This is a genomic window from Haloplanus natans DSM 17983 (assembly GCF_000427685.1).
GTDB classification, from domain to species: Archaea; Halobacteriota; Halobacteria; order Halobacteriales; family Haloferacaceae; genus Haloplanus; species Haloplanus natans.
Genome location: NZ_KE386573.1, coordinates 1,100,938 through 1,213,386 on the forward strand (window position 1 = coordinate 1,100,938; position 112,449 = coordinate 1,213,386).

At 65.5% G+C, this 112,449-nt stretch carries 113 protein-coding genes, 1 tRNA gene and 1 pseudogene (1 of these 115 only partly in view); 64 read left to right on the forward strand and 51 right to left on the reverse strand.

Annotated features, from left to right (window positions below; genetic code table 11):
- The first annotated feature begins 322 nt into the window (after positions 1–322).
- Positions 323–2,386 carry a hypothetical protein gene (locus tag HALNA_RS19890; RefSeq protein ID WP_157573482.1) on the forward strand — a complete coding sequence of 688 codons (2,064 nt, stop codon included), beginning with the start codon at positions 323–325 and terminating at the stop codon, positions 2,384–2,386.
- A 646-nt stretch (positions 2,387–3,032) separates the two neighbouring features.
- On the opposite strand, the gene HALNA_RS07855 is transcribed toward HALNA_RS19890, so the two are convergent.
- A complete protein-coding gene (locus HALNA_RS07855; RefSeq protein ID WP_049935838.1) occupies positions 3,033–3,272 on the reverse strand; it encodes a FaeA/PapI family transcriptional regulator in 240 nt (79 codons plus the stop codon).
- Between the two features lie 173 nt (positions 3,273–3,445).
- Here HALNA_RS07855 and HALNA_RS07860 point away from each other — a divergent pair, with 173 nt between their 5' ends.
- Entirely contained in the window at positions 3,446–3,901 is a 456-nt protein-coding gene (locus tag HALNA_RS07860; RefSeq protein ID WP_049935839.1) for an SWIM zinc finger family protein, read from the forward strand.
- A gap of 28 nt (positions 3,902–3,929) precedes the next feature.
- Complete coding sequence (locus HALNA_RS07865) at positions 3,930–4,394, forward strand: hypothetical protein (RefSeq protein WP_157573483.1); 465 nt, start codon at positions 3,930–3,932, stop codon at positions 4,392–4,394.
- 160 nt (positions 4,395–4,554) lie between these two features.
- Here HALNA_RS07865 and HALNA_RS07870 read toward each other — a convergent pair whose 3' ends face one another.
- Both HALNA_RS07870 and HALNA_RS19895 read right to left on the reverse strand, forming a co-directional pair.
- A complete protein-coding gene (locus HALNA_RS07870) occupies positions 4,555–8,016 on the reverse strand; it encodes an Eco57I restriction-modification methylase domain-containing protein (protein ID WP_049935841.1) in 3,462 nt (1,153 codons plus the stop codon).
- Positions 8,017–8,429: 413 nt separating this feature from the next.
- Positions 8,430–8,678, reverse strand: a complete 249-nt coding sequence (locus HALNA_RS19895) for a hypothetical protein (protein ID WP_157573484.1) — start codon at positions 8,676–8,678, stop codon at positions 8,430–8,432.
- 604 nt (positions 8,679–9,282) lie between these two features.
- Between HALNA_RS19895 and HALNA_RS07875 the strand changes: the two genes are divergently transcribed.
- The 7 genes from HALNA_RS07875 to HALNA_RS07905 all read left to right on the forward strand — a co-directional run bounded on the left by HALNA_RS07875 (position 9,283) and on the right by HALNA_RS07905 (position 14,660).
- Positions 9,283–9,357: transfer RNA gene (locus HALNA_RS07875), tRNA-Glu, on the forward strand.
- Between the two features lie 216 nt (positions 9,358–9,573).
- Positions 9,574–10,392 carry a fumarylacetoacetate hydrolase family protein gene (locus tag HALNA_RS07880; RefSeq protein ID WP_049935842.1) on the forward strand — a complete coding sequence of 273 codons (819 nt, stop codon included), beginning with the start codon at positions 9,574–9,576 and terminating at the stop codon, positions 10,390–10,392.
- Positions 10,393–10,443: 51 nt separating this feature from the next.
- Positions 10,444–12,621, forward strand: coding sequence for an AAA family ATPase (locus tag HALNA_RS07885; RefSeq protein WP_049935843.1), 2,178 nt, complete (start codon positions 10,444–10,446; stop codon positions 12,619–12,621).
- A 127-nt stretch (positions 12,622–12,748) separates the two neighbouring features.
- On the forward strand, positions 12,749–13,102 hold the full coding sequence (locus tag HALNA_RS07890; RefSeq protein WP_049935844.1) for an ArsR/SmtB family transcription factor: 354 nt from the start codon (positions 12,749–12,751) through the stop codon (positions 13,100–13,102).
- The gene (locus HALNA_RS07895) at positions 13,099–13,377 is read left to right on the forward strand and encodes a DUF7521 family protein (protein WP_049935845.1); all 279 of its coding nucleotides are present in this window, start codon (positions 13,099–13,101) and stop codon (positions 13,375–13,377) included. Before HALNA_RS07890 ends, HALNA_RS07895 begins: the two co-directional genes overlap by 4 nt.
- Positions 13,378–13,485: 108 nt before the next feature.
- Positions 13,486–13,950, forward strand: a complete 465-nt coding sequence (locus tag HALNA_RS07900) for an NUDIX domain-containing protein (protein WP_049935846.1) — start codon at positions 13,486–13,488, stop codon at positions 13,948–13,950.
- Positions 13,951–13,970: 20 nt separating this feature from the next.
- Positions 13,971–14,660, forward strand: a complete 690-nt coding sequence (locus HALNA_RS07905) for a YqjF family protein (protein ID WP_394324594.1) — start codon at positions 13,971–13,973, stop codon at positions 14,658–14,660.
- Between the two features lie 6 nt (positions 14,661–14,666).
- Here HALNA_RS07905 and HALNA_RS07910 read toward each other — a convergent pair whose 3' ends face one another.
- Both HALNA_RS07910 and HALNA_RS07915 read right to left on the reverse strand, forming a co-directional pair.
- The gene (locus HALNA_RS07910; protein WP_211226002.1) at positions 14,667–15,089 is read right to left on the reverse strand and encodes a hypothetical protein; all 423 of its coding nucleotides are present in this window, start codon (positions 15,087–15,089) and stop codon (positions 14,667–14,669) included.
- 29 nt (positions 15,090–15,118) lie between these two features.
- Positions 15,119–17,956 (reverse strand): DEAD/DEAH box helicase, encoded by a 2,838-nt coding sequence (locus HALNA_RS07915; RefSeq protein ID WP_049935848.1) that lies wholly within the window; start codon positions 17,954–17,956, stop codon positions 15,119–15,121.
- 89 nt (positions 17,957–18,045) lie between these two features.
- On the opposite strand from HALNA_RS07915, the gene HALNA_RS07920 reads away from it, so the two are divergent.
- Positions 18,046–18,399 (forward strand): hypothetical protein, encoded by a 354-nt coding sequence (locus HALNA_RS07920; protein WP_049935849.1) that lies wholly within the window; start codon positions 18,046–18,048, stop codon positions 18,397–18,399.
- Between the two features lie 23 nt (positions 18,400–18,422).
- On the opposite strand, the gene HALNA_RS07925 is transcribed toward HALNA_RS07920, so the two are convergent.
- From HALNA_RS07925 to HALNA_RS07935, 3 genes are read right to left on the reverse strand one after another with little or no spacing between them, the layout of a single operon-like run.
- Entirely contained in the window at positions 18,423–19,181 is a 759-nt protein-coding gene (locus tag HALNA_RS07925; protein ID WP_049935850.1) for a metallophosphoesterase, read from the reverse strand.
- A 1-nt stretch (position 19,182) separates the two neighbouring features.
- Positions 19,183–20,685 carry an RPA family protein gene (locus HALNA_RS07930; protein ID WP_049935851.1) on the reverse strand — a complete coding sequence of 501 codons (1,503 nt, stop codon included), beginning with the start codon at positions 20,683–20,685 and terminating at the stop codon, positions 19,183–19,185.
- Positions 20,682–21,953: a Single-stranded DNA binding protein gene (locus HALNA_RS07935; RefSeq protein ID WP_049935852.1), complete on the reverse strand. Its 1,272-nt coding sequence runs from the start codon at positions 21,951–21,953 to the stop codon at positions 20,682–20,684. Before HALNA_RS07935 ends, HALNA_RS07930 begins: the two co-directional genes overlap by 4 nt.
- A gap of 113 nt (positions 21,954–22,066) precedes the next feature.
- Here HALNA_RS07935 and HALNA_RS07940 point away from each other — a divergent pair, with 113 nt between their 5' ends.
- Entirely contained in the window at positions 22,067–22,816 is a 750-nt protein-coding gene (locus tag HALNA_RS07940; RefSeq protein WP_049935853.1) for a YqjF family protein, read from the forward strand.
- 15 nt (positions 22,817–22,831) lie between these two features.
- Here the strand turns inward: HALNA_RS07940 and HALNA_RS20855 are convergent, their stop codons facing one another.
- Positions 22,832–23,179 carry a hypothetical protein gene (locus tag HALNA_RS20855; RefSeq protein ID WP_211226003.1) on the reverse strand — a complete coding sequence of 116 codons (348 nt, stop codon included), beginning with the start codon at positions 23,177–23,179 and terminating at the stop codon, positions 22,832–22,834.
- A gap of 112 nt (positions 23,180–23,291) precedes the next feature.
- Here HALNA_RS20855 and HALNA_RS07950 point away from each other — a divergent pair, with 112 nt between their 5' ends.
- The 3 genes from HALNA_RS07950 (at position 23,292) to HALNA_RS07960 (ending at position 25,324) form a co-directional block, all read left to right on the forward strand.
- Complete coding sequence (locus HALNA_RS07950) at positions 23,292–23,954, forward strand: 2,5-diamino-6-(ribosylamino)-4(3H)-pyrimidinone 5'-phosphate reductase (protein ID WP_049935855.1); 663 nt, start codon at positions 23,292–23,294, stop codon at positions 23,952–23,954.
- Between the two features lie 64 nt (positions 23,955–24,018).
- On the forward strand, positions 24,019–24,354 hold the full coding sequence (gene trxA / locus HALNA_RS07955; protein WP_049935856.1) for a thioredoxin: 336 nt from the start codon (positions 24,019–24,021) through the stop codon (positions 24,352–24,354).
- Positions 24,355–24,598: 244 nt separating this feature from the next.
- Positions 24,599–25,324: a ribosome assembly factor SBDS gene (locus HALNA_RS07960; protein WP_049935857.1), complete on the forward strand. Its 726-nt coding sequence runs from the start codon at positions 24,599–24,601 to the stop codon at positions 25,322–25,324.
- Here the strand turns inward: HALNA_RS07960 and HALNA_RS07965 are convergent, their stop codons facing one another.
- Positions 25,325–25,666, reverse strand: coding sequence for an FUN14 domain-containing protein (locus HALNA_RS07965; RefSeq protein WP_049935858.1), 342 nt, complete (start codon positions 25,664–25,666; stop codon positions 25,325–25,327).
- Between the two features lie 54 nt (positions 25,667–25,720).
- On the reverse strand, positions 25,721–27,211 hold the full coding sequence (locus HALNA_RS07970; RefSeq protein ID WP_157573485.1) for a plastocyanin/azurin family copper-binding protein: 1,491 nt from the start codon (positions 27,209–27,211) through the stop codon (positions 25,721–25,723).
- Positions 27,212–27,447: 236 nt separating this feature from the next.
- Between HALNA_RS07970 and hflX the strand changes: the two genes are divergently transcribed.
- Positions 27,448–28,740: a GTPase HflX gene (gene hflX, locus HALNA_RS07975; RefSeq protein ID WP_049935860.1), complete on the forward strand. Its 1,293-nt coding sequence runs from the start codon at positions 27,448–27,450 to the stop codon at positions 28,738–28,740.
- Here the strand turns inward: hflX and moaC are convergent.
- The gene (gene moaC / locus HALNA_RS07980) at positions 28,737–29,231 is read right to left on the reverse strand and encodes a cyclic pyranopterin monophosphate synthase MoaC (protein ID WP_049938010.1); all 495 of its coding nucleotides are present in this window, start codon (positions 29,229–29,231) and stop codon (positions 28,737–28,739) included. The genes hflX and moaC overlap by 4 nt on opposite strands.
- A complete protein-coding gene (locus HALNA_RS07985; RefSeq protein WP_049935861.1) occupies positions 29,224–30,657 on the reverse strand; it encodes a bifunctional ADP-dependent NAD(P)H-hydrate dehydratase/NAD(P)H-hydrate epimerase in 1,434 nt (477 codons plus the stop codon). Before HALNA_RS07985 ends, moaC begins: the two co-directional genes overlap by 8 nt.
- Before the next feature lie 84 nt (positions 30,658–30,741).
- Between HALNA_RS07985 and HALNA_RS07990 the strand changes: the two genes are divergently transcribed.
- The 5 genes from HALNA_RS07990 (at position 30,742) to HALNA_RS08010 (ending at position 37,181) form a co-directional block, all read left to right on the forward strand.
- Positions 30,742–31,905: an MFS transporter gene (locus HALNA_RS07990; protein ID WP_049935862.1), complete on the forward strand. Its 1,164-nt coding sequence runs from the start codon at positions 30,742–30,744 to the stop codon at positions 31,903–31,905.
- 70 nt (positions 31,906–31,975) lie between these two features.
- Positions 31,976–32,581 (forward strand): ArsR/SmtB family transcription factor, encoded by a 606-nt coding sequence (locus HALNA_RS07995; RefSeq protein ID WP_049935863.1) that lies wholly within the window; start codon positions 31,976–31,978, stop codon positions 32,579–32,581.
- Between the two features lie 9 nt (positions 32,582–32,590).
- Positions 32,591–34,351: a S8 family serine peptidase gene (locus HALNA_RS08000; protein WP_049935864.1), complete on the forward strand. Its 1,761-nt coding sequence runs from the start codon at positions 32,591–32,593 to the stop codon at positions 34,349–34,351.
- A 3-nt stretch (positions 34,352–34,354) separates the two neighbouring features.
- A complete protein-coding gene (locus HALNA_RS08005) occupies positions 34,355–34,735 on the forward strand; it encodes a hypothetical protein (protein ID WP_049935865.1) in 381 nt (126 codons plus the stop codon).
- A gap of 46 nt (positions 34,736–34,781) precedes the next feature.
- Positions 34,782–37,181, forward strand: a complete 2,400-nt coding sequence (locus tag HALNA_RS08010; protein ID WP_049935866.1) for an ATP-dependent DNA helicase — start codon at positions 34,782–34,784, stop codon at positions 37,179–37,181.
- Here the strand turns inward: HALNA_RS08010 and HALNA_RS08015 are convergent, their stop codons facing one another.
- The 3 genes from HALNA_RS08015 to HALNA_RS08025 all read right to left on the reverse strand — a co-directional run bounded on the left by HALNA_RS08015 (position 37,182) and on the right by HALNA_RS08025 (position 40,621).
- Positions 37,182–37,376, reverse strand: a complete 195-nt coding sequence (locus tag HALNA_RS08015; protein WP_049935867.1) for a DUF7576 family protein — start codon at positions 37,374–37,376, stop codon at positions 37,182–37,184. It abuts the gene before it with no gap.
- A gap of 59 nt (positions 37,377–37,435) precedes the next feature.
- Positions 37,436–38,788 carry a CRTAC1 family protein gene (locus HALNA_RS08020; protein ID WP_049935868.1) on the reverse strand — a complete coding sequence of 451 codons (1,353 nt, stop codon included), beginning with the start codon at positions 38,786–38,788 and terminating at the stop codon, positions 37,436–37,438.
- A gap of 114 nt (positions 38,789–38,902) precedes the next feature.
- Positions 38,903–40,621, reverse strand: a complete 1,719-nt coding sequence (locus HALNA_RS08025; RefSeq protein WP_049935869.1) for a DNA mismatch repair protein — start codon at positions 40,619–40,621, stop codon at positions 38,903–38,905.
- Positions 40,622–40,723: 102 nt separating this feature from the next.
- On the opposite strand from HALNA_RS08025, the gene HALNA_RS08030 reads away from it, so the two are divergent.
- Together HALNA_RS08030 and HALNA_RS08035 are read left to right on the forward strand one after the other, a co-directional pair.
- Positions 40,724–40,927, forward strand: a complete 204-nt coding sequence (locus tag HALNA_RS08030) for a dodecin (protein ID WP_049935870.1) — start codon at positions 40,724–40,726, stop codon at positions 40,925–40,927.
- Between the two features lie 160 nt (positions 40,928–41,087).
- Entirely contained in the window at positions 41,088–41,492 is a 405-nt protein-coding gene (locus HALNA_RS08035; RefSeq protein ID WP_049935871.1) for a universal stress protein, read from the forward strand.
- A gap of 164 nt (positions 41,493–41,656) precedes the next feature.
- Here the strand turns inward: HALNA_RS08035 and HALNA_RS08040 are convergent, their stop codons facing one another.
- On the reverse strand, positions 41,657–42,688 hold the full coding sequence (locus HALNA_RS08040) for a mechanosensitive ion channel family protein (RefSeq protein WP_049935872.1): 1,032 nt from the start codon (positions 42,686–42,688) through the stop codon (positions 41,657–41,659).
- Positions 42,689–43,162: 474 nt separating this feature from the next.
- On the opposite strand from HALNA_RS08040, the gene priS reads away from it, so the two are divergent.
- Entirely contained in the window at positions 43,163–44,317 is a 1,155-nt protein-coding gene (gene priS / locus HALNA_RS08045) for a DNA primase small subunit PriS (protein WP_049935873.1), read from the forward strand.
- Complete coding sequence (locus HALNA_RS08050) at positions 44,314–45,120, forward strand: hypothetical protein (RefSeq protein WP_049935874.1); 807 nt, start codon at positions 44,314–44,316, stop codon at positions 45,118–45,120. The genes priS and HALNA_RS08050 overlap by 4 nt, the downstream gene beginning before the upstream one ends.
- Positions 45,121–45,158: 38 nt before the next feature.
- On the opposite strand, the gene HALNA_RS08055 is transcribed toward HALNA_RS08050, so the two are convergent.
- From HALNA_RS08055 to HALNA_RS08065, 3 genes are read right to left on the reverse strand one after another with little or no spacing between them, the layout of a single operon-like run.
- Positions 45,159–46,424 (reverse strand): carboxypeptidase-like regulatory domain-containing protein, encoded by a 1,266-nt coding sequence (locus HALNA_RS08055; RefSeq protein WP_049935875.1) that lies wholly within the window; start codon positions 46,422–46,424, stop codon positions 45,159–45,161.
- Positions 46,424–48,823 (reverse strand): cytochrome c biogenesis protein CcsA, encoded by a 2,400-nt coding sequence (gene ccsA / locus HALNA_RS08060; protein ID WP_049935876.1) that lies wholly within the window; start codon positions 48,821–48,823, stop codon positions 46,424–46,426. Before ccsA (HALNA_RS08060) ends, HALNA_RS08055 begins: the two co-directional genes overlap by 1 nt.
- Positions 48,820–49,299, reverse strand: coding sequence for a thioredoxin family protein (locus tag HALNA_RS08065; RefSeq protein ID WP_211226004.1), 480 nt, complete (start codon positions 49,297–49,299; stop codon positions 48,820–48,822). The genes ccsA (HALNA_RS08060) and HALNA_RS08065 overlap by 4 nt, the downstream gene beginning before the upstream one ends.
- A gap of 313 nt (positions 49,300–49,612) precedes the next feature.
- On the opposite strand from HALNA_RS08065, the gene HALNA_RS08070 reads away from it, so the two are divergent.
- The 4 genes from HALNA_RS08070 to HALNA_RS19330 are packed head-to-tail and all read left to right on the forward strand — an operon-like array spanning position 49,613 to position 52,630.
- Positions 49,613–51,031: a c-type cytochrome gene (locus HALNA_RS08070; RefSeq protein WP_084509943.1), complete on the forward strand. Its 1,419-nt coding sequence runs from the start codon at positions 49,613–49,615 to the stop codon at positions 51,029–51,031.
- A 24-nt stretch (positions 51,032–51,055) separates the two neighbouring features.
- Entirely contained in the window at positions 51,056–51,736 is a 681-nt protein-coding gene (locus HALNA_RS08075; RefSeq protein WP_049935878.1) for a cytochrome c biogenesis CcdA family protein, read from the forward strand.
- A 5-nt stretch (positions 51,737–51,741) separates the two neighbouring features.
- Positions 51,742–52,509, forward strand: a complete 768-nt coding sequence (gene ccsA / locus HALNA_RS08080) for a cytochrome c biogenesis protein CcsA (protein ID WP_211226005.1) — start codon at positions 51,742–51,744, stop codon at positions 52,507–52,509.
- Positions 52,510–52,513: 4 nt separating this feature from the next.
- Complete coding sequence (locus HALNA_RS19330) at positions 52,514–52,630, forward strand: CcmD family protein (protein ID WP_084509944.1); 117 nt, start codon at positions 52,514–52,516, stop codon at positions 52,628–52,630.
- 4 nt (positions 52,631–52,634) lie between these two features.
- Here the strand turns inward: HALNA_RS19330 and HALNA_RS08085 are convergent, their stop codons facing one another.
- The 3 genes from HALNA_RS08085 to HALNA_RS08095 are packed head-to-tail and all read right to left on the reverse strand — an operon-like array spanning position 52,635 to position 54,441.
- On the reverse strand, positions 52,635–53,309 hold the full coding sequence (locus tag HALNA_RS08085; protein WP_049935879.1) for a heme exporter protein CcmB: 675 nt from the start codon (positions 53,307–53,309) through the stop codon (positions 52,635–52,637).
- Positions 53,306–54,070, reverse strand: coding sequence for a heme ABC exporter ATP-binding protein CcmA (ccmA, locus tag HALNA_RS08090; protein ID WP_049935880.1), 765 nt, complete (start codon positions 54,068–54,070; stop codon positions 53,306–53,308). Before ccmA ends, HALNA_RS08085 begins: the two co-directional genes overlap by 4 nt.
- Complete coding sequence (locus HALNA_RS08095; RefSeq protein ID WP_049935881.1) at positions 54,067–54,441, reverse strand: cytochrome c maturation protein CcmE domain-containing protein; 375 nt, start codon at positions 54,439–54,441, stop codon at positions 54,067–54,069. The genes ccmA and HALNA_RS08095 overlap by 4 nt, the downstream gene beginning before the upstream one ends.
- Before the next feature lie 141 nt (positions 54,442–54,582).
- Between HALNA_RS08095 and HALNA_RS08100 the strand changes: the two genes are divergently transcribed.
- Positions 54,583–56,133 carry a M61 metallopeptidase family protein gene (locus tag HALNA_RS08100; RefSeq protein ID WP_049935882.1) on the forward strand — a complete coding sequence of 517 codons (1,551 nt, stop codon included), beginning with the start codon at positions 54,583–54,585 and terminating at the stop codon, positions 56,131–56,133.
- Positions 56,134–56,139: 6 nt separating this feature from the next.
- On the opposite strand, the gene HALNA_RS08105 is transcribed toward HALNA_RS08100, so the two are convergent.
- The 4 genes from HALNA_RS08105 to HALNA_RS08120 form a co-directional block, all read right to left on the reverse strand.
- Positions 56,140–56,298, reverse strand: a complete 159-nt coding sequence (locus HALNA_RS08105; protein WP_211226006.1) for an HVO_2901 family zinc finger protein — start codon at positions 56,296–56,298, stop codon at positions 56,140–56,142.
- Positions 56,299–56,421: 123 nt separating this feature from the next.
- The gene (locus HALNA_RS08110; RefSeq protein WP_049935885.1) at positions 56,422–57,837 is read right to left on the reverse strand and encodes a class II fumarate hydratase; all 1,416 of its coding nucleotides are present in this window, start codon (positions 57,835–57,837) and stop codon (positions 56,422–56,424) included.
- Positions 57,838–57,874: 37 nt separating this feature from the next.
- Positions 57,875–58,144, reverse strand: a complete 270-nt coding sequence (locus tag HALNA_RS08115; protein WP_049935886.1) for a BolA family protein — start codon at positions 58,142–58,144, stop codon at positions 57,875–57,877.
- A gap of 42 nt (positions 58,145–58,186) precedes the next feature.
- Positions 58,187–58,507, reverse strand: a complete 321-nt coding sequence (locus tag HALNA_RS08120; protein WP_049935887.1) for a hypothetical protein — start codon at positions 58,505–58,507, stop codon at positions 58,187–58,189.
- A gap of 84 nt (positions 58,508–58,591) precedes the next feature.
- Between HALNA_RS08120 and HALNA_RS08125 the strand changes: the two genes are divergently transcribed.
- The 7 genes and pseudogenes from HALNA_RS08125 to HALNA_RS08155 all read left to right on the forward strand — a co-directional run bounded on the left by HALNA_RS08125 (position 58,592) and on the right by HALNA_RS08155 (position 62,677).
- Positions 58,592–59,512 carry an HhH-GPD family protein gene (locus tag HALNA_RS08125; RefSeq protein WP_049935888.1) on the forward strand — a complete coding sequence of 307 codons (921 nt, stop codon included), beginning with the start codon at positions 58,592–58,594 and terminating at the stop codon, positions 59,510–59,512.
- A 64-nt stretch (positions 59,513–59,576) separates the two neighbouring features.
- On the forward strand, positions 59,577–59,840 hold the full coding sequence (locus tag HALNA_RS08130) for a type II toxin-antitoxin system HicB family antitoxin (RefSeq protein ID WP_049935889.1): 264 nt from the start codon (positions 59,577–59,579) through the stop codon (positions 59,838–59,840).
- On the forward strand, positions 59,822–60,229 hold the full coding sequence (locus HALNA_RS08135; protein WP_049935890.1) for a putative toxin-antitoxin system toxin component, PIN family: 408 nt from the start codon (positions 59,822–59,824) through the stop codon (positions 60,227–60,229). Before HALNA_RS08130 ends, HALNA_RS08135 begins: the two co-directional genes overlap by 19 nt.
- Before the next feature lie 79 nt (positions 60,230–60,308).
- Positions 60,309–60,762, forward strand: a pseudogene (locus HALNA_RS08140) (A/G-specific adenine glycosylase); the annotation flags it as partial.
- 63 nt (positions 60,763–60,825) lie between these two features.
- Complete coding sequence (locus tag HALNA_RS08145; protein WP_084509945.1) at positions 60,826–61,437, forward strand: DUF1326 domain-containing protein; 612 nt, start codon at positions 60,826–60,828, stop codon at positions 61,435–61,437.
- Positions 61,438–61,443: 6 nt separating this feature from the next.
- Entirely contained in the window at positions 61,444–62,229 is a 786-nt protein-coding gene (locus tag HALNA_RS08150) for a DUF2182 domain-containing protein (RefSeq protein ID WP_049938014.1), read from the forward strand.
- A gap of 46 nt (positions 62,230–62,275) precedes the next feature.
- Positions 62,276–62,677 carry a hypothetical protein gene (locus HALNA_RS08155; RefSeq protein ID WP_049935891.1) on the forward strand — a complete coding sequence of 134 codons (402 nt, stop codon included), beginning with the start codon at positions 62,276–62,278 and terminating at the stop codon, positions 62,675–62,677.
- Here HALNA_RS08155 and HALNA_RS08160 read toward each other — a convergent pair.
- Genes HALNA_RS08160 through HALNA_RS08180 form a run of 5 tightly spaced genes read right to left on the reverse strand, consistent with a single transcriptional unit; the run spans position 62,674 to position 68,936 of the window.
- Positions 62,674–63,453: a hypothetical protein gene (locus tag HALNA_RS08160; RefSeq protein WP_049935892.1), complete on the reverse strand. Its 780-nt coding sequence runs from the start codon at positions 63,451–63,453 to the stop codon at positions 62,674–62,676. The two genes, HALNA_RS08155 and HALNA_RS08160, sit on opposite strands and share 4 nt — an antisense overlap.
- Before the next feature lie 48 nt (positions 63,454–63,501).
- Complete coding sequence (locus HALNA_RS08165; RefSeq protein ID WP_049935893.1) at positions 63,502–64,500, reverse strand: cytochrome b/b6 domain-containing protein; 999 nt, start codon at positions 64,498–64,500, stop codon at positions 63,502–63,504.
- Positions 64,497–64,877, reverse strand: coding sequence for a hypothetical protein (locus tag HALNA_RS08170; RefSeq protein WP_049935894.1), 381 nt, complete (start codon positions 64,875–64,877; stop codon positions 64,497–64,499). The genes HALNA_RS08165 and HALNA_RS08170 overlap by 4 nt, the downstream gene beginning before the upstream one ends.
- Positions 64,878–65,540 (reverse strand): 4Fe-4S dicluster domain-containing protein, encoded by a 663-nt coding sequence (locus HALNA_RS08175; RefSeq protein ID WP_049935895.1) that lies wholly within the window; start codon positions 65,538–65,540, stop codon positions 64,878–64,880.
- A 12-nt stretch (positions 65,541–65,552) separates the two neighbouring features.
- Positions 65,553–68,936 carry a formate dehydrogenase subunit alpha gene (locus HALNA_RS08180; RefSeq protein WP_049935896.1) on the reverse strand — a complete coding sequence of 1,128 codons (3,384 nt, stop codon included), beginning with the start codon at positions 68,934–68,936 and terminating at the stop codon, positions 65,553–65,555.
- 194 nt (positions 68,937–69,130) lie between these two features.
- Between HALNA_RS08180 and HALNA_RS08185 the strand changes: the two genes are divergently transcribed.
- Both HALNA_RS08185 and HALNA_RS08190 read left to right on the forward strand, forming a co-directional pair.
- On the forward strand, positions 69,131–71,260 hold the full coding sequence (locus tag HALNA_RS08185) for a hydrogenase iron-sulfur subunit (RefSeq protein ID WP_049935897.1): 2,130 nt from the start codon (positions 69,131–69,133) through the stop codon (positions 71,258–71,260).
- Positions 71,260–71,886: a TorD/DmsD family molecular chaperone gene (locus HALNA_RS08190; RefSeq protein WP_049935898.1), complete on the forward strand. Its 627-nt coding sequence runs from the start codon at positions 71,260–71,262 to the stop codon at positions 71,884–71,886. The genes HALNA_RS08185 and HALNA_RS08190 overlap by 1 nt, the downstream gene beginning before the upstream one ends.
- Here the strand turns inward: HALNA_RS08190 and HALNA_RS08195 are convergent.
- Together HALNA_RS08195 and HALNA_RS08200 are read right to left on the reverse strand one after the other, a co-directional pair.
- On the reverse strand, positions 71,883–72,125 hold the full coding sequence (locus HALNA_RS08195; RefSeq protein ID WP_049935899.1) for a hypothetical protein: 243 nt from the start codon (positions 72,123–72,125) through the stop codon (positions 71,883–71,885). The two genes, HALNA_RS08190 and HALNA_RS08195, sit on opposite strands and share 4 nt — an antisense overlap.
- Positions 72,118–72,426, reverse strand: coding sequence for a hypothetical protein (locus tag HALNA_RS08200; protein ID WP_211226007.1), 309 nt, complete (start codon positions 72,424–72,426; stop codon positions 72,118–72,120). The genes HALNA_RS08195 and HALNA_RS08200 overlap by 8 nt, the downstream gene beginning before the upstream one ends.
- Before the next feature lie 266 nt (positions 72,427–72,692).
- On the opposite strand from HALNA_RS08200, the gene HALNA_RS08205 reads away from it, so the two are divergent.
- Complete coding sequence (locus HALNA_RS08205) at positions 72,693–73,919, forward strand: DUF7405 family protein (RefSeq protein WP_049935900.1); 1,227 nt, start codon at positions 72,693–72,695, stop codon at positions 73,917–73,919.
- A 74-nt stretch (positions 73,920–73,993) separates the two neighbouring features.
- Here HALNA_RS08205 and HALNA_RS08210 read toward each other — a convergent pair whose 3' ends face one another.
- The 4 genes from HALNA_RS08210 to HALNA_RS08225 form a co-directional block, all read right to left on the reverse strand.
- Positions 73,994–74,179, reverse strand: a complete 186-nt coding sequence (locus HALNA_RS08210; protein WP_049935901.1) for a hypothetical protein — start codon at positions 74,177–74,179, stop codon at positions 73,994–73,996.
- A 145-nt stretch (positions 74,180–74,324) separates the two neighbouring features.
- Positions 74,325–74,786 carry a hypothetical protein gene (locus HALNA_RS08215; RefSeq protein ID WP_211226008.1) on the reverse strand — a complete coding sequence of 154 codons (462 nt, stop codon included), beginning with the start codon at positions 74,784–74,786 and terminating at the stop codon, positions 74,325–74,327.
- Positions 74,787–74,809: 23 nt separating this feature from the next.
- On the reverse strand, positions 74,810–75,058 hold the full coding sequence (locus tag HALNA_RS08220; RefSeq protein WP_049935902.1) for a hypothetical protein: 249 nt from the start codon (positions 75,056–75,058) through the stop codon (positions 74,810–74,812).
- Between the two features lie 40 nt (positions 75,059–75,098).
- On the reverse strand, positions 75,099–75,857 hold the full coding sequence (locus tag HALNA_RS08225) for a DUF7124 domain-containing protein (RefSeq protein ID WP_049935903.1): 759 nt from the start codon (positions 75,855–75,857) through the stop codon (positions 75,099–75,101).
- A 153-nt stretch (positions 75,858–76,010) separates the two neighbouring features.
- On the opposite strand from HALNA_RS08225, the gene fabG reads away from it, so the two are divergent.
- The 7 genes from fabG to HALNA_RS08255 all read left to right on the forward strand — a co-directional run bounded on the left by fabG (position 76,011) and on the right by HALNA_RS08255 (position 82,593).
- Positions 76,011–76,793 (forward strand): 3-oxoacyl-[acyl-carrier-protein] reductase, encoded by a 783-nt coding sequence (fabG, locus tag HALNA_RS08230; RefSeq protein ID WP_049935904.1) that lies wholly within the window; start codon positions 76,011–76,013, stop codon positions 76,791–76,793.
- A 10-nt stretch (positions 76,794–76,803) separates the two neighbouring features.
- Positions 76,804–77,370: an NADPH-dependent FMN reductase gene (locus tag HALNA_RS08235; RefSeq protein WP_049935905.1), complete on the forward strand. Its 567-nt coding sequence runs from the start codon at positions 76,804–76,806 to the stop codon at positions 77,368–77,370.
- A gap of 72 nt (positions 77,371–77,442) precedes the next feature.
- The gene (locus HALNA_RS08240; RefSeq protein ID WP_049935906.1) at positions 77,443–78,036 is read left to right on the forward strand and encodes a YIP1 family protein; all 594 of its coding nucleotides are present in this window, start codon (positions 77,443–77,445) and stop codon (positions 78,034–78,036) included.
- 53 nt (positions 78,037–78,089) lie between these two features.
- Entirely contained in the window at positions 78,090–80,102 is a 2,013-nt protein-coding gene (locus HALNA_RS08245) for a DHH family phosphoesterase (protein ID WP_049935907.1), read from the forward strand.
- 96 nt (positions 80,103–80,198) lie between these two features.
- On the forward strand, positions 80,199–81,854 hold the full coding sequence (locus tag HALNA_RS08250; RefSeq protein WP_049935908.1) for a tRNA uridine(34) 5-carboxymethylaminomethyl modification radical SAM/GNAT enzyme Elp3: 1,656 nt from the start codon (positions 80,199–80,201) through the stop codon (positions 81,852–81,854).
- Positions 81,855–81,856: 2 nt separating this feature from the next.
- Positions 81,857–82,021, forward strand: coding sequence for a hypothetical protein (locus HALNA_RS19905; RefSeq protein ID WP_157573486.1), 165 nt, complete (start codon positions 81,857–81,859; stop codon positions 82,019–82,021).
- Between the two features lie 38 nt (positions 82,022–82,059).
- Entirely contained in the window at positions 82,060–82,593 is a 534-nt protein-coding gene (locus tag HALNA_RS08255; protein WP_049935909.1) for an acyltransferase, read from the forward strand.
- Between the two features lie 137 nt (positions 82,594–82,730).
- Here HALNA_RS08255 and HALNA_RS08260 read toward each other — a convergent pair whose 3' ends face one another.
- The 8 genes from HALNA_RS08260 to aglJ form a co-directional block, all read right to left on the reverse strand.
- Positions 82,731–84,923, reverse strand: coding sequence for a PAS domain S-box protein (locus HALNA_RS08260; RefSeq protein WP_049935910.1), 2,193 nt, complete (start codon positions 84,921–84,923; stop codon positions 82,731–82,733).
- Positions 84,924–84,967: 44 nt separating this feature from the next.
- Positions 84,968–85,750, reverse strand: a complete 783-nt coding sequence (locus HALNA_RS08265; protein ID WP_049935911.1) for a mechanosensitive ion channel family protein — start codon at positions 85,748–85,750, stop codon at positions 84,968–84,970.
- A gap of 1 nt (position 85,751) precedes the next feature.
- Positions 85,752–86,567, reverse strand: coding sequence for a diadenylate cyclase (gene dacZ, locus HALNA_RS08270; protein WP_049935912.1), 816 nt, complete (start codon positions 86,565–86,567; stop codon positions 85,752–85,754).
- A gap of 83 nt (positions 86,568–86,650) precedes the next feature.
- Positions 86,651–87,973: a phosphoribosylamine--glycine ligase gene (gene purD / locus HALNA_RS08275; protein ID WP_049935913.1), complete on the reverse strand. Its 1,323-nt coding sequence runs from the start codon at positions 87,971–87,973 to the stop codon at positions 86,651–86,653.
- 39 nt (positions 87,974–88,012) lie between these two features.
- Positions 88,013–89,239 (reverse strand): MFS transporter, encoded by a 1,227-nt coding sequence (locus tag HALNA_RS08280; protein WP_049935914.1) that lies wholly within the window; start codon positions 89,237–89,239, stop codon positions 88,013–88,015.
- 24 nt (positions 89,240–89,263) lie between these two features.
- Positions 89,264–89,881 (reverse strand): AsnC family transcriptional regulator, encoded by a 618-nt coding sequence (locus HALNA_RS08285; protein WP_049935915.1) that lies wholly within the window; start codon positions 89,879–89,881, stop codon positions 89,264–89,266.
- 111 nt (positions 89,882–89,992) lie between these two features.
- A complete protein-coding gene (locus HALNA_RS08290; protein ID WP_049935916.1) occupies positions 89,993–90,352 on the reverse strand; it encodes a hypothetical protein in 360 nt (119 codons plus the stop codon).
- A gap of 176 nt (positions 90,353–90,528) precedes the next feature.
- Positions 90,529–91,434 (reverse strand): S-layer glycoprotein N-glycosyltransferase AglJ, encoded by a 906-nt coding sequence (gene aglJ, locus HALNA_RS08295; RefSeq protein WP_049935917.1) that lies wholly within the window; start codon positions 91,432–91,434, stop codon positions 90,529–90,531.
- Between the two features lie 120 nt (positions 91,435–91,554).
- On the opposite strand from aglJ, the gene HALNA_RS20860 reads away from it, so the two are divergent.
- The 4 genes from HALNA_RS20860 (at position 91,555) to HALNA_RS08315 (ending at position 95,108) form a co-directional block, all read left to right on the forward strand.
- Positions 91,555–92,553: an NAD-dependent epimerase/dehydratase family protein gene (locus HALNA_RS20860; RefSeq protein WP_211226009.1), complete on the forward strand. Its 999-nt coding sequence runs from the start codon at positions 91,555–91,557 to the stop codon at positions 92,551–92,553.
- Between the two features lie 115 nt (positions 92,554–92,668).
- A complete protein-coding gene (locus HALNA_RS08305; protein ID WP_049935919.1) occupies positions 92,669–93,466 on the forward strand; it encodes a UbiA prenyltransferase family protein in 798 nt (265 codons plus the stop codon).
- Positions 93,463–94,164, forward strand: coding sequence for a PHP domain-containing protein (locus HALNA_RS08310; RefSeq protein WP_049935920.1), 702 nt, complete (start codon positions 93,463–93,465; stop codon positions 94,162–94,164). Before HALNA_RS08305 ends, HALNA_RS08310 begins: the two co-directional genes overlap by 4 nt.
- Positions 94,161–95,108, forward strand: coding sequence for a lysylphosphatidylglycerol synthase transmembrane domain-containing protein (locus HALNA_RS08315; RefSeq protein WP_049935921.1), 948 nt, complete (start codon positions 94,161–94,163; stop codon positions 95,106–95,108). Before HALNA_RS08310 ends, HALNA_RS08315 begins: the two co-directional genes overlap by 4 nt.
- A 9-nt stretch (positions 95,109–95,117) precedes the next feature.
- Here HALNA_RS08315 and HALNA_RS08320 read toward each other — a convergent pair whose 3' ends face one another.
- The gene (locus HALNA_RS08320; RefSeq protein ID WP_049935922.1) at positions 95,118–96,578 is read right to left on the reverse strand and encodes a hypothetical protein; all 1,461 of its coding nucleotides are present in this window, start codon (positions 96,576–96,578) and stop codon (positions 95,118–95,120) included.
- A gap of 5 nt (positions 96,579–96,583) precedes the next feature.
- Positions 96,584–97,624: an NAD-dependent epimerase/dehydratase family protein gene (locus tag HALNA_RS08325; protein ID WP_084509948.1), complete on the reverse strand. Its 1,041-nt coding sequence runs from the start codon at positions 97,622–97,624 to the stop codon at positions 96,584–96,586.
- 275 nt (positions 97,625–97,899) lie between these two features.
- Here HALNA_RS08325 and sat point away from each other — a divergent pair, with 275 nt between their 5' ends.
- The 8 genes from sat to HALNA_RS08365 all read left to right on the forward strand — a co-directional run bounded on the left by sat (position 97,900) and on the right by HALNA_RS08365 (position 106,018).
- A complete protein-coding gene (gene sat, locus HALNA_RS08330) occupies positions 97,900–99,054 on the forward strand; it encodes a sulfate adenylyltransferase (RefSeq protein ID WP_049935924.1) in 1,155 nt (384 codons plus the stop codon).
- Positions 99,051–99,674 carry an adenylyl-sulfate kinase gene (gene cysC, locus HALNA_RS08335; RefSeq protein ID WP_084509950.1) on the forward strand — a complete coding sequence of 208 codons (624 nt, stop codon included), beginning with the start codon at positions 99,051–99,053 and terminating at the stop codon, positions 99,672–99,674. Before sat ends, cysC begins: the two co-directional genes overlap by 4 nt.
- Before the next feature lie 55 nt (positions 99,675–99,729).
- Positions 99,730–100,515, forward strand: a complete 786-nt coding sequence (locus HALNA_RS08340) for a glycosyltransferase family 2 protein (RefSeq protein WP_049935925.1) — start codon at positions 99,730–99,732, stop codon at positions 100,513–100,515.
- A complete protein-coding gene (locus HALNA_RS08345) occupies positions 100,515–101,930 on the forward strand; it encodes a lipopolysaccharide biosynthesis protein (RefSeq protein ID WP_049935926.1) in 1,416 nt (471 codons plus the stop codon). Before HALNA_RS08340 ends, HALNA_RS08345 begins: the two co-directional genes overlap by 1 nt.
- A 75-nt stretch (positions 101,931–102,005) precedes the next feature.
- Positions 102,006–102,857 carry a sulfotransferase domain-containing protein gene (locus HALNA_RS08350; RefSeq protein WP_049935927.1) on the forward strand — a complete coding sequence of 284 codons (852 nt, stop codon included), beginning with the start codon at positions 102,006–102,008 and terminating at the stop codon, positions 102,855–102,857.
- A 52-nt stretch (positions 102,858–102,909) separates the two neighbouring features.
- The gene (locus HALNA_RS08355) at positions 102,910–103,932 is read left to right on the forward strand and encodes a polysaccharide deacetylase family protein (RefSeq protein ID WP_157573487.1); all 1,023 of its coding nucleotides are present in this window, start codon (positions 102,910–102,912) and stop codon (positions 103,930–103,932) included.
- Positions 103,933–103,978: 46 nt separating this feature from the next.
- The gene (locus HALNA_RS08360) at positions 103,979–104,851 is read left to right on the forward strand and encodes a PHP domain-containing protein (protein ID WP_049935929.1); all 873 of its coding nucleotides are present in this window, start codon (positions 103,979–103,981) and stop codon (positions 104,849–104,851) included.
- A 48-nt stretch (positions 104,852–104,899) separates the two neighbouring features.
- The gene (locus HALNA_RS08365; protein WP_049935930.1) at positions 104,900–106,018 is read left to right on the forward strand and encodes a glycosyltransferase family 4 protein; all 1,119 of its coding nucleotides are present in this window, start codon (positions 104,900–104,902) and stop codon (positions 106,016–106,018) included.
- 20 nt (positions 106,019–106,038) lie between these two features.
- Here HALNA_RS08365 and HALNA_RS08370 read toward each other — a convergent pair whose 3' ends face one another.
- Positions 106,039–107,253, reverse strand: coding sequence for a glycosyltransferase (locus HALNA_RS08370; protein ID WP_049935931.1), 1,215 nt, complete (start codon positions 107,251–107,253; stop codon positions 106,039–106,041).
- An 88-nt stretch (positions 107,254–107,341) separates the two neighbouring features.
- Between HALNA_RS08370 and HALNA_RS08375 the strand changes: the two genes are divergently transcribed.
- From HALNA_RS08375 to HALNA_RS08390, 4 genes are read left to right on the forward strand one after another with little or no spacing between them, the layout of a single operon-like run.
- Complete coding sequence (locus HALNA_RS08375; protein ID WP_049935932.1) at positions 107,342–108,280, forward strand: NAD-dependent epimerase/dehydratase family protein; 939 nt, start codon at positions 107,342–107,344, stop codon at positions 108,278–108,280.
- A gap of 44 nt (positions 108,281–108,324) precedes the next feature.
- Positions 108,325–109,047, forward strand: a complete 723-nt coding sequence (aglF, locus tag HALNA_RS08380; protein WP_049935933.1) for a UTP--glucose-1-phosphate uridylyltransferase AglF — start codon at positions 108,325–108,327, stop codon at positions 109,045–109,047.
- 49 nt (positions 109,048–109,096) lie between these two features.
- Entirely contained in the window at positions 109,097–109,321 is a 225-nt protein-coding gene (locus tag HALNA_RS08385; RefSeq protein ID WP_049935934.1) for an antitoxin VapB family protein, read from the forward strand.
- Positions 109,321–109,707: a PIN domain-containing protein gene (locus HALNA_RS08390; RefSeq protein ID WP_049935935.1), complete on the forward strand. Its 387-nt coding sequence runs from the start codon at positions 109,321–109,323 to the stop codon at positions 109,705–109,707. The genes HALNA_RS08385 and HALNA_RS08390 overlap by 1 nt, the downstream gene beginning before the upstream one ends.
- A 1-nt stretch (position 109,708) precedes the next feature.
- On the opposite strand, the gene aglG is transcribed toward HALNA_RS08390, so the two are convergent.
- Positions 109,709–110,656 carry a glucosyl-dolichyl phosphate glucuronosyltransferase gene (aglG, locus tag HALNA_RS08395; protein ID WP_049935936.1) on the reverse strand — a complete coding sequence of 316 codons (948 nt, stop codon included), beginning with the start codon at positions 110,654–110,656 and terminating at the stop codon, positions 109,709–109,711.
- Between the two features lie 160 nt (positions 110,657–110,816).
- The gene (locus HALNA_RS08400; protein WP_049935937.1) at positions 110,817–112,067 is read right to left on the reverse strand and encodes an RNA-guided endonuclease InsQ/TnpB family protein; all 1,251 of its coding nucleotides are present in this window, start codon (positions 112,065–112,067) and stop codon (positions 110,817–110,819) included.
- Between the two features lie 155 nt (positions 112,068–112,222).
- Between HALNA_RS08400 and HALNA_RS08405 the strand changes: the two genes are divergently transcribed.
- On the forward strand, positions 112,223–112,449 hold the start of the coding sequence (locus HALNA_RS08405; RefSeq protein ID WP_049935938.1) for an oligosaccharyl transferase, archaeosortase A system-associated. 2,965 nt of this gene lie beyond the right edge of the window; the window shows 227 of its 3,192 coding nt (coding positions 1–227); the start codon lies at positions 112,223–112,225; its stop codon lies beyond the right edge, outside the window.

Below are 112,449 nucleotides of genomic sequence, written 5' to 3' on the forward strand. Positions count from 1 at the left end.
ATCGATGAACGACCGTCGTCTTAACTGAGGAAGATTTCAATAAGCATCTCCGTAGGAGTTGTTCTCAGAAAACGCCACCCGCCCATCAGACCAACCCACCCCTACTAACTCTACTGCGTGACCCTCCGGGGATCAACAGGCTTGGAAGGTCCCTGAGCGTCCACGCTACCCCTGTCATAGGAGTTGTCCGGAAGAAACCCGCCCGGTTTGTATTGAGCTTCACCGTACCAGCCTTTCAATCTCGTCACACTCATCAATACAGTTATCATTCTACCAAGTGTTCCTACTCAAGAACCCTCTACGGCAACGGGCTTCGCTCATAATGGAAACTGACGATCTACAATCAATTACGACCGGCATCACAAACAAACTCGAACTTTCTGAGGGGGAACACCAAGTCCTGCTTGACGCTCAGCGAGGGACGCCGATAACAACAGAGGACGCCGAAGATCGTCTATCCGAAGCACTTCACGATGCTCTCCAAAATAGCGAAAACACGCTCCTAACTGCCCCGACTGGTCTCGGGAAGACATACACTATCGCTACAACCCCGTGGCGCGACTTTCCCGAGATCACAGGCGGTCAACCGATCATTCACATTTCGCAGACAACAGACGCTCGTGACGGTGCAGTAGAGATGAGTAAAGAAGCAGGTGTGAAATATGCTGTTCTCAAAGCCCGCAACGAAGTGTGCCCGGTGGCTAACGGCGATTTTGATCGAAAGTTGCCGCGCATTCAAATGCTTACTCCCTCAGAGTGGTTTGACAAGAAGTGTGATAAAGAGCGTATTCCGTTCTCTGAAGCTCATAACTACCTCAGTAAAAAGAACAAGGGACTCCCCTGCGAAGCAACGGGGGCGTGTTCGTCAAAAACGCAATGGCATAACGTACCTCGTAATCAGGAGGGGGAGGTTGAATACGATGTTATCCACGCAACGTCGGCCTTCGCTAAGCTTGGAAATCTAACAGTAGGCTCAAATCTCATCTTTGACGAGCGACCCGACTATGAAATTGAGTTCACTCAAAATAGACTACGGGTAGCAGTAACTCAGCTACTCCACAGTCGACGGCCTCAAGCGACGAAGTATGATTGGGAAGATCTGATCAAAACCTCGCAGAAAAGCAATTCCGAGACAGAAGATATGGAAGACATGCCGGAACAATACTATGAGAAATTAGCCGGCTACCGGGGCCTGTCTGAGGACAACCTTACACGCAAAGAGAAATTTGGAGCGAAAAGGAAGACAGATACTCTCATCCCGTCTCTCATTAGAGCAATAACAAATGCCTACGAGGTAGGGAATAATCGATTCCGGGGACAGGACGATTTACTTACAGTCGTATTTGATACCGAGAATACTGTTAGGCAAATCCACGAAGCACCCGATCTTTCTAAGACTCGTTGTGTGATTGGGTTGGATGCCCATCCATCAGAACGACTGTGGCAATTCAACGCAGGCATAGAATTTCAACTCGGAGAATTACTCACTTCAAATGAACAGCGGTACTGGCGAACGAATGAGCGAGGACTGTTCGTAGTTCAAGTTGGAAGTTACACTAACCCTCTCACGAGAGGGTGGCGTGCATCAAGTCAGGAGAAGAAAGCGAATATCATTATTAAGGCTCTACGCGAAAAGTTTGGAGGGCTATTCCGAACGTGTATTTGTCCAAAAGAGATCAAGAGCGATATATCCCATCTTATGAAGAACGCAGGCATTGTCGATCCCGAATTAATGCATTATGGCGGTGAGAAGAGTCTCAATAATTTCAAAAATGAGGCTGTTGGACTCTTATTAGGATGCGTTGACCCCGGCGATGTTGGAATCCTCAATAACTTAGCGTTATTAGATCTGTTTGCAGAACCCGAAGATGCGGTGGACAAGGATGGGAATCCCCGCATTGACGAAGAGGGGGAGCCACTACGAGCTTACGGGCGTGGATTTGTCGGAGAAGATGCCGACGCGGCTCAGGAATTTCTCGAAGACGTACGGGAAGTCCATATTGCACAGAGTATAGGTCGCTATGCTCGAAACATCCGCGATACAAACAGCGGGGCAGTAGTCTACGTGTGGACAAACGCTATCCCCCAACATATGATTGATGTGAAGATACCGGGAGTTGATCTTCGGAAGGCAACCAAACGGGACACTATCGCGGATTATGTGTATAGAAGTGACGGAGTATTCACGAAGAGAATGATAGTGGATGCATTAGCAGAGGAGCTTGGCGGCCTTTCTGATAAGCACGTAGTGGATGTGCTGGCCAAACTATCTGATCAGGATATTGTCTTCCAATCAAAAGGGACTGGCGACTATGGAGCCGATGAATACAGGTACATTGGAGGAACGTTACAGCCGATGATTGATTTGACTATCAAAATGAAATAAATCGTTACCTCTCCCTTACATAAATCTCTGTAACGCAAAGGTAACGATCTTCATATGTTCCTACTGTAATGTTATTCTCAGAAAACGCCGGCGAACACTACATCAGCAAACCGCCGGATATGCCCAAACTGTTAGATACAAATGAGCAACACAGGAAACGCGGCTGTTCCTGTATTCTGACTGCTTATACAGATCTTCTATGATCGTGTTGGATACAGGCGGAACAGATAGACCCTCCCGGCTGTCCACCAGCGAGAAGAGCTTCCATGCTACCGAAATCGGGAATTTCCTTAGCGAGACTTTGGGCCGGCGATAACCGAGATCAACGAGGAAATCCCATTGTGACTTCCCCAAAATCTGCTCGCGCATTTTCGGCCGACTCCTCTTGAACGCGCAGGGGGGACTTGACGAAGTACCAACCCCCTCCTCGATCAGAACACGAGGAGGACAGGATCGTGCGAGCCGGTACCGTGGCAATCAGATACTTATTTTGTATGCTATACGTAGAGGGTTCAACTGATGTTACTCATTAAAGCGTTACTCTCTATGATCCACTCAGAAAACGAAGGGCAGGATAGGTACCAGTTAGTCAAATACGTCCACCAGTACAGACGCGACGGCGTTTTCTGAGAGCAACATTAACTTCTCACTCGTCAGGGGGATCTGGTCGCCACCATACAACGGCAAGCCCGCCGATGTTCTTCTTCCGTATCTCCCCGCGTTCTCTGAGCGATTCGAGTTTATTGTAGGCCGTCTTCTGAGCCACGTCAAGCGCCTCTGCTACCTCGCTGGTCGTTCGAGGCTCCGTATCGGGGAACAGCTCAAGGACGGCGTCAAGGGGCACCGTGGCCTGATACCGCCCGCTCTCGTCACGCTCTTGGCTCATAGGATGATGTAGACAACGACACTCCATACCTGTTTCCATTACTTACGTGAGCAACCGATACACCTATATCGGATACCCACGTAGGTAACGGTGAGAAGAACGGTTCCCTCGGGACGTGAAAGCGTCCGGGTGCTGAGACACCCGGAGCCGGCTTCTCTGGTAGGAGAAAGCCAATGGAAATCAACGAAGGCGGTAGACAAAAGAGTGCTGTTGAGTATCTGAATTTCGGCGCGAAGACAGCCAAGCGTGTGACTTGGGAAGCGTGGTCATTCCGCATCGTCGGGCCACTCCAAGTCTTAGTGACGAACGAATCCTACGGGGTCGAGAGGGACCTACACGCCTACGTGGTGGCCGTCGAGGACGTGGGTGGAACGATTGTACCCCGAGAGTGCGAATGCCCTGCTGACCGTTTCAGGGACGACTACGATTGCAAGCATAAATTAGCCCTCGTAGCGGTGGCTGGCCCGGTGGTGATGAATGCGGCGGCGGAGTTTCCTGAGAAACCACTCGAAAGTCCGGACTCCGTCAACCCCACTCCGGTAACGGACGGAGGGCACCCCAAAGATGGGAACTGTGAGTGTGAGGGCTTGGGGACTCTCTCCTGCTGGCCGTGCTACCGAGCGCAATAGATAAGCAATAGATTAGAGATATAACATCATGTGTTTCAAAGAACCAACTGAAATAGTAATGGCCTTCACAAACGGGTATATTCCGGTATTCGAGAATGATGAGGGCGAGATCCTGTGGGCATATGACCCTGTTAGAGGAACGTACTGCGGTGAGTTCGATGACGGCTTGCATTCAACTCCCCAATCGGTGCTATGGCCGAGTGAATTTAGCAACAGGACGGGCTGGCTTGACGTGCGAGAGCCACCACATCTGATTTACGAACCAGAGGGTACGTATGATGATTTCATCTCCGGTACGGAAAGGGAGTATCGGACTCACTTCGTCCATGACGGGACGGTTCTTTGCAATCATCGGATGATCGTTCCGTCCCCCGAATCCGAGGAGTTGACTCCATTGTCTGAATTCTCGGAAGAGGAGCTTCTACGCCTATCCGGACAGATGTGTTCAAACTGTCCGGACATAGACCATATTCTCTCGGAGGAGAAAAAATAGAGTCGGGCTAACGACGGTCGGCGGGCTGGTGGTGATGGAAGTGGCGGCGCGGGTTCTCTGAGAAATTCTTGACTCCTCAAACATCAGTGGGAGATATAGGACGTTCTGAGAGTCTGACGAGAAGTGCTACTGCACAAGTCGAATAAGCTCTAAGACGCGCTCAGTAATCCGTTAGTTGCGAGTCCTCAGGGCCGTGGCGACCGTATTCCGAATGATAGCCCTGAACGAAATTGATTTGCTCCTCTGAGAGCCCGTAGAGTTCTCCCATCACTTCATCGGCTTCCTCGATGATGGGTTTCTGCATCTCATAGTTGTCAAAGTTCTTCACGTCAGCATTGAAGCCGTCTTCCATGGTATTCCACAGCCTATCAGATATTTCTATAATCTCATCACGGCGTGACTCAAGCTCATCTTCCTCAGGGAGTGGGAATCCGCGAATCTCACCCAAGTTCAGATGGAACATATCTCCGTAGGTACACCAATAAACGTAGAAAACTGATGAGCTAATCGCCAAGAACGCGGAACGGGCTTCTAATTCGGACTTAAAATAAATCCCCTTCACATCTGTCCCTGAATACAGCTTCTCCAACATCGGATTAGTGAAGTAGTCCATTCCCCGTCTTCGCCAGATCACATGGTCTGTTTCTGAATCCTCCTCTCGCTTTTTGATGAGAGAGGGCTGTTCTTTGAGCTTCTGAAGGATATTCTCTATATGTTCCAACCCGACCTTAGCGAGAGCTACGTGCTTACCGTCCCCATCTATACCGTCATTCCTGAGCGTATAACCGTCTGTATTCCTGTAGGTGATATTCCGGAAGCGAGTATCCCTGTCCTTGTCGTTGTCAAATCGGATGAAGTCACTTGTGTAAATGCTCCCCTTTCCTTCAGAAGATGCCTTCTTCCCACTAATTATCGCAATACGCACCTCAGCCCCTTCAAACACTTTTGACGGGCGCTTAGCGAAGCAGGCAATATCTGTTCGGTCAAGCGTTTCGCGCAAATAGTCTTGAATCTCCTCCATAGACCGCTTGTAGACCAACTTCAGGGTGGTTACGTTCCCAAAGTACCCATCTTCAGCTAACAACTGAAGTTGCCTCTCAACGAAAAGAGCGGCTATGTCTTCTCCGGCAGTCCGGTAGGTAGCTGTAAGAGCATCCTCGCTCTCACTCAGAAGGTCACCATACGGGGGATTTCCTACAATAATATCAAAGTCAACGTCAAGAGTCCCGTTATCTTCGCTGTTAGCTTCGGGGAACTCAGCCGCCCAATGGAAGGGTGTCCCGAGAACGTCATTCAAATCATCTCCGATCGGTCGCCGTTCAACCTGAGAGAAAACGAAGCCGTCGCTCAGAAGCTCACACAGCTCATCTACAAGCGTTTCCTGAGGGTCATCCGTTTCATCATCATCCCGAAGCTCACGCTCTCTATCGGCTACATCAAGGGATGCGCTCTTGTTGGTGTCACGCCATTCCTGCCACTCAAAACCAAGGTCCCCTAACCGATCCTTATCATTGTCCGATAGTTCCTCTTCATCAACCCGCTCTACCTTGATGGAAACCAATTTGCTGTGTAGCTGAGGTTCCTGAATGGAGTCGCAAAACTTCCGAAACTCCTCAGCTTTCTCAAACTTGGTTTCAACTGTGTAGTTCAGTTGGTCAACGTAGGCCTTGTTGAGAACCGGGCGAATCTCTTCTTCTAACTGTTCAATCTCCGTCCGGTCTTCCGTTTCCTCTTTCTTGTATTGCTTCCTGAGTTCAAGCACTTCCTCCATCTGTTCCTCAACATCAGCGAAATCGAGGGAAACATCGGTCATCCCCTTGATTGGGAGCCCAATAAGCGAGTTCCCATCTATGATGTTAACATCAATGTTGGGGAGTTTCCCGAACTCCGGAGTCCAACTGTTGTCTTCCACAATCTTCAGCCATACCCTAAGCTTGGCGATTTCAGTAGCTATACGGTCTGCATCCACCCCGTAGATACCGGAGAGTGCCAGATTCCGCTTCAGATGGAATCGGGTTTCTGCATCGGGCGTATCACCGTGGCTGAGCCCTCGCTGAAGGGACAATTGAGCCCGGTACACTTCATCCATAGCCGACGTGAGGAAGTGACCACTCCCACAAGCAGGATCTAAGACTTTGATTTGTGAGAGGCGGTCATTCGCTTCCTCAATGGCTTCAGGGGTAGCGAACCAACTGCGTCCCTCTTCCACCGCTTCCAATATCTCAGAAAGCTCCATCTCATCCAACTGTCCTCGAATTACCGTAGCTTGGTCATCATCCTGAGAGACAATATCAACGAACGTCTCTATGAGTACGTCCCGAATCTTAGGGTCAATGGCGTTCCTGCTAACGATTTCCGTAACGTCGTTCGGGGTGTAGTAGGCTCCCGTATCCTTCTGTTCCCGTTCCTGTTCTATGTGGTTGATAGTCTTCTCAAACACGCTCCCCAAGATAGCAGGGTCAAACCCCCCTCCATTGAGTTCCAACTGAGAACCTTCGATCAGGTCTGAAATGACGGTCGGGAGGATTCGGTCAATCACCGTATAGTTGGACTCTTCGGGGACGTTCTCACGAAAGAGACCACCATTCAGGTAGGGCACTTCATCAAACCAACCCCTCCGATATTTTGGCTCTCGGTCATCAACTTCTGTGTTGAGAAGCTTGTAGAACAGGGGCCTGATTTGGGTTTCGTAGAGGTTCCCTGCGAGTACGTTTTCATGCCGCTCATAGTGATCTACCCGGTCACGGAGAAACCCGTCATACAGAATATCCCGAGACTCAAGGAATTTGATGAACAGTAGTCGGTTCATCAGAGTGATACCAAAGAGTCGTTCATCCTTCTCCGTCGCCCCGGACGGGGAGCGAATATCATCCATCAAGCAGGTCTCATAGTCGTATTCATCGCTCTCGCCAAACAGAAGCTCAATATAGAGTTCATAGAAGGCTTCAACGTCTCTCTTCCGTTCATCACGGAGTGTCTTCGGAGCGGTCTGTGAAAGAAGCGTTTGGAACTTGGGACGGTCAAAGGTAGAGACAAAACCATCAAGCTCTTCCTCTACGTCAACGTGCGTGAGGCTTGTAGAGGAAACCACCCCGGTATCTCTCGCTACTTCAAGCAGGGCAGGGCGAATATCCACATACTGAATCTCCGGGTATTCGGTGAAGTCCCCGCCAAGCTCAATCCGGAAAATGTACCATTCAATCCCGTCCGTCGCGATCCCGTACTCAGCTCCTATAGATTTCTTATCAAGATATTCTTTAACCTCAGGAATTGCCTCATCTACGTTGTTGAGTGGTTTGTCTTCCCCGATAGTGTGGGGCTCAAAGTTGGTGAGTTCAAAGTCGGGCCACACAGCCCGCTCACCGCTTTGTCCGAACGGTCGAGGCTCATAGTCCAATCCGGCGGCTTCCAAGAGAGGGTAGATGAGGTGATTTTCGGTAAAAGACTCCGGGCGAGTTCCAAGGTCGGCGCTTGTCAAATTATCTTCATCTCCGGTTAGAACTCGCTCTATGTCGTGGGTGTCTAATCGGTCGCCCAATTCGATAACGAATGTTTCCAAAACCTCGCGTACATCTTCTGTATCAAGTATAGAGTCCTCATCGGGCAGAGCGGGGTCGGGCATTCTACATCTTGCCTCTCAAGCGCACCAATTAAAAGGTGCGTTGCCGGAGGGAGTCTACTCTCTAAGTGACGGTTCTCCCTGCTTCCTGACAAGCGCATTTAAAATAGGTGTGCTTCGTATGATACTCATCGGGAGACTGCGTCGACCCTCAACCGTTCGACGGTTCAAATGAAACGGTCAGCTTCTCACAAGGTCGCGCCCGGTTTTCTCCGGACAACATCAGGTGGGAAGCACTAACTCGCCTACTACGCCAGCGCGAAATTCTCACAACGAGCGGGACGACTTACTTCGGATCTCGACCGGGCGGGACTGATGAAGTCGCAACCGGAGGGGAGCAACTGTAGTTTGACCAAGTCATTGGGTGGCCCACGTTCCCTGTGGGAATCACGTATCCTCAAGGTAGTATATGAATTTTATTCTGAACTATCCGAAGTAACTTCCTCAAGCCTATTTTCAAGTGACTGTATTCGTCGACGGGCTTGTATTAATTCTCTGCGGGTTTCGTCTCGTTGTTTTCTCAGTTCTTCATTCGATTCGTCGCTATTGATTTGCCTGTCGAACTTTTTCATCCCTGCTTCGGTCATATTTTTTATAAAGCCTGAAAGGGATACTCCCGCATCTTCCGCTCCCTGCTCCCATCTCTCTTTCTGCTCCTTCGTCACGTATACGAATATTTGCTGTGTCAATTTTGTCATTGTCTATGGTATTTATCAGGATCAGTCCTGTTCCTTTTCTCTTCATACGCTATAATAGATGATAGAGACGCGCAAATCGGAGGTATTTGATACGTTACGAAGAGATATATTTTCATTAGTCAATTGGTGTTTTATAGACGTGACTACCTCCGTGACTGCCTTCGTATAACTCGTTATCTTTCTGCCTCTCCACCTCTGAACCCTTGTCGTAGTGCTTGTCCAACACTCATTCTCTATCTGGCCAAGTCCTCCGTCTCGCCGTCGTCATTACGGCAGTTCCGTATGTGAGAGCGCCGATTTTACGGGGTATAATAATGATTTGGGTGGCCAATATTTTTGTGCCACTCATCTCATTGGAATTAGTTGTGTGCTTGACCATGGGGAGAAGAGTCGCGTGTTCGCTCTTTTTGGATACGTTGAGTCTGTGTCAGAGCAATTATAATCGAAGTACGGCGAGTCGACGTTGCTCACGAAGCAAAAAAACAGGGCTTATAAGCAATCGGTACGTCCAATTGAGTGTGGAAGCCCCCAAGGGTGCTACACATATAAACTGAGGCGCGAGCCGAAGTTTGCTCCGATAGTGTAGTCCGGCCAATCATATTGCCCTCTCACGGCAATGACCAGGGTTCGAATCCCTGTCGGAGCATTGCAGCGAGCGTCACGCTGTGACGCGAGCGAAACGCACACGAAGGGGTTCGAACCACGCGAGACGAGCGTCAACGAGTCTCGCAATCGGGTTCGAATCCCTGTCGGAGCAGTTCTCGAACGTAGTGAGCGACTGCGACCGGAGATTCATTATCGTCGCCGCCGCGAGGTTCGGTATGGACGGACTCACCGACACCCGGCGACGGGGTACTCACTGATGCGCTATCTCGCCCGCACCGCCGACGGCCGCCCACTCGTCGGCGACGACGACGGAGTCGTTCCGCTCACGGCCCTCTATCCCGACGCATCGAGCGTCCACGACGCCCTGCCGCGGGCGACGACGGGCCTGCGGGACCCGGCGGACGCGACGGCTGACCGAGTTCCGCGCGACGGGGTCACCTTCGGCCCGCCGCTCGACGACCCCGGCAAACTGTTCGGCATCGGCCTCAACTACGCCGACCACGCTGCGGACCTCTCGGAGGAACCACCGGAAGAGCCGGCGAGTTTCTTCAAGCCGGCCACCGCGGCGACGGGACCGGGCGGCCCGATACGGCTGCCGCCCCGCGAACAGTCCGATTGCGTCACCGCGGAGGCAGAACTCGCCGTCGTGATCGGACGGACCTGTCGGAACGTCGCCGTCGACGACGCCGAGTCGGTGATCGCGGGCTATACGCCGGTGATCGACGTGACCGCCGAGGACGTTCTCGCGCGCAACCCCCGCTTTCTCACGCGGGCAAAGAGCTACGACACGTTTCTCGTTCTCGGACCGCATATCGCGGTGCCGAAAGCCGACGGAGCGCTCGACGATATCGAGGTGCGGACGGTCGTGAACGGCGAGGTGCGGGCGCGAAACACCCTGGCCAACATGCAGTTCTCGCCGCGGGAACTCGTCGCCTACCACTCCGGAGTGATGACACTGGAGCCGGGCGACGTGATCTCGACGGGGACGCCCGGCGCCCATCCGATCGAACCGGGAGACCTGGTACGGGCCGAGGTGGACCGGATCGGACCGGTCGGCGCGGACGTGGTACGGTAGTCGCCGCGAGGAGCGAAGGGTACAGGACCGGTCGGACCCTACCGGCGGGTAATGAACGACGGCGGGATCGAACTCACGGTCCGGAGCGCGGAGAAACGCGACGCGGGCCGGGGTATCGCGCGGTTACCGGAGGCTGCCCGGAAGCGACTCGGCGTGTTGAGCGGCGACGCCGTCGCCATCGCGGGCGAGCGGGAGACGGTAGCGAAACTGTGGCCGGCGCGCGCGGGGGTGCCGGCCGGCACCATCCTGATCGATGCGGGGACGCGCAGCGACGCCGGCGTGGCCGTCGGCGACACCGTTCGGGTGCGACGGGCGAGCGTCGCCGACGCCGATTCGATCACGCTCTCGGCACCCGCCGGCGTCGACACGAATCGCGAGTCGGTGCGCCGCGAACTCCGGCGAGCCATCGAGAATCGCCCCCTCCGCGACGGCGATCAGGTGCGCGTCGAGAGCCTCGCCGCCGACCCCTTCGTGGTCGTCGGCACCCACCCCGACGGGGCCGTCCGAGCAGTCGAGGGGACGGACGTGCGGCTGGTCGGTGGGGGGAGCGAGCAGCGAACGTCGGCGTTTTCCGGCGGTGCCGAGGGCGACGCCGGTGCCGACGACGAAGGCGGTCCGGCCGGTCCGGCGACCGGCCCCCGCCCGGCGACGGGCGTTACCTACGAGGACATCGGCGGCCTCGACGACGAACTCGACCTGGTTCGGGAGATGATCGAACTCCCGCTGGCGGAGCCGGAGCTGTTTACCCGCCTCGGCGTCGACCCGCCGAAGGGCGTCCTGCTCTACGGGCCGCCGGGAACGGGCAAGACGCTGATCGCTAAGGCCGTCGCCAACGAGGTCGACGCCACCTTCATCTCCGTCTCCGGCCCCGAAATCGTCTCGAAGTACAAAGGCGACAGTGAGGAGCGCCTGCGCGCGGTGTTCGACCGCGCCCGCGAGGAGGCGCCGAGCATCGTCTTCTTCGACGAAATCGACTCCGTCGCGCCGAAACGCGAGGACGGTGGTGGGATGGAAGACCGGATCGTCGGCCAACTCCTCTCGCTTATGGACGGCCTCGAAGCACGGGGCGAGGTGATCGTCATCGGCGCGACCAACCGCGTCGACGACCTCGATCCGGCGCTGCGCCGTGGCGGTCGGTTCGACCGCGAAATCGAGGTCGGCGTCCCGGGAGTCGCCGGCCGGCGCGAGATCCTCGACGTTCACACCCGGCGCGTGCCGATGACGGCGGACATCGACCTCGACCGACTGGCGTCCCGCACCCACGGCTTCGTCGGTGCCGACCTCGAATCACTGGTGACGGAGGCGGCCATGTCGGCGCTCCGTCGCGCCAAGCGGGAGGGGACGGCGACGGGCGATATCCGGGTGACACGCGACGACTTCGAGGCGGCGATGGCGAGTGTCGACCCCAGCGCCATGCGCGAGTACGTCTCCGAGGCGCCGACGGAGGGGTTCGAGTCGGTGGGCGGTCTCGACGAGGCGAAAGCGACGCTGGAACGCGCCGTGACGTGGCCGCTCACCTACGGCTCGCTGTTCGAGGCGGCCGACGCCGACCCGCCCTCGGGCGTCCTGCTCTACGGGCCGCCGGGGACGGGGAAGACGCTTCTCGCCCGTGCCGTCGCCGCCGAGAGCGAGGTCAACTTCGTCCGCGTACAGGGACCGGAGTTGCTGGACCGCTACGTCGGCGAGAGCGAGAAAGCCGTCCGGGAGGTGTTCGACCGCGCGCGCCAGACCGCACCCGCCATCGTCTTCTTCGACGAAATCGACGCCGTGGCGACGGACCGTGACCGCGCCGGCAACGAGGTGACCGAGCGCGTCGTCTCCCAACTCCTGACGGAGTTCGACGCCGTCGCGGACAACCCCAACCTGATCGTCCTCGCGGCGACGAACCGGAAGTCGGCCCTCGATCCCGCACTCCTCCGGGCCGGTCGCCTGGAGTCCCACGTCGAGGTGCCGGCACCCGACGAGGCCGCGCGGCGAGCCATCCTCGCGGTCCACACTCGGGAGAAACCCCTCGCCGACAACGTTGCCCTCGACGACTTGGCGGCGCGAACCGCCGGCTATTCGGGCGCCGACCTCGCCGCGGTCTGCCGGGAGGCGGCCATGCTCGCTGTGCGGGCAGTGGCCGACGCCTACCCCGGCCCCGAGGCGAACGACCACGCCGACGAGGTGTCGCTGACGGCCGAGCAGTTCGAGGCCGCACTGGAGACGGTCGCCCCGTCGCTCGGGTAACCGTCCACCCTCGCGTCGGCGGTCATCCGGTCGGGGCGGTGGCTCTCCGACCCCGTCACGCCGAGAGGCGGCCCGGCCGCCGAACCGAACCGTCGCTACTTTGGCAGTGGCACTCGTGGACGGGTGTATGGGACGTGGCGAGATCGACGTGACCGTCTTTCAGGTCCTCGCGGACGAGTATTCGCGACGGATCCTCCTCGCGGCCGACCGGGATCCGAAAACCGCGAAAGCCCTCAGTGACATCTGTGACGCCTCGCTCACGACGATCTACCGCCGCGTGTCGACGTTGCAGGAACACGGCCTCATCCAGGAACACTCGACCGTCGGCGCCGACGGGGCGCACCGAAGCCAGTTCGAAACGACGCTCGAAGAGCTCCACGTCACGGTGTCCGACGGCGAACTCTCGCTGTCGGTGGAGACGCGGGACGAACTGGCGGACAACTTCACGTCGCTGTGGACGAACATGCGAGAGAACCGATGATCGCTCCCCCGGTGTTGATCGTCAAGCTGATAACCCTCGTTTTGAGCCTGATCGTCGCCTATCTCGCGTATCACGGCTACCGGCGAAATCAGAGTGCGCCGATGCTCTACGTCTCGGTGGGCTTCGTCTTCATCGGCGTGGGGACGATCTGTGAGGGCCTCGTCTACCGCCTGCTCGGAACGTCCCTCCAGTCCGCCGCGGTCGTACAGGCGCTCATCGTCTCGAGTGGGCTGTTGTTCATTCTGGCCTCCCTAACCCGCCGTCCCGCCGGGTGAGTGCGCTCCGGTCCTGGCGTGCCCGAGAGCGCACCGTTGCTACGACGGAACCGCTCGATGCCAACTGTCCGACGGCATTCAACTTCCCTCTCGACGTAGCCGGGGCTGATGACCGACCATCCGATCCCGGAGGAATCGTGGCAGGAGATCGTGCGACACGTCCCCATCGTCTCGGTCGATCTACTCGTCCGCCACGGCGGCGGCGTCGTCCTCGGGAAACGGAAGAACGAGCCGGGCCGTGGCGGATGGTTCACCCCGGGTGGGCGAGTACGCAAGGGGGAGACGCTCGATGCGGCGACCCATCGAGTCGCGCGTCAAGAACTCGGTGTCGACGTGACTATCGAACGACGACTGGGTGCCTACGAACATTTCTGGGAGGGAAGCGAGTTCGACGACGTGTCGACGAAACAGTATCCCGCCAACGGCGTCGTCGTCCGACCACGTGAGGGGTCGTTCACCTCCGACGACCAACACGCCGAACTCCGCACGTTCGGGCCACCGTTCCCGGATCTCCACCCGTACGTCGAGGCGTATCTCCGGAACGCCAATCTGCTGGACGAACCGAGGGACTGAATCCGGTCGCCCCCGTACAGATACGTATGCGCGCGCTGCTCTCGATGCGCTGGGACGACGTGTTGTTCGCCCACTGGCCGGTCGATCCCGGCGTCGTCGCGCCCACGCTTCCGGACGGTCTGGCAGTCGACACCGACGGCGGCGACGCCTACCTCGGGGTCGTGGGCTTCCGGATGGACCCGATCCGTCCGCGCGGCGCCCCGTTCGGCCTCTCATTTCCCGAGTTGAACCTCCGGACGTACGTCCGGTCGGCGGACGGCCCGGGGGTCTACTTCTACAACCTCGACGCCGACGACCGGATCGGCGTGACGCTGGCGCGGGCGCTGTTCGAACTTCCCTACTACCGGGCGGAGATGCGGGTCGAAGACGGCGAGGACGGGATTCGATTCCGGAGTCGGCGCACCCACCGCGACGCCGCGTCGGCGCGGTTCGACGCCACGTACCGACCGACTGGGACGGCGAAGCCGGTCGCGCCGGACTCGCTCGACGCCTTCCTCACGGAGCGCTACCGCTTTTACACCGAGAGCGAGGGTGGCCGCCTCTATCGGGGCGACATCGAACACCCGCCCTGGGAGGTAAGCGACGCGACGCTCTCGATCCGGTCGAACACGCTCTTCGAGGCCAACGGCTTCGACCGGCCGGCCGGTGAGCCGCTGGTCCGCTACAGCCCGGGAAGCGACGTGACTGCGGGGCGGCTTCGGCGGGCGTAGGGGCGTCTACCAGGTTCGCGTGCAAGCGATCAGGAATCCGGCGCCGGCTACGACCAAGATGACGGCGGCGACGACGACGACGCCGAGGCCGAATGCAGTGCCGACGGCGACGCCGACCCACGCGAGGCCGAAGACGCCGTGCGCGATGCCGAACAGTCGGTGGCCGCGCCGGACGAAGACGGGGGCGCCGAGACAGAATCCGACACCGAGAACGACCGCCGAAAGCGCGATGGGGCGGACCCGAATCTCGCCGACTGCGAGGGGACCGACGAGGGGGTCGAGCAGGAAGAGCAGGCCACCAGTGCCGACGACGAGGCCGACGAGCGTGGGACCGGGTTCCAGGTCGAGTGCGGTTCCGGTGTCCACGTTGGGGTCGGTCACGACGACTCCGGCGACGGGTGGGGTCGGCCAGCGCGTTCCATACACCACCTTCGGCCACGTCGGATTGAAGCTTTGGACTAGTCCCAGAACGACTGTGTACGGGCGTACTGGCGCTCCTGTTCGAGTATGTCGCGGTAGAAGTCGGCCTCGTTCTCGCGGAGTTTGGCGATGATGCGGGCGGCGTTGTGCGGACCGACGCCGCGGGCGGCCATCGCGATAACCGCCTGCTTGCCGTGGCTCTGGACGAGATTCGCCGAGCGGTAGGCGCGTTCGGTCAGGCGCTCCTGTTCCTCGTCTTTCTCCGTCGCGCGCACCGCCTTCACCGCCTCTTCGTCCCACGGGTTCAGGGCGGCGACCCGCGTCGACTCGCACTCCGGACACCGGGGCTGGTCCGGGACGCGTTTCACCTTCGTTTTCCGCGTCCACTCCGTGCAGTGGAGGCAGGCGAGGATCACCCGATCCTCGTGGATGCGCTCTTTCAGCGTCTCGACGACGCTCGCGTCCGCGTTCTCGGGCACGAGGAGTTCGCGCCCGCTCGACCGCCCGCCGGTACCGATGGGCGTCAGTTCGCGGGCGGTCACGAGGCCGAGTTCGCCGGACTGGATCCGTTCGAGCACCTCGGCCGTGGTGTCGACGGCGAGGTCGGTGTGAAACACCTCCCGGACCGCTTCGTCGTAGACGGGCGTATCCTCCAGGGCGGCAAGCAGTCGGTCGGCGCCGAAGCGGCCCTGGCCCTGATACCGTTTCAGCGCCCCGAACTTCGCGGCCACCTGCGCCAGCGTGAACTTCAGCGTCCCCGAGTTCTTCAACGCAAGTTCGAGGAGCCCCTCGACGTGGTCCGGATCGGTCGTCTCCAGCACTTCGATCACGTCGCTCGGCCCCGTCCGGCCGGGTACCTCCAGTTCGATCCGGTAGGGATCGACCTCCATCCCGACCGACGACCCGGTCTTCTGCCCGACCAGCGCGGAACAGAGGCGCCCGAGCGTCTCGTTCACCTCGTGGCCGAAAGCGGCGTCGACGACGACCGACCGCCCCTGTCCCTCGACGACGATGCGGTCGTTCGTCGGGACGGGCGCGCCCGCCTCGACCTGCCGTTCGACCGGATCGAGCGCCTCGCTCACGGTGCGCTCGTCGCCGGGGTACCGCGGCCGGAACTCGCGGGCAGCGGCGGTGCGGTCGGCGCCGCCCTCGAACCCCCCGGCTGCGACGCCGCGCATCTCGCCGACTTCGCCCGCGACGGCGGCCGGAACCGGAATCTCCCGGCCCGTCCACGACGGCACCTCGCCCGCGGGGTCCTCGATGGGCGTCACCTCGACACGGGTCTCCTCCTCGTCAACTTCGGTGATCCGCCACATCTCGCCCCGCTGGATGAACGTCTCGCCGGGCGTCGCGAAGTTGAGGACGAACTTCTCGTCGAGGGTGCCGATGGTCTCCCGCGAGGAGAGGTCGTACACCTCGTAGGTCTCCTCGTCCGGGATCATCGAGAGGTTGGCGTAGAAGTATCGCCACGTCCCGCCCGACTTCTCCAGGCGGTCGGCGTCTTCCTCCAACCACAGGAGGCGGTTGCCCGAGAGTTCCCGAACCACCTCGCGGAACTGAGCTTCCGAGAGATCACGGAACGGATACGCCCGCGTCAGCGTCTCGTAGGCGTCGCGAGCCGCGACTTCGCCGTGATCCATCACGAGGCCGACGATCTGGTTGGCGACCACGTCGAGGCTGCCGTGGTGGATGGCGGCGGGTTCGACCTCGCCCGCGACCGCCCGACGGGCGATGGCCAGCGCCTCCAGCGTGTCGTCCGGGTGATCGACGAGTATCGTCCCTTCCGAGACGGCGTCGCGGCGGTGGCCCGCACGGCCGACCCGCTGGAGCAACCGGGACACCTCGCGTGGGCTCCCGTACTGGACGACGTGGTCCACCCGTCCCACGTCGATGCCGAGTTCCATCGAGGAGGTGCAGACGAGGCCGTCGATCGCCCCCGATTTGAACGCGTCCTCGACCTCGATCCGGGCCTCCTTCGAGAGCGAGCCGTGATGGACGCCGATGGGGGCGTCGAGGCGTTTGAACCGTGATCCCAGCGCCTCGGCGGTCTGGCGCGTGTTGACGAAGATCAGCGTCGACTCGTGGGCGGCGACGATATCCCGGATCGCCCGGACGTGGCTGGCGATATCGATATCGGTCGCGAGTTCGCCCGCCAGCGCCTCGTCCTCGGCGGTCGGTTCGGGGTTCCGGACCCGGAAATCGACGTTGGTGCCGGCGTCGACCTCCACGAGCGTACAGCCCCGATCGCCGGTCAGGAACTTGCCCACCTCCGCCGGCGACCCGACCGTCGCGGAGAGCCCGATACGCTGGAACGGACCGGCGAGATTTCGGAGGCGTTCGAGCCCGACCGTCAACTGCGCGCCGCGTTTCGAGGACGCGAGTTCGTGCACCTCGTCGACGATCAGGTGTGCCACGTCCGCAAGCGCCGTCCGGAGTTTCTCGCCGGTCAGCATCGCCTGCAGCGTCTCGGGGGTCGTCACCAGTACGTCCGGCGGGTCGTCGGCCTGCTTGCTCCGCTGGTACTGCGTGGTGTCGCCGTGACGTACGTCCACCTCGACGTCGAGATACTCGCCCCACCAGTCGAGACGGTCGCGCATATCCCGGTTGAGCGCGCGGAGGGGCGTGATGTAGAGCGCGGAGATACCGAATCGGTCCCCGGCACGGTGAATCGCGTCGAACACCGGCAACATCGCCGTCTCCGTCTTGCCCGTTCCGGTCGGCGCGAGGACGAGGGCGTTCTCGCCCGCGGCGAGTGGCGGAATCGCGCGTCGCTGTGGCTCCGTGGGCGTCGAGAAGCCACGTTCCGAGAGCGCCTCGCGTACCCGCTCGCCGAGGTGGGTGAACGCGTCCATCCCGTCGAGCGTCGTGTCTGCCATTCGACTGCCTTACCCGCGCGAGCCGATTAAGCGCACCGCTCCCGGCTCGACTCCACAGGAACTAGTCGCTCGGGCGAGCTACCTCACGTATGGCTATTCCGTTCGTCGGTTCGTTGGTCGCGTTCGTCGTTGCCCTGCTGGTCGGTGGGTTCGCGATATACCTCAGCGCGCGGGTCGTCGCGGACGTCGACGATTACGGCCGCGCCGTCGTCACCGCCGTGTTCGGCGCACTCGGGTGGGCCGTGACGGCGTGGATTCCGCTGATCGGCCCGATCATCGCGCTGATCGTGTGGATCGGCGTCCTGAAGTGGCGCTACCCCGGCGGCTGGGGGACGGCCGCGGTGATGGGTCTCATCGCCTGGATCGCGGCGCTGCACATCCTCTTCGTCGTGAACGCCCTCCTCGGCGTCGGCGTCGGCGCGTTCGGCGTGCCAAGGGCGTAATCGGCGCGGCGACCGCCGGGGCGTCACACCCGCCGGTACGACCCCAGCCGCGTCCCGTCGAGCAGATACGCCTCGGCGTCGCCGTCCAGACCGGCGGGGAGAAACGGCGAGAGGAAGTCCCGCCCGTCGACGTTGATCCACGTCCCGCCCGAGCGGTCGTTGAATGCGGGGAAGACGACGAGTTCCGGATCGCCCCACCCCAGCGATTCGGGGGCGACGCCGAATCGATCGGCGAAGGGGCCGACCCGCAGACGCCCCCGGAGCCACGCCTTCTCCACGCGGCCGCCGCCCACCTCGTCTTCCAGCCGAACCTGCGGGTGTTCGTGACCCATACAGACCGTGGCGGCGCCGAGGACGGCTCGATCCGGCCAGGTGTGGCCGTGGACGAAGCCCACGTTCCCCAGTCGCAGGCCACCGGCGTCTGCTACGTCGATCCGGTCGTAGGCGTCTGCGACTCCCCCGTCGTGGTTGCCGGGGACGAGCGTCAGCGGGACGGCGAGGGCATCGAGCAGCGCCGCCACCTCGTCGCGTTCGCCCCGGTCGGGGTCGCCGATCCGGTGTACCAGGTCGCCGAGGACGACGACGCGATCCGGCGAGACGCGGTCACGGAGCGCACGGAGTCGCCCGCGACGGGCGTCGGCGTTGCTCCGGAGTTCGACGCCGCGCTCGTATCGGAGGCCGGCCTCGATGCCGGCGTGGTAGTCGGCGACCACGAGCGCCCGCTCCGACCCGCAGTCGGCGACGGCGGCGGGTTCGCCGGGCACCGGCTCGACGAGCGACACCTCAGATCGCCTTCAGCCGATCCTCACTCGGCTCGTAACATTTCCCGCTCATCAGCGCGTCCTCGATGGCGTCGGCGACGGCACCCGGGTCGGCGCCGTACTCGTCGACCACCGCGGCCACCACCTCGTCGTGGGGGGCGCCGTCGCCGTCGTCGAAATCGGACATGGCGTCGACCGCCGCTTCTTCGAGGTCCACATCGGCGGCGCTGGTTTCGGCATCGGCGCCGTCGTTGGTGGTCGTTTCGGCGGCGCCCTCCGCGTCCGCGTCCGCGTCCTCGGCGGTGTCGGCCGTGGCCGTCTCGACGGCGTCGGTGCCGGTCTCGGCTACCCCGTCGTCGAGGTCGTCCGGCCCCGGCACGTCGATGCCAGCCTCGCCGGGGTCGTCGACCTCGGCGCCGCTCTCGAAGCCCACGTCGAACTCCGCCTCGACTTCGCGGCGCTCCTCCTCGTCGAGTTCGTAGAGGTCGTCATCCTCGTCGAAGTCGCCGAGTCCGTCGTCCGTCGACGTATCCGATGACGTCTCGCTCGACGGCGTGTCGTCCACCGTTGTGTCGGTCGACGCCGAGGCGACGGACTCGTCGGGTGTCGCGTCGGCGGAGACCGACTCCTCGTGCGTCGGGGCGTCGTCCATCGCACTCTCGGCCGTCTCCGTGGCGCCGGTCCCCGGTTCGGGCGCCGCGTCCTCGGTCGCGTCGACTTCCTCGTTCGTGGTTACCGTCTCCGGGTCGTCGGCTGTCGGGTCGGGCGCGGCAGCATCCGTCTCGACCGCCCGCTGCACGGCCTCCGGAAGCGGGCCGAGTGACGTGGTCCCCGCGTCGTCGGGCGCCACGTCGAGCGCACGGACCTCGTCCCGGTCGCCGCCGACGACTTCGAGGGCGTCGAGAGCCACCTCGCGAACGGCATCGAGATACGCGACGGTCGTCCCGTAGTGGTCGAGGGCGATCGGAATGCCCGCGGCGAGCGACGCGTCGTAGCCGCGGTCCAGCAGGGCGGCCTCCAGGTCGTCGCCCCGCTGATCCATCGAGAGCGCGTCGGCTATCGCGGCGACGCGACGGAGCGTCGCCTCCGCGGCCGAGACGGTCCACCGATCGCGCGTCTCGGTGTCGACTTCCGAGACGCTCTCGGGACGGACCGAGGTGTACACCCGGTTGCCGTCCTCGGGCTGGAAGGTGCGGGCCTTCCCCGTGAGCGCGACGAACGCCGGCGGGTCGGTCCGCTCGAAGAAGGCCGCCGCGTCCGGCTGGTACTGCCCGGCGTAGGAGACGAACGCCCCCGTCGGGTCGACCACCCGTGCCCGGAGCACGTCGTCGTTGACCGACTCGACTTCGGTCAACACGCCGACCGCGAAGGTTCGATTCACACGTGCGCCGGTCGGCGTGACGACGTACTTCGGCGCCCGTTCCTCGTCGCTCTCGGCGTAGGAGACGGTGGCGTCGTCGAACTCGGCGGCGAACAGGCGGTAGGCCACCTCCCGGCGGCCGGGGCCGTCGTCGCTCGCGCTCATCGCGCCACCCCCGCGAGGAGTTCGCTCGCCCGATCCACGGGGTCGTCCGCGCTCTCGACGAACTCGTCGGCGTCGACGTTGGCGCCGTACTCGTCGACCGAGAGCGATCCGCGGACCCGGTACTCGCGGCCGACGATCCGCCCGCGAATCTCGTCCGCGACGACTTCCTTGTCCATCGCGTCCCGGGCGGCCGCCTTCGCGTCCTCGATGCCGCCGCCGTACACCTCGGCGGTCAGGTCGGTGTCGAGGATAGCCGTCACCGTTCCGGTGCCGTCGTCGAGGATGGCCTTCACCCGCAGGTCGTCCTCGCCGTCCACGTCGCCGTGGGCGCGACACTGGCCGTTCTGGACGACCCGGCCACACTCCGGACACCGCTCGATCAGCCCGGAGCCGTCGCGCACCTCGATGACGTTGCCGACGAGTTCCACGTCGAACAGGCCACCGGAGGCGACGGCCTCGCCGACGCCCATGCTCGGCGCCGTCGCGGGCGCGGAAATCTCGCGATCCAGCCGCTCGACCGTCGAGAACTCGGTGACGTTCACCTGCGGAACGCCGCGGTACTCCCGGACGTACACGTCGCCGAGGCGGAGCGACGCCCCGTCCTCGATTTCGGCGTGGGGGTCCCAGTCGGTCAGGGGGAGTCGCGCCGTCTCGTCGGCGACGACACCCGAGAGGATCTCCGTCTCGCCGTCGCGGCCGTCGATGGTCCGCCGGTCGAGTTCCTGGACGGTCACCTCGACCGACCGCCCGCGGTCGCCGGGTTCGAGGTCGATCAGGTCGCGACTCCCGCCCACCTGATGGGGCGTCTCGACCGGCTCCGACGCCGCCGCGACGGTCGTGTTCGTCCCGAGGTTGAGTTCGGGCCGTCCCTCCCACTCGCGGACGTTCGCGTTCCCGACCGTGATCGAATCGCCGGGTTCGAAGTCGAACGCCTCCCACGCGGTGTAGGAGATACGACCGGTGTCGTCGGCGAACTCGCCCTCGCGAATCACCTGGTCCTCGCCCTGATAGCGGATCGATCGGGTGCCTTTCGTCAACACCCGGACCGTCGCCGTGACGGAGCCGTCCTCGGGCGTCACGTCCGCGAGTGACTTGGCCGTCGGCGCTGACGAGGAGCCACCGTCGCCGCCGTGTTTCCGGCGGATGCTCGCCTTGGCTTCCTCGACGGGGACGTTGTACTCCAGCAGGCTCTCCAGATCGTCTTTGACCTCCGCTTTGTCTACGCCGAGGTCGGAGGCGAGATCCTCGGCATGATCGTCGAGTTGCATCGGGCGGGGGTTGGTCGCGACAGCATAAAAAACGACGACTCCGACCCGTTGCTGCGGTCGCTCGTCCCGATGGCCGGCGGTAACCAAAAGTCGCTCCGGTCCAACTCACAGCCGTGCCACCCGTCCTCACCGTCACCGGGCGTGACGTGCTGTTCGCTCACTGGGCTCTCGATCCGGCGGCCGTCGAGCCACACGTCCCCGACGGACTCGACGTTGAGACGTTCGACGGATCGGCGTGGGTGAGCGTCCTCGCGCTGGAGAATCGGGGGTTCGGTCCCGGTCCGATGGCGCCCCCGTCCTGGCTCCGACGCGGCGTCCCACAGCTCAACCTCCGGACGTACGTGACGATGGGGGGCCAGTCCGGCGTCTACTTCCTCTCGCTCGATACGGGTGACCGACTGGCCGCGTGGGCCGGCCGCCGGGGGTTCGGCATCCCCTTCCACCGCGCTCGAATGCGCCTGTCCCGACGGGGCGACGAGGTGAGCGTCCGCAGTCGCCGCGAGGGCGACCCGCCGGCCGCCTTTCGGGCGCGATACCGGCCCACCGGGAGGACGTACCGGGCCGAGTCGGACACCATCGAGGAGTTCTGTATCGAGCGGTTCCGCTACTTCCTGCCGGCCGACGAGGACCGGCGGTTCGGGGCCGGCGGCGGCGGGGGCGGGCGGGTCGGCGAACTCGACCGGGAGCCGTGGGACCTTCGGCCGGCGGCGGCGACCATCCGGGAGAACACGCTGTTCGAGGCGGCCGGGATCCCGGCGCCGACGGGCGACCCGGTCGTCCAGTACAGCCCCGGCTTCACCATGCGGGTCGAACCGCTCGTCACCGGGACGACGGGCGACGCCACGCCGGGCCGACTCGGTTGAGTCCACGCGTCCCCATTACCCGTCTTCGTCGCCGTCACCGTCATCGTCATCGTCGTCGCCGTCACCGTCGTCGTCACCGTCATCGTCGCCGTCATCGTCGCCGTCACCGTCATCGTCGCCGTCGCCGTCGTCGTCACCGTCATCGTCGCCGTCGTCACCGTCATCGTTGCCATCGTCGTCGTCACCGTCGCCCTCGGTGACGGCCGTATCGTCGCCGTCGACGAGTTCGCCGACGAGGGTCCGCTCGGTACCGAAATCCGTCGTACCCACTGCGCCGACGGCGAAGACGCTGGCGAGCAACAGCGTTATAATCACGGTCGTAACGGTGCCGACGACCGGGGAGATGCCACGAGCATCCATCATGGAGGAAGTGTCGCCGTCGGGATATAGTTCTACCCGTCGGAGAATCAGTGCTGATAGTCGTCGTCGTGATCGATCCGAAAGCGGTTTTGCTCCCACCGCTCGAAGAGGTGACATGGAAGTCGTCGTCAACGCGGCGACGAGCGTGGACGGGAAGCTCTCGACCCACGAGCGTCGACAGGTCCGCATCTCCGGCGCGGCGGATTTCGACCGCGTCGACCGCCTGCGGGCCGCGACCGACGCCGTCCTCGTCGGCGTCGGGACGGCGCTCGCGGACGATCCACACCTCGGCGTGAAATCGGAGGATCGACGGGTCGAGCGGCTCCGAAACGGCCGCCCCGCCAATCCGGCACGGGTCGTCGCCGACTCCCGCGCCCGCACGCCGCCGGACGCGACGCTGTTGAACGACGACGCCGAGACGTACCTGCTGGTTTCGGCGGCGGCGCCCGAGGAGCGACTGGCCGCACTCCGGGAAGCCGGCGCGACGGTGATCGAGGCGGGCGACGAGCGGGTCGCCCTCCCGGCCGCGCTGGACGCCCTCGAAGCCGACGGCGTCGACCGCCTGCTGGCCGAAGGCGGAGGCGAACTCATCTACTCGCTGTTCGACGCCGGCCTCGTCGACGAGTTGAGCGTCTTCGTCGGCTCGCTCGTCGTCGGCGGACGCGAGGCGCCGACCCTCGCCGACGGCGAGGGGTTCGTCGCCGACTTCCCGACGCTCGATCTCGTGGGCGTCGAGCGCCTCGACGACGGCGTCGTGCTCGAATACCGGACGGGGTGACGGTCGTGCACCGAGACATCCGAACGACTCAACGGTTAAGGGGTTCGCGTGGCTACGGGTGAACATGAGCAAGTCGACCGCGGACGGAGAACCCATCCACGTCGAAGACGCCGACCACCTGGCCGAACTCATCGAGGACCACGCCATCGTCCTCGTCGACTACTACGCCGACTGGTGTGGCCCCTGCAAGATGCTGGAACCGACGGTCGAGGAAATCGCCGCGGAGACCGACGCCGTCGTCCTGAAAGTGGACATCGACGAACTGCAGACGCTCGCACAGGAACGCGGCATCCAGAGCGTCCCGACCCTGGAGTTCTACGCGAACGGCGAACAGGCCGAACGGCTAATCGGCGTCCAGGACAAGGCGAACCTCGTCGAAATCGTCGAGAACCTCTCCTAGACGCGTGCGGATCGGGCGCGCACGCGGCCACCGCTACGTTCGCCGATCCGGGACCGATAGTCGCATTCGTAAGTCGTTGCTCGCCCGATCGCACGACTGCGTGCGATCGGACACGCATACCGTTCCAGCGGCTACTATAGATTCGACAACGGCCTCCGGGCGAGAATCGATGGACAGCTACGATTATCCCTCCGAGCGCGCCGACGGCCGAGAGTATATACTCCCGGAGGGTCTACCTCGGCGTATGATTTCACTCGACGAGGCCGTCACCGCACGCCTCGAATCCCACGGCGAGCGGTTCGAGGTACTGATCGACCCCGACGCGGCGCTCGCGATCAAGCGCGGCGAGTTCGAGGGCGACCTAGAGGACGTGATCGCCGCCGAGGACGTGTTCGAGGATGCCTCCCGCGGCGACCGCCCGGCCGAAAACGACTTGGAGGAGGTGTTCGGCACGACCGAGCCACTCGAAATCATCCCCGAAGTCGTCAAGCGCGGCGAGATTCAGATCACGGCCGAGCAGCGCCGCGAAATGCAAGAACAGAAGCGCAAGCAGTTGATCAACCGCATCGCGCGCAACGCGGTCAACCCGCAGATGGACGACGCCCCGCACCCGCCCGAACGTATCGAACGGGCGCTGGAGGAAGCCGGCTTCCGCGTCGATCCGATGGAACGGGTCGAGACGCAGGTCGACGACGCCCTCGACGCCCTCCGACCCGTCATCCCCATCCGCTTCGCGGAGGTGACCGTCGCGGTGCAGGTACCGGCGGACAAAGCCGGGAGCGCACAGGCAAAGATCCGGGGCTTTGGCGACCTGGATCGGGAGGAGTGGCAGGCCGACGGCTCCTGGATCGGCGTGCTCACTTTCCCCGCGGGGATGCAAAACGAGTTCTACGACCTGGTGAACGAGGTGACGAGCGGCGAGGCGGAGACGCGGATCGTCAAAGACGAGGACGACCTGAACGTCAGGTAATTATCCCCGCCGGAAACCCAGCAGGAAGCCGCCGGTGAAGCCGGCTGAGACCGAAAGCGTCGAGAGGATGGTCGACGCCCAGCCGGGCGGCCCGCCCGACGCCGCGCCCTCACCGGTCTTCAGAAGGCCCGCCGACAGCCCCGCCCAGTCGACGGTGAGGATCCCGCGGGACTCCAGAAATTTGAACAGCGCGAGTTCGAGGCCGACGATGATCGCGATGATTTTCGCCAATTTCTTCGCGGCGAAGCCGATGATCCCCCCGATGACGGCCCCACCCCCGAACTCCAACCCCAGTTGTTGGGGATCGATCCCCAGTTGTAACCCGATCAGAAGCCAGTCCATACGTCCAGTGGGCCGGTAGCGGTTAAGTCGTTTGTGGCACGGCGCTCGCTTCCGTCACTCCGTGACGATCACCGTCCCGCGCATTCCGAGCAGGTTCTGTGGCTCGTCGAGTTCCGGCCGCCCCGGTGGGTGGTGGTAGTCGTCGAGCGTCTCGTCGGGATTGGGGAACGCCTCGGGCGCCCCGTGTGGCTCGCAGTAGTACGGGTAGACGCCCGGGTCGGCGAAGGTGTGTTCGAAGGGGCTGGGTTCGTCGACGCCCCTCGCCGAGTCGTGACCGACCGGGTGGCCGCTGTTGACGACCGTCGCCGGGTCGACGGTCGCGGTGTCACAGCCGTCCATGTCGTCCGGGAACTCGAAGATGATGACGTTGTGATGCACCGTCTCCGGGATGGCCGGGTTCACCTCGGTCTGGTCGACCCACTCCCAGCGCACCGTCGTGCCAGCCTCGACGCAGGTGACGGCCGGGTCGAACCCGAACGGCGCGACGCCGAACGGGTCGTACGCGACGCCCGTACCGACTCGCACCGTCGTGGTGTCGGCGACCGTCTCGCCGTCCCACTGGAGGCCGTCCATCAGCGCCAGATCGGTCGGTTCGTCCAGCAGGAACGCCCGTGTACAGGAATCGAGCGTGCAGTCGATGCCCGCGCCGTCGTTGTGACGGCACTGCTCCGTATAAAAAGAGAGGTCGAGCGTAGCCGAATCGCTCTGGACCTCGTTGCCGTGGTCGACCGGCAGCCACCACGCGAAGCCGGCCGAGTGAGTGGTCGTGGCCGAGAAACAGCCCTGTTCACCCGTGCCACCGCCCGCCTCGGCGTTCAGGTCGCCGCCGAACTCGATGCCAGGGACGGTGGTCATCGACAGGAGCTGTCGCAGGCTCCCGACGAAAGTCGGCGTCTCGTCGTCGTCCTGGTAGTCGTCGCCGTCGTCGACCCAGACGGCCGTCCGGACGGCGTCGAGGAGTTCCACGTCGTCGCCCTCGTCCGGATCGTCGGCCTCCGGTTCGGTCACGCCGTTCTCGCCCGCCGAGCGGAGCGTCGGGACGAACCAGACGTACCCGGGGTTGTCACAGAGCGCGAAGTCGAAGGTGACCTCCCCGAAATCGCCGGGTTTCACGTCGCCGAAATCGATCACCGGCTGTGTTAGGTCCTCGGCGTCGGTGCCCGGGTCGCAGTCGGTGGTGCCGTCGGCCGCGTACTGGGTGTTGGCGAGGAACGTCTCGGGGTCGTCGACGGCGATCAACCACGCGTCGTCTAGCGGCAAGCCCGTCTCGCCGGATTCGAGGTCGTTCGCGCTCCCCGCCGTCCCCGTGGGGCCGTCCCACATCCGCACCGTGACGCCGGCGCCGTCCTCGGGACTCCAGTCGGAGTAGTGTGCCGAGTAGGCGGCGTGCATATCCAGTTCGCCCGCCACCAGTCGGTTGTTCTGGAACGATTCCTCGTCGCTGAAGAAGGCACTCGTCCCCAGCCCCGCCCCCGCCGACGCGGCGCCGACGGTGCCGAGCGCGGCGAGCGCCTTCCGTCGTGAGAGTGTGAACTCCTGTGGCATCGTGGCTCCCCTCCCGGGGAGGTCCCACCGATGGAGTCGAACCATCGACTGGCGGCCGAACCGGGCGCGAGATGGGATATAGTTAGATTTATAACATAATAATTAATCGTTCATTATTCGGCGGCGACGGTCGGTGAAACGGCCGTATCCCGCCGAGCGGAGTTTAAGTGGTTCGAGCGCCTACCTCGGTAGTAGATCGTGCAGGGAACCGACACGACCCCGACGACGGTGGACCGATGAGAGCGGTCGTCGCCAAGCGCGTCGAGCGTGGGGACGCCGATCTGAGCGAGATCGGGGAGCTCGCCCGCGCCGCGGGCTACGAGGTGGTCGGCGAGCTCACCCAGACCCGCGAGGAGGACGCCGCCTTCGCGTTCGGCGAGGGCAAGGTCGACGAACTCGCGGCGCTGTCGGTCGAGACCGGCGCCGACGCCGTGATCGTCGACAACCGTCTCGGCCCCTATCAAACGTACAACATCGGCGGCACGCTCCCGGAGGGTGTCGAGGTGATCGACCGCTTCACGCTCATCCTCGATATCTTCGGCCAGCGAGCGCAGACCCGCAAGGCCCAGTTACAGGTCGAACTCGCCGAACTCCGCTACGAACTGCCACGCGCCGAGGCCAAGACCAGCCTCGCCAAGCGCGACGAGCGCCCCGGGTTTATGGGGCTCGGCGAGTACGACGAGAGCCGCGAGCGCGACATCAAAAACCAGATCGCGGACATCAAGCGGGAACTCGACGCCATCGCGGAGAAAGAGGAGACACGCCGCGACCAGCGCCGCGAATCCGGCTTCGACCTCGTCGCGCTCGCGGGCTACACCAACGCCGGCAAGTCGACGCTGATGCGCCGCCTCGCCGCCGAACTCGACGTGGACGAGAACGAGGGCCGCCACCCGGACCTCGACACCACCGCCGAGAGCGAGGACCGCCTGTTCACCACGCTCGGCACCACCACCCGCCGTGCCGACACCGGAAAACGGGACGTGCTCCTCACCGACACCGTCGGCTTCGTCTCCGATCTTCCACACTGGCTGGTCGAATCCTTCGAGTCAACGCTCGACTCCGTCTATCACGCCGACCTCGTCCTCCTCGTCGTCGACGCTAGCGAGCCCGTCGAGGAGATGCGCGAGAAACTCGTCACCTGCCACGACACGCTGTACGAACGCAACGAGGCGCCCATCGTCACCGTGTTGAACAAGATCGACCGCGTCGACGAGGACGAACTCGCCGAGAAACGCGAGGCGCTGTCGGCGCTCGCCCCCAACCCCATCGCCGTCTCGGGGCTGACCGGCGACCGCGTCGACGAACTCCGGGACCGGATCGAGCGCGAACTCCCCGACTGGCGGTTCGAACGCCTCGTGCTCCCTCTCGGCGACGACACCATGAGCCTCGTCTCGTGGGTCCACGACCACGCGAACGTCGAGAGCGAGGAGTACGAGGGCGAACAGGTCGTCCTGGAGTTCGAAGCCCGGCCCTCCGTCGTGGAACGCGCCCGCGCCAAGGCGAGCGACCTCGCCGCCGTCGATGCCTAGAGCTTCCGTTTCGTCTTCTCGACCACCCGCACGTCACGGATCGCCGTGTCCGGATACTCGCCGTCCGCGTCCTTCTCGGCCGCCTTCACCATATCCCAGACGACGTTGAGCCCCGTGGTCACGCCCTCCAGTGCCTCCATCTCACAGCCCGTCTTCCCCGTCGTCTCGACGGCGACGGTGAGCGTCACGAGGTCCTCGTCCACGTCGAACTCGGTGTCGACGTTCGTGATGGGTATCTGGTGGCACATCGGGATCGTCTCCCAGGTGTGTTTGACCGCCTGCACGGCGCCGACGCGGGCGGTGGCCAGCACGTCGCCTTTCCCGATTTCGTCGTCGCGGATGGCCGTGATGGTCGAGGGCTGGAGGTGAACCTCGCCGCGGGCGACCGCCCGGCGGGACGTGTCGGGTTTGCCGCCCACGTCGACCATCTGAACCGACCCGGACTCGTCGGTGTGGGTCAGGTCGTCCCCCGGCGCACCGTCGTCACTCATCGCGACCACCCCACAGGGCCCGCGGCAGTTCGGGTAAGAGGTCGCTCGCCAGCAACCCGTACCCCTGTCGGTCGACGACCCGGTCGCCCGCGAGGCCGTTGGCGTAGGCGGCGAGCGTCCCGGCGTCGACCGGGTCCCCCGTCGAGAGGAGCGCCCCCGCCATTCCCGCGAGCACGTCGCCGGTGCCGCCGACGGTCATCCCCGGGTTGCCAGTGCGATTCGCCCGCGACGCGGTGCCGTCGGATATCACGTCGTACGCGCCCTTAACGAGGAGCGCGTGACCGATCTCGGCCGCGAAGTCGGCTACCGCGTCCAGCCGGTCGCGCCAGTCGTCCGCGCTCGGCCCACCCATCCCCCGAAGTTCGCCCTGGTGGGGCGTACAGAGCAGGGTCGCGTCGGTGTCCACCTCGGGGACGACCTGCAGGGCGTCGGCGTCGATCACCGCCCGCCCGTCGTAGTCGGCGAGGAACGTCCGCACTGCGTCGAGGGTCGCCTCGTGGGTCCCCAGCCCCGGCCCGAAGACGACGGCGTCGTGGTCGGCCGCGAGGGAACGAACGTGGTCGAGGCTCTCGGCCGCGAACCGGGCGCCGTCGAACGGGCGGAGGATCAGTCCCGCCTCGAACCCCTGCACCTCGCGGGCGACTGTGCGGGGACAGGCGACACGCACCAGGTCGGCGCCGGCGCGCATCGCCGCCTGTGCGGCGAGGGCGGGCGCACCCGTGTACGGTCCGCCGCCAACGACGAGCACTTCGCCGAAGTCGCCCTTGTGGGCGTCGCTCGGGCGGGAGAGGAGGCGTCGGTCGCCGGGGCCGGCGAACAGTTCGGCCGTCTCGGGGATGCCGATGTCGGCGACTGTCACGTCCCAGCCGCCGAGTCCGGGTTTGTCGTCGTGGAACGTGACGACGTGGTCGGCGTCGACGGCGACGCCCGCCGCCTCGCCCGTATCGGCGTCGACGCCGGAGGGCACGTCGACAGCGACGACGGCCGCATCGGACTCGTTGATCGCCGCCGCGGCCGAGCGCTCGGGTTCGCGGAGCGCGCCCGTCACGCCCGTCCCGAGCATCGCGTCGACGACCACGTCGGGAGCGCCGAGGTCGAGGTCCCGGGAGTCGCGGACAACGTGGGTGTCGTACTCCGCTCGCACCAACGCGTCCCAGTTCTTGCGCGCGATGTCCGTCGCGATGGTCTCGGGTCGGCCGAGGAGGTGAACTGCGGCGTCGTAGTCGTCGAGGAAGCGCGCGGCGACGAAGGCGTCGCCGCCGTTGTTGCCGCGGCCACAGACCAGCGCGACCGAGGCGCCGGGGTCGGCGACCGAGCGGACCGCGGCGGCGACGGCGTTGCCGCTCGACTCCATCAACTGCTTGCGCGAGACGCCGAGGGCGGCCGCGTTCTCGTCGACCGCGGCCATGCGTTCGGCTGTGATCATACTCGGGTGTTGCCGCGGTGGCCGTTATAGTATTCGCCACGAGTCGAACGCAACCCTTGTGCCACCGCCCGACGAACCCCCGCCGTGACCCGCCGGCTCTTTACTTCCCTCTGTGGGCTCGTCTTCTGTGCCAACTTCGGTCGTGTCGCCTTCGCGCCCCTCCTCGAAACCTTCCGAACCTCCTTCGACGTGGGGACGGCGGGGCTGGGGCTGGTGACGACGCTCGTCTGGGTCGGGACGGCCGTCCCCCGAATTCCCGTCGGCTACCTCGTCACACGCGTCAGCCGGGGTCGGATCGTGCTCGGTGCGGGCGTCCTCCTCACAGCCGCGGCGGCGCTGACCGCGTCGGCCACGTCGATACCGGTCCTCCAGACCGGCGCCTTCGCCCTCGGCGTCGCCTCCGGGGCGTACTACGCGTCCGCAGTCCCGCTGATCGGCGACCTCTACCCCGACGCGGTGGGGCGGGCGGTCGGGGTTCACGGCGTCGCCGCACAGGCCGCGGCGGTACTCGCCCCGACGCTCGCCGTCACCCTCGTCGTCACCGCCTCGTGGCGGGCGGTCTTCTGGATGCTCGCCGCCCTCGGTGCGACGCTGACACTCGCCGTCGTCGGCGTCGCCCGGCGGCGGGAGGGCGGCGTTCCGCAGGGGGCGGACCGCGATTTCCGCGCCGCGCTCGCTCACTGGCGGATCATCCTCGCGGCGGTGGTGATGATCGGCGGCGCCGGCTTCGTCTGGCAGGGCGTGTTCAACTTCTATGTCACCTATCTCGTGGGGAGCAAGGGGCTGGCCGCGGGGCGGGCGGGGACGCTCCTGACCGTCGCGTTCGCCGCCGGTCTGCCCGCCTTCTGGATCGGCGGCCGCCTCGCCGACCGCCTGCCACACGTCCCCTACATCCTGACGCTCGGCGCCGGCGTCGCTGTCGGCGTCGCGGCGCTGACCGTCGCGGAGTCGCTGGCCGCCCTCGTCGCCGTGAGCGTCGCCCTCGGCCTCGCCGCCCACAGCCTCTTTCCCGCCCTCGACGCGTACGTGCTGGGCGCGGTGCCGGACAACCGCGGGAGCGCCTATGCGGTGTACGGCGGCCTCGCGCTGTTCGTGCAGGCGACCGGCAGCGGCGTGGTCGGCGTCCTCGGCGAACGGTTCTCCTTCGACGCCGTCTTCCTCGGGTTCGCGGCCGGCCTCCTCGCGCTTGTCGCCTGCCTCGCGGGCCTGTATCTCGCCGGTGGGTTCCCAACGACCGCCGATACGTGAAAATATCAGATAATTTACTGAACGAGATTCTGGCGAAGGATTTTTTACTTGGGTTCGTAACCAACGCCCGATGTCAGGGCTCTTACCCTCGCACTTGGAGCAGGACGTGACGCCCGAAGACGAGGGTGAACTCCGCGTCCTGTCCCTGACGGACGACGATGCGGAGCGCCTCATCGGCTCCGTCTCGTCGGAGACGGCCCGGTCCATCCTGACCGCGCTAGAAGAGCGCCCCGCGACCGCGTCCGAGCTCGCCGACTCCGTGTCGACCTCCCTCCAGAACGTGCGTCACCACCTCGGCAACTTACAGGAAGCCGGCCTGGTCGAAGTCGCCGGCACGCGCTACTCGGTAAAGGGGCGGGAGATGAAGGTGTACGCCCCGAGCCAGGACTCGCTGGTCGTCGTCGGCTCCGACGCCGACAAGGAACGGTTCTTGGACTCGCTGGATCGACTGGTCGGCGTCCTCGCCGTCCTCGCCGTTGCCGCGTTCGCCGTCCAGCGGTCGTTCGGGACCGGCGTGGTCGACCTCGGTGGCCCGGGCACGGCACCCCGTGTCGGCGACACCGTCGGAGGTGCGGCCGGACCGATACTCGGTCTCGTCCCGCCGGGCGTTGCCTTCCTCGCCGGTGGCCTCCTCGTCGTCGCCCTCCTGGCCGTCTGGGATCGATACACCGACTGAGTCACGCTCATGTCCCTCGCCCCCCGATCGCGTGTCGCACTCCTCACCGCCGTCGTCGTCCTCGCGGTCGTCCAGCCGGCGCTGGCGGGTGTCGAACGGGCCGAGCCGACGCGGGGGGTCGGCGACGTGGGTCTCACCGTCGGCGCCGCGGTCGAGCGCCATCCGTCGAGCGCCGGGGCGACCGCCGAGGCGCTCCGGACGGTCCGGGCCGACGCCGTCCACGACCGCGGACTGACGGGTGCGGGCGTCTCCGTCGGCGTCATCGGACAGGGATTCGATGCCGGCGGCGCCGTTGCACCGCACGTCGCCGCCGAGCGACAGGTCGGCGATCCGCCCCGGTCGACCGCTCACGACACCGCCGTCGCCGAGGTGGTCTCCGAGACGGCGCCGGACGCGGACCTGTATCTCGCGGGCGTCGGCCGGACGCCCACGCCCGCGGAGTACGCGGCGGCCGTCGAGTGGCTGACCGCCCGCGGCGCCGACATCATCGTCGATTCGGGGAGTTATTTCCCGAGCGTCGCGGCCGACGAACGACGGATCACCGCCGCCGCCGAACGGGCGATCGAGCGGGGCGTCGTCTTCGTTACCTCCGCCGGCAACTACGCCGACCGCCACTGGGCCGGCACGGGCACCGCTAAGGGCTGGGTCACCTTCGCCGCCGACGACGCGGCGAACGCCCTCGCCGACGGCGAACGTCTGCGAGGACGGGTGACCGTTCGGCTGCGCTGGCACAGTGCCGCCGACTACGATCTTTACCTCTACAGGCGCCTCCCGGACGGCGCCGACCGCGTCGTCGCGAAATCCGTCGGCGACGAGACCGGTCCCGGCCTCACCGTCGAGTCCATCGACGTGGCGGTCCCCCGCGGGCGGTACTACGTGGGTGTCTACGCTGATAGCGTGGCGACAGCCACGGACAACAGCGTGGCGACAGCCACGGACAACAGCGTGGCGACAGCCACGGACAACAGCGTGGCGACAGCCACGAGCAACGGCGTGGCCGCTCCGTCGACCCCGGCCACCGACCCCGGCCGCGTGCAGGTGTTCGCCGCCCACCACCGACTCGAACACACGACCGCCCACGGGAGCATGGTCGCGCCCGCGACGAGTGACCGCGTCGTCGCCGTTGGCGCGGCCGCGAACGGCGAACCCCTCCCGTACAGTTCGCTCTCGGAGGCAGGATCGGTCGATCTGACCGCCCCCGCCGACGCCCGGACGCGCGCCGACCCGACCTTCGTCGGCACGTCGGCCGCCGCACCCTACGTCGCCGGGACGGCCGCGCTGGTGGAGGCCGCCGGGCGGGACCCCTCGCCCGCCCGCATCGAGGCCATCCTCGAACGCACCGCCGACGACGAGGGATCGACGGTCGACGCGCTGGCCGCCGTCGAGGCCGCGTCGGCGAGCGGCGAGTTGGCGACTGCCGGCGCGGGCGACCCCGACGGATCGGCGTCCGCCACGGTGGAGTCGGTCGACGACGCCGGGACGTGGCCCGACGTGACCGCCAGCCCGGATCCCGACCGCGGGGCGACCGACTCCACCACGGGCACGTCGCCGACGCGGTCGGCGGACGAGTCCGCCCGGAACGTCACCCGCCCCGACGATGGGCGTCGCTCGGGGGTCGACGACGCGCGCGACGAGCGAAACCGGGATGACGACGCGGACCGAAGTCCCGGGCGTGATCGGGACCGGAACGGCGGCAACACGACCGACGACGGTGCCGGCGGCCGCGAGCGACGCGACGGCACGGCCGACGGCGGAAGCCGGGAGCGATAGTCCGTGACGGCGCAGGTTGCGGAGTCACGCATCGAGGAGTACTGGGACTGGATCGCAGTTGCCCTGTTTCTCCTGCTCGCGGTCGACCTGTTGACGACGCTTTCGGCCGCTCGGCTCGTCGGCACTGGCGCCGAGAGTAATCCGCTGATGCGGTGGCTGCTGGGCCGAGGGGTGCTGACGGTGATCGGTACCCACCTCGCCGCGGTGGTACTCGTCACAGGCTGCTTTCGACTGCTCGTCGACCGCCTGCGACGGACGCCGGCGCCCGCGAACCGATATTTCGCCCTCGCCATCGAGGCATGGCTGGGTTTTCTCGTCGCCGTCGGCCTCGGCGTCTTCGCCAACAACCTCGCGGTGATCGTGTTGGGCCAGAGCCTGCTGTAACACCGAGCCGAGCTTTTTATCCGAGAACGACGCCAGCCACGGAGTAATGGGCGAAACGTGGCGGGCAGTGTTCGGCCACGACGAGCCGTATCCCGAACAGGCCGACGGCATCGAGACGGCGATATCGACGGCCGAGCGGGACGGGTTCGCGGTGATCGAGGGCGCCTGCGGCACCGGCAAAACGATGCTCGCGCTGACGGCGGGGATCGACCGCGTACGCGACCCCGACTCCGACTTCGAGCGGGTGGTCGTGCTGACGAGCGTCAAACAGCAACTCCGGCAGTTCGAGGCGGACGTGCGCACGATCAACGACGGCCTCCCCGACGACTGGCGCCCCGTCTCGGCGCTGACGCTCGTCGGCAAGGCCGACGTGTGTCCGTACAGCCGCGAACGAGCCGGACGGATCGACGAGTCGACCGTCTACGACCGCTGTGAGGGGCTCCGCGAGCGGACGCGCAACCTGACCGGGAGCGAGGGGCCGACGACGGCGGCGACGCTTGCCGCGGAGGCCCGGCAGGCCCAGACCGGTCTGCTCGACTCCGGCGGGGGCGGGGCGTCGGTCGACTATCTAGAGACCGCCGGCGAACCGACACCCTATCTCCCCGACACCGCCGAGTACGGCGACACCGAATACTGCCCCTTCTACGCGCAGTATCTCGACGACCTGCCCGAAGAGGGCGACCCCGTCGAGGCCGTCCCCTTCGACTTCGAGGACGCCGGCCTCCTCGATACGGAGGATCTGGTCGGCCTCTCGGCGGGCCACGGCACCTGCCCGCACTCGATGCTGGGGGCGCTCCTGCCACACGTCGAAGTCGTCATCGGCAACTACTACCACGCGTTCGACCCGCGGACCGTCGACTCCTTTACCGGCGCCCTGCTCGACGACGCGACGTTCGTCGTCTGTGACGAGGCGCATATGCTCGAACCGCGGGTGCGTGATCTGGTGAGCGATGGGGTGGCCGACGCGACCCTCCGTGACGCCGAGTCGGAGTTGACGCGGGCGATCCAGCCGGTCGAACTGGACGGCGTGGAGGGACGCAGTCCCTCGGGCAACCGGACACGGTCCGGTGACAGCCGGACGGGGTCCGGGACACCGGAATCGGGGGACGGCGCCCTCGTCCGTGGCGAGTTGGAGGAGTCCGACGTGACGCTTTCGGAACTGAAAGAGACGCGGGCGTTCGTCCGCGACCTGCGCGAGGAACTCGACCGGCGGGTGCGCGCCCACCTCGACCGGAAATATCCGGCGTGGCGGACGGGGATGGACGACCTGCCGGACGAGGAGATACCCCTCCGCGATCCGGAGACGCCCGAACCCGACCGGATAACGGAGTGGGCAACGAAGGAGTACGGCGACGACGTGTGGGTGCGCGCCGAGGCGGTCGGCGCCGTCGTCGCGCGCGTCCTGAACGAACTGGAGGAGGAGGACCGCGAACGGGCGGCCCCGACGGCCGGGCGAGTGCTCGGCGCGTGGTATCGTGCGGATCACGGCCGGTACTTCCGGTCCATCGACTGCTCGCGCACGTGGAACGAGGCCGAACCCGCCGACTCGTGGCGACGGGCCTACAACGCCCGCCTGTCGCTTCACAACTGTGTCCCCAGCGACGCCATCGCGGATCGGCTGGGCGAGTTCGGCGGCGGCGTGTTGATGTCGGCGACGCTCGAACCGCTCGACGTGTTCCGGACGGTGACGGGACTGGACGAGTTGGCCGACGACGGTCGGCCGGTCGTCGAACGGACCTACGGCCTCACGTTCCCGGCCGAGAACCGGGCGAGTTTCGCCGTCGACGCGCCGGCGTTCACCCACGAGAACCGCGGCGCGCCGGGGTCGGCAAGCGACACTCGGCGGGTGTACGTCGACGCCGTCGTCGAGGTGGCAAGACGGGAGGGGAACGTCCTCGTCGGGATGCCGAACTACGCCGAGGCGGAGTGGATGGCCGGCGAGTTGGAGACCCGCCTCGATTCGCCGGTCCTGCTCGACGAGTCGAGCGACGACGGGGCGACCGAGGCGCTCAAATCCGACTTCTTCGCCGGCGGATCGAAGACGCTCGTCACCAGCCTCCGGGGGACGCTCACGGAGGGCGTCGACTACCGGGGCGATCGCCTGCATGCGGCGGTGGTCTGTGGGGTCCCGCTGGTCGACACGACGCGGCCGCGGACCCGGGCGGTCGCGACGGCGTACGACCGCGCGTTCGGGTGCGAGGGCCGTGGCGGACGTAGCGGGTTCGAGACGGCGCTGACGGTACCCGCGGTCCGAAAGGCACGGCAGGCGATCGGGCGAGTGATCCGCGGCCCCGACGAACGCGGGGTCCGGGTGTTCGTCGACGCCCGCTACGCTCGCGACCGATGGAACGGGGTTCGGGAGTATTTCCCCGAGTGGGAGCGCGAGGAGTTCCAGCCCGTCAGCCCGGATATGCTGTCGCTGGGGCTGGATCGGTTCGACGGGTAGCTATCGCGGCCGGCGTCCGCTCCAGGCCTCGCGGCACTCGTCGTCACAGAAGTGAAGATGTTCGACCTCGCCGTCCTCGACCCACGAGACGACCCGATGTGCCGGTTCCTGCATGATCTTCTTCCCACACGTGTGACACGTCGGTGCGGTGCTCTCGTCGACGTCCTCCCCAATGTCGGATGTGGGGTCGATCATCTTTCCAGTCAGTAACGGGGAGCCCGTCTTAAATCCCGCTAACTCGGCCGACGGGGCGATCAGCCGGTGGGATGGGGACAGCGGACCGTCGTTCGGGCGTCGAGGTCGGTCACCGTCCGCTGGCAGCCGTCGGGCCAGCGGACCGTCATCTCGCGGGGCGTCGCGGTCCCCAACCCGAAGTGGGCGACGGGCTCCATCTGGCAGAGGTAGCCGCTGCCGGCGTCGATGAGACGACTCTGCCGTCCCTCCTCCGTCGTCAGGTCGACCCGCGCGCCGCGGGCGGGGGCGCCGTCGGAGGTGAGCGGTCGAACCCGGAGCCAGTCGCCGTCGTTCGGGGCGGCGAACAGGGAGAGTGGCTGCGCCTGGGCCTCGCCGTGGACGACGAGGAGTTCGAGCGTGCCGTCGCCGTCGATATCGGCGACGGCGGCGCCGGTGCCCATTCCCTCGGCTTCGAGGGCGTCGCCAATGCCCGTCTGTGTCCACCCCCCATCGTATTCGAGCAGGCGGTTCGGCGTGCCGAGGCAGTTGACGAACAGTTCCTGGCGGCCGTCGTTGTCGAAGTCGGCGGCGACGATGGTTCGGACGCGCGCCGGCCGGGCGAGCGGTGGGGGCGCAACGTCCTCGAAGGGACCGTCGCCGTCGCGGGTGAACAGTCGGTTCGAGCCGTTCCAGTTGCCACAGACGATGTCGAGTGTCGGCGCGGCGTCGGGCGCGACGAGCGTCGCGCCGCGGGCGTTCTCCTCGTCGTCGTCGACGCCGTACTCCCGTGCCACGTCGACGAAGGTACCGCCGACGTTTCGGAGCAGGAGGTTCGCCCCCCGCTCCGCGCCGACGAACACGTCCGTGCGGTCGGAGAGGATGGGGCCGGCGGCGACGGAGCGCCCACCCGTCACCACGTCGAGGCCCACCGCGTCCGCGAGGTCGGTGATGCCGCCGTCGTCGCCCACCTCGTAGAAGCGGGCGGGGGCGCCGTAGCCGGTGACGAAGATACCGTACCGGCCGGTGCCGAGGCGGTCGATAGCGGCGACCGACCGGCCGACGTGGTAGTTCTCGCGGCCGCGGTTCACCGGATCGGCGAAGAGGTCACGCCACGTCCCCTCGTCCGTCGGATCGAGGAGGAGGTCGGCCTCGGCGGAGGTACCGCCGAAGGCGGCCACGTTGTGGACGTACACTTCCTCGCGTCCGTCCGCGTCGAGATCAGCGGCGGCGACGCCGATGGCGTGGCGCCCCTCGTCCGCGAGGACGCCACAGGCCGCGTCGACGACCGTCCCGTCCCGCCATCGCAGGACGCGATTGGCGTTGCCGAACCCAGCGACGAACAGCCGTGGACCGTCGGGACCGACCGTGACGGCCGTGCCGTACCCTCGAAACGGCGGATTGTCGGCGAGGAGTCCCGAACGGTCCTCGAACATACCTCTCCCAGACGACGCGGGGTTAAGAGTCGTACGCTCCGACGTGGTCCGGACGGTCGATCCGCAGCGAGTCGGGGACCGAACGGTGGCGGCCGGCCGATTCGGTGGCCCGTCTCACCCATCCCACACGTCGGAGAGGGTGCGCTGGACTGCCTCCTCGCCCACCGCGGCGGCGAGGTGTTCGAACCCCTGTCGCACCCGCCGGTCGCCCGCGTTCGCGACGAGGCGGGATACGATGAACTCCGGCGTCGACTTGCCGACGGTGCCGAAACGCGGCTGGTAATCCACCCGAAGATCGAGGTCGGGGGTCAACCCCTCGGCGAAGATGCCGTCGATCCGGGCGGCGTCGGGAAGCGGGCTCAGATCGTCCGCGAGGTGGGTGACGTAGACGCCGAGGGCGCCCCGTTCGACGGTGAGATCGACCAGGCCGTTCAGCAGGTCCGCGGCGCGCCCGGGTTCGGTGATGGCTTCGAACTCGTCGACGAGCATGAGCGTCCGGCCGCCGTCGGTCAAGGGCGGGACGATGGATTTCAGCGTCGACTCCAGCACCCCCGCGTTGAAACTGGCGTGGCGGCGGTGGAAGACCACGGCGTCGAACTCGCCGACAGCGGCGCAGTCGGCGGGGACGGGAAGCCCCATCGCGGCCAGTAGCGCGACCGAACAGCAGGTCTCCAGCAGCGTCGTCTTCCCCCCGCTGTTGGCACCCGTCAGCACGGCCACGCGGTCGCCCGTCGGCGGCGACAGATCGTGGTCGCCGACCGCGTAGTCGACTGGGTCCGGGTCGGACAGAAAGAGGTTGCGCGCCCCCTCGACGGCGAGGCCGTCGCCGCCGAGGGTCGGCCGAACCAGGTCGTGTGCGGCCGCAAAGCGCGCCAGCGAGAGATCGAACGCCACGTCGTCGACGGCGGCGACCGCCCGGTCCACGTCGTCTCGGGCGTCGGCGATGGACGCCCGGAGGTCGTCTTCCACCTCGCGTTCGCGTGCCGCGACGCGGCGTTCGAAGTCGTCGACCAGCGCCCGAAGCGCCGTGCTCACGAAGTCGGCGGCGTCGTGGGCCTCGCCGGGCGCCACCTCCTCGACCGCCGACCGCGACAGACGCGTCTCGCGATCCACGTAGTCGGCGAAGGCGCGGCGGAAATCCTCGAGGTCCCGCACGCCCGTCTCCCGAATCCGGTCGAGCACGTCGAACGCGGAGTTCTCCAGGTCGCGCGCGTCGTCGAGACGGCCTCGAAGGTCGTCGAGGCGGTCGTCGGCGCCCACGGCCACTCCCTCGGGAGTGACGTACTGCAGGGCGTCGGCCGCCTCGCGCACCGCGTCGGGGTCGATGTCGCCGAGGGCGCCGAACGTCGACCCGTCGAGGCCGGCGTCGCGGAGGGCGAGAACGGCGTCGACGGCGGCGCGTTCGGTCCCCTCGGCCGCGTCGTAGGCGTCGAAGGCCTCGACGACCGCTTCCCCGTTCTCCCCGTCGAGGTCGGTCCACGCGCCGACGGCGGCGTCGACGGCGTCCAGCCGTTTCTCGACTGCTTCGGGGTTCGAAAGCGGCGTCAGCACCCGGATTCGGTCGGCGGCGTGACGGGTGAGGGCGTACTCGCTCGCCAGCGCCAACAGGTCGTCGTACACCTCTCGCGCGTCGCGGGTGGCGAGGGCGTCCATCCCAGCCTGGTCGTTGGCGCGGCGGAGGATGCGCGTCGCTCGCCCCCGCGTGATCCCCGCGTCGGTCAGCGCGCGCACGTCCGCGGATTCGATGGCTTCGACGGCCGCCTCCTCCCCGAGTGTCTCTCGGAGACGTTCACTCGTCTTCGGCCCCACGCCCCAGTAATCCTCCAGTCGCATACCGGACGGAGTCGGGCGGGGCGTATAGTGGTTGTCTCCGAGACGACGCCGGACGACGGACGGGATTTTAAGTCACTCCTGTGAGAATAGCTGACACGAGCCATGGTCTTCAAGAAGATCACGCTGATCGGGACGAGTCCGGAGAGCTTCGACGCCGCGGCCGACGACGCCATCGACCGCGCCGAGTCGACCCTGGACAACGTGAAGTGGATCGAAGTGGACGAACTGGGGGTCGAGATCGCGAGCGTCGAGGGCCGGGAGTACCAAGCTGAGGTCACGGTGGCGTTCGAACTCGAGGACCGATAGGACCGGTCACCTGACGGCTTTCACCCCGTCGCGTCGACCGCGGGAGCGGCCGCGCCGGTCGTCCGGGACGGACCGACTATGGGGACGACTCGCCGGCACGCAGGACACCACCCCGTCCGAATCGAATAGATTGAAACGCCCCGCCGCCGTCCCTCCCCGTATGTCTCTGGTGGTCGTCCCGGTCCGCTATCCGCTCAGCAGACACTCCAAGGCGACACTGGCCGAGGCCATCCGTCTCGCCGAGGAGCGCGACGCCGATCTGACGGTCCTCCACGTCGACCTCTATCAGGAAGGTCGCGAGGTGACGCGGACGGAACTCAAGCGGGCGGTCGAGGCGGAGTTCGGGGCCATCGCTCGCGCACGATACGTCGTCCGTCGGGGCTTTCTGGTCGAGGAGACCATCCTCGACGAGGTGGCCGCCGAGAACGCCGACGTGGTCGTCATCGGCTCGAAACAGGTCAGTCGGTGGCGGCGCACGTTCAGTCGCTTCCTCGACGACCCGGATATCGATCGCTTCCTGCGGGAGAAACTCGACTGCGACGTGGTGACCGTCAGCGAGGGCTGATAGGGATCAGTGTAAGTCGTTACCGGTGGTTCGCCGACCCGTTCCGGCGAACCGCCGGTACACAGTTACAACAACCACTATGAGACGGTCTGTCGTACGTCAGTACCGGCGATTCGCCGGGCCGTCCACGATCCGTGTGAGACGGACTCGCCGTCCGAACGGCGCTACTCCGCCGTGTCCTCGGTTTCGGCGTCGGGTGCGCTCTCGCCGCTCTCGATCGGGTCCCGTGCCGTCACGCCGCTCTCGGTCCGCTCGGCCGGGGCCGCTCGCTCGTTGCCGTCCTCGACGGCGACGCGGGCGATCCCGCTGTGTTCGTCGAACCGGAGTTGTTGGTGCGGGTAGGCAATCTCCACATCCGCATCCTCCAGTTCCGCCCAGATACGCTCGCGGACGGCCGACTCGACGGTCGATATCTTGTACGGCTTCCGAGTCCAGTACCGGAGGCCAAGCCGAACGCCGCTGTCGGCGTAGGCGTCGATGTAACAGGTCGGCTTCGCGGGGTAGCGTGCGCTCCCGATACGGATGTCCGGCCCGCCCTCGATCACGCCGCTGCAGTCGCGTGCGGCCCGTTCCATGATCCGTCGGGCCTCCTCTAGGTTCCCCTCGTAAGTGACGAGAAGCGGCAGCGAGAGCCGCGTCCGTTCGTCCTCGGCGGAGAAGTTGGTCACGTCGCGCTCCCGCATCGACGAGTTCGGTACGACGAGGAAGGTGTTCTCCAGGGTCAATATCTTCGTGTAGCGAAGGGTGATATCGTCGACGAACCCCCGCCGTCCGTCCTCGAGTTCGATCATGTCGCCGATCTCGTAGGGGTTGTCCGCGAGGACGAACACGCCGTTGATGATGCTCCCGACGATGGGCGCGAGGACGATACCGAGGACGGCCGAGAAGACGGTCACCGAGAGGACGATGTCGCCGATGCCGAGGCCGACGATGCTCCCGGCGACGAACGTCGCGACGATGATCGTCGAGACCCGGATGATCCCGAGGACGGTCTGAGCGACGCTCTGTCGCTCGAACCGGCGGGCGATGGGTCGTCCGAGCAGGCGAACGAGGAACTTCGAGACGACGATCCCGAGGACGACCACGAGTAGCGCGGCCATCACCCGAGCGGTCCGAAAGCCCCACAGCCACCGTATCAGCGTCTCGGCCCCGGTCAGTGGGCTCGTTCCGGCCAGCGCGACCGCCCCCATGTCCATGCCAAGGTCTCTGCGCCTCCCGAAAAAAGGGTTTCCACGTCACGGCCCGCGTTCGGAAGCTAGTGAACTACCACACGCTACCGCGCTCGGGGCTACTCGCCCCTCGCTTGTTGAGGGTGGGGCTTCCTGTTTCTGTGTCGGAACTTGCATCCGACGTGGACACAGCGGTTCCAGACTCCGCAGGCGACTTCCCTTCACGGGCGGTTCGGAGTGTCCCACTCCTACCGGTTGGACACTCGATCACAACCGACGGTGCGCGCTTCTTGTCGCGCTTGAACACCATCGGAGGCGTGGCGAGCATCGTACTACCACATACACCCGGAGGCGCAGTAAGCGTGGCCGAGACCGTGCAAGCAAAGTGTGCGGGCGCTGTATCCCCATCCTACTCCGTTCGCTTCGCTCACTTCGTGGGGGAAGGGGGCTTAGCGCCCTCACCGCAGAAGCTAAATCGTCCACGACCCAGGTGGTGGACGCATGGATCGACGGACACGCGAGTATCTCTCGGGGCGCTTCGGTGACTACTATCGGAGCGCCGACCCGACGCTCCCGCCCGATCCCGACGCCCGCGAGTGGGGCCACATCCCGTGGACGCGCGGCGAGTCGACGACGATGGTCCGCCACCAGTCTATCTACGAACTCGGCGACCTGAGCGACTTCCTCGCGCGCGAGGCGCCGCGCCACGTCTACTTCTCCGCGGCGTGTTACGACGATCCGGGCGCGGACACGATGGACGAGAAGCGGTGGCGAGGCGCCGACCTCGTCTTCGACCTCGACGCCGACCATCTCCCGAGCGTCGACCCCGACGAGGCGACGTACGCCGAGATGCTCGCGGCCTGCAAGGACGCCCTGGAGCGCCTGCTCGATCTGCTCGAAACCGACTTCGGGTTCGAGGACGTGACCGTCGTCTTCTCCGGCGGCCGCGGCTATCACGTCCACGTCCGCGACGACGGCCTTGCCGGTCTCGATTCGGCGGCCCGCCGCGAAATCGTCGACTACGTCCGCGCGGTCGACCTCGACGTCGAGGGTCTCGTCCGGACCCGCGCCGTCGGCGGGACGACCCGTCGCGAACTTCGCACGCAAGGCGGCTGGGGGCGGCGCACTCACCGCCGCCTCCAGCGGTTCGTCGACGAGTTGAGCGACCTGGAGGAGGCCGACGCCAAGGAACGTCTCATGGAGTTCGACGGCATCGGCGACGGACGGGCGACCACGCTGCTCGGCGCGTTCGACGGCGACGCCGTCGCGGACGGCAACGTCGAGGCCGGCGGCCCGGGGGCGCGAACGTTGGTCGAGGCGCTGGCCCGCGAGACGGTCGCCGCGGAGACGGCGCCCATCGACGAACCGGTGACGACGGACACTCACCGGTTGATCCGCCTGCCGGGGAGCCTCCACGGGGGGAGTGGGCTCGTCGTCCGCCGACTCGACCGGTCGGCCCTCGACGACTTCGACCCGCTGGTCGACGCCGTCCCCGAACGCTTCACCAGACGCTCGGTTCGGGTCGAGGTGACCGACCCCGGAACCGTCGAACTCGACGGCGACAGTTTTACCCTCGACGCCGGTGAGCAATCGGTACCGGAGTGTGTCGGCGTGTTCCTGATGACGCGCAATCGAGCCCGGAAGGTCAAAGAATGAACGTGGAGGAACTGCGCTCGGTCCAGCGCACCGAACGGCAGAAAGACAGTCTCCAGCACCTTCGGGACTCGTTTTATCGCGACGTGGCCGACTACGTCGCCGAGCGCAAGGCCGAACGCAAGCGGATGGCCGCCGAGGCGGACGACCCCTTCTCCTCGCCGGAGGTGAGCCGCCTCACCGACGAAATCGAGACCGCCGAGGAGGTTGTCGAGAGCATCTACGAGCGGCGCGTCGGCAAAATAGTCAAGCGAGCGACGTTCGCCGCGGCGGGCATGGCCGCCGAGGACGAAGGGCTCACCAGCGAGGAGCGGGACCTGTTCGACGACCTGGTCACACGCATCGAGCGGAACCGCGAGACGGTGCTGGATACGCTGGCGGGCGACGTGGGCGGCGCCGAGTCCGACTCGCCGGACGAGGGCACGCCCGACGAGTCGGCCCCGGCCCCGGACTCGACAGATCCCTCGCCGGCCGACGCGGCCGGGCGAGCGGAGTCGGAACCCTCGCCGCCGGCCGACGTGGCCCCGGCGCCCGACCCGGACGACTTGCTCGCGGAAGCGATGGGCGGGGACGCGCCGGCCGAGGACGATCCGTCGCCGACGCCCGACGGCGACGCCCGCCCGGGCGCGGCGTCCGAATCGGCGCCCGACACCCAGCGCACCACCCTCCGCATCACTCGCGACGTGGGCGAGATATTCGGCGTCGACGAACGGGAGTACGACCTCGCCAACGAGGACGTGGTGACGCTCCCGACGCCGAACGCCGAGCCGTTGCTCGATCGGGACGCCGCCGAACGACTGGACTGATTCGTGCTATCGACGGTCGAAAATCGTGAGCGACGCGGTTAGTCGTCGCGTGGAAGCAGTCGCGCGCCGACGAGGCCGACGACCACCATCCCAGCGACGGCGCCGAGGATCGACAGCCCGGGGAACGAAGGGATGGCGGCGCTGGCGGACGGCGCCGTCTCCGCTGTGGCCCCGCGGTCCGTATCTCCCCCCGCGGCTGCGCCCGCCTCGTTCCCGCCGGACGCCACGCTCGCGCCCGTCGCGTTCTGCGTGCGCGCACCGTCGAGGTCGAACCGGATCGTCTCACCCGCGTCGATCGGCCCGTCGCTGGTGAGCAGCGGGATCGGCGCTTCGCCGACGCGGAGGTTCCGAGAGTGGTCGACCGTGTTCGGATCGTAGCCCTGGACGACGACGGTGAGCGACGCGGTGTCACGAAGCGGCGCCGTCTCGACCCGCGTCCCGTCGAGGTCGGCGGCGACCCCGACCCGCGCGGTGGCGTTCGCGGGGACGGAGACGTTGACCTGGACCCCGCCGTCGGTCCGCCGGTACTCTGCCTCCTGTCCCCCGGCCATCGCCGCGTACGGCGTGGCGTCCGCCGGGACGGGGAGTTCGACCACCCCGACGAAGGGGCGGTCGGTCGGGTTCCGGAGGGTAATCGTCCCGATCACGCTCGGGACGCTCGTCCCGTTCGCCGGCGGCACGACCTGCAACACGTACGGCGTCCGGCTGTCGTTGGCGATCCGGAGAACGGACGCGTCCGCGGTCGGCGGGCGCGCCACGAGGCTGACGGTCCCACTCTCGGACGCCTCGACGGTCGCCCGATAGCCGACGCCGTCGACGGTCGCCCGGACGCGGTAGGTCTCCGTCTCCTCGACCGGTCCGACCCTGAACCGGCCGTCGCCGTCGGTTTCGGTTTCCGTCACGACGAAGCCCTGGTCGTCGGTCACCCGAATGGGTACGCCGGAGAGGGGCGTCCCCGAGGCGTCCGCGACGCGCCCGCCGACCGATCCCGAGAGGCTGAGCGACGCGCTCGTGGTGTTGCGGAGCATTTCGTAGTGGGTCGTGCTCCCGTATGCGACCCGGACGGCGTACGCCGACGCTTCGGCGACGTCGACCGAGAACGACGACCCCTGCACCGTCGTCCGTGCGGGGGGGCCGGCGCGTTGCTGGGTCGCGGTGACGGGAACGACGGTCACCTGGGCGCCGTCGGCACTGCCGCCGTCGACGGTGACGGTGCCCGAAACGGACACCGTCGACTGCGCCGCGGCGGTCGGGGCGGCGGCGACACAGGCGAGGACGACGACGAGTGCGAGGAGGCGCTTCATCAGTCCGCCACCTCCGGGTTCGCGTCGCGGGCCGTCCCACGAACCGCCGTGTCGGTCACCGCGCCGTGGCGCGGGTCGAAGAGGGCAACGAGGCTCATCCCGAGGAGCAGCGAGACGATGGCGAGTCGCATGAGCGTGACGAAGGGAATCCGCTTGACAGTGATCGAGGCGGTGCCGTCGCTGACTCCGGCGATGACGTACGTATCGGCGAGGAGACCGCGGTCGATGACGACGTCCCTGATCTGCATACCGCCCTGTTCGGGATAGCGTCGCTGTCCGGCGATGCCGGAGGCGCGGAGCCGGTCACCCTCGTACACCGCGAGCGAGACGCCCTCCGCGACGACGCGGGTCGGGACGACGCTCTCGGGCGGGTCGGCCGTCGGCCCGACCGTCTTCGGCCCCGCGAGGACGACGGCGTCCGCGCTCGGCACGAAGTCCCACATCAGGCGCCCCCGAGCGACGATGCGTTCGCCGGTCGTCACCGGGACCGTCGTCCCGTTGCCGGCGAGGCCGATCCAGACGTTCGAGCCGTCGAGTTGGACGACCGTCGCCCGCGGCCCCTCGCGAACGTCGGTCACTCGCCCGTGGACCGTCTGGACGGAGCCGTTCAACGAGGAGCCGCGCCGCACCACCTGCTCGGTCGAGAGCGCGTGCGTCCCGACCGCCGGGTCCTGCGGGAACTCGGTCCGGGAGTGACCGAGGACCCGGACCGAGTAGTCGGAACCGGGAACCGCCTGCCGGGACGTGTCCATCGATCCGTCCCCGACGCCGGTCGCCATCACGGACGCCTGCCCGGCGAAGACGTACATGAAGGGAAGGGAGAGGACGAGCAGCGCCGCACCGACGTGGATGAGGCTTATCCCCATCTGCTTCAGTCTCGCGTTGCGGGAGGCCGCCGTCCGGATTCGGCCGCCGGTCCGTTTCACGGTCCCGAGGATGGCGTAGGCGACGGGCGGCAGCACCGACGCAGCGCTCGCCGACCCGACGAGTCGGTAGACGACGGCGTCGTCCGGTCGGGTCGACGCCAGTTGCCACATCTCGGTGGGGGCGACGAACGCGCCGACGAGCGTGGCGACGGTGAAGGCGCCGAGACCGGCGAGCGCTCGCGTACGTCCCGCGGCTTCGTAGTCCATGTAGAACCCGAGAAGCAGGAGGAGGCCGAGGACGAGCGGGTAGCTCCAGAGGTTGTAGTAGCGCGCTTCGACCGAGACTTCGAGCCCGGTGATCGCGTTCCGGAGCAGCGGGAAGGAAAGTCCCCAAAGCGAGACGAAGGTGAGGAGGCCGAAACCGAGGACGGCGAGGTGGACGAGGTTCGCACGGCGGAGCCACCGGCCGTCGGCCCCGTCGTCGGCTCCATCGTCCGGTTGGAGCAGCCAGTAGGTCACCGGGGCGAGGACGCCGAGCGCAGCGGTCAGCGCCATGAGGAGGAGGAAGGCGGCGCCGATACCGCCGTCGGCGAAGGAGTGGACGCTCCGGAAGACGCCGCTCCGGACGACCGACGTGGTGTACACCGCGAGCGCGAACACCGTCGCGGTCATCGCGGGCGCGAGGACGCGGTAGCGACCCGTCGGCTCGTAGGCGCTGACGGCATGGAGCGTCGCGGTCAGGAAGAGCCACGGGATCAGGATCGCCGTCTCGACGGGGTCCCACGCCCAGATGCCGCCCCACCCGAGGACGGTGTAAGACCAGAGGCCACCGAGCGCGACCGCGGCGGTCAGAAACAGCCAGCTCAGGCGGAGCCAGCGCGTGACGCTCCCGTGCCACGTCGGGAAGACGCCGCCGTTCCCCCGGAACAGCGAGACGAAGTGAGCCGCCCCGATGGCGAACGGCATCGCCAGGAGGGCGTAGGCGGTAAACATCACGGGCGGGTGGATCGCCATGTACGGATCGACCAGCAGGGGGTTCAGTCCCTGGCCGGACGTGGGCACGAACCCCGGCGGGGCGCCGGGGAATGCCGTCCGAATCGACGCGAACGGGCTCTGGGCCAACAACATGCCGGTGAAGTACGCGACGAGGCCGAGCGTGAGGCCGTGAATCAGCTTGGCGTGTCGGTCGGGGATGCCGCGAACCGCGCCAGCGATCATCGCCACGACCGAGACGATGGCCGCCCACAGCAACACCGACCCCTCGTTGGCGGCGTAGACGCCGGTTACCCGGTAGAGCAACGGCAGGTACGAGGCGGTGTTCTCCCAGACGTAGGCGTTCGAGTAGTCGGTCGTCACGAACTGATACGTGAGGTGGAGCAACGCCGAGACGAGCAAGACGGCGGCCGCCGCGGTGAGTTTCGGGACGTGTGCGACGTACGCGTCGTCGTCGGCGACGTAGGCACGACCCAGGAGGCCGGCCGCCGAGAGCGACGCGCCGAAGGCGAGTCCGAGCAGGACCGTCCCGACGTTCATGACGACCCACCCGAGTAGCGTTGCTCGGCCGTGTCGAGATAGGAGAGGAAATCCTCGGTCCCGGCGTAGCCGTTGATCCGGACCAGCACCTCACCGTCGGGCGTGATGACGACGTGCTGGGGCGGGTAGTTGACGTTGTACTCCCGTTGCATCCGGGACGCGGCTCCGCCGTCGTCGTCCAGGTTCACCGCCACCTTCACGAAGTCGTCGAGCGCCGACTGCACCGCCGGATCGGCGTACACCTCCCGGTTGTAGTCCTCACAGTAGGTACACCACGTCGTCCAGAAGTAGACGACGATCGGTTTCCCCTCGGCCGCCGCAGTCTCCTCGGCGGCCGTCACGTCCGTCTGCCAGCGCGTGTCCCCGTGATACGAGTAGTTCTCGTCGCTCAGCGTGGGCGCTGCATGCATCGAAAAATACCCAATACTAAGCAAGACCACGAAGAAGGCGAGCGTCATCGCCTTTCGAGGCTTCATTGGTGACCGCCAGTAACGGCTTCCCCTAGTAAAACCTACTGTCTCTTCGCTCGCACTGAAAAATCAAGACGGCTACGAGAGCCGATTAGAGGTCCGATGAACGCTAAATTCGGCGTCGACAAGTCGTCGGCAGCGAACGAACGAATCGGCCGCGTTTTTCGGAGTGAGAAAATCCGCAAAGGATACTTGTAGGGTCGAATCTCGGCGAGAAAAACGGAGGAAGGTTTATATTGGATGTGTAGATATAGCGAATTACTACGCGCGAGCGGACCACAACTATGACAGGTACATTCGAACGATCGGTGACACACGCATGAGTCAGGGCGACTCGACGCTCCTGCTCAAACCCGCGCTCCTTCTCGTCGGGACGGTTGCCGCTGCGGTCGTCCTGGTGTTCGCCCTCAACGGCGTCCTCGCGTACCTCGGTGTCGGTGCGGTCGGCCCCGGGGCACCGGCGACCCAGGCCGGCGGCCCGACGACGCCGGGAGCGAGCAACGCCAGCGGCGGCGGTGCCGGTGGTAGCGGCGCCGCCGGTGGCGTTCGAGCACTTCCGGCGACGTTCAGCGGGCAGAAGTGGTACAGTGAGGACCTGCGCGATCAGGAGTTCAAATACAAGGACCCGAACGCGGGCGCGGAAATCGAGTTCCAGCCCAAGAAGATGAACAACTCGACGTTGCCCGACAACGAGAAACGGGCCGAACTCATCCGTGAGGGGCGGAGCCTGTTCGCCAACACCTCGGAGGAGATGCCCGAACACGTCGGCAACGATCTGTCGTGTGCGAACTGCCACGGCGGCGGTGACCTGCCGACGACGACCGGCATGGTCGGCCAGGACATCGACATGATCCCGCTGGTCGGCACCGCCGCGGGCTACCCCGAGTGGACGGGCCGCACCGAGCGTATGCGCGATATGCGCCAGCGTATCATGGGTTGTTTCCTCCGGAGCATGAACGCCCCCGGCTCGGCCGAGGGCGTCCCGGCCTACGACAGCCGCGAGATTCAGGCGATGGAGTCGTACATGGTCTGGCTGAACAAGGGGACTCCGAGCAGTCGCGTCCCCTACTGGCGCCACCTGGAGAAACCGGAAGGTGACGAGAAGGTGCCGGTGCCCGAGGTCAACCCCGTCCGCGGGGCCGAACTCTACCTCGAGAACTGCGCGTCCTGTCACGGCGCGGACGGACAGGGTATCGAGGGGCAGTACCCGCCGCTGTGGGGCGAGGGCTCGTTCAACGACGGCGCCGGTATGGGGCGGATGTACACCTCGGCCGCGTTCATCCGCGAAGCCATGCCTTACGGCGCGGGTCACACGTTCTCGAACTGGGAGGACGTCCAGGACGTCGCCGGATTCATGAACGCTCACAAGCGACCGCACCTGCCGCGCCAGCCCAAAGACTGGGCCGTGTCGGGTGCCCCCGACGAGGGCATCTACTACAAGCGCGTCCAGCAGCGACACGGCTACGACATGAATCCGATGACGAAGAAGCTGATGCTGGCGGGCATCCCCATCGACGACTCGAAGCTCACCGCGGAGATGATCCCGGAGGATACGAGTCGGTACGACCAGCCGCTCCGTAACGGGTCGGTCGACGGCTCGTGGCAGACCACCTGGATCCGGACGTACGAGACAGTCGGAAACGAAACGTCGACGAACGCGACGGCTTCGAACCAGTCGGCCGTCGCGACATCGGGTGCGGTCTCGTCGGCGATAGAGGGGTCGCACGCGGCCAGCTGACACACCGCACTGGACTACGGACCGATGCTCGAAACACCCTCCACGCTTGCGGTCTTTTTCGCCGGCGTCCTGACGATACTGACACCGTGTTGTCTGCCGATGATCCCCGTCCTCGTCGTCGGCGCGAACGGACACCGATTCCGGCCGGTCCTCATCGTCACGGGGAGCACGCTGACGTTTACCGCCCTCGGCGTGGTGACTGGCTCCCTCGGGTCGGTAACGCCCGAGACGATCCGCGCTCCCTTCGCCGTCCTCATGCTCGCGTTCGGCGTCGTGCTCGCGGACGACGACGTGAACGCGGCGTACAGCCGGTACGCCTCCCGGCTCGCCGGGCGGGCGACGGCCCTGACCGGGCGAGTCGACGAGGACCGCCACCCGCTCGCGAACGCCTTCGTGGTCGGCCTGTTGCTCGGCGTCATCTGGCTACCCTGTGTCGGCCCCGTCCTCGGGGGCGTCCTCGCGTACGTCGGATCGACCGAGGGCGTCGTCGGCGGCGCCGGCCTCCTCTTTACTTACGGCGTCGGGTTCTCGCTGCCGCTGCTCGGCGTGGCCTACGCCGGGCGGGCGGGCGGGCGCCGACTCCTCGACTGGCGGCCCGGGGCTGGCTTTCGAACCGCCACCGGGTACGCGTTCGTCCTGCTCGGACTGGCCGTGCTCTTCGATATCGACAAACTCGCGCTCGCGTCGCTGACTGACACGCTCTAACAGCCATGACTACTGACCAACGAAACGAACGGAATCGATCGCGGTCGAATCGCTTCAGCGCCGCGCGGATCGTCGGCCGAATCACCGGGCTCCTCCACCGCGTCACCCGGAGCCGGGCCGTGAAGTGGGGGGCGCTCCTGTTCGGGACGCTCTCGTTCGTCCTGGTGTTCGGCCACGCGTCGAAGACGATGTACGGCATCGAACACGGCGGCAACCTGCTCGCTTACTGGCATATCGCCCTCGCGTGGGTGGCCTCGGCGGCGCTCGGCACGACGTTCCTCGGGAGCGTGCTCTTCCTCCGATACCGGGGGCGCTTCTGGAGCCGCCTCGCCCACAGCGCCGGGGAACTCGGCTTCCTCTTCGCGACGCTGACGCTCCTGCTGGGAAGTGCGTGGGGGAAGGTCATCTGGAACTCGTGGTGGGAGTGGACGGACGTTCGCCTCGTCACCTTCCTGATCGTGTGGTTCATCTACGCTGGCTATCTCGTGGTGTCGTCGGCGACGGACCCGAACACGGGCGACCGCTACACCGCGGTGTACGGCGTCGTCGGCTTCGTCACGGTTCCCATCTCCTATGCCTCGACGCGGCTGTGGACGCCCACGTTCCACGAGACGACCATCGGGAACCCGGAGGTCAGCGCGAACATCGGCCCGACGACGCTGCTCGTAACCGTCGTCGCGGCGACTCTCCTGTACGTCTACCTCCTCGGCGTTCGGATTCGGGTGCACGAAGTCGAAGACCGTCTCCGCGGACTCACCGGTGGGAGGAGGTGATCGTATGGAACCACTCCTCCTGTTCGGTTACACGGCGCTTTTCCTCGCGCTGTTCGGGTACGCGGCGTACCTCCAGCGCAAGCTGGGCCGCGTCGAGCGACGGCTGAACGACCTCCGGTAGGCCGCTACTCCTCGACAACGAAATCGAACGTGGCGACGCCCGCGAGCAACAGGACCGCGGTGTAGACGACGAGCAGGCGGAGCCACGACCCGGTCGGGGCGTCCGTCGTGAGCGCCGCCGTCAGTTCGACGCCCGCGAGCAACACGGGGACGACGAGCGGAACGAGCAACAGCGGCAAGGCGAGTTCGTCGAGGCCGGCACGGAAGGTGAGCGTCGCGACGACGACGCCGACGGCGGCGAATCCGACCGCCGCGACGGCGAGGACGCCGAGCAGCGCGAGCGCCGTCCGGGGCGTCGGCGCGTAGCCGAGCAGGACCGCCGTCGCCCCGAGGGTCAACACGTTCACCGCGAAGACGAACAGCGACGTACTCGTCACCTTCCCCAGGTAGATGGCGGAGCGATCGACCGGCGCGAGTAGGATGCCGTCGAGTGCGGCGTCGTCGTCCTCGACGGTGGCCGTCTTCGTCACACCGAGTGTCCCCCCGAAGACGAACGCGATCCAGAGGGCGCCCCGACCGAGCACCGCTGGGTTCCGAAACGTCTTGACGAAGCTGAACGCGAATGCGAGGACGATCAGCAGGGCGAACATCGCCATCGTCGTCGTGACGCGTCGAGAGCGGCTCTCGATCCGGAGGTCCTTCCGGACGATTCGGGAGACCGTGCCGAGAAACGACCTCACGGATCGTCGCCTCCCTTCGATCCGTCGTCGACGCCGATGGTCCGGCGATACGTCGCTTCGAACGCCGCCGCCGACGTTTCGTCGAGGTCGACGTCCGCCCGTAGCCGGCCGCGGTCGACGACGAGCGCCCGATCACATCGACCGACCCCCCGGTCGAGGTCGTGGGTCGTCAGGAGGACGGTCCGGTCGTCGAACCCGTCCAGAATCGTCGCGAGGTCGGCCACGGATCGCTGGTCGAGGCCGGCGTACGGTTCGTCGAGCAAGAGTACGTCTGGACGGTGGAGAAGCGCCCGGGCCAGCGACAGCCGTTTGCGGAGGCCGTGTGAGAACGCGCCGGGGTACTGACTCGCCCGTCCGCTCAGGTTCACGGCGTCGAGCACCGCCTCACAACGCGCTGCGGGGTCGGCGACCCCGTGGAGGTCGGCGTGAAACCGGAGGTTCTCTCGCGCGCTGAGGTCGTCGTACAGCATCGACTCGTGGGTCACGACCCCGACCGTCCGGTGGACGGCGTGGTCGCCGGGTACGAGTTCCGCGCCGCCGAGACTGATGGTCCCGCTGGTGGGCCGGGCGAGCCCCGCGAGCATACGCAACAGGGTCGACTTGCCCGCCCCGTTCGGGCCGAACAGGCCGACCGTCTCGCCCGACGCGACGGCGAAGCTGACGCCGTCGACGGCGGTCACCCGACCGTACACCTTCCTCACGTCGTCGGTCCGCACCGCCGACGGCGTCGTCGCGGGCGCCGGTCGGGCGTCGGTGGTCATCGAGTGTCGTCCGGCCGCTCGGAGCCCTCGTGGGCACGGACCGAGAGCTGTTTGGCGACGAGCCTGTCGCCCTCGACTCGCCCTTTCGCAACGACGACCCGACCCTCGCCCATCGTGTCCGGAAGCGTTCCCTCGTAGACGACCGTCGTCGAGTGGTTGCCGTCGGTCACCTCGAACGTCGCCGTCCCGCCTTCCGTCTCGAGGTTCTTCACCGACCCTTCGAGGTTCACCCACTCGCCCCCGTACTCGTCCTCGGAGAGTTGTGTCGGACTCACGAACGCGGCGGAGGCGTTCATGCTCGTCGCGCCCAGCACACCCAGGAGCGCGAGGATTGCCACCGTCGTGACGAGAAGTTTGTTCTTCCGTCGCACTACGCTCGTATCGTACGCCGGCGCTCTTGATTGTGTCGGATGGTTTCCGATCGGCGCCCCGGAGAGCCGTGCGCGCGCCGTCCACGACCGTCAGCCAGCCACGGGCCACAGATACTTCTCCCACCCTGCTCAATGCGGGCCATGACAACTTTCCGCGTGCTCGGAACGTTGAGCATGGTGTTACTGCTCGCCATCGCGGGTGTGGCGCCCGCCGTCGCGACGACCGACACCGGGGACGCATGGACCGGCGTCGCGCCCACGCATTCGGGTGGGGAGACCGGGACGCCGGGCGAGGAGGTGGTTCTCCACCAGCGCGGCATCGTCTCACGCAACTCCGAGCCCGGAAGCGTGACGCTCACGTTCGCGTACGACATCCCGTCGTCGATCACGGGCCTCCGGGTCTCCGTGCCCGTCGTCGGCCTCGACGGTATCTCCGTCGCCGGGATGGAAGGGTTCGAACGGACCGACCGCGGCTACTTCCTCTGGGACGGCGAGACGGCGCACCCGACGGTTTCGGTACGGATGGCGGTGACCGACTCGCTCGCCGAGGGCGTCCGGGGCATCGAGCGCGAGGACTGGGCGCTCGTCTCCGAGCCACAGACCCGAATCCAGGTGCGGACCGACGCGCGCCCCCGTCAGCGCACCTCCTTTACCGTCGCCGACGGCGAGGAGGGGTACGCCCGGAGTCACCTGGCCTACCTCGGCCCGCACGAACGCCGGAACGTCACGCTCGGCGGCGAGCGGACGACGTTCGTCCTCGGCGCCGAGAACGCCGATCCGACGCGTGCGATCGAGTTCCTCCGCACCGCGAACGGGCGCTTCGACTTCGGCGTCCGGCGCGACTCGATGACGGTGTTCGTCGTCCCCCTCGGCGGGCTGGAAGAGGGGCCGGTGCAGGCGGCCACCGTCGACACCGCGTTCTGGGTTGGATCGACGGGGCTCCGACTCGAATCGACCGGCTCCGTCTTCGCCCACGAGTACGTCCACACCCGGTTGGGAACGGTCGGCCGCGAGGACGCGGCGTGGCTGACCGAAGCGAGCGCCGAGTACTACGGCCGCCTGTTCGCGTTCAACGCCGGCGTCGGCACCTACGACTCGTTCCTCGAGGGACTGCGGGCGACCCAGTACGCCCCCGACCGCCGCGCGGCGGTGCTCACCGATTCGGAGACGTGGCAGGGAACGCAGGCCCACTACGACAAGGGCGCACACGTCCTCGCGGCGCTGGACGCGGAGATTCGCCGCCGCACCGACGGTGACCACACCCTCAGTGACGTGTTCACGGGGCGGTCGGAGCCGTTCGGCGACTACGAGGCCTTCCGGTCGGCGGTGGTCGAGGTGACCGGCGACGAGGCCATCGGGACGTGGCTGGACCGCTACGCCACCACCGACGACCTGCCGCCGCTCCCCGAGCATCCGCGGAACTACGTGGCCGCCCCGTCGCTCGATCCGGACGGCGACGGCATGCCGAGCGGCGCCGAACTCGACGCCGGCCGGCACCCGTTCGTCGAGGGACCGGCGACCGAGCAGTTGGCCGACCGGACGACGGCGACGGCGACGCCCTCGGCCACGGCGACGGGCGACGGGACGACGCCGGCACCGAGCGGCACGGAGGACCGGGCGCCGGGCTTCGGCGTCGTCGCGGCGCTCGCGGCGCTCGCCGTACTCGCGACGGATGTCGGACGACGACAGTAAGAGCGGTCAGGCGCGTCGCAGTCCCTCGCCGAGACCGGTCGCCTCGCCGCATTCGGGGCATTCGTACGTCCACCCGTCCTTGGTGGCGCGACCCTCCGGGAACTCGGCATCACACTTTCGGCAGACGAGCAGGTCCCGGCGGGTAGAGGCGTGTAGCTGCGACATACGCTGAGAATCTACAGCATCCCACATCAACGTGTCGTTTCGGTTCCATGCTAACGTGTGTCCCGCCGAAGGGCACGACGAACGGCCGTCAGCCGGCTGATCCCCGTCCGTCGGATTTTCGACTTACTCGTCGCCGCTCAGGATGCCGCGATGGGTCATTCGTTCGGGGTCGAGCACCGCGTCGGCCTCCGACTCGGTAAGATAGCCCTTCTCGATGGCCACTTCGCGGACGGTCTTGCCCTCCTTCAGCGCCGCCTTGGCGACTTCCGATGCCTTGTCGTAGCCGATGGCGGGGTTGAGCGCCGTCGCCAGCGCCATCGATCGCTCCACCGCGTCGGCGCAGTGGGCCTCGTTGGCCTCCAACTTCGCCACGAACTTCCCGGCGAACGTCTCGGCGGCGTTGGCGAGGATGGCGGCCGACTGGAGGAAGTTGTACGCGATGACGGGTTTGTAGAGGTTGAGGTCGAGTTGCCCGCCCGCGGCGCCCGCGGAGACGGCGGCGTCGTTGCCCACGACCTGCGTGTGGACCTGGTTGACCGCCTCGGCGACGACGGGGTTGATCTTCCCGGGCATGATCGACGACCCCGGCTGGTTCTCCGGTTGCTCTATCTCGCCCAGGCCGTTCCGCGGGCCGGAGGCGAGCAGGCGGAGGTCGTTCGCGATCTTGTTCAGCGAGCCGGCGACCGTCCGGAGGGCGCCGTGGGCCTCGCCCATCGCGTCGTGGGCGGCCTGTACCTCGAAGTGGTCGTCGGCCTCGCGGAACGGTAGCCCCGTCGCCTCGGCGATGTACTCGGCGGCACGCTCGGGGAACTCGGGGTGCGTGTTCAGGCCCGTCCCCGTCGCCGTCCCGCCGAGGGCGAGTTCGGCCAGTCGGGACCCCACCGACTCACAGCGCTCGATCCCTTTCTCGACCTGGGTGCGGTAGCCGCCGAACTCCTGGCCGAGGCGGACCGGCGTCGCGTCCTGCAGGTGGGTGCGGCCGGTCTTGACGACGCCGTCGAACGCCTCGGCTTTCGCATCCAGCGCGTCGGCGAGCGTCTCCAGTGCGGGAATCAGGTCCTTCTCCACCGCCTCCAGCGCCGCGACGTGCATCGCGGTCGGGATCACGTCGTTCGAGGACTGCCCGAAGTTGACGTGGTCGTTCGGGTGGACGGTCCGGTCGCCCACCTCGGCGCCCATGAGTTCCGCCGCCCGGTTGGCGATCACCTCGTTGGCGTTCATATTCGAGGAGGTGCCCGATCCGGTCTGGAACACGTCGACCGGGAACTGGTCGTCGTGGTCACCGGCGATCACCTCGTCGGCCGCCTCGACGATGGCGTCGGCCACGTCGTCGTCGACGAGGCCCAGATCACGGTTGGCCCGCGCCGCCGATCCCTTGACGATACCCAGGGCGCGGACGAACCGCCGCCCGAACCGCGCGTCGCTGATCGGGAAGTTCTCGACGGCGCGCTGGGTCTGTGCGCCCCAGTACGCGTCGGCCGGCACGCGGATTTCGCCGAGGCTGTCACGCTCGATGCGGAAGTCGCTCTCGTCGCTCATGCGCGAGCGAACGGCGGCCGCCTCGTAAAACCTACCGCTACGCGTCCGGCCCGTGTTCCGCGTACGCCTCCGGCGTGTACGTCTTCATCTCGAGGGCGTGGATGTCGGTCGTCATGTAGCCGTCCAGCGCGTCGTACACCCTCTGGTGTTGCTGGACCAGCGACAGGTCCTCGAACGCGGGCGAGACGACGACGGCCGCGAAGTGAGCGTCCTCGTGGTCCTCGTCCGGGACGCGGGGTTTGGTGACCGTCGCCTCGGCGTCCTCGATACCCTCCTCGATCAGTCGTTCGACTTCGGCGGTGTCCATACGGAAACGGGGTCGCCGGGCCACAAAAACCACGCGCTACGCCTACATCTGGTACCGGCGTTCGTCGTCGCGCTGGGGGTACTGGTCGGCGCCCGTCATCTCGTCGTAGGTCATTCCCGAGAGATACTCGTCGTACGTCACGTCGTACCCCTGCCGGAGGTGGAAATCCAGGTCGCCCGTATCGACCGCCGATCGATAGAGTGTGTGGACCGCCCGGCGGACGAGTTCCGCCTCGTCGCCGTCGAACGCCGCCAGCAACATGGCGAGTTCGTTTCGCGTCTCACGGTCGAGGCCGACGGCCAGGTCCTCGCCCAGGTCGCTGTAGGCGTCTTTCACGTCCGCGTTCAGCTCGTCGAGACTCATGGCAGGTCCGAGGGCGGCGCGTCGAATACGGCTTTCGGCTCGGAAATCACCACCTCTAACCGGCCACGCCCCTACCAGCCCACGATGACCGAGACGGCGGACGCTCCGCTCCCCGACGACACCGACGCCGTCCGCGCGGCCCTTATCGAGTGGTACGAGGCCGGCCACCGCGACTACCCGTGGCGTCGGACGACGGACCCCTACGGGATTCTCGTCTCCGAGGTGATGAGCCAGCAGACCCAACTCGATCGGGTCGTCGAGGCGTGGGACGCCTTCCTCGACCGCTGGCCGACCGTCGACGCTCTCGCCGACGCCGACCGGAGCGAGGTGGTCGGCTTCTGGTCCGACCAGCGACTCGGCTACAACAATCGTGCGCGCTACCTCCACGAGGCGGCCGGGCAGGTCGTCGAGGTGTACGACGGCGCGTTTCCCGAGGACCCCGACGAGTTACAGGAGCTGATGGGCGTCGGCCCCTACACCGCAAACGCCGTCGCGAGCTTCGCGTTCAACGCGGGCGACGCGGTGGTGGATACGAACGTCAAACGCGTCCTCTATCGCGCCTTCGGGGTCGCTGACGACGACGAAGAGTTCGAGCGGGCAGCGAGCGAACTGATGCCCGCCGGGGAGTCCCGCGTCTGGAACAATGCCATCATGGAACTCGGTGGCGTCGCCTGCGAGAAACAGCCCAGATGCGACGAGGCCGGGTGTCCCTGGCGCCAGTGGTGTCACGCCTACGAGACGGGGGACTTCACGGCACCCGACGTACCGACACAACCCGAGTTCGAGGGCAGCCGCCGGCAGTTCCGCGGGCGGGTCGTCCGGGTCCTCGGCGAGCACAACGAACTGACGCTGGACGAACTCGGACCGCGGATTCGCGTGGACTACACGCCTGATGGCGAGTACGGTCGAGAGTGGCTCCGGGAACTGTGTTCGGACTTGACCGACGATGGACTCGTCGAGTTGCGAGAGTGCGACGGGAAAACGGTCGCTCGTCTCCGTCAGTAGCCGTCGATACTGACCGGTGGGGTAATCATTTACCAATCACGGGGTCGTATAGATTCGTATCGAGATGAGTGCTACAGTCGAAATAACCGAAGAAGACGGCCAGTACACCGCCGTCGACTCGGAAACGGGGGCGAGCGGTGTGGGGAGTACGAGAGCGATGGCGCTGGCCGCACTTGCCGTCCGCCTCGGTGCAGAGGAGGAACACGGAAAGGCGGATAGCGAGTCCGAACTCCGGGCGCTCGCTGACCGGACCCGAAAACGGTTCGAGGAGAAAGGAGTCACTGACGACGACGTCGAGGACGCGATAGAATGGGCACGCTCGGAGTAGTCCTCGACACGAACGTTCTCGTCTCAGTGCTCGGGTTCGGTGGTTCGCCACTCGATGTGCTGCTTCGGACGTTCGATGACGAGGTTCGATTGCTCGCATCGGAGGCCACGCTCGACGAACTCGAACGGGTCATGCACTACGACCGGCTCCCGTTCACTGAGGCCGATCGGGTGCAGTATCTGGCGATCTTACGACGTGAGGTCGACATCCTCGACCCCGACAATTCCGTCGAAGTCGCGCGTGATTCCGACGACGACAAATTTCTGGACGTGGCGCTGGAAGGTGATGCCGACTATCTGGTGTCCGGTGACGACGACCTGCTCTCGCTCGACTCCTACGAGGGCATTGCAGTCGTCACTCCCGACGAGTTCCTGACGTGTGTCGAATGACGTGCAACGCTACTCGCCGGATTGCATGCCTCGATGACTCGTCCCCAGTTCTCGATTGAACAGTATAGATATCCGCAATTATCGCGCCTTCGGGGTCGCTGACGACGACGAAGAGTTCGAGCGGGCAGCGAGCGAGCTGATGCCCGCCGGGGAGTCCCGCGTCTGGAACAATGCCATCATGGAACTCGGTGGCGTCGCCTGCGAGAAACAGCCCAGATGCGACGAGGCCGGGTGTCCCTGGCGCCAGTGGTGTCACGCCTACGAGACGGGGGACTTCACGGCACCCGACGTACCGACACAACCCGAGTTCGAGGGGAGTCGCCGGCAGTTCCGCGGGCGGGTCGTCCGGGTCCTCGGCGAGCACAACGAACTGACGCTGGACGAACTCGGACCGCGGATTCGCGTGGACTACACGCCTGATGGCGAGTACGGTCGAGAGTGGCTCCGGGGGCCTCCTCACTGACCTCGAAGACGACGGACTGGTCGACGTGACGGACCGCGACGGCGATGCCGTGGCCACCCTCCGGACGTAGGCTGTTCCTGCCACCGCAACAGCCTTGTTCTTTGCCAACGTATCACAAATAAGTGTTAGAAAAATGACTAGTAACTGGACCATCGCGGGCGACTACGCGGAAGCGTGCAACTGCGACGTCGCCTGTCAGTGTCTCTGGATGGAACCGGCCGATGACGACGGCTGCACGGCCGCGCTCGCGTGGCACATCCGCGAGGGATCGTACGGTGACGTGGACCTGAGCGACTGCGCCGTCGCGATGTTGATCGCGGCCGAAGAGGGGGTTATGTTCGCCCCCGGGACCGGGTGGGACGTGGTGCTCCTGACCGACGAGGCGGCCACCGACGAGCAACGCGCCGCCCTCGAAGACATCTACCTCGGTCGGGCCGGCGGTATCTGGGCCGCCGTCGCCGACGGTCACGTCGAACACGCCGAAACCGGGACGGCACCGATCACGTTCACCCGCGACGACGACGACATCAGCGTCTCGGTGGGCGACATCGCGACCATGGATGTCGCCGGTGCCCCCGGCTTCGACGGCGGACTCGGTCGTGCCTCGCCCCACCCGCTCACGAAGAGCCGGGAGATGACGGTCGGGAAGTCGACGACGGCGACCGTCTCGTACGGCGACGACTTCGCGTGGGCCCTCTCAGGGAACAACGCGTACCTCGGCGACTTCGAACTGGCCAGCGCCTGAGTGTCCGTGTCGCTCCCTACGTCCGATCGGCTCGCCGCCCGTCGGATTCCGGTCGTCGCGCTCGTAACCTACGGCATCGCACTGCTCGCGTGGGTGAGCATCGTCGCCCGCTGGCTCCCGATGCCGGGGTCCGTCCCCGGCCTCCGGATGTCCGATCCCGGGGCGCCGGAAGCGATGGCGCTCTCGAACGGCCCCGTCGGCATCAGCCTCTACCTGTTCATGTGGGGCGTGATGATGGTCGCGATGATGTACCCCTCCTCCGTCCCGCTCTTCCGGCTGTACCACGGGACCCTCGACGGCACGACGCCCCTCGGCCGAGCGGCACGCGTCGGCGCCTTCATGGGAGCCTACGCGCTCGTCTGGACGCTCACTGGACTCGTCCCGTTGCTGATAAACGCCGTCGTCCCCATCGCCGGCGTCGCCAGTGAACGCGGGCCACTCCTGTTCGGCGTCACTCTCGGACTGCTCGCAGTCTACCAACTCTCGCCGTACAAGCACCGGTGTCTGAAATACTGCCGGACGCCGCTCGGCTTTCTGATGGAGTATCACGAACCCGGCGTCCGCGGCGCCGCCCGGACCAGTTGCCGCTTCGCCGTCTTCTGTGTGGGCTGTTGCTGGGCGCTGTTTGCCGTCATGGTCGCCGTCGGCTCGATGAACCTCCTCTGGATGGCGATGCTCACGGTGCTTCTCTCGCTTGAACGCGTGGTGGGCTGGGGCGACCGACTGGCGAGGGGTATCGGCGTCGCCGCCGCCTTCGGGAGCGGTACCCTCCTGCTCGTCGCGGTGACCTGAGTGACCGCGCCGAGGGTTTATTTTCCTCCCCCTCCGGGTGTGTACTATGCGCATGGAACTGCGGGTCTGCAAGCTGTGTCACGAGGGCGAACACGGCAACGAGCACAAGACCGCCGTTACGCGCGATATGGTCCGCTGTGCCCAGCAGATTCGGGAGTACAAGGACCTCATCGGCCTCGACGAACTCCACATCACGATGGTGCAGGAAGGTGACCCCGGCGGCGCCGAGGCGCTTCCGGTCATCGTCGCGAGCATGGAAGGGGATCAGATCTCGCTCTCCGACACCCAGCTCGTCATGCAGGACGACGACGGCAACTTCCTGGTCTACCCCGAACCGAAGGACATCCTCGAAGTGCTCACGCGCAACATCGACCAGATGAGCCAGCAGACGCGCCAGGACGTGACGGTCGAACTCTCGACCGAGGGCGCGGAACTCCTCTCCGCCTAAGACGTCGGCGACGGATACGTCCCCCGCCCGACTTCGGTCGTCCCGTTCGCGACGGCCCAACCGTCCCGTGGCCCGGCGGCGTCGAAATGGACGCGGTCGACGTAGCCATTCCCGGTCCACCCGCCGGCGAACCACTCGTTCGAGCCGTAAACGGCGACGACGCCCGACACCCGCGCCGAATCCGCCGCCTCGTAGGAGAGGTAGATCGGCGCGTCGTACTCGAAACACGCCGTCTCGTCCCGATAGGGGAACGGACAGTCGGTCAGCGCGCGCGTCGCCGCCGGGTAGAACGTCGGCGACTCGCCGACGGGCGTCCGCGTCTCGATGGGGTAGGTCGCCTCCCGCGTGACACTCACCGTCACCGTCCGCCGTTCGACCCTCTGGTGGTCGGGGTTCGAGGGGTCGTACTCGGATTCATCTATCTCCTCACGACGACCCAGGCCGTCCTCTTCGACGAACCGGTAGTACCGCGTCTCGACCACGAACTCGTCGGCGGTGAGTTCGAGCGTCGGGCCGTGCTCGGTTTCGACCACCGCCGCGTCGAACCCCTCGACGGTCCCGTTCGGCCCGACGACGCTCGCGTCGAACGCCGTCTCCCCATCCGCCTGCGGAAGCGGGACGCGGATCGTCACGTCCTCGAGCGTCCCCGTCGCGTCGATGCCGACGCTGTACTCGTAGCTGCTGGTGTAGCTCTCCGGGTTCGGCGTGAGGAACGAACAGCCGGCGGTGATCGTGAGGCCGGCGAGGAGGAGAGCGAGAACGGACTGACGGGTCATCGCCGACGATATTGACAGCGAAAAAACAAAACGGTTCCGGGGACGCGGTCAGTCGTCGTCGGAGCCGGTGTGGCCGCCGTCGGCGGCCGCGGTCGGCTGACTCCGCTCCTCTTCGAGCTGGCGCTCCCATCGCACGCGCAGGAGGTTGCCGTACATCGAGAGGACGAGTCCGACGAAGAGCACGAATATGCCGGCGTTGATACCGAGCGTGAGCAGGAGGTTCTCCGGACCGCCACCGATCGTTATCTCACGCGGAACCGGATACCCCTCGTCGAACACCGACGCGATCATGACGCTCGTGATGCCCACGACGGTCAGGATGCCCATGACGGTGCTGACCGTGCTCCACGACGGGGCGAGGGTGAGATCCTCGATGCCTCCGTCGGCGTGTGTCTCCGGGATCAGCTCCCGGGGGATGAACGCCTTGGGCTCGACGGGGTAGAACGCCGGATGGAGGCCGTGCTCGAAGATGTGGAGCATGACCCCCATCAGCATGATGACCCCGAGCAGGCCGTGGAAGACGACAAAGCCCATCGCGGCGGTCTTCGTGCCGAAGTACTGCATCAGACCGGTCTTGCTCCAGATGAGCAGGCCGCTGATCGTCAGCAGGAACAGTTCGGCGGCGAAGATGAACACGACGCCCTTGCCGATGTACGAGAGCAGCGGAATCTCGTCGGGGTCGCCGCCGGCGAACTGCTTGGCGTTCGGGTGGCGCTCGTCCGCGCTTCCGAGGGCGAACTGCACGTCCTGGATGAACGCCTTGATGTCCTCGCCGTTGGGCACGATCTCCCGGAAGTTGCTCCGGCCGGTGTCGGTCGTGATCATCAGCGTCGCCCAGAACCCGATGAGCGCGATCAGGCCGAAGCCGGCCGCACGGTGGAGCGCGGTGACGCTCTGTGGGCCGCCCATCAGCGACAGCAGCCACCAGAGTTCGTCGTTGAACGTCAGGCTGTACCCCGTGAAAAACAGCAGGAACACGTCGAGTCCCAGCAACGAGTGAAACGTCGTGGTGACGCGCGTGAACTTGCCGTGGTCGAGACTGGTCATTCGGTCTCACCTCCGTCGGTCGCGACGGCCTCCGTCGTCCCCTCGCCGGGCCGTTGCATCTGTCCCGCGAGGCGGCGGAACGCCGCCCAGTGGATGAACACCATCAGGAGGATGAAGACCCCCATCAACACGTCGGCCGCGTGGACGAGGGCGACGAGGAAGTCGAGCCACGGGACGGTGTTGCCGACGACCCAGTCGGTCCCGATACCCCCGCCAGCGACGGTCGGCGAGACGCGGAACAGGCCCTCGTAGAAGACGGCCGTCCCGGCGGCCCACCAGACCGACACCACCGCGAGCGCGAGGCCGACGATGGCGCTGATGACCACCGACACTTTGCTGTACCCGCTCGTCTCCGGAAGGTCCTCTTGGTAGCTCATTTAGAACACCTGGGCCTCCTCTTCGCCGAAGATGATCTCCATGGCGACGTCGTTGAAGAACGTGCCACTGCCACGACGCTCCAGTTCGGACGAAATCTCGTCGGCGTCGCCGACGAGGATGGCGTCGGTCGCACACTCCTCGGCACACGCCGGCCCCTTGCCGACGTCCTGGCGCTCCTCGCACATGGTACATTTGTCCATCGTGCCGCCGGACCCGAACAGCTGTGCCGCCCCCTCGTCCGATTCGGGGAACTGCGGCGCGCCGAACGGGCACGCCGACAGGCAGTACTGACAGCCGACACAGAGGTCGTCGCGGACCTGCACGAAGCCGTCTTCCTGCTTGACCAGCGAATCCGTCGGACAGACCGACACACAGGGTGCGTTCTCGCAGTGGTAACACTGCATCGGAACCGCCGTCTCGCCGGGCGACTGCCCCTGTTCGAGGGCGCGGGCGCTGTGGGCGTTGAGCCCGTCGGCGCCTTCCTGGCCCTCCATCATCGTCGAGATACTGATTCGTTGCTCGTCCGCTGGCGAGTCCCACGTACGCTTACAGGCGACGACACAGCCACCGCAGTCGATACACGCCTCGACGTCGGGGAAGATTCGGGCGTCCTCGCCCGTGCTCATCACGCCCTGTCGCATTATTTCTTTGTTGCTTGACATGTTTGTCACCTCCTATTGGACCGTGTTCCGGTCGCGGACGTCGAAGTCTTTCTGCGAGCCGATGTCGTTGCGGTCCTGCGGGAACTCGAGATCGACGTCCATGTTGAGTTCCTCGAGGAGGCTCTGTGTCGCCGGGCGGACTGCCACCATTCCGACCTTCGTCTCCTGCATCTGCGTCTCCACGTCGTAGCCTCGCGACGTGATGGCGTTCACCGAGTCGCCGATGGCGTACGGCACCATCCCTTCGGGGTATTTGTCCTCTAGACTCTGTCCCTTGAAGACGCCACCCCAGTGGTACGGCAGGAAGGTTTCGTCGTCGTTCGGCCGGTCGGTCACCCTCGCTTTCACCAGGATCGATCCCCGGTCGGTCGAGGAGATGACGACCAGGTCACCGCCGTCGACGCCGAGGCTCTCGGCCTTGTTCGGCGATATCTCGGCGTACATGTGGGGCTGGAGGTCCGCGTTGTGGATGTTGCTCCGCGTCTCCGCGCCGCCACCCTGGTGTTCGACCTGCCGACCGCTCGTCAGGATGGTGTCGAGCGCCGGTCCGTCGTTGTCGCCGTGGATGATCTCCATCGCCTTCTCCTGTTCCACGGCGTTGTTCTGGTCGAGACGGTAGAAGTTCCGCTGTTGGCCGTTCGCCGGCCACTCCTCGACGAGTTCCGGATGCGGACTCTCGAGGGGTTCGCGGTGGACCGGCGTCGTGTCGATGAAGTTCCAGACGACGGCGCGCGCCCGGCCGCGCCCGGTCGGCGCGTCGGGCTGTTTGAAGTCGTACTGCTCGTAGAACGACGGATCGATGTTCTGGGTTTCCGAGAGATACCGATCGAACTCCGGAATCCCCGTATCGGGGTTCGCGAGCGCCTGCGCCGCGGTGTACACCGACCGCTGGTTGTCGAGTGCGTGCTGTTGCGGGATGGTGAGTTCGTCGGACTGGGTCGGTTGGTCCGGATCGACCAGACTCGCCGGCGGCACCGTCTTCCAGCCCGGATACTCCGGTATCCCGTGGATCATCCCGTCGCTGGCCGTGTCTTCGGTCGACGCCCACTCGGGGTTGTACGGCGCCCGCGTCAGGTCGAGGGCGTCCTCGACGCTGTCGTAGCGGTCCCCGACGGCGTCGACCGTGTTCTGGAACGGGTACTCGGCGTCGGTGTTCATCTGCTCCCACTCGTCGGGGCTGGGCGCGCTGACACCCCATCGCGTCCGGAAGTCCTGTCCCCCGTTATTGGGGTTCATGTCGTCGTTCCAGATGATCGGAGTCCCGGGGTGACCCTCACCCCAGCACGGCCAGGGGAGCCCCCAGTACTCGCCTTCGACCGGCGAGCCCTCCGCGGCCTTGAGGGTCTCGTGGGAGAACGCGTAGTCGTACTCGAGATGTTGCTGGAGGCGTTCCGGCGTCTGCCGGTAGCCGATGGTGTTCGTCCCGAGGTTGAACTCCCGGATGACGTTCTCGTAGGTCGACTTCCCGTTGTAAATCTCCGGGCCGGTGCCCCAGTCGAAATGCTCGCCGAAGCCGAGTTCGTCGGCCAGTTCCTGCATGATTTGCAGGTCGGGCTTGGAGTTGTGCGACGGGGGACGGACCGGCTCCGACCACTGGATTGAGCGGTGGGTGTTCGTCAGCGAGCGGTAATGCTCGTACTGACTGCAGGCCGGCAACAGCAGGACCGGTGGTCCCTCCTCGAAGCTGGGGAGGACGCTCGCCACCGACGGGAACACGTCGATGACCACGAGCAAATCGAGGTTCTCCATCCCCTCTTTCATCTGCTCCATCTCGCTGATGGAGTTCGAGGAGTGGCCCCAGAAGATGCCGATCTTCACCTGATCGGGCTGATATATCGGCGTCTCCTGCATCCGATCTTCCTGATCGAGTGCGCCCTCGAACCAGCGGGCCACCGTCAACCCGTTCTGGAACATCATCGAGTTCGGAGCGGGGTTCGACGGGCCGTACTGGCCCTCGCCGCTGGCCGACGGAAGTGCGTCCACGTCCTCCGACTCGCTGGCTCTCACGTATTTTTCCGGCGGCATCACCTCGAACCGGTCGTACATATCCCCGAACGAGGTCGACCCGCTCGTGTACGGGTTCATGTCCCAGACGTCGGCCCACCACGACCAGCCACCGGGCGACAGTCCGTAGTACCCCGGCAGGATGTGACTCGCGACGGCGAGGTCGGTCGCCCCTTGGACGTTCGCGTGCCCGCGCATGACCTGGAGCCCGCCACCGCTCCGCGCTGCGCTCCCCGATCCGAGGCTCGCGGCGGCGTATGATCGGATGTTCTGGGTGCCGTTGTTGTGCTGGGTCCCACCCATCGCCCACTCGATCTGGATGTGCGGGCGGTTCTCGTGGAACATCTCCGCCAGCTGCTCGATCTCCTCGACCGAGAGCCACGTGATCTCCGAGACGGTCTTCTTGTCGTAGTCGTCGAGGTCGGCGTCGATCTCCTCCCACCCCTGTACGCGGTCGGTGAGCATATTCTGCCCCGTGTCGTCCGCGTCGGGGTCCATCGCCAGCCCGTACTCGTCGCGAAGCTCCTTGATGATCCCCATCATCAGGGCCACGTCGGTACCGGGCCGGAACCGCATATACTCGTCGGCGTGGGCCGCCGTTTTCGTAAAGCGCGGGTCGAGACACAGGATCGTCCCGCCGCGTTTCTGCCCCTCGAGGATGTGCTGCATCGCGATGGGGTGGGCCTCCGCCGGATTCTGACCGATGACGACCAGCAGGTCGAAGTTACGGTAGTCCTGCAGGGTGTTCGTCATCGCGCCGTAGCCCCACGTGTTCGCCAGGCCGGCGACCGTCGTGGAGTGACAGATCCGGGCCTGGTGGTCGACGTTGTTCGTGCCCATGAAGGCCGCGAGCTTCCGGATGGCGTAGGACTCCTCGTTGGAGTGGTGGGCACTCCCGAGAATCATGACGCTCTCGCGGCTGGCCTCCTCCTCTACGTCGACGGCCTGATCCGGGGATACGTCCGAGTCCGGCCACAGCGCCTGGATGTCGGTCCCCAGCCGTTCGTAGGCGTCGTCCCACGAGAGCTTTCGCCACGCGCCGTTCTCCCGAACCATCGGGTGGCGAACCCGCTTTTCGGAATGTTCGGTCTCGTAGATGCCGGCGCCCTTCGAACAGAGCGACCCCTGGTTGATCGGGTGGTCCTCCCACGGCTCCATGCCGACGAACGAGTCGCCGACGCGCTCCCCGTGGAAGCCACACCCGACCGAACAGTAGTTACAGATCGTCTTCGTCAACTCTCCTTCCGTGTCGGCAGCCGACTCCGATGTCTCGCCCGTCTGGGCGAGCGCCTGCCCCGCGCCGCCGCCACCGAGGGCAACGGCACCTGCAAGCGCGCTCGCCTTCATGAACGAGCGTCGATCGAGGTCGATTGAAACTGGTTCCGTGCTCATGGTGTGTGATCCCTCGATGTACGCGTGTCACTGGCTTGCACGCGCATGTATAATGACCATGGACTGCCATTATATAAATTAATGCTTCTAGGCTGACCTAATTTCACCGTTCGTGATTCAGCCCTCGGGTGATTGAAACTCGAGACGCCTAGCACGAAGCAAGTCTTATATCAGTGCTACTATTTATCACGGTCATGAACGTCGGCGCGTTCGTATGCTCCTGTGCAGATACGTGCGATATCGACCTCGAAGGCGTTCGAGACGGCGTCGGTGACGTCGAGGTGGTCGCCAGTTCGTCACACCTCTGTGACGACGGCCTTCCGGCGATGGCCCACCTCATCGAGGAGTACGACCTCGACCAACTCCTCGTGACGACGCCCGAGAAACGCTGTCAGGACGCTGTCCGGGAGACGGCCGTCGAAGCGGGACTCCATCCCGAGGCGACTGCCTTCGTCGACCACCGCGAGGGGGCCGCCTGGGTCCACGACAGCGACGCCGCGACGGAGAAGACCGCCCGCCTGCTGAACGCTCGGCGGGAGGGACTCGACTACGAACCGATTTCGCGAACCGTCTCCCGCGAGGCGGGCGACGCCGTCGCCGTCGTCGGTGACGCCGAGACGGCCGCGGCCCTCGCCGACACCGCCGACGTGACGCTCGTCGCCAACGGCGCGGATTTCGACGACGCCGACGCCGACTTCGACCGCGTCTCCCTCGCCCGGGGCCGTGTCGTCGATGTCGTCGGCGAGTACGGCGATTTCGAACTCGAACTCAGCGCCCGCGTCACCGAGGACTGCATCTCCTGTATGGACTGCGTGCGCGAGGGTCCGGACGGCATGGTGACGCGTCGCCCCGTCGACATCGACCCCGACGCCCCCGACGGGGAGTGGGCCGACTGCTGTCCCGTCGACGCCATCGACCTCGACGGCGTGACCCGGACAATCGAGGCCGATCAGGTGATCTTCCCCGGGGCGACCGGCACGGCCCGCGGTGGACAGATCGGTCTCTACACCGGCCCGGTCGACGGCGCCACCATCGCTGCCGTCGAGGATCTGCTCGGCGGCGTCCGGAAGCCCCAACATCTCGACCTCGACATGGACGTCTGTGCGTCCGGCGAGTCGAGTCAGATGGGCTGTAACGCCTGCGTCGACGCCTGTCCCCACGACGCGGTCGACCGACCGTACGTCGACGAGGTGTCGTTCGATCCGGTCGCCTGCCAGGACTGTGGCGCCTGCACGAGTTCCTGCCCCACTGGTGCTGTCCAGCTTCGCGACGCCTCGAACGAGCGCATCGCCCGCGAAGTCGAGACGCTTCTGGACCCCGGTACCGACGACGGCGGCGGTCTTCTCGGCGGCCTCCGCGACGACGCAGCCATCGAGACGCCCGTCGTCGCCTTCGTCTGCTCGGAACGCGCCGACGACGCCCTCCGTCGCTACGGCCGCCTCGCCCGCGAGGACGACGACGTGCGCTATCCGCCGATCCTCCCGGTCAACGTCAACTGCACCGACACCGTTGGCGAGGCTCACATCATGCACGCCCTCGCCGCGGGCGCCGACGGCGTCGCCATCGTCGGCTGTGGTGGCGACTGCCTCCACTCCGGTCCCGATCCGAAGGCCGAACTCGTCCGCCGACTCGACCGCGCGAACGGTGATCTCGGCCTCGGCCAACGGGTCACCTTCCTCGCGCCCGACCCCGCCGAGCCGCGGGCGTTCGTCGAGGACCTCTCCCAGTTCGTCGTCGAACTCGATCCGACGCCGGTGCCCGCGGGCGAACACGAGGCGACCGGCACGGTCCGGGGCGACAAGCCGAACCCGCCGTTCAACAGCCACGACTGGACGCTGGAGAGCGTTCGTGCCCTTCTGGACCACGTCGACCCCGACCGCGAGGTGATACGGGGCCTGAAGGACTTCGGCTGGATGGAGGTGTCCGACGCCTGCAACCTCACGCCGACCTGCTCGACCATGTGTCCCACCGACGCCATCCGCCGGACCGACGACGCGGACCTCCAGTTCAACCACGAGGACTGCGTCAACTGCGGCCTCTGTGAGGAGGGCTGTCCGGAGACGGCCATCACCATGCACGACGGTCTCGACCTCTCGAAACTCCCCGAAAACCGCGAGGGAGAGCGCTGGGAGACGGTGTACGACGGCGAGATGCGCGCCTGTATCCGGTGTGGCAAACCCTTCGCAAGCGAGGGGACCGCGGAACACGTCGCCGGGGAAGTCGGCGGCCTGGTCGAGGGCGTCGCCCCCGAATCCGAACACAGCGTCTTCGACTACTGCGGGCAGTGTCGTGCCGTACTCCTCTTCGAGGAGGGGGGTCGCTGATGGACGAACGGGCCCTCTACGAGGCGCGACTGGAGCTCGTGGACTTCCTCGTCGAGGTGCTTCACGACGTTCCCGACGAGGCGTTCGTCGAGCGCCTGCTCTCCGGCGACGTTCGCACGCCCGACGGCGAGGTGAACGAGCCGCTCGACCGGGGTTTCGACGCCCTCGACACCTTCGTCGAGGAGCACCAGGGGTACGACGTTTCGGCGGTCCGGGACGCACTCGAACGGGAGTACACGCGCCTGCTCGTCGGGCCGCGGCCGCCCGTCATCGCCCACGAAACCTACTATCGAGAGGACGCAGACTACCTCGGCGAGGGGGTCGCCGAGGTGGAGGCGAGCTACGGGGCCGCCGGCTGGGCGCCGCCGGAGGAGTATCCCGAAGAGAACGACTTCGTCGCCGTCGAACTCGCCTTCCTCCGGCACCTGATCGAGGAACAGCGCCGGGGCGCCGACGAAGCCGTCGGCTTCGAACGCGTCTTCCTCGACGAACACGCGCTGACCTGGGTCGACGCTTTCACCGACGACTTGCGCGAAGGGACGGACAGTCGGTTCTACGTGGCTGTCGCCGACATCTACGCGGGAACGCTCCGGTTTGAGGACGAACTCGTCGCCGGACTGCTCTAGTCACGGGCGGCGAGCGCGACCATTCCGACCAGTCCGGCCACGAACAGGCCGAGCAGTACGAGCGTCGCGGGCATCGCCAGCGCCATCGCTTGCTCCATCCGGAAATACCAGCGCCAGGTCTTCGCGAACTCCGCGAGCATGGCGACCGTCGCGGCGCCGAGGACCACAAGCAGGAGGCCGCCGCCCGAGAGAAGCGCCAGTCCGCGCACGACCCGCGACGGGCTCGGCAGGTCACTCATCGACGACCCTCCGTGCGAGCACCAGCAGCGTCGCCGCGGGAAGCAACAGCACCAATACGCCGGCGACGAAGACCCCGAGGTAGCTGACCGTCGATTCGAGATGGATGGCCCAGTGCCAGGTCCCTTTGATCTCCGCGATGATCCCGACGGTGCCGACCGCCAACAGCGCGAGCACCAACAGCGCTCCCAGCGCGTACGTCGTCCCGCGGAGGTAGCCGAGCGCCCGCACCGACGGCGTGGGGCCGCTCGATCCGGACTCGCCGCCGGCCGCTCTCACCCCGCCCGCCTCACCCTCAGCCATTTTCGTCACCTCTCGACGGTGCGTACGTTCGATACATATCGTAGACGACGAACGCTGCAACACCGGCTCCGACCAGCAGCAACGGGATCGCGAATCGGATCGGGAGTGGGCCGTACGTGGCACCGAAACTCTGGTGCATGGATCGCCTCGTTGTCTCCCCTTGGGGGATTCAGCGACAAATACTCTCGGGTCGGATTCGGCCGCGTGACGCCCGTCTACGGAGGCGAGAATCTTATTACGATCCCAACCGACTGAAGGACAAGACGATGACATCCCGACGATCGGCACTCGCACGCCTGGGCGCGGTTGCCGGGACGCTCGGGCTTTCGGGGTGTGCGCAGTTTCTCGGCTCCGCCAGCCGTAGCGGAACCGACCTCCCGCCGAACCCACACGCCGACGCCCTCCCGAACCGGCAGTTCGTCCAGAACCCGTACCTCGACACCGACGACGCCGGAAACGACCTGCAGGCACGGTACCGACGGCTCCTCTTTCTCACCCTCGACGTCGAGCCGTCGTCGTCGGCCGCGCGGACGGTCGAACGCGGTATGCGAACGATCGAAGCGGCCTACGACTGGCGTGCGGACGGGCTGTTTCACGTCCTCGCCTGGGGCACCGACTACTTCCGCCGGATCGGCAAACTGAACGCGGCTCCCATCTCGAAACCGGAGGTGATCTCCCGGACCGACGACCCCGACCTCCTCGAGTTCGACGCCGTCCTCGTCCTCGAGAGCGACGTGCCCTCGCAGTTGACCGCCGTCCAGAACGCCATGTTCCGGTCGAGCGAGACGCTGAACGGCGAACCCGTCGATCATCCCCTCGGCGACGTGTTCCGGATCGCGGAGGTGCGGACGGGCTTTCTCGGCGAGGGCTTGCCCGCCCGCCACGCCGACGTGGAGGGCATCCCGGCCGGCGCGCTCTCCCAGGACGACCCCACGTTCATGGGCTTTTTTTCCGATCGGCAGGGGACCCAGGCCAGCGAGGACTTCGTCACCATCCCCGACGGGCGGTTCGCGGGCGGCACGACACTCCACGTCTCACATCTGACACAGAGCCTCGATACGTGGTGGGAGGGACTGGACGACGCCGGCCGCGTCGCGCGGATGTTCTCCCCGGAGTTCGACCCCGCCGACATTCCCGACTTCACCGACGACGTCCCCTTCAGCGACGCCGTGCGCGACCACGCCCGGAAGTTCGGCGTGGTCGGACACCACGAGAAAGTCGCGCAGGTGCGTCGCGACGGCGAGCCGATCATCCTCCGCCGGGATTTCAACACGACCGACGGCGACCACGCCGGCGTTCACTTCCTCTCCTTCCAGCGGAGGCTGGCGCATTTCCGTGCCACCCGGCGAGCGATGAACGGGTGGTACGTGCGGGACGACAGCGAGGCGATCACCGACCGCGAGAACAACGGCATCCTCAACTTCATCGACGTGCAGTCGCGGGCGAACTTCTACGTTCCCCCGCGTGACCGACGCGCCTTCCCGCTGTACTGATCGGACGCTTCGTAGTCGATGCTCGTCGGACCTTCTCGGCGAGCATCTCCGCCGACTTCCGATTCGCCCGACGGTTACAGGTCGTCTACGTCGACGACGGAGTCCGAGTCCGACGAACCGGTGATGTCCTCGGCCCGGATGTCGCCGTCGACTTCGCCCTCGTTGACCTCGTGCGGGGCGACGTTGTACTCCCAGACTTCTCGTCCTCTGTACGTTTCGGCGGCGCCTTCGGGTCGCCAGCCGAGATCCCTCTTTGCCATGCAGTAGCATACAATGGAATGGGAGCTACTAAATCTGTCGCCGCGCCGATGGCCGGCGACGGTTCATACTGATCATTGTAAGTCAGTACCGATGGTTCGCCAGAACGGATCGGCGAACCACCGGTAAACAGTTACAATAACACTATCAGACCGGGGGCGCGTTCGGCGGGCGTTCGTCGTCGTCGTCGGTGAAAGCACTGACGAACAGGTCGACGTGGAGGCGAAGCAGCGTCGCTTCCTCGAGCCCCGTCTCCGCGGCCTGTTCGGCGAGTCGGTCGCCGAGCGCGTCGCTCGGGTCGTAGTGGAGTTTGCCATCCTCGGGGTCGACCTCGAACGACACCTCCGTGCGCCCCGAGACGAGATACTCGATCTCCAAAAGCGCCTGTTCGGCTTTCGTTTCGATGGCGGTCTCGCGGTCCTCCAGACGCGCCTCCGCCCACTCGTCGGCGGCGTCGATGAACCGCTGGTTCAGGTCGATGGTGAGCGTCAGAACGAGACCCCTTCCCCTTCGAACGCCGGTTCGAATCGGGCGGACTCCCCGCAGGCCGGGCAGGTCTTGACGACCGAGTCGCGCTCGACCAGACCGAGCCGGGTGAAATGTCCGCACTCGCTACACTCGTACTGCATCGATCACTCCCAGGGTTCGGGCGCCGGATCCATTTCGCTCAGTTCGCCGTAGAGCGCCAGCAGCAGCACCAGGGTTCCCCCGAGGACGACCAGCCCGACGAGCCCCGAAATCGGTGTCTGTCCGACGCCGCCGCTCGACAGCGGGCCGAGCCGTCCGTACACCTGCAACATCGTCAGGACGATCCAGATGCCCGCCGCGAAGACTCCGAGCGTGACGATTCCCGACTGTGTGAGCGCCGTTCTGATACCCATGGTAGCTCACCCCATAGGTTGAGGGGCACGCAATAAAAATTTACTCCACGTCGAGGGTCCACCCGGCCTTCTCCGCCGCCTCTTCGAGCGAGACGAACTCCCAGTCCGCCTCGGCGGCGACGCGTTCGTCCTCGCCCGCGATTCCGACGACGACCATCCTATTCGCGTAGAACATGGACCGCGGCCCGATTTCGGCCAGTCGCTCGCCCGGGCCGGTGCCCGTCCCGCTGAAGAAGTCGGCGTCGACGCCGTTCTGTCGCTGGAAGCGGTTGATGACCGGCGTGTCCACGCGGCCGACGATGCCCACCCAGTCCGCCCACGCCCCCGCGTCGGAGAAGGCGGACGCCGGATGTGCCAGTCGCTCGGCCGCGCGATAGGTCAGCGCCATCGTCATCTCGTCGGCGTCCTCTCCGTGGGGGGCGGCGCCGGTACTGGGCTGTCGGGTGTCGTCCTCGTCCGGCACGCCGCCCTCGACGGCGTCCCGGTCCCCGGCGTGTGCCCCGCCTGCCCCGCCGCCCTCGATGGGGATGCCGACGGGCTTGTCGTCGCTCTGTCGGGGGACCCGCGGCGTCGCCGCGTGGGTCCGGCCGTCGCCGTCGTCGCCATCGTCCCCGTCCCACGCTCCGCTCGTCGGATCGGCCGCCGCGTCGTCCGCCCGCCCGCCGGCCGTCCCGAACGGGTCGTCCGGTTCCGCGTCGGGGTCGCCCTCGCCCCGCCAGAACCAGTCCCCCCGGTTCGGTTGGTCGTCCGATTCCCCGTCGTCGGTGTCGATGTCGTCCAGGTCGATGCGGTCGGTCATGGGTGCGGCTCTTCCGCTCGCGGCGACGGGTCGCGAGACTCGCCGCCGAGTAGAGCGAAGTCACGTTACTGTTCCCCACAATAAAAGCTATCGTCGGCCTCCGGCCCGAAGGGCGCGAATAGTTAACAATCCGAACCCCGCATTGGTAGGTGTATGTCCGAGACGACCACACGGCTGGAACCCCTCGACCCGCATCCCCTCGCAGACCGAACCTGCCTCGTCACGGGCTCTTCGCGTGGCATCGGCCGATCCATCGCGCTCGAACTCGCGCGCTGTGGCGCGGACGTGGTCGTAAACTACCGGAGTTCCGATGCCGCGGCCCGTGAAGTCGAATCGATCATCCGGGAGAACGGCGAGACGGCGATGTGTGCACAGGCCGACGTGGCTGACCCGGCCGAAGTCGAACGGATGGCCGACGAGATTCACGACGAACTCGGCGCGGTGGACGTGCTGGTCAACAACGCCGGCATCACCATCGACCGCAAGTTCGCGGAGATGACCCACGAGGACTGGCAGACGGTCATCGACGTCAACCTCGGCGGGACGTTCAACTGCACCAAGGCCTTCTTCGACGACATCCGCGACGCCGACCACGGACGCCTCATCAACATCTCCAGTGTCGTCGGGCAACAGGGCAACTACGGTCAGGCCAACTACGCCACCTCCAAGGGCGGGATGTTCGCCTTCACGAGGACGTTGGCGCTCGAACTCGCCGCTCACGGCTCGACGGCCAACTGCGTCGCGCCGGGCTTCGTCAAAACCGACATGCTGGAGAAGGTGCCCGAACGCGTCCAACAGAAGATCCGGGACAAGATCCCGCTCAATCGCTTCGCAGACCCCGAAGACATCGTCGGGATGGTTCGGTTCCTTGCCAGCGACCACGCCAGCTACATGACCGGTCAGGTGCTCGGCGTCAACGGCGGTCTGGAGTGGTGAGGGTGCCCCCATGACGACCGTCGTCGCCGTCTCCGGCAGCCTCCGCGACCGGAGTTACACCCGGCTTGCGCTCCGCCACGCACTCGCCGCCGCCGCGGACGCCGGGGCCGACACCGAGTTGCTCGACCTCCGTGCGTTCGACCTGCCCCCGCTCGATCCCGATATGGACGAACAGGGCGACAGCGCGGCGTTCACCCGTCGCGTCCGCGACGCCGACGCCGTCCTGCTCGGCACGCCCATGTACCACGGCTCCTACGCCGGCGTCCTGAAGAACGCGCTCGATCACTGCGGGTTCGACGAGTTCGAGGGGAAGACGGTTGGGTTGCTCGGCGTCGCCGGCGGCGCCTTCCCTATCACCGCCCTCGAACACCTGCGCTCCGTGTGTCGCGCTCTCGATGCGTGGGTCCTGCCACACCAGGCGGCGATTCCGCGGGCGTCGGCGGCGTTCGCCGACGACGCGTTCGTCGACGACGGACTCGAAGAACGGGTCGCCACCCTCGGCCGTCGGGTCGTCGAGTACGCGACCATCGAACCCGACCCGCGGACGTTCGAGAGCGACCAGAACGTGGGCGGGTAGGTCGGCGACCGTGTGCGGCCGCGGCTACGCCGGATCGGAAGCCCCTTGCCGACCGCCGCCGCACACACGCCCGTGACGACGTGGGTCGAGAATCCCCGTGGCGGTCGGGAGCGCGGAGCGCGCGGCCTCGCCCGTGCGTGGCTCGAAGTGCTCGTTCGCCCCCGGCGCTTCTTCGAGAACGGTGTCGCGCCCGGCGATCAGGCGCCCGGTCTCGTCTTCGCCGTCGCGATGGCCGTCGCGTACGCCGTCCTCCTCGCGGTCCTCGACCCCGCTCGGTTCCCCGCGACCGGTGCCCTCCGGGCCGCCGTGGCCGTCGCCCTCGTCGCCCTCCTCGTCGCCCCCGCCGTCCTCCACCTCCTCGCGGCGCTCCAGACGCTCACCCTGATGGCCTTCGTCCGCGACCGGGCGGGGGTCAGCGAGACGGTACAGGTGCTCGCCTACGCCACCGCCCCCTGCCCACTCGCCGCCGTGCCGAGCCCCGAACTCGCCCTGCTCGGCTGTCTCTACGGGAGCGCCCTCCTCGTCGTCGGCCTCGTCACCGTCCACCGGACGACGACGGGCCGGGCGGTCCTCGCCGCGGCGCTGCCCGGGAGCCTTCTCTTTGGCTACGGCTTCGGCGGCATCGACGCGCTCACGGCCCTGCTTCGGGCCTGGTACATCATCTAGGCCGTCGAGTAGTTTCGACAATCGTTTTAGGGTGGGGCTGTTGAATTCGCTCAATGGATTGGATCACCCACGAAGAAGACGTCTGGTTTGATTTCCGCGGTTCCAGCCCGAACCAACTGGTCTCGGGTCGATACTACAAGGGGACGGTCGACGGCTTCGCCGACTTCGGCGTGTTCGTCGACCTCTCGCCCGGCGTGACGGGACTGCTGCACCGTAGCGAACTCGACCGCCGCCTCGAGAGCCTCGACTGGGATCCCGGCGACACCGTGTTCGTCCAGGTGAAAAACGTCCGCGACAACGGAAACGTCGACCTCGCGTGGTCGATTCGCCAGACCGGCGACGAGTTCCGCGGGGCACGGATCCACGACCCAGACGGCGACGCCGACGGCGAGGCTATCGAGGCCGACGGCGACGACGGCGACGACGACTCCGGCCCCGTCCGACAGACGCCGACGCCCCGCGACGAGGCGCTGAACGGTGACGATACGGAACACGGCGACGCCGAAGCGTCGACCACCGACGCCGAAGCGTCGACCACCGACGCCGACGCCGCGGCGGCCGACACCGCCGACCTCGATCGTGTCGATGTCGACAGTCTCGACGACCGCGTCGGCGAGACGGTCCGTCTGGAGGGCGAAATCGTCGGTGTCCGGCAGACCAGCGGCCCGACCGTGTTCGAACTCCGCGACGCGTCGGGCGCCGTCGACTGCGCTGCGTTCGTCGAGGCGGGCGTCCGCGCCTACCCCGATGTCGAAGTCGGGAGCATCGTCCGCCTCGACGGCGAGGTCGAACGCCGCTACGACGAACTGCAGGTCGAAACCGAGGCGCTCTCGATCCTCTCCGACGACGAGGCGGCGACCGTCGAGCGCCGACTGGCCGACGCGCTGACCGCCGAGGCCCGCCCCGAGTCGGTGACGACGCTCGTCGAGAGCGACGCTGTCGACGCCGTGGCCGACGACCTGATCGACGCCGCGGAGACGATCCGCCGCGCGGTGCTGGAATCCCGCCCCGTCGTCGTCCGCCACGCCGCGACCGCCGACGGCTACGTCGCCGGCGCGGCCATCGAGCGGGCCGTCCTCCCGCTGATCCGCGCGGAACACGCCGCCGCCGACGCCGAGTACCACTACTTCACACGGCGACCGCTCGAAGAATCGGTCTACGACATGGACGACGCGACCAACGACGTGACGCGGATGCTCCAGGACCGCGACCGCCACGACGAGAAACTGCCGCTCGTCCTCCTCGTCGGCACGGGAAGTACGGTCGAATCCAGCGACGGCCTGGGGCTGCTCGGCATCTACGGCGCCCGGCGCGTCGTCGTCGACGCCGAGGTGGCCGACGCCGCCGTCGCCGACGACTGTGAGGCCATCGTCAACCCCGGTCTCGCCGGCGCCGACGCCGCCGACCTCTCGACGGGGACGCTCGCGGCCACCCTCGCCGCGACGGTCGATTCCGACGTTCGTGACGACCTCGTTCACCTGCCCGCCGTCTCGTACTGGGGCGACGCCCCCGAGACGTACGTCGACCTCGCCGCCGAGGCCGGCTACGACGCCGACCGAACCCGCGAACTCCGTGAGGCCATCGCGCTCGAGGCGTACTACCAGTCCTACGAGGACAAGCGCGAACTCATCACGGACCTCCTGTTCGAGGACGCGGGTGGCCTGGCCGGGCACGTGAGCGAGCAGTTCCGCCAGAAACTCGACGCCGAAGTCGACACCGCGACGGCCAACATCGAGACGCGCGAGGAAGGCGATCTGACGGTCGAGGTGCTCGACACCGACGCCTACACCCACCGCTTCGACTTCCCGCCGACCGCCCTCCTCCTCGACGAACTCGGCCGCCGCCGCGACGCCGATCTGATCGTCGGCGTCGGCACCGACGAATGTTACCTGCGCGCCGCGGCCGCTGTCGACGTTCGCGGCGTGGCGAGTGACGCCGCGGACCGCGTCGAGGACGCCGGCATCACCGCCGCGAGCGTCCGCGACGGCCGGATCGAGTTCCTCTCGGGTCGCCGTGACGCCGCTGTCGACGCCGTCGTCGCCGCGGCCGCCGACCGACTGGCCTGAGACGCCCCGATTTCCCCCTTCGCTACCCGACGGAACGACACCCTTAACCCCGCCACCCGACGACACGACGACGATGACCAGCGGGAGGGGCGACTCGTGAGCGCGGACGCCGAGAGCGAGGCCGACGAGGCGTTCGTCCGGGTGTGCGAGGACCTCGTCGAACGCATTCTGTCCGGCGACGTAGAGCGCGACGACCTCGAATCGGCGAAACTCGACGCCTGCTCGGAGCACTCGGCGTCGAAGGTGCCGAAAAACGCCGACATCCTCCAGCACGCGCCCGAGGAGCGCCGCGACGAGGTGCAGGCGGTGGTCCGGCGCAAGCCCGTCCGCACCGCCTCGGGCGTCTCGCCCGTGGCGATCATGACCTCGCCGCATATGTGCCCGCACGGGAAATGCCTCTACTGCCCCGGCGGCCCCGCCTCGGAGTTCGGCAGCGCACAGAGCTACACGGGCCACGAGCCCGCGGCGGCGCGGGGCGAGCAGAACGACTACGACCCGTACGGGCAGGTGACCCTGCGGCTCGAACAGCTCAGACACATCGGCCACCCGGTCGACAAGGTGGAGCTGATCCTGATGGGTGGGACCATGACGGCGCGGAGCCACGACTATCAGGAGTGGTTCGTCAAGCGGGCGCTCGAAGCCCTCAACGACTACGACACCGACGCGAAGCCGGACCCCGCCGAGGGCCGGAGCTTCGCGGAGAAGGACCCCGATTTCCGGTATCTGGAAGACGTGATCGCGGAGAACGAGACGGCCGACGTGCGGAACATCGGCACCACCTTCGAGACCAAACCCGACTGGTGCGATCCGGAACAGATCGACCGAATGTTGCGGTTGGGCGGGACGAAAGTGGAGGTGGGCGTCCAGACCACCTACGAGCGGATCAACCGCGAGATGCACCGCGGCCACGGCGTGCAGGCCTCGGTCGACGCCAACCGCCGCCTCCGCGACGCCGCGTTCAAGGTGGGTTTTCACATGATGCCCGGCCAGCCGGGCATGACCTACGACATGTGTCTGGAGGATTTCCGCCAGCTCTTTTCGGACCCCCGGTGGCGCCCCGACTACCTCAAGATCTATCCGACACTCGTCGTCCGTGGCACCCGCACCTACGACATGTGGCGCCGTGACGACTTCGACCCCCTCGACAACGAGACGGCCGCCGACCTCGTGGCCGAGGTGATGGACCTGATTCCGAAGTACACCCGGCTCCAGCGCGTCCAGCGGGACATCCCCGCCGACCACATCGACGCCGGCGTCTGGAAGTCGAACCTCCGGCAGTTGGCGACCCAGCGCGCCGCGGAGATGGGAATCGAGCCGCGTGATATCCGCGCCCGCGAAGTCGGGCACAACGACGCCGACCCCGATCCGGAGCGGGTCGAACTCGATACGATGACCTACGAGGCGGGCGGCGGGACTGAACAGTTCATCAGCTTCGAGGACCCCGTCGCCGACCTGCTGATCGGCTTCTGTCGCCTGCGCTTCCCGAACGACCCCGTGCGCCGCGAACTGAACGGCGCCGCGTTGGTTCGCGAACTCCACGTCTACGGGAGTGAGGTCGGCCTCCGCGACGACGACGCGGCCGACTGGCAACACCGCGGCTACGGTCGTCGCCTCCTCGAACGGGCCGAGGCGATGGCGGCCGACGCCGGCTACGACAAGCTGAGCGTCATCAGCGGCATCGGCGTCCGACGGTATTATCGCGAGAAACTGGGCTACCACCAAGACGGCCCGTACGTCTCGAAGCGGTTGTAACCGTGTCGACGGAACGGCTCACCTGGGCGCTGCTTCTCGCCGCCGTCCCGGCCGCCGTCGCCGTCGCCCTCAGCCCGCCGAACGTCTACGCGCGGGCCATCGTCGGCGTCGGGGCAGTGGTTGCGGCGTTTCCGGCGGCGTATCTGCTGGCCGGGCTTCGGGTGTAGGCGGACGGTTTCAAGACGGCGGCCGCCGAAAGCCGAGCGTGAGCGATTCGGATTCGGACCCCGACCGCCGACACGACCGCCTCGACCGCCACCCGACGGTGGGGCCGCGAAACTCGCTGTGGCACTGGCCGGACGCCAAACACCCGTTGCGGGTGATCGTCAACTACCTCGCGGTCTGGCTGATCCGCGTCTCGCCGAGCCTGCGGGCGAAAAACTGGCTCCTTCGTCGTCTCGGCGCCACCGTCGAGCCGGGCGTCGCGTTCGGTCTGGAGGCGACGCCAGACGTGTTCTGGCCCGAACACCTGACGATCCGGGCGGACGCCATCGTCGGCTACGACGCGACCCTCCTCTGTCACGAGTTCCTACAGGCGGAGTACCGGACCGGCGAGGTGGTGGTGGGCGAACGGGCGATGATCGGCGCGGGAGCGGTCGTCCTCCCCGGTGTCGAAATCGGTGCCGACGCCAAGGTGGCGGCCAACTCCCTCGTCACCGAGGACGTAGCCCCGGAAACGACCGTCGCCGGCATCCCGGCGCGGCCGGTCGAGGGCGGCGTCGGGTCCGCGGCGGACTGATACGGTTTAGTGTAAGTCATTACCGGTGGGTCGCCGACCAGTCCTGGCGACCCACCGGTAAACAGTTACACTAATCCGTATGAAACGGGTCGTCGTACCGGCGTTTCGGCCATGTCGACCACGACGGGCCGTCCACCTTACGCCGACTCGACGCCGCTGATCTCGAAGCGGGCGCCGCCGCCCTCGCTCTCGGCGATGCGCACGGTCCAACCGTGGGCGGCGGCGACCTGCGCGACGATGCCGAGGCCGAAGCCGGGCGTCCCCTCGCTCGCCGTCTCGAACGCACGCTCGCGGACGTCCGGCGGGATGCCCGGCCCGTCGTCGGCGACGTAGAAGCCGTCGTTCAGGTCGCCGACGGTGATGGAGACGCTCGAGTCGTCCGTCCGGTCGCCCGGGGAGCCGTGTTCGACCGCGTTTCGGACGAGGTTCTGGAGGAGTTGGCCGAGTCGGCTTCGATCCGCACGGATCGTCCCCGTCGTCTCGACGGCGAGGGTAGCGGTGCCCGTCTCGACGGTCCGCCAGCAGGCGTCGACGGCGTCCGCGAGCGACACCGACTCGATTTCGTCGGTCCCCCGTCCCTGCCGAGAGAGCGCCAGCAGGTCGCCGATCAGCTCCTGGCTTCGGGCGAGTGCGTCGGCCGCGTCGTCGAGATGCACGCTGTCACACTCCTCGGACGCGAGTTCGAGGCGCCCCTGGGCGACGGTGATCGGACTCCGAAGGTCGTGACTGACGACACCCGCGAACTGTTCCAGGAGTTCGTTCTGTCGTTCGAGCGTCGTCCGGTACGCCTCCCGTTCCGTGATGTCTTTCGCGACGCCGAAGACGGCGTTCGGCGGGCCGTCGTCGGTCCCGTCGTGGACCGGCACCTTCGAGGTCAGAAAGGTCCGTTTCTCGCCGTCGACGACGATCCGTTCCGTGGTCCGGAGTGGTTCCGCCGCGTCGAGGACGCGCCGATCGTTCGCCCCCACTTCAGCGGCCATCGTCGTCGGGTGAATCTCCGCGTCGGTGCGTCCGATCACCTCGCTGTCCGACAGTCCGAACAGCCGCCTGTAGTGGTCGTTGACGAGGAGGTAGCGGCCGTCCGCGTCCTTCAGAAACATCGGCGTCGTCGTGCTTTCGAGGATGCTGTCGAGGCGCCGATTCGTCCGTTCGACCTCCGCCTCGCGGCGCTTGCGGTCGGTGATGTCGTGGTGGATGCCGACCATCCGCCGGCCCTTCTCGTTGTCGACGACCGTCGCGTGGCTTTCGGTCCACAGCACCGTCCCGTCCGCGCGCCGCATCCGACATTCGATGCGGTAGTCGCCGTCCGTTTCGAGCGCCCGTTCGAGCCGTCGCTCCACGTCGTCCAGGTCCGCCCGATGGATCCGTGCCGCGAACGCCTCGTAGGTCCCCTCGAACGTCCCGGGTTCGAGCCCCATCACGCGTTCGAGCGTCTCGTCCCAGACGACGGCATCCGTCTCCAGATCCCACTCCCAGACGCCCGTGTCGGTCGCCTCGAGCGCTAGGTCGAGGCGGTGTGTCGTCACTTCGAGCCGTCGCTCCTGCGCACGGCGATCGGTCACGTCGACCAGCGAGAAGAGGACGCTCTCGACGGCGCCGTCGTCGTCGAACGTCGGCGCGCCGTTGACGAGAAGCACCTTCTCGGTGCCGTCCGGCCACCGAATCGTGTGGCGGTAACCGTAGAGGGGCTCGCCAGTCTCGTAGACGCGCCGAAACGGCAGTTCGGCGTCGGGGATCGGATCGCCGTCGAGGTCCCTGATTCCCCACTCGATGTCGTTGTACGCGCAGTCCGTGAGCGTCGCACGGGTCAGCCCGAGGACCGCCTTGGCACGCTCGTTGGCGAAGACGAACTGCCCGTCCGCGTCGACCTGAACGACGCAGCCGGGGACCGCCGTGAGGATGCCTTCGAGCCGCTGGCGTCGGGACTCCGATTCGGCACGCGAGCGGTGAGCCGATACGGCGTTCGAGATGCGGTGTGCGAGTATCGTATAGCGGTCGGTGCCCCGTCCCTTCTGGAGGTAGTCGGTGACGCCGGCGGAGATGGCCTCGCTCGCAATCTCCTCGCTCCCCTTGCCGGTAAAGAGGACGAACGGGAGGTCGCCGTACCCCGTCCTGATGGCGTCGAGGAACTCGATGCCGGTGAGTCGATCCATCTCGTAGTCGGAGACGACACAGTCGACGTCGGTCGCCGCCAGCCGATCCAACCCCGCCTCGACGCTCGTGACCGAGTCGACGACGAACCGATCGTCGGCCCGTTCCAGAAAGGTCGCGGTCAGCTCCGCGAACGCCGGATCGTCGTCGACGTGGAGGACGTGGATCGGCTCGGTCATGCAACACGTTGACCCCCGGCGTCGAAAACAGTTCCGTACACCGCTCAGGATCGAACCCGCACGAAGCCGTCGGAAAACACCTTGCTGTTGGGGAAGACGAACTCCTCGCCGTCGGTTTCGACGTGTGTGACGAACAGGTCCATCTCCTGAACGATGCCGCGAACGTCGCCCACCCGAATCTCGTCACCGATGGTGTACGGTTGGTTGAGCAGGAGATAGGTTCCGACGGCGCCGGCGGAGAGCAGGTGTCGGAAGGCGATACCGCCGAGAAAGATGATTGCGAAGACGTAGGCGGCCAGCAGGACGATGAGCGCCCCGGTGGCGACGCCGACCTGTCCGAGGGCGATGAGCGCGGCCAGATAGAACACGCTGTATTTCGCCATCAGGGGGAGAACGCCGACCTGCGGAAGCTTCACCCCCCGGAAGCGCTCGGAGACGACGAGTTCCACCTTGTCGCCGAGCAGAACGCCGACGATGAGGACGATGACGGCGAAAAAGACCTGCGGCAGGAAGCCGGCCACCGCGTTCCAGAACTGGGCCACGTACTGAATCTCGGCGACGGCGACGGCGGCGAAGACGGCGATACCGAAGACGAAGTAGCCGGCGATGGCGGCGAGGATGTCGACGGTCGAGGTGCCGAACTCGCGGGCCGTCCGTTCGAAGGCCGTCCCCTCGATGGCGCCGGGGACGCCCACCCGTCTGAGCACGCGGCGGGCGACGACCCGTGTCAGCCACCCGAGGACGACGCCGACGGCGAGTGTCGCGAACGCGAACCAGAACCAGAGGGGAACGGTCTCGGCGACCTCTCGGATCGTACCGCCTTGCATCTCAGTACTCCTCCGGATCGATCTCCAGAATGAGGTCCCCGCCTTTGAACGCCCGCACCATCCCGTCCGATTCGGAGAGGACGATGGCGATGGCGTTGGTATCCCGCGTGATGGCGCCGCCGGCCATGTGGCGCGCGCCCAGTCCCTTCGGGATGTCGACGCCCTCGGCGGACGGCTCCAGATAGCGGTACGCCGAGACGATCTTGCCCGAATCCGAGACGATAAAGGCGCCGTCCAGCCGCGAGAACTCCTTGAGCATCACGTTCACGATTGGGTCGCCGACGTGGACGTGGGATTTCTCGAAGGGGTTGTAGCTGAGCGGCCGGGACTTGTTCATCACCTTCCCCGCGTCGCCGACGACGAACAGGGCGCCGACGGGCTTGCCTTTCTGCCCTTTCTTGCCGAGGTCGATCGCCACCTCGAACACGTCCCGGATGACGCCCGGTTCGGCCCGCGAGTCGGTGAAGAGATCGTAGATGCCGGAACGCATCGATTCCTCGACGCGCACCCGGACAAGACTGTCGGCGTCGCCGCCGTCGTCGAACATCGAGACGGCGCAGACGACGGTGTCGCCCTCGGCCACGAACCCGTGGTCCATCGCCCCTTCGATGCCGAACTTGATGCGGTCGCGGACGTTGTCGAATCCGAGCGGAAGTTCGACGAACGAGGCCGCGTCCACGCCGTTCTCGGCGGCGATCACCACCCGGTCGACGTCCGCGGCCGCGAACCGCTCGTAGTACGCTGCCGACGGCGAAAACAGGAACAGTCCGTCGACGTCGTCCACGAGGCTGCCGAGTGAATCACGTAACGTCGCCATTGAGGAATTGTCGAGACGGGGCGAAATAAAGGTTTGTGGCGCGTCACACGCCCGTCATGCGTTTCTCTCGGCGTGGACGGCGATCAGTCCCGCAACTGCGCCACGTGGTCGATCCGTCGCTGCACCAGGTCGGGCGTCCCGATGTCGTGTCTGATCCGAAGTCCCTCGCCCGCCGCCGCCAGCGCGTCCTCCGCGATGACCTCCGCGTCCGTGATCGTCTCCGCGAGACCGACGACGGCGAAAGCCCGCGAGGTAGTAGTGTAGAGGCCGTCCTCGCGGGCGTCGACGCTCGCGTAAAAGAGGAGAGCGTCGCCGTCGTCGGTCGCCGCCCGCGCGACGCTCGCCTCGTCCACCTCGATCCGTGCGCCGGCCTCGGGGTCGGTCGGGTAGCCCGCCGGCACCGCGTACTTACAGACCGTCGCCTGCGAGTCGAAGTCGAGTTCGGGAAGGGGGTCGCCGTCCCGCGCCGCCGTCAGCACGTCACAAAACGGCGTCTCGAGGACGGGAAGGGTGTTCATCGCCTCGGGGTCGCCGAAGCGGGCGTTGAACTCCACCACCCGCACCCCGTCGGCGGTGAGCATGAACTGGCCGTACAGGACGCCCTTGTAGTCCGGGAGGGCGTCGACGGTCGACTCCAGCACTTCGACGGCCTCGTCGTAATCGCCCGGGTTCATGAACGGCAGGGTCGACCCGGCGTCGCTGTAACTCCCCATCCCGCCCGTGTTAGGCCCCTCGTCGCCCTCGTAGGCGCGTTTGTGGTCCTGCACTGCGGGCGTCGTCCGAATCCGCCCCGAGGAGCGTCGCTCCTCGCTCGCCACGAACGCCTGCACGGTGAACTCCTCGCCGATCAGTCGCTCCTCGAGGACGACGCGGTCGTAGTCGGCGTCGCGGAGATACGCCTTGGCCTCCGCTTTCGTCACCTGGTCGCCGGTGACGCGGACGCCCTTCCCGCCGGTCAGACCGGCGGGTTTGACCGCCAGGTCGCCGTCGTACGCGTCGATGTAGTCGCAGGCGGCGTCCATATCCTCGAACGTCTCGAAGTCGGGACAGCCCGGAATCCCGTGCTCCCGCATGAACCGGCGCTGGTACGCCTTGTCCGTCTCGATGCGGGCCGCCTCGGCCGACGGGCCGAATGTGTAGACGCCGGCGTCGTCGAGGGCGTCGGCGACACCCGCCGCGAGCGCCGACTCCGGCCCGACTACGGCGAGGGTGGCGCCCACGTCGTCCGCGAACGCGACGATCCCCTCGGCGTCCGTCTCGTCGACGATCCGTGTCTCCGCGGCGAGTTCGGCGATGCCGGGGTTGCGGTTGCTCGCACAGGCGTACAGGTCGGCGTCGGGTACAACGGCGCGGGCGATGGCGTGTTCCCGCCCGCCGCCGCCGACGAGGAGCACTGTCTCTGACATGGTCGATCCACCCGCCGGAATCGGCCTAAACGTTGCCCTTTAGGGCTCGCCCGCCGTCGCGGCGACGACGCCCGCCCGCCCGCCGACGGCGGCGACGAGGCCCACGGCGACCAGCATCGCGCCGACGCCACCCAGCGCCAGGGGGAGTTCGTACCCCACATCGAGGCGGGTCGCCGGCAGGGTAAACAGGGGCGGGCCGACCGCCTGCGCGCCCAGTACGACGCTCGTCCGCAGGCTCATGACGCCGCCGCGGAACTCCGGCCCGGCGAGTTCCGACAGCGCCGACGCCGCCGAGGGGAGGAGGAGTCCGTGTCCGACCCCGAACACCCCGAGGGTGAGGAGCACGCCCGTCGCCGAGGTGGTAGCCCACACGCCGACGAGGCCGGCGGCGTAGCCGACGAACCCGGCCGCGATCAGCCCGAGGTTCGACAGGTGGCGCGCGAACCGACCGTTGAGGACGGCCACCACCGCCGCGGGCATCGTCGCCCCCGTCACGAGCGCGCCGACCCGCCCCGACGCCAGTCCGTACGTTCCCTCTAGCAGGAAGGGGACGGCGGTCAGAACGCCACCGAAAAAGAGGACGAAGCCGCCGAACGTCGCCCCGTAGACGAGGAGGGCCTCTCGGGCCGGGAGCGACGCCGCCGCGTCCCGCAGGTACGACCACGACCCCTCGCGGTCGGTCGCGCCACCGATCGGCGGCGGATCGAGGAACCAGTACACCGCGGCGGCGACGACGACGCTCGTCCCGTAGAGGTAGAAGGGGCCGTCCCACGACCGGGCGGCGAGGACGCCCCCGAGCACCGGCCCGGCCGCGGCGCTGAAGGAGATGCCCGCGCTGACGACGCCCATCACCGCGTTGCGCTGCGGGCCGTCGTAGTAGTCACCGACGAGCGCCAGCGTCAGCGAGGCGAGGATGCTCCCCCCGACGCTCCCCTGCACCGCTCGGAGGGCGAGCACCTGCCAGAGGTCGGTCGCGAGCGTCACCGCCAGCCCCGCGACGCCGTAGACCAGCAGGCACGGGACCACGACCCGCCGCCGGCCGAACCGGTCGGCGTACATCCCGACGACCGGGGCGAGGACCGCCCCCGGTGCGGCGAAGGCGGTAATTACCAGCCCGCTCCGCGCGCTCGACACCTCGAACGCGTCGGCGATGGCGGGGAGCGCCGGGCCGACGACCGTCACGTCGAGAGGCGCCACCGCCGCCGTCGCGAGGAGGAGATACAGCCGTGGCGACCGCCACGGGACGCCGACGTCGGAGTCCGCCATCGCTCGGGCCGAGGCACGGGACGGTTAAGAATCCGGCCGTTCGGCGTCCGCCGACGCGCCGGCTTCGAATCGCTCGTACCGCGCCTCGAACTGCGCCTCGCAGGACGGACAGCAGAACTGGTGTATCTCGCCGCCGATGCGGGCCGTCGTTCCCTCGCTCGTCACCGTGTTGCTGCACTCGGCACACGTCAGCGCGAAGCCGGTGCCGCCGACGCTCGGCGTCCACTCGCCGCCCGTGAGAAGCGTCACCTCGTAGTCGGCGACGACGCCGTCGTCGACGGTGCGGGCGAGCCAGCGCCGTACGTCGCCGTCGGGGATTCGGGCGTAACAGACCACGTCTCCCTCGGCGGTGGTGAAGAGATGTTCGACGGCCTCGGCCGCACGAAACGCCTCGCGGCAGTCGTCGACGGCGTCGCGTCCGGGTTCGACCGTCACCAGCACCGGTACGCCCTCTCGGAGCTTCGAGCGATCCACGTCCAGCGTGAACCGCCGGATCACGCCCAGTTCCTGGAGGCGGTCGACGCGGTCCGACACCGCGGGCGGCGAGAGGTCGACCGTCTCGGCGATGTCGGCCCACGGCCGACGAGCGTCGTTCATCAACGCCTGCAGGATCGCGAGGTCCGTCTCGTCCAGGTCGCGCATGCGAACACGGAGGCACGCCGAAAAGATGTACCTTCGGTTGCCCGGCGGCCGCTCTCCGGTCGTACACCGGGGGTTCGCCAGGACGGGTTGCCGTACGACGAACCGTACCGGTCACGACCGCTCGTCGTCCGATGGCCGGAGGTCGTCCGGGCGTCGGTGGAACCGGTCTTTCGCCAGATGGCTCCGGATGCGATCGAGGTCGTCCGCGGTGAGTCGCGATTTTCCCGACCGGTCGGCGTCCCAGCCCTCGGCCGGCGCGTCGTCGACCGACTTCTCGTCGCCCGCCGCCCCGTCGGCCGTCTCGGCAACCGAGGCCGCGTCGTCGACGGCGTCCACCTCCGTGTCAGTCCCGTCGACACCCGGAGCGGGCGGGAGCACGCCGATGGCCACCGCGCCGACGCGTGCCGTTACGAACGCCACGGCGGCGACGAGGACGACGAAACCGACGGTCAGGAACGTGTGGGGGTCCATGTGTGGGCGGCGCCTTCCCTCATTCTGTCAGCGTAATCAAACGTGGTGACGCGAAAGTCGAATCCGTCCAGCTTAATCCGACTTAAGCGCGAGGACGTGGCAGTAGGCACCCATTTCCGGTCCGGGTGGCGTCCCGTTTGGCTCCGTCTCCACGTTTCGAGGCCGGGGACTCCGTCTCACTCCCGTTCCCGTAACTGCTCGCGGTGCAGGGAGAGGATCAGGTCGGCGAGCACCCCGAACATCAGCAGTTGAACGCCGACGAGAATGGCGAAGCCGGCGACGACGGCGAGCACCTCGTGGGAGATTCGCTGTGTCACCCACTCGATCCCGACGTAGACGGCGATAAAAAAGCCCGTCGCGGTCGACACCGTGCCCAGGCTCCCGAAATAAAACAGGGGGTTGTTCGTCTTCGCGCGGCGGTAGAGTTCGAGGAAGATGATCCCGCCGTCGCGGACTGGGTGGAGGTTGGTGTTCGACCCCGCCGGGCGCGGGTAGTACGTGATGGGAACGACTCTCGTCGAAATTCCGCGCTTCGCACATTCGACGGCCATCTCCGTCTCGATGCCGAAGCCGTCCGCCGTGAGATGCATCCGCTCGAACGACTCGCGGGTGAACGCCCGGTAGCCCGAGAGGATGTCGTCGAACGACTCGCCGTGGATGAGGCTGAAAGCGCCGTTGATGAGGCGGTTACCGAGGCGGTTCAGCGCCGTCATCGCCCCCGAGCGCATGTCGGCGAAGCGGTTCCCGATGACGTGTTCCGCCTCGCCCGAACGGAGGGGGTCGAGCATCGCTTCGGCGTCGTCGGCGCTGTAGGTGCCGTCGCCGTCGAGCATGAGGACGTATTCGGCGTCGATATGTTCCCGGACCGCTTCACGGACCGCCTGTCCCTTGCCCTCACCCGTCTGTTCGACGACGCGGGCCCCGGCGTCGCGAGCGACCGACCGGGTATCGTCCGTGGAGCCGCCATCGACGACGAGGATGTCGGCGAAGCCGGCCGCGCTGAAGTCCGCGACCACGTCGCCGATGGTCTCGGCTTCGTCGAGGGTGGGGACGAGGATACAGACGTCCGCGGACGGAGCCATTGCCGGGGTATCGGCGAGGCGATACAAAAGGACTCTGCAACTCGGGCGGTTCCGTGACGGAGTTGTGTGCCCATTCCCGTTTGAGTGGATTGATATAGCTGCGTCTGTATGCGGTTTCGCATGGAAGTCCTCATCACGGGTGCCCCTGGATGGCTGGGGACCGAACTCGTCCGGCGGCTCGACGACTCGGAACACACCATTCGCTGTCTCACGTTAGCCGGCGTCGATACGTCCGAACTTGATCCGTACGACGTAGAGACGTATCCGGGAGACATCCGACAGCTGGACACCATTGTCGACGCGTTCGACGACTCTGTCGATATCGTGTTCCACTGTGCTGGGATCATTCACCCGTCCAGTCTGTTTGGTGCCGACCAGTTTTTCAAGATCAACGCCAACGGCACGCTGAACATGCTGAAGGCAGCACGAAAGCATGACATCGACCATTTCGTCTACGTCTCCTCGAACGCCGCTCAAGGATTCAACGACTCGCCGAACGAACTCATGACCGAGGAGATGCCGTGTCAGCCGGAGAGCAACTACGGGGAGTCGAAGTACATGGCTGAACAGCACGTCCGTCGGTACAACCAAGAGTACGGACTCGATTTCACCATCGTGCGGCCATGTTGGTACTACGGCCCCCGACAGCCCGAACGCATGAATAGACTGATGCGGATGATTGAGGGTGGGAAACCGATCGTGTTTGGCAACGGAATGAACCTCCGGAGCATGACGTACGTCCCGAGCCTGGTCGATGCCCTAGTTTCCGTGATGGAGCGGCCGTCGGTGTCAACCGGTGAGACGTACTGGATCGCCGACGAACGACCCTACACAACGAACTACATCTATCGGACCATCGCGGATCTCCTCGGAGTCTCCGAGAATCTCCAGCCGATCTACGTCCCCACACCCATTTCCCGGATCATGGAGATTGCCGATGTCACTCTCGGCAATCTCGGTATCTACGAACAGAATGTCCATGTCGCCGGCGAAATGTCGAGAAATATCGCCTGTGACCCCTCGAAGGCGATTTCCGACCTCGACTGGGAGCCCCCGACCGACCTCGTCGAAGGGATGCGAGCCGGCGTCCAATGGGCGCGGGAACACGACGCTATCTGAGGCGACGAGATTGCTCTCCACAGATATCGAATCGGCCGGTACGTCCACGATACGGGGCCTCGTCTACGAACTGCGCCCGTGGCAGTGGTACAAACAATTCATCCTTTATTTGGCCGTGGTTTTTTCGGGCGCTGCGGGGCAGATCGATGTCTGGTTGCGTGTCACCGCTGGTGCCCTCCTGTTCTCGACGGTCGCCGGGAGTACCTACGTGTTGAACGACGTGAGCGACGTGGAGGCGGATCGCAGGCACCCACGAAAGCGTCATCGCCCGATCGCCAGCGAACAAGTGTCGATCCCTATTGCGGTCGTGGCCGCTGTCTCGCTGTACGTCCTGTCCGGGGTGTTATCGTGGCTTCTGGACCCGATTTTTTTGGGGCTCCTCCTCCTGTACGTTGGGCAGAACGTCCTTTACAGCCTCCATCTGAAGCAGTACCTCTTCGTCGACCTGTTTAGCATCAGTGCCGGGTTCGTCATCAGAGCTGTTGCAGGGGTCGTCCTGGTTGGGTCGCCGCTGAGCCCGTGGTTGCTCCTCTGTACGTTCCTAACCGCGCTGATGCTCGGCGTCAGCAAACGCTGGGGGGAACTGACTGAGACTGCAGAGCCGACGGCGGTGCGCGAGACGTTCGAGGGCTACTCAACGCCGATGTTGCAGTTCTTACTCGGTAGCGTCGCGACGACGCTGTTGATGTCATACTCGATGTACACGTTCTTCGCACGAAGTCTCGCGATGATGCTCACCATCCCCTTCGCGTTCTTCGCCGTCTTTCGGTTCGTACACAACACCTTCCGTCATGAGGGGAGTAGCGAACCTCACATGCTGTTGCTGGACCGACCGTTGCTGACGAATTTCTTGGCCTGGGGGGCCGTCGCGCTCGCGGTGCTCTACTGGCCGGTTTCGGAGGTATTCCTATGATCCTCGACATCGACCTGCAGACGCACACCCGTTTCTCCCAAGAATGTGGCTGGGTTCCGCCGGAAACCCTGATTCGGCGGGCGAAGCGGGTCGGTCTCGATGGGGTGGCCATCACCGACCACAACACGATGGATGGGATCGACCCCGCACGGCTGGCAGCCGACGACGGGTTCCTAATCATCCCGGCGGAGGAAATCGACACTACCGAAGGACAGATCATCGGTCTCTTTCTGACGGAGCCGATCGACCCTTGGCAGCCCCCAGCCGAGGTCCTCAACACGATCCACCGACAAGGCGGACTCGCCCTCGCGCCGCACCCGTTCGACAACCTCCGCGACGGACTCGAAACCATCGCGTCACACGCGGACCACATCGACGCCGTCGAAGTGCTGAACTCCCGCTGTATCCGTGACGCCTATAACGCCCGTGCGAGGACGTTCGCCGAATCCCACCGCCTGCCGATGACGGGCGGGAGCGACGCGCATTTCGCTCGCGAACTCGGTCGGGCCTACACCCGCGTGGCGGTTCGATCGCCGCCCGACCGAGACGGATCGTCACAGTATCACGAGCCGATGCTCGGCGCCGTACGGCGGGCCATCGAGGACGGAGATATCAAGCCCGCAGGCGGCCGTGGGACTCTGGCCGTCCACGCCGGCACTAAGATGGTAAAACTGCTCAATCGGCTCCGCAACGCATGAACCTCCGAAAGAACCTGTGGGAGTTCGTCGTTATCGGACTCGCCGTCACGCTCGCGCTCAGCGTCTACGCCGAGTTCGACTCGCTCATCCGTGCGCTGTCCGGGTTCGACTGGTGGCTCCTCCCGGTCGTTCTGGGATTGACGCTCCTCAATCAACTCCTTCGGTTCGTCAAGTGGGAGTATCTACTCCGGCGGATCGATGTTCGGCTCCCACCGGTGACGAGCCTCGGAATCTTCGGAAGTGGTCTGATCATGATACTGACGCCCGGTAAACTGGGTGAAGTGTGGAAATCCTGGTTGATTCGCGACGTGACCGGATCGCCGGTGAGTGCGACACTCCCGGTCGTCGCCACAGAACGGATCACCGACCTGCTGGGAGTCGTAACGATCAGCACCCTCGGCGTTGTCGCCTTCGACTACTCCCCCGTCTTCCTGCTCGTGGTCCTACTCCCCGTGCTCGGTGGTATCGGTTTTTTGCAGTACGAACGGGGGTGTCTTCGGCTCATCACCGCGCTGGAGGGCATTCCGGTCGTGTGCCGCCGGATCGACGACGTTCGCACCCTCTACCTGAGTTCCCAGGACCTGCTTCGCCCGCGGCCACTCGCCGTGACGACGCTTCTCAGCACGGTCTCCTGGGGAATGGAGTGTTTCGCGCTCTGGGTCGTCCTCTCGGGCTTCGGCGCGGAGGTTCGTGTCACCGTCGCCGCCTTCGTCTTCGCGGTATCGAGTATCCTCGGCGCCCTCAGTCTCCTTCCGGGTGGCCTCGGTGTTACCGAGGGTTCGATGACCGGCCTCCTGCTGCTGTTCGACGTGCCGCGGGTCACCGCGGTCAGCGCCACGCTGATCACGCGTGCGGCGACGCTCTGGTTCTCGGCCGGGCTCGCGCTGCTAGTGTATGTGACCTTTCAGTGGCAGACGATGGTGGACGGTGTGTCCTCGGATTGATGAGTCGTCTCACCACAGGTAGTTCCCGAACAACTGCATGCACACTGCCTGTAGCCAGACCAGTGCAGCCAGTTGTTTGCCTTCGGTGAAAGACAAGTTCCGGTGATGAAAGTAGTTCCCGACAAAAAGCAGAAGGAACGGAAGCAAGAAGAGACATATACGCGCCGTTTCACCGGTTCTCGGCGTCCCTGCAAGGAACAGGACAACTATTGTCAGCATCCCGTACCAGCCGAAGTCGGTGATCCCGTTCGTCGGCAATCTTGCCCCCTTGTACGCTATGTACCCACAGTACGGACCAAAAAATAGCACGATTCCCAACACATTCTCAATCCTCGTTGTAACGTACGACACCGGCGCGGTCGTTGCGTAGAACCCGCCGCCGTACTTCGCACTCTCGATGGCCGATGCGGTGAGGAAGGACGTGACGTAATTAAACCCCGTCAGTAGATAGATGGCTCCCATCGCAGCCGCGATCGGCAGAGTGAATAGTGATAGTTGCCGGACAAAATTGAGCGTGGTTCCGTCCCGCAACCGATCCAGTTGGTGTAGACCGACAACGCCGAGCACAAACACGCTTAAAAAAGTGATCGAAAACAGCATGATGGTGGCTAGTACCGCGGCCACGTAGTGGAGGAGGTTATCATCGGACTGCCACCTCACGTAGTGATATACTGTGACGATGACGAGACATGCGACGACGGCGTCCAGTGTCGTGTAAAAATACACCTGAACGGCAGGCAAGAGCACGAAAACCGACGCCATCATGATCCCAATCTCGTGATTAAACTGCTCCTCTAACAGTAGGTACGTGTAAACCGAACTGACGGCTGCCACCAGCAGGATTACCAATCCAGTGAATACCGGATGGGAAATCACCTGTCTTGGGACATAGTAGAGGAGGACAGCTCCGGGGGGATGGCCCCGTGCGTGGATGAACAGGTCCGGTTGGATGCGATTGAAATTCGCTACGAACCCATACGCTGATTCCACGGTCGCGGCGTCCTGAAAGTAGTGTGTCTCGCGGCCGTTCCGCAACCCTGTCAGGGGATACAGGAACCCAAGCTTGAATCCCTGAATGAGCGTCGTCAAGACCGTTGAACTAACACAGAGGAGGTACACATGAACCCACTCGAAGCGTTCTAGGTTGGATACCGCACCCAGCACTACGACCCAGGCTATCACCGCGATAACGGCGTGTTTCGGTGTGAACAGGACCTCATGGTACCGAGGAAACGGGTCGAACGCAGGAAACAGGAACGCCAGCACACTCGGGAAACGCATCACACCAACACCTACCGGAAAGAACATCCGTCCAAGATCCGCCTCGGGCAACACCAGCCGTGCGAGTACAAACCGAGTCCAGTTCAGGAATACGAATACCACCGCGAACGTACTACCGATGCCGATGAGGTTCTGTTGGTCAAACAGTTCCGTTGATGAGCAGAAGCCCAGTAGGAATCTCCTAAACATCAGACTCAGGAGAATTGACGTAACAGTCTGAGGATCTTCTGTTTCGGTGCGGTTCGATGGACACTCCCCTCCGCCCCCGTCGCCTCAATGTCGTTCGCTCGGTACCAGTCGTACGCGCGCTCGAACATGTCGAAATTGCTGTCGGTTGGGGTCCACCCCAGCATCTCCGTCGCTTTCGTGATGTCGAAGTAGTAGTCCTTGAATACGGTCTTGTAGTGCCACGGGGCGAGCGGCGAGAGACGCAGCGTGTCGAGCGTCTGGAGGACGAGGCTCACGGGGCGGGCCGGAACCCAGAGTACGTCGGATTCCGACTCCCCGTAGTCGATCAGGTGGCGAAGGTCGGTTCCAAGCGTGTTGTAGTCCGTGTTACCGATGTTGAACACTTCGCCAGAGAACTCCGCTGTCGCAGCCAGATATGATGCATCGGCCAGATCATGCGCGCTCACCAGCTGAAACTTGTTTTCGCCATCGCCGAGCATGTAGATTAGTTTATTATGTTCCACCCAGTCGAAGAGTATCTGGTAGATGCCGGCCCGTCGTTCGTCGAGTACCGTCCGTGGCCGGAGAATATTGACTGGCAACCCGAGATCGGCGTAGTTGAGTGCGATCCGATCGCCTGCCAACTTCGACCGCCCGTATCGACCGATCGGATCGAGCGATGTGGACTCGGTTACCGGCATCGTCGAAAGATCGTACACAGCACTCGACGAGATGTGTGTCACTCCGTCCACCTCGGCTTCTAGGGCGGTTTGCATCACGTTTCTGGTACCGTACAGGTTGACCTCACGGAAGGTGTCCCCCGCCTTCGTGAGCGGAACCAGCGCGACGTTGTGATGGACGTAATCGACATCCGCCATGGCACCTGCGAGCGCCTGTCGATTTCGAACGTCGCCCTCGACATAATCGACTCGTTCCATCAATTCGATTCCCGGAATGTCGGGCGGCGTAATGTCAAATATCTTGACGCTTTCGCCGCGGTTGAGAAGATATTCGGTTGTGTGGCTCCCGACGAATCCAGACCCCCCTGTCACGAGGTGTGTCGCCATTGTAAACCCCTTCTGGAGAAACGGACTTGATGATTTCGGTTATCTGTCGCCGAATTGGCCCATCTCTCGGCTAGATGTCCGTCGATAGCCGCTTCATAGGGGAGTCCGGGCGGTCCGGGCGAACGATGCCGATTGACCGTCGTCAGCGTATGCAACTCGACTGTTACACCATCCCGGCGGCCGTTCCGGCACGGACCAAGTGTGGAGTGTTGATGGGTGTATACGGCCAGTCGGAAGTGACATCCTTTATTACTGCCGGGGGTTTCTGGCCAACCATGCTCGAGCCCCACGGCGGCAGGCTCGTCGATCGAGTTTTGGAGGGTCGATCCGCTTCGGAGTTGGACGATGTCCCCTCCATCACGCTCACTCCGCCGCAGTTTCAGGAAGCCGTTAGCATCGCTACTGGACGGTTGAGTCCTCTCGAAGGCTTTCTCAACAAAAACGACTTTTTGAAAGTCGTTCACGATATGACGCTCGAAGACGGGACGACCTGGCCGCTTCCGGTCGTCCTCGATGTCGACGGTGAGGCCGCCTCCGAGATCGTGCCCGGAGAACGGGTTCGACTCGACCGACCCGACGGCACGCCAGTGGGGTACATCGACGCCGAAGAGGTGTACAAACACAACAAGACCGAGACGGTGAAGCACGTCTTCGGCACCGACGACGACTCCCACCCGGGCGTTCGGAACTATCTGGACCGCGACGACTTCCTCGTCGGCGGTCCCATCTCCCTCTTCTCGGAGGTCCGACACGGCGATTACGACCTCTTCCCGAAGGAGACACGAGTACTGTTCAACCATCGAAACTGGGACACCGTCGTCGGGTTCCAGACCCGCAACGCTCCCCATCGCGCCCACGAGTACATCCAAAAATCCGCGCTCGAACAGGTCGACGGCCTCCTCGTCCAGCCGAAAATCGGGGCGAAGAAGGCGGGCGATTACACCGACCGGACGATCATCGACGCCTACGGGGCGCTCATCGAACACTACTACCCACACGAGAACGTGTCACTGTCGGTGTTCCCGAGCAAGATGCGATACGCTGGCCCCCGCGAGGCGATCTTCGACGCCCTCGTCCGCAAGAATCAGGGCTGTACACACTTCGTGGTCGGCCGCGACCACGCCGGCGTGAAGGACTTCTACGACGGGTTCGACGCGCACACGATCTTCGACGAGATCGACGACATCGGGATCGAGCCGCTGTTTTACAACTACTCGTTTTATTGTACGGTCTGTGACGGCATGGTGTCACAGAAGATCTGCCCCCATAGCGACGACGAACAGATCCATCCGAGCGGGAGCAAGATCCGCGAGATGATTCGTTCGGGAACCCACCCCTCGGAAAAGATGATGCGTCCGGAGGTTGCAGACGTGATCATGGACGCCGAACAACCGTTCGTGACCGCGGACGAGGGGGAGGAGTCGACATGAGCTTCACCATCTGGTTCATGGGGCGCCCGGCCGCCGGCAAGTCGACGCTCGCGAAACGCGTCGAGAACATCCTCCGCGAACAGGGCCACCACATCGAGAACCTCGACGGAGACGAGATTCGCAAGAACCTCTATCCGGACCTCGGATTCACGCGGGAAGACCGAGCGACGAACAACCGCAGGACAGCGTTCATCTGCAAATTGTTGAACCGCAACGACATCTCGGTTGTCACGGGGATGATCACGCCGTTCCGTGACGCACAACAGCAGGCCCGTGAAATAATCGAATCCGAGGGCGAGTTCGTCCTCGTCTACGTGAAATGTTCCGTCGAGGAGGCTGCGCGTCGCGATCCGAAGAACCTCTATCAGCAGGCGCAGGAAGGGAACATCGAGAACTTCACCGGCGTCAACCACCCATTCCAGGAGCCACACAACCCCGACATCGTCGTCGATAGCGAGGCACAGTCGGTCGACGAGTCGGTCGCGTACGTCCTCCACCGACTCGAAGAGCTCGGTGTCCTCGAGACGGAGTACAGTTCGGAGTACGACTTCGACCTGACGGTCGAGGAGGAAGACGAAATCAAGGGCCGACTGGACGATCTCGGCTACCTCGACGACTGATGAGACGGGACTCACACAAGACCGCCCCCGTCTACCACGGGGTTCGAACCGCTGGATGACCGACCCGCGGGTCTCGGTCGTCGTTCCGTACAGTCCGGCACACACGCCGGAAGCGATGCTTGAGGAAGCGCTGGCGTCCGCCGAGACGCAGTCCGTCCCCACCGAGCCTATGGTCGTGACCGACGAGAAGGAGCGAGGACCGGCGTGGGCGCGCAACCGTGGTCTGGAGCGAGTGGACACACGGTTCGTGGCCTTTCTCGACGCAGACGACCTGTGGAAGCCCGGAAAGCTGGAGCGACAACTCGACGCCATCGAGGAGACGGGCGCGGCAATCTGTGTCGAGGGGCGGTCCCGCTCGACCGAGGCGTTCGTTCGCGACCTGTTTCTCGGACGAATCGACTCTCTCACGTCCTCGGTGCTACTGGACACGTCGGCGGTCGAACTTCGGTTCGTCGAAGCACTCGAACGCCGTGAGGATCACCTCTTCATCCTCGAAGCGGCAGCGGCCGGCGGGGTCTGTTTCCGTGAGGATCTCGTCACAATCCGGAAACAGCCTGACGGACTGTCGGCCCGGAACTCGCCGGAACTTCGCGTCCGGGCGAACGAGCGATTCGCCGAACTGTTCGCGGAGCGTGTCTCCCCGGAACTTGCCGATCGATACGCCGATGCGTTCTACCACAAACTGTATCACGGGGTCGGGCGGGCCGCACACCGGAACGGGGAGTACAAACAGGCGATCGGCTACTTCAGACGCGCGCTCGCACACGACGTGACGCCCCGGACGGTGGCAGCGACGTGTCTGAGTGCCGTCGGGTATGCCGTCGGGACGGTCCGGAAATAATGGGCGCTGCGTCGAAGTATCTCCGTGGCAGCGCCGTCGGTGCCGTCGGCAAACTCTCCACACTCGTCGGTGGTTACGGAACCCTCTGGTTGCTCACACACACTCTGAGCAAGAGCGACTACGGGGCCTACGTCACTGGGTTCACCGTCGCGACTCTGATTGCTCTGGTCAGTCAGATCGGTCTCCGTGAAGTGACGATCCAGCACGTCTCTGAACTCGACGTGTCCGACATCGACGAGCGAATCAACCGCTTCGCCGGCGCGGCGCTCGGGTGGACCGCGCTCGTCAGCCTGGCCGCGGCCGCGGTGGTGTGGGGTCTGGCCCCGCTGGCTACCGCCGTCGTCGAGGACCCGATGGTCGTCGAGTGGGTGCGGCTGCTCGCCCTGCTGATTCCGGGGATGGCGCTTTTGCCGATCACCAGCGGGGTGCTCCGCGGACTCGAACGTGTCCCGACGGCGATCGCGCTCGAACAGATCACCAGCGAAGTGCTCCGTCTCGGCGGTATGGCCGCCGTCTACCTGTTCGTCCCGCGGCCGTGGGCCATCGCCGCCGCGATCGGCCTGTCGTTTTATCTGCCACTCGTCGGGTTCACCATCGTCTCGAAGGGGTGGCAGTACCTGAACCTCAGCGCCATCTCCCGTGAACAGTTCCAGTTCTCGACCGTCCTCCTCTTGAATTCCATCGGAAGCAAGTTGATGAAAAACGTCGACGTGTTGCTCCTGACGACGCTCGCCTCCACGGCGTCGACGGGAGGGTACGACGTAGCGTGGAAAGTCGCCTCCGTACTTCGATACGGCGAGCAGGTCCTGAGCAACGTGTTGCAACCCCGTATCTCGAAGTTCCTAGCCGAGGATCAGGTCGACTTTCTCCTCGCCGAGTACAATTTCGTTCGTGATATCTCGGTCGCCTCGACGCTTGGTGGGCTGTTTGTCCTCCTCCTCTTCGGCCGAGAACTGTTGGGTCTGTTCGGTGCGTACGCTGGACAGTACGACTTGTTGCTCGTGCTCGGCGCCGGCATGGTGATAAACACCTCCTTCGGGAAGATCGGACAAATCCTGCTGATGGGCAAGCAGGGCCGATTCATCCTCCTCAACACGATACTCAATCTCGTCGGGAATATTGGCCTGAACGCCGTGCTCATCCTGCGGTACGACGCGATCGGGGCGGCTATCGCGACGACGATCACGGTGTTTTTTTTCACGAACGCGCTCGGAGTGTGGCAGGTCGACTACGCCTTCGATATCGATACCACGGACTGGCCGGTGTTCGGGCTGACAGCCGCCTCCATTGGGGTCGTCGCCGGTTCCGTCCTCGGATACGTGCCGGCTACGCTCGCCGCGGCGGCGATCCTGCCTGTGAGCGGCTATCTCCTGTTCCGGAACGTGGATACCATTCTCGACCACCTTCGCGACTGATCGTGGACCGATAGGCTCCGGCGTTGCGATGGGGTTATATCCTCAGACGAGCCATACCCCATCCGAACACTGATAATGTCGCCTCCGCTCCCTGATTTCGTCATCGCGGGCCCACAGAAGTGTGCGACGACGTGGCTGTACGAATGCCTGCGCGAACACCCAGACGTCCTTCTGCCGGACACCGACTCCGTTCACTACTTCGATATGCACTACTCGCGGGGCGACGAGTGGTATCGCGACCACTTCAAGACATACGACGGCGAGGCGATGGTGGGCGAGGAGACTCCATCGTATATCCGTGACGACGTGGCGCCGAAGCGCATCTCTCGGACTATTCCGAACGCCAAGGTCCTCTTCGTCCTCCGCAATCCCGTCGACCGGGCGTTCTCCCACTACTGGCACGAGAAGAGCAAGGACAAGATGTCCTTCGAGTTCTCGGAGGTCTTCGAGAACTACGACCTCTTTTCCGACTGGGTGGTGCCCGGCCTCTACAATCGCCACATCGAGCGCTATCTGAAACACATCCCGTCGGAAAACCTGAAACTGTGCTTTTTCCACGATTTGGTCGACGACGACTGGAGCTATCTGCAGGACGTGTGCGAGTTCCTCGACATCGATCCGACCTACAAACCGTCAGTTCTCGATTCGAAGGTGAATGAAGGAAAAGTTCGCGGTCTCAAGAGCAACCCGCTCTATCGCTTCGCGGTGCACTCGTATAGCAAGTGCGCTCCACAGTTCGCCATCGAAGCCGTTCGCCCCGCTCACGACGCCGTTCAGAACCTACTCACCTCGCAAAACGAGTACGAACGGGGGATGCGGTCCGAGGATCGGAAACGCCTAGAAGCGCTGATCGTCGACGACATCCGGGAACTCGATACCATGGTCGACCGGTCGCTGTCCCACTGGTTCGAGTACGAGACTCTGTAGCGATGGTGCCGGAACACTGCTCACGAGGATCGAATATCTACCGAGGACGCCCTTGGAACGTGCTCGGATTCGTCTCGCTTACCGCTACTTCTCCGGGGAACTGTCCGATTCATCTCACCCGATGATCGATCAGCTTTCCCGCGTTGTCGCGGGCTACGCCGCCGACATCGGGGGAGTCCTCCGAGCCGGGCGATGGCCCTCGAACTTCCCGGCGGTGTTCATGTACCACCATGCCGGATCAAAAGAAGGGAACGTCGGCCCGGAGGCGTACACAGTCTCGCCGACTCAACTCGCAGCCGATCTCGAACGGCTGACGACACATGCGACGGTCGTGCCGATGGATCGATTGATCGACTGGCTCACTGGGGACGCGACACTCCCACCCGACGCGGTCGTGGTGACGTTCGACGACGGCTATCGCGATGTCGATTCGACGGTCGTCCCGCTTCTCGAACGATTCGAGACTCCGGCGACGGTATATGTTTCGACCGGCTGTGTGGCGGACCGCAAATCGCCGTTCGCGTTCCGACTACTGGATGCGCTTCGGCGGCGCGATCACGTTTCCATCCAACTGGCCGACTCGCGAATCAAGACGGACGTTTCGACGACGGGTGATCTGCAGACCGTCTACGACCGACTGTACACCGCCAGCAAGTGGGCCACCCCGGAGGAGCGATCCCGACTCCTCGACCGCCTCGGCGCGGACGATCCGGAACCGATTCCGATGTTGCGGCCGGAGGAGGTCGCATCGCTCTCGGCGTCCGAGTTGGTGACCGTTGGATCGCATGGCCATCGGCACGTCCCGCTCGCGGGGTACGACGAGTCGACAGTGCGACGTGACCTCGAGGAAGCCGACCGGCTGTTGACCGAGTGGACGGGAACGACACCCGACCACTTCTCTTATCCATACGGCTCGGCGGGACCGGCTGTACGGCGCGGCGGGCCCCGCCGATACGCGAGCGCCGTCGGTACGGACGCCCGGCGCGTCCGCCCCCGTGACTGGCGTCGACCACACGAACTGCCGCGATTCGACGGCGCCGACAGGGCGTGGCCCGACGACGTTGGCTTAGAGTGAGCCTCGACCCTTGGATCTTAGTAGCCACTACGAGTATCCGTCGGCAATGGCAGAATCAATCTCGTCCGATCTCCATCTCCACACACTCGCTTCGGACGGCACCGACTCGGTCACTCGCCGGATCGAGCAGGCACGAACCCGTGGCCTCGAGACCATCGCGATCACGGATCACGACACGATCACCGACGAGCTGACCGATCGTATCGAACGGCGTGGCGACCTCGGGGTGGTGACGGGAGTCGAGGTTCGGGCGGACTGCTTCGACACCAAAGTCGAGATTCTCGGCTACTACGTCGATCCGACGGACGAAGCCCTCGGGGAGTTGCTGGCGACCGCCCGGGGATACCGCCGGGAACGCAACGCAACCCTCGTCGACCGACTTCGGGAGGCGACGGGGTTCGATGCGACCGTCGACGAACTCCGGGCGGAGAGCGACGGAATTCTCGGACGACCGCATCTCGCGCGGCGCATGGTCGACGAAGGCATCATCGCGTCGGTCGGCGCGGCGTTCGACGAGTACCTCGCAGAGGACGGCGCCTGCTACGTGCCGATGCGGCGGATCCCCGCGGAGCGTGTCTTGCGAACGATCCGGGAGGCGGGGGGCGTCGCATCGCTGGCCCACCCGGGTCGCATCGCCGCCCCGGGGGAGACGGTTGCGGAGATGGTCGAGGAGTTGGCCGCACACGGACTCGACGGGATCGAGGTACCGTACCCCTACGGCGAGGCCGACGACCGATACGCCGATATCGGCGTCGCGGACGCGGCTCGGCTGGCCGAGACGCACGGTCTCGTCGAAACCGGCGGATCGGACTGTCACGGCAGCGGGTCCGGGAAGTTTCGGATCGGCAGCGTCGGGCTCGATTCGGCGTCGTTGGCCACGGTCGAACGACTGGCGGACGACCGCTGGCCGCTTCCGTAGTTCGACTCCGGTCCTTTATCAACGAGCCGTCGCGTACGGCCGGTATCGATGGTCCACGTCTGTTTCGTCTCGCCGAAGATTCACAACTTCCTCGGGACCGGGGAGGAAACGGGCGCCGGCGGCGCCGAACGCCAGCAGTACCTCCTCGCCTGCGCGCTCCGTGACCGTGGCCACGACGTCTCCCTGCTCACCCGCAACTACGACGACGGTGCACGGTACGAACGCCGCGATGGCCTCGGCGTCTGGAAGTGGATTCCGGACGTTCGCGGCGTCACCGGGGCACCGTTGAAAACGTCGGCCGTCTGGTACGCTCTCGCCCGCATCGACGCCGACGTGTACTACGTCCGCGGCAACGACTTCCTCTGTATGGCTGTGGCGAACTACTGTCGGCTCACGGACGCGGCGTTCGTCTACGCCGTCTCCAGTGACGCGGACGTAGAGCCGTCGTATCTCGCCGACTACCACCCGCTTCGGCGGCAACTCTACGTCGAGTCGATCCGGTCGGCCGACGCCGTGGCGGCACAGACCCATCACCAGCAGCGGATACTCGCGGAGGCCCACGGTATCGACTCGACGATACTCGCGAACGGGTACGACCTCCCCGACGAGGCCGACGTACCCTCCCACGAGGACCGCGAATTCGTCCTGTGGGTGGGTCGGATCGCCCGCGAGCAGAAACGGCCCGAACTGTTCCTCGACTTGGCGCGAGCCCTCCCGGAGGTGCAGTTCGTCATGGTCGGCCCGCCCAACGACGACGAGGAGGCGTACTTCGAGGAGGTTCGTACGAAAGCGGCCGACATCGACAATCTTCGCTTCGAGGGATTCGTCGAGCCGTCGGCCATCGACGAGTACTACCGACGCGCCATCGCCCTCGTCAACACCTCGACGTACGAGGGGCTCCCGAACGTCTTTCTGGAGGCGTGGCGCTACGCGACGCCGGTCGTCTCGCTCGACTACGACCTCGACGGCGACCTGCGGACGGAGCCGATCGGCCGTCACTCGGGATCGATGGACGCGCTCGTTGCGGACGTGGCGTCACTGGTCGACGACGTCGAGTGCCGGGCCGACCTCGGGTGGAGCGGGCGGGACTATCTGGACCGCAACTACTCCATGCGCCGGCTGGTCGAGCGATACGAGGAACTGTTCGCGGGTGTTCACGAGGGCTGACTCCGATCGTCGGGGCGTCGTCACTCCCCGCCCGTGTACAACCGTTCGAGCCGCTCGGTCACCGTGTCGACGGAGTGGACCTCCTCGACGTACCGCCGTCCGTTCCGGCCCATCTCGCTCCAGAGTTCCGGGTGATCGAAGAGCGTCCGTAGTTTTCGGGCGAGCGCGTCCACGTCGCGTTCGGGGGCGAGGAGACCGCTCCGTCCGTCGGCGACGATTTCCGGGATTCCGGAGTGGTAGGTCGAAACGATGGGCAGTCCACGGGCCTGTGCTTCGAGGAGTACCGTGGGCGTTCCCTCCTCGTCACCGCTTCGAGCCGTGACGCTCGGTAGGAGGAAGACGTCGCCCTCCGCGAGGAGCTCACTCACCGCCGTTTGCTCGACCCACCCGAGGAGTTCGACCTGCTCGCCGAGACCACGCGCCCGAATCCGCTCTTCTAAGTCCGACCGAAGATCACCGTCGCCGGCAATCCGGTAGCGCACGTCGTACTCATCGGCGAGTTGGGCGACGGCGTCGATCGCGTACGCGAGCCCCTTCTTCTCGACGAGTCGAGCGACCGAGACGAGTTCGATCCGGTCGTCCGTCTCCCCCATCCGTTCGGAGAAGGTGAACGTCGAGGTGTCGACACAGAGCGGGATCTTGGTCGTCTTCGACGGCGGACAGCCCGCATCTTCGACCTTCTCGCGCATGTCCTCGCTGAGGACTGTCACCGCGTCGGCGGCGTCGAAGAGGGGCCCGTACCGCCGCGGATGTTTGCCGAGCGCTTCCTTGACGTCGTAGCCATAAAACGAGACGATGAAGGGAGCGTCGGTCCGCTCGGCGAGAAATCGGAATCCGTTCCCGATCGGGCCGAAATGTGCGTGGATGGCGTCGTAGCCGTCGAGACGGTCGAGGAGCGGCGACGCGACGGGGCGGAAGGCGTCGGTCAGCCGAACCGCATCCCGTCGGTGGGAGAGGACCCGACCGAGCTGTGCCGGATCACGGACGACGTCGACCAGGGCCCGGTAGGCAATTGGCGGGGCGACCCGGAGCCAATCGGCGCCCTCGACGGAGAGATACGTGGTTCGGTCGAGGAGGTCGTAGTCGGCGATTCGTGCGTGTGTTAGATCCTCGTCGGTTCGCTGTATCGCGTATATATCCACGCTGTGACCGTCGTCGACGAGACCGGTGATCTGGTTGAGCAGGAACGTCTCCGACAGTTTCGGGAAGGCGTTGACCAGAAACGCGACACGCATCGTTTCCGGGTCGGCGTGCGCCCTCAAATGCGTTGCTGTCCGCTTTCGATTGGGAAGCATTTTGGTGTGGCCTCCGCAGAACTATGCTATGACAGCCAAGTCAGTCCTCGTCACCGGTGCCAGCGGGATGATCGGAACGGCGCTGATCGAGCGGCTACACGGCGACGGCTACGACGTCACCGGCGTCGACATCGAACCGAACCGGTGGAGCGATGTCGTCTCGGATCTCACGGTTCGTGCCGACCTCCTCGACGACGCCGTTGGCGACGCTCTCCCGACGGATATCGACATTCTCGTCCACCTCGCGGCTAACGCGCGCGTCCATCGACTCGTGAAGAATCCCCGGCGGGCACGCGACAACTTCGAGATGACATTCAACGTCCTCGAGTACGCCCGGCAGTCCGGCGTCTCACGAGTGATCTTCGGTAGCAGTCGCGAGGTGTACGGAAACAAAGGGAAGATCGTCTACAGCGAGGAGGACACGTACGTCGACGAGTGTGAGAGCCCCTACACTGCAAGCAAGGTCGGCGGGGAGGCGATGCTGAAGGCGTACGAACAGTGTTACGATCTGGAGGCGTCTATCCTGCGGTTCTCGAACGTCTACGGCCGGTTCGACGTTTCGGACCGCGTGCTCCCGCTGTTCATCGCGCAGGCACACGACGGGCAGGATCTGACCGTCTACGGCGACGACAAGGTGCTCGATTTCACGTATCTCGACGACTGCGTCGAGGGAATCGTCCGCGTCATCGAGAAGTTCCACAAGGCGAAGGGGACGACGTTCAACATCGCCTCCGGCGAGGGAACCTCACTGATCGAACTCGCCGAGGAGATCGCCCGCCGAGTCGACACCGATGTCGACATCCACGTCGAACCGAACCGAACGGGCGAGGTCGGTCGCTACGTGGCCGATATCTCGAAGGCCAATAAGGTACTGAACTACGACCCCGTGTACTCCTTCGACGAGGGACTCGACGCGGCCGTCGACTGGTACACCGGGAATCCGCGTTTCTTCGACGAGATTCGCTGAACGCTTCCTCAAAGTATTTATCTCGCACCGGAGTAGCTTGCTCCATGCAGGCAGTCGTACTCGCCGCCGGCGAGGGGACCCGCCTCCGCCCGCTCACCGAGGACAAACCGAAAGGGATGGTCGAAGTCGCCGGGAAACCCATTCTCACGCACTGCTTCGAACAGCTCGTCGACCTCGGCGCCGAGGAACTCGTCGTCGTCGTCGGCTACCGCAAACAGGACATCATCAGCCACTACGGCGACGAGTACGAGGGCGTTCCGATCACCTACACCCACCAGCGCGAGCAGAAGGGGTTGGCCCACGCCCTCCTCACCGTCGAGGAACACGTCGACGACGACTTCATGCTGATGCTCGGGGACAACGTCTTCCGCGCGAACCTCGGCGACGTGGTGAACCGCCAGCGCGAGGACCGCGCCGACGCGGCCTTCCTCGTCGAGGAGGTGCCGTGGGAGGAGGCCTCCCGCTACGGCGTCTGCGTCACCAACGACTACGGCGAGATCACGGAGGTGGTCGAGAAGCCGGACGACCCACCTTCGAACCTCGTGATGACCGGCTTCTACACGTTCACGCCCGCTATCTTCCACGCCTGCGAACTCGTCCAACCCTCCAACCGCGGCGAGTACGAGATCAGCGAGGCCATCGACCTGCTCATCCGGTCGGGGCGGACCATCGACGCCATCGGCATCGAGGGCTGGCGGATCGACATTGGCTACCCCGAGGACCGCGAGGAGGCCGAGCGGCGGATCGAAGACGAACGTGACGGGTAGTCGCCCCGCCCACGAAGTGTTTTTACACACACAACACACACAGTATAGTATGGGCAGCAAGAACATCTCGATCCCGGAGGACGTCTACGAGAAGCTCCGCGAGGAGCGACGGGGCGACGAGAGCTTCGGGGAGACCATCGACCGCCTGCTCGGTCGCCGCCCGCTGTCCGAGTTCTGGGGGGATTGGAGCGGGGACACGACGGCGCGTGCGCGAAACGCCATCGAGGCGGGACGCGAGCGGAACGCCGACCGACTCGACCGGCTGTACGACTGATGGCCTGTCTCGACACCTCCTTTCTGATCGACGTACTGGACGGCAACGAGGCGGCCCGCGAGACGATGGCCGACCTCGACGAGCGTGACGAGCGCCACGCGGTTGCGCCGGTCACCGCGGCGGAACTGTGGATCGGCGCGAACCTCGGATCGGCTCGGGAGTTTCGACGAACCGAGGAACTCGTGGAGTCGTTGCTCTGGCTCGAATTCGACCGCAACTGTGCCCGGCGCACCGGGCGGTTACAGGCGGAACTGATGGAGGCGGGCGCTCCACTCGGGTTCAACGACTGTGTGATCGCCGCGACGGCCCTCGAGTACGGACGGGAACTCGTCACCGGCGACGCCGACTTCGAGGCTGTCCCCGACCTTCGGGTGTCGACGTACTGACCTACCCCTCGACCGTCTCCACCTTCTCCAGCAACCCAGGCGTCGCCAGCGCGTACAGATACCCCAGCCCAACCGCCCCGGTGAACACGAGGATGGTCAGTACCTGCAACACCGCCGCTACGGACGGCTTCGTCACACAGCCTTTCACCCGCCGTGGCACCCGATCCAGAAGCAGGTAGCGGAGGTAGTCGGTCTCCTCGCCGTCCTCGTCGGGATACAGCAACTCCATTACCCGCTTCGAGTAGCCCTGCCAAAAGGATCGAAAGACGAGCCAGGTGAACTCCCCCCGATAATCGAACAGCTTGTGATCCACCACCGCGTCGTCGGTGTAGATCACGCCCTTCCCCGTCAGCTCCCGAATCCGAATGCAGACGGGGGCCTCGTGGGCCTGGATGTGTTTGTCGCCGCGGCGGCCGGTGTGGGTGTCGTAGCCGCCGGCCTCCAGAAACACGTCGCGCCGGAAGGAGATGTTCGACCCGTAGCCGTTGCGGATTTCCTCGCCGTCGTCCGCGAAGCCGGGTTCGACGCAGCCGACGAGCCAGTAGAACTCCTCGGGGAAGAACTTCGGTCGCTCCGTCTGCCAGTCGGGGCGCACGTCGCCGGCGACGGCGACGGCGTCGGTTTCCTCGTACACTGCGACGAGGTTCTCGATCCAATCGTCGTGCGCGACGGCGTCGTCGTCGATCATCGCCACCACCTCGCCGCTGGCGAGTTCGGCGCCTTTCGTCCGCGAGTAGGAGATGCCGCGGTTCTCCTCGTTGTCGTGGCAGACGACGGGTTCGAGTCCACCGAAGTCTTCCTGGACCCGTTCGTAGACCTCGTCGTTGCCGTCGACGACGAGGACGACCTCTAGGGGGTCGTACGTCTGTGCGAGCGCGCTCTCGACGGCTTCGGTGAACGCGTCGTACCGATCCATCGCGTACGTACAGACGACGACCGACACCTGCATCGGTCCGACGTTCCGCCGAGGCGCGAATAAGCGTTTTCGTTGGCGTTCGGGACGCGTGCCGTCGTCCTCGGAACGCTGGAAAACCGTTCCGGCCACCGGTGACATCCTCCTCCCGGTAAACGGCGAGGCTTCCCGTCCCGCATTTGGGATATTTGCCGGTCTACGACACAACCTGTTCTCTCGTATGAAACATCCCGCTCTCGCGGTCGAACAAGTATGTCGATGGCTGTGCCACGCAGCCGTTACTCCTATTCTCACCGTGAGGACTCGGAGTTATCTTCTGACGCATATTCTCCGCGCCGTTACAATCCGCGTTCCCGACTAACCCACACGACGAACAGACGTACAAGCCCCGCTCGACACGGTTCGACTTCGTGTCGTCACCACACTTCGAGCAGGTTTTCGACGTATCCCACTCGTTTTCCTTCAGTACCTTGACGCCACGTTCTTCGCCTTTGTATTCGAGGTACTGGTAGAGACGGTTGAACGCCCACGAGTGCAGCTTCTTGTTACCAGTCTTACCCCAATCTGACTCACGCACGTCTTCAGGCCAGCTCACGGCGAGCGTGCCAACCCCGCGTTCGACACATTCTGTGATGATGGCGTCTGTCAGAGCGTGGTAGAAGTGAGTTTCACGATCTGCGAGTTTTTGACGTGCCCACATCGACTGCTCTGACGGCCCATTCTTTCCTTCGGTGTCGTACTCAGTACGTGTGAAGTAGTGTTTGTCTTCTTTGAGCGAGTTACCGGGGTACAGCACGTATTCGTCGGGGAACGCGACCGTGGCGATATTTGTGATGCCGAGGTCGATTCCTGCGACGCCGTCACCAGCCGAATCTGCTGTTTCGAGTTCGACTTTACAGACGAAGTGGAGTTCCCATTTCCCACCAGTCCAGACTGCCCGAACGTTCTGTACACTGTTGACTTCTGAGAGTGTAACATCCGGGCGAGTCTGGTACTCACACAAGAGAAAGTCTGAACGACCGTTTTTCAGGTTCTTGCCCTTCGAAAGTCGGACACGATTGTTTTCGGGGTCGTGCTTGAACCCATCTTCTTTGAACGTGACCGTGGAACGTGGTCGGGTGTCACCGTGTTTGCGGTAGCCGGGCGGATTCGCCTCATCAGACTTGTGTCGCAGATCGAACCACGTCTGGAAAGCGCCAGAAAGTTCTTCAATGACTTTCTGACTTGACTGTGCGTTCAAGTCTTTCCAGCACGGCTGGTTCTTCATGTACGATTTCAGCGTTCCTGCATCTGGAATTTCGCCAGTTGCGTCCCAGATACGGTCAGCTGTCCATCGTGCGACGTTCCAGATCTTTGAGGCGGAGTCTCCGAGCGAATCAAGGCCACCGCAGACCTGCTGGTGGTTCTGGATGGAACCAACGTAGGTGCGCGTGACCTTAATCGCCATACATAGCCTATGTAGACAAACTTACTTAATGGTGTATATTGGCATGGAATATCCAGTCTGCCGCCGGTGATGGATTGTGTCAACGTTGTCGGATTCACTCCTCGTAGAAAGATAGATAACAAGGTTTATGACCATAATCCCAGTCCGTTCGGCCAATGAGCGACGATCAGAGTCAGGGGTCCTCGTCGGTCGTAGACCTCTTTTTCGACTGGTATCATATACCCGTGCTCGTGCTCGTCGTTGCGGCGATGCTCGCCATCCGTCTCCAGGAGTACGGCACATTCATCCGGGACGGAACGGTGTACTTCTCCGGCAACGACGCCTGGTATCACCTCCGCCAGGTCGAGTACACGGTGCGTCACTGGCCCTTCACGATGCCGTA

Bases quoted from the DNA above. Each gene is read 5' to 3' on its own strand.
- HALNA_RS19890 (WP_157573482.1), top strand. From the start codon at position 323: ATGGAAACTGACGATCTACAATCAATTACGACCGGCATCACAAACAAA.
- HALNA_RS07855 (WP_049935838.1), bottom strand. From the start codon at position 3,272: ATGAGCCAAGAGCGTGACGAGAGCGGGCGGTATCAGGCCACGGTGCCC.
- HALNA_RS07860 (WP_049935839.1), top strand. From the start codon at position 3,446: ATGGAAATCAACGAAGGCGGTAGACAAAAGAGTGCTGTTGAGTATCTG.
- HALNA_RS07865 (WP_157573483.1), top strand. From the start codon at position 3,930: ATGTGTTTCAAAGAACCAACTGAAATAGTAATGGCCTTCACAAACGGG.
- HALNA_RS07870 (WP_049935841.1), bottom strand. From the start codon at position 8,016: ATGCCCGACCCCGCTCTGCCCGATGAGGACTCTATACTTGATACAGAA.
- HALNA_RS07880 (WP_049935842.1), top strand. From the start codon at position 9,574: ATGCGCTATCTCGCCCGCACCGCCGACGGCCGCCCACTCGTCGGCGAC.
- HALNA_RS07885 (WP_049935843.1), top strand. From the start codon at position 10,444: ATGAACGACGGCGGGATCGAACTCACGGTCCGGAGCGCGGAGAAACGC.
- HALNA_RS07890 (WP_049935844.1), top strand. From the start codon at position 12,749: ATGGGACGTGGCGAGATCGACGTGACCGTCTTTCAGGTCCTCGCGGAC.
- HALNA_RS07895 (WP_049935845.1), top strand. From the start codon at position 13,099: ATGATCGCTCCCCCGGTGTTGATCGTCAAGCTGATAACCCTCGTTTTG.
- HALNA_RS07900 (WP_049935846.1), top strand. From the start codon at position 13,486: ATGACCGACCATCCGATCCCGGAGGAATCGTGGCAGGAGATCGTGCGA.
- HALNA_RS07915 (WP_049935848.1), bottom strand. From the start codon at position 17,956: ATGGCAGACACGACGCTCGACGGGATGGACGCGTTCACCCACCTCGGC.
- HALNA_RS07920 (WP_049935849.1), top strand. From the start codon at position 18,046: ATGGCTATTCCGTTCGTCGGTTCGTTGGTCGCGTTCGTCGTTGCCCTG.
- HALNA_RS07930 (WP_049935851.1), bottom strand. From the start codon at position 20,685: ATGAGCGCGAGCGACGACGGCCCCGGCCGCCGGGAGGTGGCCTACCGC.
- HALNA_RS07935 (WP_049935852.1), bottom strand. From the start codon at position 21,953: ATGCAACTCGACGATCATGCCGAGGATCTCGCCTCCGACCTCGGCGTA.
- HALNA_RS20855 (WP_211226003.1), bottom strand. From the start codon at position 23,179: ATGATGGATGCTCGTGGCATCTCCCCGGTCGTCGGCACCGTTACGACC.
- HALNA_RS07950 (WP_049935855.1), top strand. From the start codon at position 23,292: ATGGAAGTCGTCGTCAACGCGGCGACGAGCGTGGACGGGAAGCTCTCG.
- trxA (WP_049935856.1), top strand. From the start codon at position 24,019: ATGAGCAAGTCGACCGCGGACGGAGAACCCATCCACGTCGAAGACGCC.
- HALNA_RS07960 (WP_049935857.1), top strand. From the start codon at position 24,599: ATGATTTCACTCGACGAGGCCGTCACCGCACGCCTCGAATCCCACGGC.
- HALNA_RS07965 (WP_049935858.1), bottom strand. From the start codon at position 25,666: ATGGACTGGCTTCTGATCGGGTTACAACTGGGGATCGATCCCCAACAA.
- HALNA_RS07970 (WP_157573485.1), bottom strand. From the start codon at position 27,211: ATGCCACAGGAGTTCACACTCTCACGACGGAAGGCGCTCGCCGCGCTC.
- hflX (WP_049935860.1), top strand. From the start codon at position 27,448: ATGAGAGCGGTCGTCGCCAAGCGCGTCGAGCGTGGGGACGCCGATCTG.
- moaC (WP_049938010.1), bottom strand. From the start codon at position 29,231: ATGAGTGACGACGGTGCGCCGGGGGACGACCTGACCCACACCGACGAG.
- HALNA_RS07985 (WP_049935861.1), bottom strand. From the start codon at position 30,657: ATGATCACAGCCGAACGCATGGCCGCGGTCGACGAGAACGCGGCCGCC.
- HALNA_RS07995 (WP_049935863.1), top strand. From the start codon at position 31,976: ATGTCAGGGCTCTTACCCTCGCACTTGGAGCAGGACGTGACGCCCGAA.
- HALNA_RS08000 (WP_049935864.1), top strand. From the start codon at position 32,591: ATGTCCCTCGCCCCCCGATCGCGTGTCGCACTCCTCACCGCCGTCGTC.
- HALNA_RS08010 (WP_049935866.1), top strand. From the start codon at position 34,782: ATGGGCGAAACGTGGCGGGCAGTGTTCGGCCACGACGAGCCGTATCCC.
- HALNA_RS08015 (WP_049935867.1), bottom strand. From the start codon at position 37,376: ATGATCGACCCCACATCCGACATTGGGGAGGACGTCGACGAGAGCACC.
- HALNA_RS08020 (WP_049935868.1), bottom strand. From the start codon at position 38,788: ATGTTCGAGGACCGTTCGGGACTCCTCGCCGACAATCCGCCGTTTCGA.
- HALNA_RS08025 (WP_049935869.1), bottom strand. From the start codon at position 40,621: ATGCGACTGGAGGATTACTGGGGCGTGGGGCCGAAGACGAGTGAACGT.
- HALNA_RS08030 (WP_049935870.1), top strand. From the start codon at position 40,724: ATGGTCTTCAAGAAGATCACGCTGATCGGGACGAGTCCGGAGAGCTTC.
- HALNA_RS08035 (WP_049935871.1), top strand. From the start codon at position 41,088: ATGTCTCTGGTGGTCGTCCCGGTCCGCTATCCGCTCAGCAGACACTCC.
- HALNA_RS08040 (WP_049935872.1), bottom strand. From the start codon at position 42,688: ATGGACATGGGGGCGGTCGCGCTGGCCGGAACGAGCCCACTGACCGGG.
- priS (WP_049935873.1), top strand. From the start codon at position 43,163: ATGGATCGACGGACACGCGAGTATCTCTCGGGGCGCTTCGGTGACTAC.
- HALNA_RS08050 (WP_049935874.1), top strand. From the start codon at position 44,314: ATGAACGTGGAGGAACTGCGCTCGGTCCAGCGCACCGAACGGCAGAAA.
- HALNA_RS08055 (WP_049935875.1), bottom strand. From the start codon at position 46,424: ATGAAGCGCCTCCTCGCACTCGTCGTCGTCCTCGCCTGTGTCGCCGCC.
- ccsA (WP_049935876.1), bottom strand. From the start codon at position 48,823: ATGAACGTCGGGACGGTCCTGCTCGGACTCGCCTTCGGCGCGTCGCTC.
- HALNA_RS08065 (WP_211226004.1), bottom strand. From the start codon at position 49,299: ATGAAGCCTCGAAAGGCGATGACGCTCGCCTTCTTCGTGGTCTTGCTT.
- HALNA_RS08070 (WP_084509943.1), top strand. From the start codon at position 49,613: ATGAGTCAGGGCGACTCGACGCTCCTGCTCAAACCCGCGCTCCTTCTC.
- HALNA_RS08075 (WP_049935878.1), top strand. From the start codon at position 51,056: ATGCTCGAAACACCCTCCACGCTTGCGGTCTTTTTCGCCGGCGTCCTG.
- ccsA (WP_211226005.1), top strand. From the start codon at position 51,742: ATGACTACTGACCAACGAAACGAACGGAATCGATCGCGGTCGAATCGC.
- HALNA_RS19330 (WP_084509944.1), top strand. From the start codon at position 52,514: ATGGAACCACTCCTCCTGTTCGGTTACACGGCGCTTTTCCTCGCGCTG.
- ccmA (WP_049935880.1), bottom strand. From the start codon at position 54,070: ATGACCACCGACGCCCGACCGGCGCCCGCGACGACGCCGTCGGCGGTG.
- HALNA_RS08100 (WP_049935882.1), top strand. From the start codon at position 54,583: ATGACAACTTTCCGCGTGCTCGGAACGTTGAGCATGGTGTTACTGCTC.
- HALNA_RS08105 (WP_211226006.1), bottom strand. From the start codon at position 56,298: ATGTCGCAGCTACACGCCTCTACCCGCCGGGACCTGCTCGTCTGCCGA.
- HALNA_RS08110 (WP_049935885.1), bottom strand. From the start codon at position 57,837: ATGAGCGACGAGAGCGACTTCCGCATCGAGCGTGACAGCCTCGGCGAA.
- HALNA_RS08115 (WP_049935886.1), bottom strand. From the start codon at position 58,144: ATGGACACCGCCGAAGTCGAACGACTGATCGAGGAGGGTATCGAGGAC.
- HALNA_RS08120 (WP_049935887.1), bottom strand. From the start codon at position 58,507: ATGAGTCTCGACGAGCTGAACGCGGACGTGAAAGACGCCTACAGCGAC.
- HALNA_RS08125 (WP_049935888.1), top strand. From the start codon at position 58,592: ATGACCGAGACGGCGGACGCTCCGCTCCCCGACGACACCGACGCCGTC.
- HALNA_RS08130 (WP_049935889.1), top strand. From the start codon at position 59,577: ATGAGTGCTACAGTCGAAATAACCGAAGAAGACGGCCAGTACACCGCC.
- HALNA_RS08135 (WP_049935890.1), top strand. From the start codon at position 59,822: ATGGGCACGCTCGGAGTAGTCCTCGACACGAACGTTCTCGTCTCAGTG.
- HALNA_RS08145 (WP_084509945.1), top strand. From the start codon at position 60,826: ATGACTAGTAACTGGACCATCGCGGGCGACTACGCGGAAGCGTGCAAC.
- HALNA_RS08155 (WP_049935891.1), top strand. From the start codon at position 62,276: ATGCGCATGGAACTGCGGGTCTGCAAGCTGTGTCACGAGGGCGAACAC.
- HALNA_RS08160 (WP_049935892.1), bottom strand. From the start codon at position 63,453: ATGACCCGTCAGTCCGTTCTCGCTCTCCTCCTCGCCGGCCTCACGATC.
- HALNA_RS08165 (WP_049935893.1), bottom strand. From the start codon at position 64,500: ATGACCAGTCTCGACCACGGCAAGTTCACGCGCGTCACCACGACGTTT.
- HALNA_RS08170 (WP_049935894.1), bottom strand. From the start codon at position 64,877: ATGAGCTACCAAGAGGACCTTCCGGAGACGAGCGGGTACAGCAAAGTG.
- HALNA_RS08175 (WP_049935895.1), bottom strand. From the start codon at position 65,540: ATGTCAAGCAACAAAGAAATAATGCGACAGGGCGTGATGAGCACGGGC.
- HALNA_RS08180 (WP_049935896.1), bottom strand. From the start codon at position 68,936: ATGAGCACGGAACCAGTTTCAATCGACCTCGATCGACGCTCGTTCATG.
- HALNA_RS08185 (WP_049935897.1), top strand. From the start codon at position 69,131: ATGAACGTCGGCGCGTTCGTATGCTCCTGTGCAGATACGTGCGATATC.
- HALNA_RS08190 (WP_049935898.1), top strand. From the start codon at position 71,260: ATGGACGAACGGGCCCTCTACGAGGCGCGACTGGAGCTCGTGGACTTC.
- HALNA_RS08195 (WP_049935899.1), bottom strand. From the start codon at position 72,125: ATGAGTGACCTGCCGAGCCCGTCGCGGGTCGTGCGCGGACTGGCGCTT.
- HALNA_RS08200 (WP_211226007.1), bottom strand. From the start codon at position 72,426: ATGGCTGAGGGTGAGGCGGGCGGGGTGAGAGCGGCCGGCGGCGAGTCC.
- HALNA_RS08205 (WP_049935900.1), top strand. From the start codon at position 72,693: ATGACATCCCGACGATCGGCACTCGCACGCCTGGGCGCGGTTGCCGGG.
- HALNA_RS08210 (WP_049935901.1), bottom strand. From the start codon at position 74,179: ATGGCAAAGAGGGATCTCGGCTGGCGACCCGAAGGCGCCGCCGAAACG.
- HALNA_RS08220 (WP_049935902.1), bottom strand. From the start codon at position 75,058: ATGGGTATCAGAACGGCGCTCACACAGTCGGGAATCGTCACGCTCGGA.
- HALNA_RS08225 (WP_049935903.1), bottom strand. From the start codon at position 75,857: ATGACCGACCGCATCGACCTGGACGACATCGACACCGACGACGGGGAA.
- fabG (WP_049935904.1), top strand. From the start codon at position 76,011: ATGTCCGAGACGACCACACGGCTGGAACCCCTCGACCCGCATCCCCTC.
- HALNA_RS08235 (WP_049935905.1), top strand. From the start codon at position 76,804: ATGACGACCGTCGTCGCCGTCTCCGGCAGCCTCCGCGACCGGAGTTAC.
- HALNA_RS08245 (WP_049935907.1), top strand. From the start codon at position 78,090: ATGGATTGGATCACCCACGAAGAAGACGTCTGGTTTGATTTCCGCGGT.
- HALNA_RS08260 (WP_049935910.1), bottom strand. From the start codon at position 84,923: ATGACCGAGCCGATCCACGTCCTCCACGTCGACGACGATCCGGCGTTC.
- HALNA_RS08265 (WP_049935911.1), bottom strand. From the start codon at position 85,750: ATGCAAGGCGGTACGATCCGAGAGGTCGCCGAGACCGTTCCCCTCTGG.
- dacZ (WP_049935912.1), bottom strand. From the start codon at position 86,567: ATGGCGACGTTACGTGATTCACTCGGCAGCCTCGTGGACGACGTCGAC.
- purD (WP_049935913.1), bottom strand. From the start codon at position 87,973: ATGTCAGAGACAGTGCTCCTCGTCGGCGGCGGCGGGCGGGAACACGCC.
- HALNA_RS08280 (WP_049935914.1), bottom strand. From the start codon at position 89,239: ATGGCGGACTCCGACGTCGGCGTCCCGTGGCGGTCGCCACGGCTGTAT.
- HALNA_RS08285 (WP_049935915.1), bottom strand. From the start codon at position 89,881: ATGCGCGACCTGGACGAGACGGACCTCGCGATCCTGCAGGCGTTGATG.
- HALNA_RS08290 (WP_049935916.1), bottom strand. From the start codon at position 90,352: ATGGACCCCCACACGTTCCTGACCGTCGGTTTCGTCGTCCTCGTCGCC.
- aglJ (WP_049935917.1), bottom strand. From the start codon at position 91,434: ATGGCTCCGTCCGCGGACGTCTGTATCCTCGTCCCCACCCTCGACGAA.
- HALNA_RS20860 (WP_211226009.1), top strand. From the start codon at position 91,555: ATGGAAGTCCTCATCACGGGTGCCCCTGGATGGCTGGGGACCGAACTC.
- HALNA_RS08310 (WP_049935920.1), top strand. From the start codon at position 93,463: ATGATCCTCGACATCGACCTGCAGACGCACACCCGTTTCTCCCAAGAA.
- HALNA_RS08315 (WP_049935921.1), top strand. From the start codon at position 94,161: ATGAACCTCCGAAAGAACCTGTGGGAGTTCGTCGTTATCGGACTCGCC.
- HALNA_RS08320 (WP_049935922.1), bottom strand. From the start codon at position 96,578: ATGTTTAGGAGATTCCTACTGGGCTTCTGCTCATCAACGGAACTGTTT.
- HALNA_RS08325 (WP_084509948.1), bottom strand. From the start codon at position 97,624: ATGGCGACACACCTCGTGACAGGGGGGTCTGGATTCGTCGGGAGCCAC.
- sat (WP_049935924.1), top strand. From the start codon at position 97,900: ATGCTCGAGCCCCACGGCGGCAGGCTCGTCGATCGAGTTTTGGAGGGT.
- cysC (WP_084509950.1), top strand. From the start codon at position 99,051: ATGAGCTTCACCATCTGGTTCATGGGGCGCCCGGCCGCCGGCAAGTCG.
- HALNA_RS08340 (WP_049935925.1), top strand. From the start codon at position 99,730: ATGACCGACCCGCGGGTCTCGGTCGTCGTTCCGTACAGTCCGGCACAC.
- HALNA_RS08345 (WP_049935926.1), top strand. From the start codon at position 100,515: ATGGGCGCTGCGTCGAAGTATCTCCGTGGCAGCGCCGTCGGTGCCGTC.
- HALNA_RS08350 (WP_049935927.1), top strand. From the start codon at position 102,006: ATGTCGCCTCCGCTCCCTGATTTCGTCATCGCGGGCCCACAGAAGTGT.
- HALNA_RS08360 (WP_049935929.1), top strand. From the start codon at position 103,979: ATGGCAGAATCAATCTCGTCCGATCTCCATCTCCACACACTCGCTTCG.
- HALNA_RS08365 (WP_049935930.1), top strand. From the start codon at position 104,900: ATGGTCCACGTCTGTTTCGTCTCGCCGAAGATTCACAACTTCCTCGGG.
- HALNA_RS08370 (WP_049935931.1), bottom strand. From the start codon at position 107,253: ATGCGTGTCGCGTTTCTGGTCAACGCCTTCCCGAAACTGTCGGAGACG.
- HALNA_RS08375 (WP_049935932.1), top strand. From the start codon at position 107,342: ATGACAGCCAAGTCAGTCCTCGTCACCGGTGCCAGCGGGATGATCGGA.
- aglF (WP_049935933.1), top strand. From the start codon at position 108,325: ATGCAGGCAGTCGTACTCGCCGCCGGCGAGGGGACCCGCCTCCGCCCG.
- HALNA_RS08385 (WP_049935934.1), top strand. From the start codon at position 109,097: ATGGGCAGCAAGAACATCTCGATCCCGGAGGACGTCTACGAGAAGCTC.
- HALNA_RS08390 (WP_049935935.1), top strand. From the start codon at position 109,321: ATGGCCTGTCTCGACACCTCCTTTCTGATCGACGTACTGGACGGCAAC.
- aglG (WP_049935936.1), bottom strand. From the start codon at position 110,656: ATGCAGGTGTCGGTCGTCGTCTGTACGTACGCGATGGATCGGTACGAC.
- HALNA_RS08400 (WP_049935937.1), bottom strand. From the start codon at position 112,067: ATGGCGATTAAGGTCACGCGCACCTACGTTGGTTCCATCCAGAACCAC.